Consider the following 91,454-nt stretch of genomic DNA (forward strand, 5'->3'; position numbering starts at 1 on the left):
TACTCGGAGGATCGCATGAACAATGGCGTGCGGGAGACAGCGATATATCTGCAAAAAGATAATGGGAGCGGCGGCACGGATAAAGTGAGAATCGGCATTGCGGACGGCAAGCTGAGTATCGCGGATCTCCCGGCTTCCGGCACATCGACTCCGGCAGCAGGCACAACCAACCCGTTGGCTTCGCCTGCTCCTTCGGCTTCTCCTGCGCCGTATGATCTCCGCACAACGATCGATTCGGAGCTTGGCCCGAATTCGGCGCTTTCGCTTGAATGCAGTGTAGGCGCCGTGCAGCCGTGCGAGAGCGGATTGCTGAATGTGAATTTGTCCCTTATTTTAACGCGGGGCGATAAGGAACGCAGGCTGGATATGGAGAGCAAATTTGGATTTTAGGAGCGGTAGACATGCGGTTTGAGAAAAATAAAGCAGGCTGGCTGAATCGGCTGCGCAGCGAACATGGCTCCGCTTTGGTGCTTGTCATGTTTGTCGTCCTGCTCCTGACCATACTGGGCCTGGCCGTGCTCAGCGCCACGATCGGCGGTGCGCAGCGCACGGAGACGCGGGAGAGCGATGTGCAGTCCCTGCATCTGGCCCAAAAAGGACTTAACGAAGCAGCGGCCTATATCCAATCCCAGTTTGAAGGCATTAAGGACATTAACCCGGATAAAGTCGAGGATATTCTCGCCTCTATCGGCAAGCAGAATCTAAATGTAACGACGGAACTTCGCGCGGTCAGCAGCAGTGCAACCGGTGAGATTCAGGATATCCGTTATTCCGGTAAGACGGTGACTTCTTCTTCGCGGAAATATTATATTGATGTGACGACCTGGGCAAATGTCAACGGCGTAAGACGGAAGCTGCAGCAGCGGATTACGCTGGACAGCTATCCCGATTTCCTGAAGTATGCTTTTGGCTCCGAGCAGACGCTGCGGCTGAACGGCTCGCCGGTGCTGCAAGGAAATATTTATGCAGGCGATCAATTGCTGGTCACGAATACCGCAGAATACACGTATAAGGGCCAGCAATACTCCAATCTGGGAAGCGGAAACTGGTTCCCCACCGTGCGTTCCAACGATGCCGGCACTGCGCCGGGAGAAGTGCATGTACAGTCCGCGGACAGCATTCGATACGCCGACACAAGGATGGATGCCCGTCTGGATGCGGACTTTAACGTATTGACACAGGCCGACTACAGCAAGGTGCTGCACATCACGCCGGATAAGCTCAAGATTAAGGAAAAGAAAAAGTTCGTCCAGATTAATATTGTGGAATCCTTCCTCGATAAGCTCGCCCAAGGGTTATACACACCACCTGCGGGGGGCGAGTCGCAAGCGGCAGCGGAAGCGGCCCAGTCGAATTTACGCAATATGGCCCGATCGCAATATAATGCCGGTACGCTGACGGGCTGGCTTCAGAATTATATAGGGGTAGAGCATATCAGCGGAATGCCCCAGGCTCCGGTCAAAAAGCAGAATCCGACGGAAGAAGAACAGAAGAAGTATGAAGAGGATTTAGTTGTCTATCAGGCGGAACTGGACAAGTTAAAACTGCTTAACAAATCGATGATTTTCAATGGAAATCTGCTGGTCGACGGATTAAGTTATCAAAAGCTGTATTATCCGGTAGCCAGCAGCGGTAATGATTCAAAAAGCGGCAGCAATCCGCGCTGGTTTATTGTTGCCGGAGACCTGGAAATCAATAATTTTACCGCCTCGTTCCTGCCGGTACGGGCCAATATTCTCGTCACCGGAAACGTAAAAATCAAAGGCAATGTACAGTTCGACTCGACCATGTTCGTTCTCGGCCAAACTACTGTCGAGGATGCCAATATCAAAGGCATCGTGGAGAATGGGGCTGCCCGCGAGCTGGTACTGATCTCCAAAGGCAGCGTATTGATAAACCGCCTGATGTCTTTTGCCCAGAACGTTCCAACCGATCTGGACACGATGGAGGCGTTCTTCTATACCGATTCGACAGGGGAGCTTTACGGCGTAGGCTCCATGTTCAGACTGAAGGGCGGCTTCTTTGCCAAGGGCAATCTGACCGTTAATGCAGTGACCGGCACCGTAACCGAACCGGCAACGCCCGGCGCGTTAAGTATAGTCCAGCAGTCGCAGCCTGAGCGCTTTGTAATCGATTATAATACCGATGTGTACGAGCATCAGCAATCCAGCTTGCCCAGAGTCGAGAACGTCAACGTTCAGGTCGGCCCGATGCAATTGGTAAACTAATCTCACGGAATGATAACAAAAAGCAGAGCAGTGTTTCCCTGGCTTACAGGGACACTGCTCTGCTTTTTGGGTTGGAGAGTTTTCCAAACGAAAGGGTTGCCCAGACGGCTAGCGAATAGTGCCGGGACAACCCTGATGTCGAATGTAAAACCGGTTATTTAGTAACGGTCTCCGTTTGGACGCGGGAGGACTTTCACCCGCAGCGTAGCCGTAACGGTATGCGTTTGGCCGGAACCATCCGTATAGCTTGTATAGGTCACGGTCACATCGGTGCTTCCGCTTTGGTTGCCGGTGATAATCCCCCGGTTACTCGCGGTGACCGGGTTGCTGAACGAGGCAATCCCAGGAGCTGCACTTACCCAATTCAGTTTATTGATGACGTCGGCGAGTTGGATGTCGCGCGGCGTAAACCATAACAGATCATTCAGGTTATACGTATCCCCTACATAAATTTCCAGCGGCTTGTCGAGGGAAAAGGTCAATCCGGTTAAATCGATTATCTGGATGTCTTTGGTCTTGGTTACCCCTCCGGCGCTAACCACTACGGTGACTGTGCCCGGAACATTGCCGGTTAACGTGTAGTGCGTGTTGGTAGTATCTCCCGGGCTCTTCGTTAAGCCTGCATAGCTTGTACCGTTGCCGCCGAGGCCCCAAGTGGCTGTATAAGCATCCGCATTAGCCGGCACCGGATTGGCCAGCGTAAGCTCAAGCGTTTTGCCTACAAACACACTGTTGCCGCCGAGGATATCAAAATTCGTCAACGGGTTGGTAACGGCAATGTTTTTGCTTCCCGACGTACCGGCTGTATTCGTGCTGCTGTTTACCGTGACGGTCACGGTATATCCACCTGAGGCCGGAGGTGTAAAGGTGACTGTGCTCGTTCCCGCACCGCTTGTAATTGCATTATTAACAATGTTGCCGTTGCTGTCTCTGACGGTCCAGGTGTAGGTGATATTGCTTTCCTGTTCACTGCTCGAATATTCGGCATGGAGTGTAATCGGCTGATTGGCCGTGCCGCTATCCGAGCCGGTAATCGTTACGCTTCTCACCGGTTCAGGACTGATCACCTGGAACTGGGCGATGTTGCTTGAGACATTGCTTCCGTCTTTGGCAACCGCTTTGATTTCGGCCGTTCCTGCCGCCAGTGCGGTTAATATCCCGTCGCTGGAGAGGGAGACATATTGGCCGCCGCTGACGATTACAAAATTCACATCTTGATTGTTCGCTTCCTCCGGAACCACATGTACCTGAGGAATCAGGTTCAAGGTGTCTCCGATCTTCAGCGTAGCGCCATTGAGCGTGATTCCGGTAACCTTGACTACGGCTTCCAAGTCAATTCTCGGAAAGTACATCGTCATGGTCTGTACCGGCAGAGCGGTGCTGACCGGAGTCGCAGTCGGCGTTGGCGTCGGCGTTGCAGTCGCCAACGACCCTGCCGGCAAAGTGCCTTCAAACGGATATTCAAAAGTAATGTCCTCGCCGTTGGAGTTGACTGGCTGTAGAGTCTTCGCAATCAGGCTCCCTCTGAAGGTGCCTGTCATTTGCAAGGTGGCCAGCGGTGCAAGCAGCGAGTTTTTAATTTCATAGTTCTCGGCAATAACGGATGTGGCTTGGTTAAAGTTAAACAATACGCGGGCGGGAGAAATGGCGCTTTGTCCCGCAGTTGCCGCTGCATACGTGATTGAACCATTGTTGAATTTAACCGCCGTGCCGGAAAAGTTAATTATAACCGTTGAAGTAGCCGGCGCTTTAATGGCAATGTCCCCAAGCACTTTAGTAGGATCCGTCAAGGTTACATTGAATACATTCAAAGTAGGGTCCGTACCTGTCAAAGTAAGATTGTTGCGGTCATTGGCCATATAAGAGCTTACGGCCGTGCCGGATAAAGCTCCCATATCGGCCGATATTTTTTTGACGTTGGCGCTAACCTTGGTGAACGGGAAGAAATTATTGATGTCCCCGTCGACTTTAGTGGTTTTACTCTTAATGTCATCATTCGGGTAGTTCTCCAGGGTGCCGCCATAATAAGCCCGCCCGTTAATCGAGCCGCCCCAGCCTCCCCAATACAGATTGGTTCCGGCAACAAGCACGGCACCCGTCTGATTGGCCGGCAAACCTGCAGCCAAGGTTAACCCTTGTGCCTTGACGCTTCCGCCTGCCGCCGTCCGTCCTCTGTTCTGGAAGGAGGTCGGCGAGTATTCGATATTCTCCAGAATATATACAGAGTAATCCGTCGGAAGACCTAATGACGATACCGGGGCGGTAGAGCCCGGGAAGACCAAGCCCGGTGTCGGCGTCGGCGCTGCCGTCGGAGCCGGCGCCGCTTCATGCAGTTCCTTGAAGGTGATTTTGGAGTTATCCAAAACATACGATTTCTTGATTTGCGGCTCTACCGTCAAAGTAAAGCGGTAACCGGCAGGCGTTACAGGTACGTAGGTTTTGGTGCCATTCGCTGCTGTGGTCAGGTTATAGGTTATGTCGTTAAACGTTCCGCTGATGGTATAACCGTCATCCAAGGTGCCTGTTTTGGTGAAGTTGCTCGGCAGCGCACCTCTGAATTCGAGGCCGGCAGGGAATTTCTCTTCATATTTAAGATCTGAGATCACAAGCGTGCTTTTACCTTGATATTCGGTGGCAACCGAGTCATACGGCAATGTCTTCGGAACGATGCTGTAATCAATGGTAGCCGAATGCAGCTTCTCTACGACGGTTGACGACTGGGTACGGCTGATCGACAGGGAAGAGTCCACCTTTTGTATGGTTACCGGTATGGATACGGTCGTGATGGCTCCCTGCTTATCCTGCGCGGAAATCACAATAGTTAAATTCCCGCCGTCAGGCAGCGGATTATTGATTACGCGAGTGATGATTTCCTCGGAACGGACATTCAGGTTTTGTACACCCAGACTTGTAATTTCCTGCGTGTCGTTATAGAACTTGATGCTGTTGACCTGCAGATTGCGGTCTTTAAAATCCAGGTCGGCCACGGAGAAGCTGAGCGTCAGCTTGTCCTGGTACGATGGAATTACGGCGCCGCTTGCCGGTGTATAAACTGTAATTTGCGGTTTGTGGTTTGCCCCCATAAACGCTCTGTACATCGTATTGACGAACAGCTTTTGCTCCCATACCGGGAACCCGGTGCTTGTATGGCCGGTGCCTGAATACGTCACATTTCCTTTGGAGTATGTGTAATAGTGGTTCCAGCTGTCATCCGGCGTACGCGGATAGGTCGCGCTTCCCAGTATGTTGTACCAAGAAACGACTTCCCGATCTTCCAGATCAAGGGTTAAATACTGGTTATGCGTCGTAGCGATCGTTGGCGTCACGTTGTTGACGTTGACTTGCGCGCCGTTGGCATCCTGTTTGCTCAGATAAAAAGGATATTGCATCAGCAATCCATCATTAACAGGCGTGACTTTGGTGGAAGTATTCGTTGCGTTGTGCCCCAGGTTGGTTACGGGATCCTTTTGGCCGGTAATATCTTTAAAGTTATGAATCCATTCATTGTCTCCATAGATATTAATGATCGTATCGTGAGTAAACATCACACTTTGTTTTGATACATTAATAAAGTCCTTAACGGCTGCGGCTGTCAGGTTATCCATAAGGGCCGATTTATAATATTCATCTTTGAAACCGAACAAAAGCATATCGTATACGCCGTTCAGGCCGTAGTTTGCGGTGGCTCCGTTATTGCTCGATTGTTTGATGTAGTCCTTAAACTCCGCCATTTTCTTAACGGTGATGTTCAATTGGTAGTCGGTTGAATTAAGGAAACTCTGGGTCATGTTACTTGAACTAAGCAGGCTGCTTTCGCTGTTGCTGGTGTCCGGCATAATCTGCAGGACGTTGACGATGGTTTTTTCCCCATGGTAACGAATGCTTCCGTTCTCGTAATCTTTCAGCTGGTTCGGATCGGTGGGATCTCCGATTTCAAGCTTCCAATAGAGCAGGCCGGAATACGTTCTGGGCAGGGTATACTCCAGCGAACCTGTGGAGTGATCCACACTGGCGGCTGCAACCACATCCTGTTCGGTCATAGCTATGGACTTGTCCAGGTTCAAATACAGCTTGGCTGTCAGCGGGCGCGTGGACAGATCGCCGGTATTGCTTACGCTGAACCGGAAGGTCAGCTTCTCGCCGGGCTGATAAATATGGCCGCCGTTTGTCGCCGCATCGTAGCTGGCGATCTCGCTGCTGTTGGTGATCTGGAGGAGCGGACGTTTTTTCAGTTTGGGCATGTTAACGGAATTGCTGCTCTTCAAGTCGGTAAAGAAATTAGCGAGGTCCGTATCATTAAAGAAAAGAACGTTTGGTTTTAGAGGCGAAACCGTAGCTGAACCTGCAGGTCGAAGCGGATTAAAGGTGTCGTAAAGAATGCCCCGCTGCGTCGCATTGGTCAATGCGGCTTTGGCTTCAAACGGCGCTTTATTAAAAATTACCGGAAGTCCCTTGTTAATGAACAAGTTCGTTATATCGTCGGCACGGAGTTTGGTGATGTCATTTTCGATGGCGGAGGTATTCATGGCCTTGGAGCGGGCGTCCACGGAGCTGTCCTTTTGGTCAGTCAGCTTGGTCGGGCTGTACACGCCTTTGCCGATATAGACGGCATCATATTCCCCGTCCAAGTCTTCCCGGAGCGCGACAAACCGCTTCATGCTCATGGTAACTACTGTAAAATCTGTAAGGCCAGTTTTGAGCGTCCCAAGCTCGCTTTGACCGCTTTCGGTCACTTCGAGGAGGCGTACCGGGTATGTCGTCTGATCGGCGTCAATGACGGAAAACAAACCCCAGGCAGTCACGGCGAGCAGCAATGCCAACGGGAGACCCAACATGAACATCAATTTTTTCTTTCGGACACGCTTCATCATAATCACTCCCCGACCGATATATAAATTACCATATCTTCCTGTAAAAAATGGTTTTATTCTGTCAATCGATGGCGGTCGCTGACAGGTGTTTTCATTGTAAAAACATCCATTCTATGCTATATATCATTCTAGGACAAATATAGTAGATAGGCAATTAAAACCTACGCATAATGGCTTGAAAAATGCGACTTATCGACTAATATTTTTGATAGATTCTGGTAAATAGATCCCGAAATCCGCTATAAGATTATAACGGCAAAACCGCGCAAGATTTTAGTCCTAAATTGAGACCCTGGAGTGAAAAGGCAAATGGCCATCATGAAAAAGAGACTGGGCGACCTGTTGGTCGAAAATGGAATCATATCCCAGGAACAGCTTGAGGAAGCACTGGTCGAACAACGCAAAAGCAAACGCAAGCTGGGCGATTTGCTCATTACGCAGGGTTACATCACCGAACAGCAGCTGATTGAGGTGCTCGAATTCCAGCTTGGGATTCCGCATGTCAGCCTCTTTAAATATCAGATCGATCCGGCCATTACGCAGATTATCCCCGAAAGCATGGCCAAGCGGTATCAAGTCCTTCCTTTTATGAAGGAAGGCAGCAAGCTGATGGTCGCCATGGCCGATCCGCTGGATTATTTCGCCATTGAGGATCTCCGCATGAGCACCGGCTTCCGCATTGAACCGGCGATCTCCAGCCGGGACGAGCTGTCCCGGGCGATTGCGCGCCACTACGGCATGCGCGACTCCATGAGCCAGATGATGGTGGAGCTGCCGACCCAGGAAGAGATCGAAGAGACCGAAATTACCGATGAAGATTCCCCAATCGTAAGATTGGTCAACCAGATGATTCAGCAGGCCGTTTCGCTGCGGGCCTCCGACATTCATGTCGATCCGGGCGAAGGCAATCTGTCCATCCGCTACCGGATCGATGGAACGCTGCGTACGGAGCGGATCATCCCTAAGCAGATGCAGGGCTTCATTACCGCTCGCCTCAAGATCATGGCCCGTTTGAATATTGCGGAGCGCAGGCTTCCGCAGGACGGCCGGATCAAGATGCAGTTTGACTATAAAATGGTCGATATCCGCGTGTCAACGCTGCCGACGATGCACGGAGAGAAGATCGTCCTGCGGCTTCTGGATCTAAGCTCCGGCGTGAAGAATGTCGACAGTCTTGGATTCAGCGAAGGAAATGTCGATTTGTTCCGGGAGATGATCAGCAAGCCCTACGGGATTCTGCTGATTACCGGGCCGACGGGAAGCGGGAAAACGACGACGCTGTACGCGGCGCTGAGTCAATTGAATACGGAAGATGCAAATATTATTACTATTGAAGACCCGGTAGAGTATCAGCTGGAAGGCGTGAACCAGGTGCATGTCAATCCGGCGATCGGTCTGACCTTTGCCGCGGGCTTGCGCTCTATCCTCCGGCAGGACCCTAATATCGTCATGGTCGGGGAAATCCGCGATACGGAAACGGCGGAAATTGCCGTACGGGCTTCGTTGACCGGCCACTTGGTGTTGTCTACGCTGCATACCAACGACGCGATCAGCACGATCTCGCGGTTGCGCGACATGGGCGTGGAGCCTTATCTGATTGCCTCCTCGCTTCTGGGCGTGGTCGCCCAGCGGCTGGTGCGCAAGATTTGCCCGGACTGCCGGGAAGAGCATAAGCCGACCGAGCAGGAATCGATTATGCTGCGGCGTTATGGCCTGCCGGATCACGTGATCTACCGCGGCCGGGGCTGCGGCAGCTGCAACAATACCGGCTACCGCGGCCGGATCGCGATCCACGAAGTGCTGACGATGAACGACCATCTGCGAAAGCTGGTGACCGAGTCAGCCTCCATCGAGGAGCTGCGTGCCGCAGGCAAGGCACAGGGCATGGTACAGCTGATGGAAGACGGCTTCCTTAAGGTTTCGCGGGGCATTACGACATTGCAGGAAGTTATGCGCGAGACCGTTTCGCATTAGGTATAGAGGGGAGACAGGATGCCACCTATGACACGCAACATCATTCAGTTACTGCATCAGGCTTATTCGTCCGGAGCATCGGACTTGCATATTTCCGTCGGCTCCCCGCCGGTGGTGCGCATCGACGGTAAGCTCCGCCCTCTCGAAGAGGGAGGTATCACGGCAGAAGAATCGGCTGCGATGGCTGAAGCTCTGCTGGGAGGCAAGCGGGTAGAGCAGCTTCGTGAAGGCGGGGAAGAGGATTTCTCCTTTCCGCTCGATAACGGCGTGAGATATCGCGTCAATGTATACCGTCAGAGGGGAGCTGTCAGTATTGCTGCGCGTTCCATTCCGCAACAAATTCCGACGATGGAGCAATTGGCCTTGCCGGCACAATTGTCCGGCCTAGCCCTAAAACCGCAGGGTCTTATTCTGGTCACCGGACCGACAGGCAGCGGCAAATCGTCGACGCTTGCGGCGATGATTAACTATATCAACCGTGCGGAAAGCAAACATATCGTGACTTTGGAGGACCCGATCGAATTTCTTCACCCGCATGGCACCTGCCTGATCGACCAACGCGAGGTCGGCAGCGACACCGGCAGCTTTGCCAGCGGCCTGCGCGCTGCGCTTCGCCAGGACCCGGATGTCATTCTAGTCGGGGAAATGCGCGACCTGGAGACGATTTCTGCCGCGGTAACGGCGGCAGAAACCGGCCACCTGGTGCTGGCCACCTTGCACACCACGGATGCAGCCCAGACCATTGACCGGATCATCGATGCGTTCCCGGGCCACCAACAGGCCCAAATCCGTTCGCAGCTTGCTTCGGTCCTGCTTGCGGTGCTCTCCCAGCGGCTCTTTCCGCGGGCCAGCGGGAAGGGGCGTTTAGCCGCAACCGAACTGCTGGTGAACACGCCGGCGGTGGCGAATCTGATTCGTACCGAAAAGACGTATCAGATCAAAAGCACCATGCAGACCGGCCGTTCCCTCGGCATGCATACGCTGGAGATGAATATCCGCGAGCTGCTGCAAATGGGCCTGATCCGGCCTGAAGCCGCGAAAGCTTACCTCACGGAGGTGGGCGGCTGATGCCACAATTCGAATATCAGGTCCGCACGAACGCTGGGAAATCGCTGAAAGGTAAGCTGACAGCCATGGATAAAGCTTCGGCGATGGATGAGCTTCGCAAGCGGGGACTCACCGTCTTCACGCTTACGGAACAGAGAAACTCGATTTTGTCGATGGAGATCTATATCGGGAATCCGGTAAAGTCGATCCATTTTATCGTATACTGCCGCCAGTTCGCTACGCTGCTGCGGGCAGGCGTAACTATTCTCGATGCAACTCGCATCCTGGCGGAGCAGACCGAAAGCAAGCCTCTTTCCAAAGCGCTGCAGGATGTTTACTCCAGCCTGCTGCGCGGGGTTGCTTTATCCCAGGCGATCCAGGACCACAAAAAGATTTTTCCGGCCTTGTTCGTAAGCATGATCAGGGCAGGCGAGGAAGCCGGCGATCTTGAGGGTACATTGGAGCGGCTCGCCCATTATTTTGAGAAACAGCATACCACCACGGAGAAAATTAAGTCGGCACTGACATATCCGATTACTGTGGCGATCATGGCTGTCGCCGCAGTTGTGTACCTGTTATGGGCTATCGTGCCTCAGTTTGTCAGCATGTTTGAATCCATGAATGCTAAGCTTCCGGCCATCACCCGGATGGTACTTGCGCTCAGTAAAAGCATACAAGGGCAATGGTATTTTTGGTTTTTGGCACTATTGTTGGTGATTGTAGCCTATCAAATCGTTAAACGGACTGAAAAAGGCGCCTACGCGCTGGATTATGCCAAACTTAAGATTCCGGTATTCGGTAAGCTGAACCAGAAGGGCTCCATTGCGCAGTTTACCCGGACATTCTCTTCGCTATATGCCAGCTCCGTGCCGATTCTGCAATCTCTCGCCATTGTCGAGGAGATCGCTGGAAATAAGGTGATTGGCGGTTATATCCGCAGCGCGGGGGATTCCCTGAGACAAGGCAAGCCGCTCTCGGAGCCGCTGAAGAAAGCTTGGGTGTTCCCTCCGCTGGTAACGCAGATGATCGCTATCGGGGAAGAAACCGGGGCGTTGGACCAAATGTTGTCCAAAGTGGCCGACTTCTACGAGATGGATGTGGAGAATACCGTCGACCGGCTTAAATCGCTGCTGGAGCCGCTGCTGATTGCCTTTTTGGCAGGGGTTGTCGGAATTATCGTGGCGGCGATCATGCTGCCGATGTTCAGCCTCTATACCCAAATTTAAGCACGCGTTTCTTGATAGATTGAGAGGGGTGACGCCTGCCGGCGCCGTTAAATGCAGTTATTGCGGTCCGGAGAATGGAACAAGTACATTTCTACAAGAGGATTAAAGACAGCAAGAATTGACGGGAGTTAGTATCGTATTGGTTCTGTTCATCTATAACATTTATTAGGAGGAAACGGCATGTTGGCACAAGCAATCCGCAGAAGATTGGGTAAGGCGGCAAAAGAAGAAAAGGGATTTACGCTGATCGAGTTATTGGCGGTTGTTGTTATTCTGGGGATTATTGCAGTTATTGCCATTCCGATGATCGGCGGGCTGATTAGCGGGACGAAGGATAAATCGGACCTTGCAACGGCTAGACAGATTTATGAGGCGGCCCGGTTGTATATTACGACGGAGAAAGATGGGGATTTTACTGGGACTCTTAATGTCATAGGTAATACTGCTGCGATACCGGCGAACGGAACTACTGGAGCTGTTGAAGCCAGAGTCGGGCTTCAAGCTGAAGGTTATCTAGATACTCCGCTTGTTTTGCCGAGTTCAAAAGCGAATATAACCGGTGGTACTATAACTTTTAATGCAAGTAAGCTGCCCTCTACGGGAACAGTTTTGACTATCACCGATGGAACTACAACAAGAGACTATACCGCAGAACAAATCCTTAAAACCAAACTATAATCTTACCACCAAAGGAATCGGATTCCCGATTCCTTTTTTAAAATTCACGAACAGGAACGGCTATAACCATGACGATCTTCATCGCGATTTACATCACGCTGCTTGGCCTGGTGCTCGGTTCTTTTTATAATGTCGTCGCTCTGCGCCTGCCGGCCGGGGAGTCGCTGATCTCGCCGCCGTCGCATTGCCCAAGCTGCGGGACAAGGCTGAAAGGCCGCGATCTCATACCGGTGCTGAGCTATCTGCTGTCCCGCGGCAAATGCCGCCACTGCGGCAGCCGGGTGTCTCCGCTGTATCTGCTCGGCGAGCTGGCGACGGGACTGCTTTTTCTGGGGATGTACCTGCGCTTTGGTCTGAGCGGACAAGGCATAACAGGGTTGGTGCTGGTAAGCCTTGCGGTGATCGTCAGCATGGCCGATTTCAAATATATGCTGATTCCCAACAAGGTGCTGCTGGCGTTTACCCCGCTGCTGCTGGCAGCCGTGCTGTTGTTCCCGCAAGGAATGCTGTGGGAGCATGCGCTTGGCGGAGCGCTCGGCGGCATCGTCGTGCTGCTGCTCGCCTTAACCGGCGGAATGGGTATGGGAGATGTCAAACTGTTTGCATTGCTCGGCTGGACGGTGGGTTTTCCAAACGTCATTCTGGCGTTTCTGCTTGCCTGTCTGCTTGGCACCATCGCCGGCGGAGGACTTATTCTGTCCGGCAAGGTGAAGCGAAAGCAGCCGATCCCCTTTGGACCGTGGCTGGCGGCAGGCTCGCTGATTGCTTTCTCTTACGGTTCACAACTTATCAGCGGTTATTTTTCGCTTATCCGTTAGGAGGAACTTTATCGCATGTTTGGAACAGGCCACAAGCTGGCGGGCGTATCCATCGAACAGAATAACGTCCGCTACATTCGTTTCAAAAACAACAATCCAAAACAAATTCATAAAAAACGTTCATTGTCCCTAAATCCGGGATTGATTGTGGAAAATCAGGTGGCTGACCGCGAAGCGCTGGTGGACCAACTGAGGCAGTGGGTGAAGACAAAGGGGCTGCGCGGAAGCGAAGTCAACCTGTCGATCCCGCCTTCCCAGATGATTATCCGCAAAATGACGATTCCGAGCATCGTCGACAAACAGATCGGGCAGTTGGTCAGGCTGGAAGTCGAAACCGGCCTCCACCTTCCGTTTGAGAATCCGGTGTTCGATTATGTCATCACGGGACAAGGGGAAAATGAGAGCGAGCTCGTCCTTTTTGCCGCGCCGCGCAAGATCGTGCAGGATTACGTAAGCGTCATGGAAGAGGCCGGGCTCAAAATTAAAAGCGTCGAGATCTCCGCGACCGCACTTGCGCGCAGCATTGTCGCAGGTTACGGCCACGCGTTTAACGAGACGATGCTGATCCATCTGGAGCAGTCGCTGCTGGACATTTATATGTTTAAAGGCGGCAACCCGATCTTCATGCGTACGATCGATTTAGCGGATCTGGGCCGCGGAAGACCGCAGGAGTCTGTTGAAGCCTTGCCTTTTTCGGCAGAGCTGGAGGTCGCGGCTACAACGCAGGAGCATATTTCGGCGGAGCAGATGGTGGAGATCACGGCGGAAATTTCGCGGATGCTCAGCTTCTACCAGTACAGCTTGCATGATGGTTCGACGCGCATTACCGAAGTTCTGATTACCGGATCGCCAACGATGCGGCAGGATCTGCAAACGGAACTCCAGCAGGCGCTGCCGGAGCTGGCCATCGCCCAGGTCGCCGCCGACCAGTTCGCGCAAGGCGCAAAGCCGGATTACAGCCTGAATGATTACCGCGTGGCTGCGGGAGCTGCGCTAAAAAGCCAAGCGGCCCGCAGCATCGATCTGCTGCCGCGCGAGGATCGCGAGGCGATCCTGTTCCCTTATTTGGCGCTTGCCCTTGTGATGGTGTGGATACTTGGTGCGGCTGCAACAGGGATGTGGTATGCTACGGCCCGCAGCGAACGAACCAGCCAGACCCATCTCATGGAGAGCCTGCAGCAAGGCAATCAAGCACTGCAGGCCAAAGTCGCCAGCCTTTCAACCGGAAGTACGACCGCCGGCGGGATGGACCGGGAAGCCATCATTAAGGCGATTTCCGCTGCCCGGGCGGATGCCGCCGGGGTACTGGATGAGCTGCAGAAAGGACTGCCGTACGGAGCAGTCATCCGCGAGATCAGCTATGCGCATAACGGCGATCTCATGCTGACCGTCAATTATACGGCAATGAATCACAGCGCGGATTATTTGACGGCGCTGCGCGGAATGTCATTTACGGTGTCCGCAGCCATCGAGAAGCTGACCGAAGGCGCGACGGCCTCCAGCGGCACGGTCTCCAATATGATTAAGTATACGGCTGTATACCGGGTAAGCATGGCCGCCCCGCAGGTAACTGCGGAAACGCAGCCGGCAGCAGGAGAGGAGGCGGACAGCGTTGGAACAAATCAATAAATACCGTTCAAGCATCGTCCTGGGCCTGCTGATTTTATTCCTCTTGTTGTTGGCCTTCTACATGCTCGGGATCCGTCCGGTAAACAACGATATGGAGGCCCGGGATGCCGAGGTATCGCTGCTGCAGCGGGAGCGGGACGCGCTAGAGAATAAAATCAACGAATTACAGACTGCCGCGGGTTCGCCGGATGCGGATGAAACGCCGCTGCTCGCGGCCATTCCCCGCGGTGACGATACCGAGAGCCTCATCCGGAGCCTTCAGACGATCAGCCAAAACTCTTACGCCCGCCTGAAGGACATCGGCTTCTCTTTGGCGGATAACAGTGCAGCAGGGAATTGGGCGGGGCTGGGTCAGGCGACTGCCGGCCTGAACGAGATTAAAATGTCCGCAGTGGTCGAAGGGCGTTACGGAGATATTCATGAATGGCTGAAGGAATTGAATGACATGCCGAGAATCATCAGCATCGACTCTTTTACCTTTCAGCAGCCCTATCAGTTCCCGACAGCGACCAATCCGGGCAGCGTCCTGACAGCGAATGTTGCGTTTACCGCCTATTATGAGGCACCAACAGCCGCGGCGGATACAGCGGCTCCGGACCAGACACAGCCATAATAAATTATTTTAAAAAGAACAAACAAAAACGATCTTGCGCTCCTTGTATGGGGGAATGCAAGATCGTTTTTAATCATTGAATGCGGCCGGTATCCTTGCTCCGCATGATTATTTCGCGCAGATAGGCTATAATCGAAAAAAACAAAATCGGGAGGCTTGTCGATGTGGAAGGAATTTAAGGCGTTTGCGTTTAAGGGCAATGTGCTTGATCTGGCGATCGGGGTCGTCATCGGGACGGCATTCGGCAAAATCGTCAGCTCGCTGGTTCAGGATATTATCATGCCGGTCATTGGCATCATCGGCGGCGGGGTTAATTTTAAGGGACTTGCTTACACGGTGGGTAAATCGCCAATTACATACGGGAACTTCATTCAGTCCGTGTTCGATTTCCTTCTGATCGCCTTTTCGATTTTTCTGTTCGTTCGCCTGCTCGCCAAGATGAAGCCGGTTGAGCCCAAAGAGGTTCCGGCACCGCCGGTGCCGAGCAAGGAAGAAGTGCTGCTGGCGGAAATCCGGGATTTGCTGAAGGCCCAGCAAGTGAAAGAATCGGATTAGAACCGCTTCCTGAAGCCATCGCATCACTTCCTAGAGACGAACCGGAGTCAGGCCCAGGTCGGAGGGATAGACGACACCGGCAAAACGGCCGTTCCGCGTCAGAATCAGGCAATCGCTTTGGGCGTCGTCCGGGCGGCTTAACGCCAGCTGGCGCAGTTCGCCCAGCGTAGTGGAAACGTCCGTAACGAGCGGATGGCGGTTCATCAGCAAGCGTATCGGTTCATTGTAAAACGGGTCCGGCGAGAATTGTTCCGTAGCCTGCAAAAGAAACGCTTCGCTCATGACGAGGCCAATCGGCTCCTCGGCTTCGCCGCAGACGATAATGCATTTGGATTCCGGATGCTGAAACATGACGCGCAGCGTCTCCCGGCAGGTATGATCCGGCGAAACGGTCGGAGCGCTGCGGATCACCAAGGAGTGTTCGCCGCTCCGTCCGGCAGCTTTGATCATAATCATGGGTAACCTCCTTTCAAAGATTGCTCGTCTCAGAATAACATGCGTATATCAAGGAAGATGCTCCATAACATCAGGGACATGTAAAAATAAGACTCCCTTCCCTCAAGATCCTCTAACGCCATCCTCCACCAGCGGCCGTTCCGGCGTCTCCGACGGCAAGTTCCGGCTCGTTCCTCCGCGATTAATGGCCACGACCTGCTTTTGCGCCGGATAGACATCCCGCGAGAGCCGGGTTCGCTCCACCGCTTTGCCGTCGACATATTTGGTGATGTAGGTCTCGACCACATAACCGGATCTGCCCTTCTTCAGCAGACGCGTCCCTCCGCGTGGCAGCGAGGGGTCGCTGACGTAGCGGCTGGGCGGCGACAGAACTTCGACCGTACGCGAGTTCAGGCCATAGGTTACGTTTCTCGGAAAGGTACCAAAGAACTTAACCGTCAGGACGCGTCCTTGAACCGCCGTTTTGATGACAAGATATTTCCCTGTATTGTTGCGGAAGCGGAAGTTGATATAACCTTCGGAAAAAGTGGCATCCTGCCCCTTCGGCAAATACCCTACCGGCAGCGAATGATTGCGCCGCTCCACAATCTCCAGCCCGGTCCGCACGGCTGCATTATAAAGCGTGCTCGACACCTGGCAGATGCCACCGCCCGTCCCGGGCTGCAACTGTCCGTTCACGATGACCGGTGCTTCGCGGAAGCCGTATTCCGTCTGCGCCTTGGCGATGGCTTTGCCGTAGTCGAACACGGCCCCCGGAGGCAGAATCGTGCCATTCACGGCTTTGGCTGCCGATTCGACATTGAAGCTCCGGCCCGGCCCGCTTGCGCCGAGGGAGGTGCTGAACTCGACGATTTTTCGTTCAACCCCTTGGGCCTGCAGCGCCTCCAGCGTTACCGCAGGGTGCTTGACGCTGAGCGGGAGCTCAAGCGCAATCGCCGTAGAACCGGCGGCCGTAAGCTGCGTCGGCACCGCTGCCTGCAGCGCGCTTTCGAGCGCCGGCCAATTCACCTCTAAGCTGGTCGTTCCGGGCGTGTACAGCACCCGGTCATCGTCGCTGATCCGCCGGGTGGCATCGACAGGCAGCCCGAAGGACGCCTGTTCCCATGCCGGGCTCAGAATCGCCTTCAGTTTGGCGAAATCATAATGAACACTCAGCGCGTAGCTGCCCGCAAAGGTTCTCCGGGCATTGACGCGCCCCAGCAGCGAGCCCTCCTCCATCCGGTTCATTCGTTCAGTAAAAGCTTTTGCATCGTAAGAGACGCCGGCCTGCGCCAGCGTAACCGCCACGGTCGTACCGTCTGGCGCCGTCAGCCTCAGCGGCAGTGAGGATAAGGCGTTCAGTTGCCCGGCGAGTTCGGCGGATACAGCATCGATGCCCATTTTTCCGACATCCCACCCGGCCAGTACGGTCCCTTTCGGAACGGTATGCTGGCGAGTATATAGATAAAGACCGCCTGTCGTCAGCGCTCCGGCCAGCACCAGCGTTGCGGCAGCAATCAGCAGGACTTGAAGCTTTTTCATAAAGTAGCCCCCTTCGGCCGATATAAAAAGAAATAGCTAGTCTATGTATATGCCAAGCCTTCGTAAAACTTTCGGGTACTCAAGCGGTTACGGATTTGTTACAATAGAGACGTCTGCGGTTAACCGGCAAATATGGAAACAAGTCACAATCGGGAAGTGAGTATATGATTGAAATGCAGGATGTGTGGAAGACCTATGCGAACGGTACCCACGCGCTCCAAGGCGTGTCCGTCAAAATCGACCGCAACGAATTCGTATATGTCGTCGGACCCTCGGGTGCCGGCAAATCTACGTTCATGAAGTTAATTTATAGAGAAGAAACGCCGACCAAAGGTCAGATTTCCGTGGGCGGCTTTAATATCGGCAAGCTTAAACCGCGCAAAATTCCGTATGTCCGGCGCAACATCGGGGTGATTTTTCAGGATTACCGGCTGCTGCCGAAGCTGACGGCTTATGAGAATGTAGCGTTTGCGATGGAAGTCATCGAGGCGCCGAAAAAAATCATCAAAAAACGGGTCAACGAGGTGCTCGATCTGGTGGGCCTGCGCTCCAAAGCAAACCGCGAACCTTCGCAGCTCTCCGGGGGCGAACAGCAGCGCGTCGCCATTGCCCGGGCGATCGTCAACAACCCGTCCGTGATTGTGGCGGACGAGCCCACCGGCAACCTGGATCCGGAAACGTCCTGGGGCATTATGCAGCTGCTGGACGAGATCAATTTCCGCGGCACTACGATCATCATGGCGACCCACAACCGGGATATCGTCAATAAAATGCGCAAACGCGTCATCGCCATCGAGCAAGGCCATATCGTCAGAGACCAGTTGAGAGGGGAATACGGCTATGAATTTTAAGACCTTCTTGCGGCATGTGCGGGAAGGGTTCAAAAACGTATTCCGCAACGGCTGGATGTCGGTGGCGTCCATCACATCCATCGTAGTCTCGCTGTTCGTCCTGGGCGTATTTATTCTGCTGGTGCTCAATGTCAACGCCATTGCCGACAAGGCGGACAGCCAGGTGCAGATCAACGTATTCCTGTCGTTGAATATCGATCAGAAGATGACCGAAACGCTGGAGAATGAAATCGGCAGCATGCCGGAGGTCAGCAAGGTCGTGTTTATTTCGAAGGAAGAGGGACTGAAGCAGTTCCGCGAGGATATGGGGCCGGATGCGGCCGAGCTGCTGGGCAGCTTTGACGAAGACGCCAATCCGCTGCCGGACAAGCTCCAGGTCGAGGTTATTGAACCAACCACCGTGCCTTTTGTCGCCGATAAAATTGAAAAGCTGAACGAGACCCATGCCGAAAAGCCGATTTTCAAGGTCAACTACGGCAAGGGATCCGTCGAGACGTTGTTCAAAGTGACGAAAGCCGTGCGTAATATCGGGTTTATTTTCGTCGCAGGACTGGCTGTCGTATCGATGTTCCTCATCTCCAATACGATCCGGGTAACCATTCTGGCCCGGCGCAAGGAGATCGGCATCATGAAGCTGGTCGGCGCAACAAATGCGTTTATCCGCTGGCCGTTTTTCATTGAAGGCGCGCTGATTGGCCTGATCGGCTCAATTGTGACCACAGCCGTTCTGTATATCGGCTACAGCAGTCTGGAATCGTCGGTTACCGGGGACATTACGCTCGGGCTGCAGCCCGTGGCATTCGCAGACATTGCACCGATGTTGTGCGGTCTCTTGATTGGACTTGGTGTATTGATCGGCGTATGGGGAAGTACCGTATCGATCCGCAAGTTTTTGAAGGTATAGCCGTGTCGTCCACAGAACTTATTATTACTTGCGTATAAAGGATGGGGAGTGCAATTTGAAAAAGCTTGTTGCCGGAATAGCTGTTGCGTTGCTGGCTGTCACCATGCTGGGTCCCTCTGACGGATATGCCAAAAAAACGAGCGTCGCCGAAATCGACAAGCAGCTGAAAAAGCTGCAGGAAGAGGTTCAGGCGGCCAAAGCGGCGCAGGAAAAAGCCGAAGTCCGCAATCAGGAAGCGCAGCATTACAAAAATAAAACAACGCAGAACCTTCAATACGTGCTCGACCAGATCGATCAGGTCAAGGGCAAGATGACAACCATTTCCGATCAGATCGCCAGTACGGAGAAGTCGCTGACCGAAACGGCTACGGAACTGGATGCGGCGGAAGCGCGCGTGGAGGCTAGAGAAAAGCTGCTCGAATCCCGCGTCCGCCTGATGTATACCGACGGGGCGGTGTCCTACCTGGATGTGCTTCTGTCGTCGAAGAGTTTCTCCGACTTTCTGGACCGCGCCGATTCGCTGAAGCTGATCGTGAACCAGGATCAGGACCTGCTGGAGCAGCATAAGCAGGACGAAGCGACCGTCGTGGCCAAGAAGCAGGAGCTGGAAGGGCAATACGCCCAGGCGAAGGTACTGTATACGGAACTCGAAGCCCAGCGCAGCGTGCTGAAGGAGAACGAAGCCGAGAAGCAGGAGCTTATCGCGTATTACGATAAAGAAATTCAAGAATCGGACGGCATTACCGAAGAGCAGGATGCCAAGCTGGTCGAACTCGCCAGCCAGCGGTCGGAGCTCGAACGGCAAAAGGACAAGATCAAAGCCCAAGAAGCGGCAGCCAAAGCCAAAGCGGCCAAAGAAGCCGCCGCCAAGCGAGCCAAGAGCAACCATTCCAGCTCCAGCTCGTCGTACGCCGGGGGGAACGGACCGTTCCTGCTGCCGGTCGGCAGCGTACGCATCACTTCCGGGTATGGCAAGCGTACGCATCCGGTTACCGGCGAAGTGGGTAAAATGCATACCGGCGTAGACTTCGGCGTGCCGCAAGGTACCGATATCCACGCGGCCGACGCCGGAACGGTGCTTGTCGCCGAATGGTGGAGCGGTTACGGATATTGCGTCATCATCGACCACGGCGGCGGCGTCTGGACGCTGTACGGCCATATCCGCGAAGGCGGCATCAAGGTCAGTGTCGGGGAGAAAGTGTCCCGCGGTCAAGTTATTGCTGAATCCGGTGCGACCGGCCGCGTGACCGGCCCGCATCTGCATTTCGAAGTCCGCGTCGACGGCAAGCCGGTCGATCCGATGCCGTATCTGTAATTTTCATAGAAATCGGCCCCGCGGTATATACTGGAAGAGATGCGTTCCTTCGGAACGGATAATTACGCGTGACAGATGGACAAGAAGGGACGGTGGGGAAAAGTATGCTAAAGAAAAGTACGGCGGCGTTTATGATTGTAGCCGCCTTATTATGCGGCAGTTTGTTAACCTTGGCGGTGACCGGCTACGCGCATGTGTTCGGTGAAGCGGCGTCGAGCGGTGTCGCGGCGATCGCCCAAACCAGTGGATTAAGCGATAAGGAGTCGCAAAAGCTGGGTACGACGATCGATCTGATCGAAGGGAACTATTATCAGGAAGTGGATCGGCAGAAGCTGATCGACGGCGCGGTTAACGGAATGATGGAAGCGCTCGGCGATCCGTACTCCAATTATATGGGCAAAGAAACCGCCGAGAAATTCGAAGAGAGCATTGAGGGCTCATTCTCCGGTATCGGGGCAGAGGTCTCCTCCGAGAACGGAAATGTCGTGGTCGTATCCCCAATCAAAGGCTCTCCTGCCGAAAAAGCGGGGATTAAAGCCAAAGACATCATTCTCTCCGTGAACGGCGAATCGCTGGCGGGAATGGATCTGAATGATGCGGTCAATAAAATCCGCGGCCCGAAAGGCAGCGAAGCCACGCTGATGATTCAGCGCGCCGGCACCACCGACCCGATCAAATATGTCATTACCCGCGACGACGTGAAGCTGGAGACCGTCTATGCCAAGATGGGCAGCGACAAGATCGGCGTCATTGAAGTTACGCAATTCTCGCTTAATACGGCTGACCGGTTCAAAGAAGAATTAGCCAATCTGGAGAAGCAGGGCATGAAGGGGCTCGTGATCGACGTCCGCAACGACCCGGGCGGCGTGCTGCCGATCGTCATTGAAATGGCCGAGCAATTCGTTCCGGCCGGCAAAACGATCGTTCAAGTGGAAGACAAGGACAAAGCCCGCGAAGTCAGCAAGTCGAAAGGCTCCAGCAAAAAGTATCCGGTGGCTGTCCTGATCAATAAAGGCAGCGCCAGTGCTTCGGAGATTCTGGCCGGCGCGCTGCAGCAATCTGCAGGAGCCAAGCTGATCGGCGAAAACTCCTTCGGTAAAGGCACGGTTCAAACGAGCTTCGACAAGCAGCTCGGCGACGGTAGCCTGCTGAAGATTACGATTGCCAAATGGCTTACGCCGAACGGTACCTGGATACACGGCAAGGGCATCAAGCCCGACATTGCCGTGGCCCAGCCGGATTATTTCTCAGTGGCGCCGATCAATAAATCCGTGAAGCTCCAATACAATATGAACAGCACCGATGTGAAGAACGCGCAGATTATGCTGGGCGGCCTGGGCTACAAGCCGGGACGCAAGGACGGCTACTTCGACGCCGCAACCAAAGAAGCGGTCAAGAAGTTCCAAAGCGCCAGCAAGCTGAGCGTAACCGGCATCATCGACGCCAAAACAGCGGAAGCGCTGGAAAGCGCGCTGGTGAAAGCCATCCAGAATCCGGTCAATGACAATCAGCTGAACAAGGCGATTGCGGAAGTCGGGCAGGAGATTAAAGCAGCGGCGGCGAACAAGTAAGAAGGCTGATTTCAGCCTTCTTTTTTTGAAGATATCGGAAGGTATAAGCTTCACCGCTAAAGAAGCACCTGACTTGGCTTCGAAGTCAAAGCTACACTTTATGGGGTTTAAGCAGCCTGAAGGAGGGACGTACGCGTTGGATGTAATGACCGATCTGCTTGCCGACTGGGGCTCAGCCTGGATCCATCTGCTGATTCAGCCCTATTACTATATTGCCGTACTCTTTGTCATTCTTTATTTCCGCCGGCAAATCGCCTTGGAGCGCAAGCTGGTTCATGTTAAACTGCACAGCCTGGGAAGCGAGCTTTGGCGGGCGGTATGGAGCGGCGCCGTTCTGGGGCTGGCCGTCTCCTTGCTGGCCATTCTGCTCGGCGTTACAGTTTCAGGCACAGCTGTGGCCTGCATTTGGGGGGTCAGCCTGCTCTTGATGCTGATCCGCGTCCGCTACCTGTGCTTTGCCTACGCAATTGGCGTACTTGGCGTTGTGCAGCTGATTCTTACCTGGCTGCCGGACTCCCTGCAAAGCGGACAAGGCGGCGAGATCGTCACCGCCATCCTGGATATGGACATTCCGGCCCTGCTCGCGCTGGCTGCGCTGCTGCATCTCGCGGAAGCGCTGCTCGCACGCTGGCAGGGTCCGGGATTGGCTTCGCCGCTGTTCCTGGACGGTAAACGCGGCAAGGTCGTCGGCGGCTACCGGCTGGAGGGCTTCTGGCCGTTGCCGCTGTTCCTGCTCATCCCCGCCGGGACGGGGGCGGAGCATCTGCCGTGGCAGCCGCTGCTGGGCGGCGGCCTGGGGCTCGTCTCGCTGCCGGTGCTGATCGGCTTCAGCGAGACGACGCACAGCCGCCTGCCCGCGCGCAAGGCAGCCGCCACTGCAGGACATCTGCTGATCTACAGCATCGTCCTGCTGGGGTTGGCGCTGCTCGCACACTGGTGGAGCCCGCTCACCGTGCTCGCAGCGCTTGCTGCCCTCGGGCTACACGAAGGCATCCGGCTCTACAGCGGGCTGGTGGAGCAGGGCAGCAGCCCGCTGTTTGTGCATCCGCCGAGCGGCCTGAAGGTCCTCGCCGTGCTGCCCGGCAGCCCGGCGGAGGAGCTGGGGATCGCGCCCGGCGAAGTGGTCCTCAAGGTCAACGGCGTGGCGTTGACCGCGGCGGCGCAGCTGCATGAGGCGCTGCGCCTCAATGCGGCGTACTGCAAGCTCGAAGTGCAGAATCTGGAGGGCGAGAGCAAATTTCTGCAGCGCCCGATTTATGAAGGCGAGCATCATCAGCTCGGCATGATCCTGGCGCCGGAGCCGGATACGGGGCTGACGGCCGCCGCGAAGCCGGCGAACATCCTCGAGATCATAACGGCAAAGACGGGCACGCACCGCCGGGCAGGCGGGACGTCCGGCGGCGAACTGAAACGGCCGAAGCCGGGCGGCAAGCGCGGCACGGCGGAGATGTAAATGCCAGTGCCGGCATGGCTGCCATTGGCACTGGAGAAAAGATATAGGGCGCGTTCCGCCCAGCCTGAAGCGGCTGGCGGAACGCGCCCTTTGTTGGTTTGCTGGTATACGATCCCTTTCTCTTGCACGCAATTTGCTTCCATTTGCCCGACAGATCGACCGGTTCGCCTCCCTGCGCATCTCCACTTGCATGGTTACGGACATCAGCGCCGTTATGTATGCAGAAACAGCCAAAATTCGCTTGAAACGAAGAAATAACGGCGCTGAGGTCCGATAGATCAGGAAAATCACCATATTTCCAAAAATAGCGGCGCTCATGTCCGTTAGGTGCGATGACTGAGGGAGGGTAGGATTCGGAGCGGCGAAACAGCAGCTAAAGATCGCCCACGCTTACGCCACCCGCCTACGCCTGCTTCTGCTTCAAATAAAAGATCGCAATCTGCGTACGGTCGCGCAGGTTCAGCTTGCTGAGGATATCGGTGATGTAATTTTTGATCGTGCCTTCGCTCAGGAAGAGCGTTCCGGCGATCTCTTTGTTGCTGAAGCCGTCGGCAATCAGCGAGACAACGGACAGCTCGGCTTTGGTTAGGCCGAAGCCCTCCAGGGGATGCTTTGCGAGTACAAGTTCCGGAGTCGGAGCGGCAGGCTGCAGAAAGCCGGTCAACTTGCGGGTAATATCGGGGTGGATAAGCATATTGCCGTCATGGACGGTTTTGATGCCCTGCACGATTTTGTCGGGCGGAATATTCTTGAGGAGATACCCGCTTGCTCCGCTGCGCAGCGCCTCTATTATGTACTCGTCGTCGTCGAAGGTGGTCAGCATCAGCACTTTGATCTGCGGATAAGCCGCTTTGATCCGGCGCGTCCCCTCCACGCCGTCGCAGCCGGGCATGCGGATGTCCATCAGCACGACATCGACCTGTGGCAGCGCGCCAATCCGCTCCAAAGCTTCGTTGCCGTCCCCCGCTAGTCCGGCCACGCCGATGCCGGCATCCAGCGCGACAAGCACCTTCAGACTTTCACGGATAAACGGATCATCGTCCACTATCAGTACCTGAATCACGAATAACCCTCCTAGTGTGTTTTTTATAAAACCGGCGGCCACGTTAATCCAGCTTCCGCACTCGTCCAGATTTCATCTGCCTGAGCTCCAAGGCAAAAAACTACATCGCTTCTCCCGGATGAAACACCGGCAGCCGGGTAATGACGGCGAATTGCGGCGCGGTCACCACCTCGATCCGCCCGCCGACCATTTGCGTTCGCTCCTGCATGCCTTTTAGCCCCAGGCCGCCGCCGCTGCGCATTCTGCTGCAGTCGGCTTCATCGGGCAGCCGGCCGTCATTGCCGACCTCCATCGTCACTTCGCCTTCCATATAGTGGAGGGAGATGCTGAGGGCGGAAGCCTTGCCGTGCCGCAGCGCATTGGTGATCGCCTCGCGGGCATTGTTATAGAGCACCACCTGCTGGCTGGGATACAGCGGGTAAGGCATACCGCTAACCGCGTACGAGGTCCGGATGCCGGTGTCGCGGCCCGTTTCCTCCAGCAGCCGGTCCAGTGCATAAGCGCCCTCGAGCCGCGGCGCGCCGTGAATGCGGCGCACTGCAGAACGCATATCGTCCATGCTGGCGGCAAGCTGATCGCGGATCTGCCCCATCAGGGCCATGCCCTGCTCCGGTGCTACCGGCAAGGTGTGGATGGCGGCCTCCATCATCATTTTGGCCCGGATCAGCCGGTGGCCGATGTCATCATGCAGTTGGCGGGAGATGCGCACCCGTTCCTCCGTCTGCGCCGCGTCCTCGACCTGGGCCGCAAACTGCAGCAGCCGGGCGCGGGCCTCTTCCAGCTCGTAGTGCTTTTTACGCAGCTCGTCGTACAAATATTCGGTATCCTCGCGCCCCCGACCCGCGCCCAGCAGCAGTCCGTTCAAGGTACTGGCCAGCACGAACACGAGATTCACCGTGATCCGGAGCAGTGGCTCCCATGTCCAGCAAGCTTCATTCAGAACGGAAAGATGCAGCAGCGCGAGTACCGAGACCCACGCCGCCGGCCTATGCCGGGAATAAGCCAGCAGCGCGGAGATTGCCGGGAACAGCAGCAAAAAGCCGAACGTCCGGAACAGCCATGCCGAGTATAACAGCTCCATTACGGCAAACAGCCGGGACAGCGCCGTATCATTGCGGGTCCGGTCGCCGATGACGGCTATCAGGAGCAGCAGCAGAAAGTCCAGGACAAACCGGTCGTTGTCCATGCCGCTATAATAGTAGACGGCGATCAGGGCAGGCACGGATATCAAACCGTACCGCAGCAGCTTAAGGTTTCTAGACACAAGGAGTCAGTCCTTTTGGGCAGAGAATGGCTTCTAAATTTTTTATCGAATTGCTCTTATTGGTTTTGCTTTTATCGCATTGCATTTACCGAAGTTCCTTTACCGAATGGCCTATATCGAATCGACTAAATAGTTCCTTCTATTTTAGCATACCGGTCCTTGTGCACAGGATATGACTTTAGTCATCTCTGGAAAATGACCTTTCGTACCTGCCGCGCCGCTCCCCGTGTTTTACAATAAAGCCAAGAAGAAACAGAAGGAGCGATGTTCCATGGCACTTGCGGTGCTCAGCAATGTGGTGAAGCGGTATGATCAGAAGCTGCCGGTCGATCACGTCAATCTTACAATCGAAGAAGGAGAAATATTCGGCCTGCTCGGACCGAACGGCGCGGGGAAAAGCACGACCATCAGCATGATCTGCGGCCTGCTCAAAATCGACGGCGGCGAGATTCAAATCGACGGGCTGTCGGTGGAGAAATATCCGCTGGAGATCAAAAAACGGATCGGCCTGGTGCCTCAGGATCTGGCCTTATATGAAACGATGAGCGCCGAGGATAACGTCAGCTTTTTCGGTAAGCTGTATGGACTGCGCGGCAAGCTGCTCAAAGACCGGGTCAAGGAAGCGCTGGAGTTCACCGGCCTATCCGACCGCGCGAAAGAGAAGCCTTCGACCTTCTCCGGCGGCATGAAACGCAGACTCAATATCGCCTGTGCGATTATGCACCGTCCGAAGCTGATCATCATGGATGAGCCGACCGTCGGCATCGATCCGCAGTCGCGCAATCATATTCTGGAGTCGGTCAAGGCGCTCAACAAGATGGGTTCCTCCATTATTTATACCAGCCATTACATGGAAGAGGTCGCCGCGCTGTGCGACCGGGTAGCCATTATGGATAAAGGCCATATTATTGCCTGCGGTACTGAAGGCGAACTGCGGGCACGGGTGGCCCAGGAAGAAAAAATTGTGGTCAAAGCCTCGAACGTGACCCCGGAGCTGCTGAACGAACTGCGGCGGCATCCGCGCGTAAACCGGGTGGAGACTGCGGAAGGCGTAGTCGAGCTATACCTGCCGTCCTCGCAGACGGAGCTTCAGGATATTTTGTTTATATTCAGCAAACACGAAGGCGTCATTGCTTCATTGCATATTGAAGAACCCGACCTGGAGACATTATTCCTCAGCCTGACCGGCCGGACCCTGCGGGATTAAGGAGGCTGCCATGAACATTTGGACGATTATGCTGTTTGAGCTGCGACGTGTCGCGCGGTCCCGGACGTTTTTGCTGAACATGATTCTGCTGCCGTTGGTGCTGATTTTTATTCTGGGTGCATCGTTGTCCAAGGTGGTCGGCGTGGCGGATGATGCGGCCGAGATCGAGCGGGTGAAGGTGGCTATCGTAAATGAACCGTCTTCGGCAATGATCACGGCATTCCTGCACAACCCTGAGGTCAAAGAGGCGGTAACGCCGCAGGCCGTGGATAACCGAAGCGAAGCGGTAAGCGGGCTGCGGGCAGGGAAATACGATTATGCCGTCATCGTGCCGAATGGTTTCGACGCTGAAGTGCAGGGCGGAAGCCAGGCCAAGCTTGAATTTATTTTAGGAAAAAGCGCGGAGCATAACCGTGTAGCCGGAACCGTATTCGACAATCTGCTGTCGACGCTGAATTACCGGCAGGCTGCGGCCATTGCGCTTGGACCGGAGGTGCTGGCGGCCAGCACCGCTTCCGTTGAAGAACAGCCGCCCGTGAAGAACGGGCAGCTCAGCGAAGATGGCGGGACCTATTCCGCGTCGCAATTTTACGCCGCCTCGATGCTGCTGATGTTCCTGCTGTACAGCGGGCTGACGGTCACCCAATCGCTGTTCAGCGAGAAGGAGAACCATACGCTTACCCGGATCAGCTCGATGCCGGTCAAAGGCTCGCATCTGTTTATCGGCAAAATGCTCGGCGTCGGGCTGATTACCGTGGCGCAATGCGCGGCCATCGTGCTCTTGTCCCGTGGGCTGTTCGGCGTCTATTGGGGCAATCGCCCTGGACTGCTGACCGTATTCTGCCTGCTGATGATCATTGCCTCCATGACCTTTTCCATTCTGGTCTGCATGCTTACGAAATCGTTGTCGAGCGCGAATACGATTATCAACACATTCACCGTAGCGATGACCTTCATCAGCGGAGGGATGGCTCCGCTTCCGGATTCCTGGGTCAATTCCGTCGGCGCCTTTACCGTGAACCACTGGGTGCTGCAGGCCATGATCCGCATGATGCTGCACTCCGGGCTGGGGCAGCTGCTCCCCAATCTGCTGATAATGAGTGCGATTTGCCTGGTGCTGTTCAGCGCAGCGATTTTTTCGTACCGGAAGGTGGGTTACCATGGATAAAATATGGACGATAGCCTGGAACATGGTGAAGCGGATGATCGGCTCCCGCAGAGGGGTGCTGGTATATCTGGTGCTCCCAACCGTCGTCACCGCCGTCATTATCTCGATGACCAGCGGAGTCACCAACTCCAAAGCCACGATTCTCTATGTTAATCAGGATGAAGGCGCAGGCGGCAAACATCTACTTACCGAGCTCAGCGCAACCGGCGATTATGAGCTGGAGACGGTCGCCGACGAAGCGGCGCTCAAGAAGAGCATTACCGACCAGAAGGGGGCGGCCGGACTCTATATTCCGGCGAATTACTCGAACGGTCTGCTTGCAGGTGCTCAGCCGCAAATCAGCGTCTATGAGCTGAAGGTATCCGAGGATTCAGTCCTGCTCAAAATGAAGGCAGCCACTCTCTCGCAGGAAATGCGGCAGGCGGCAGCTATGGCTGCGGCAGGCGGAGAGGCTGCGGATGCAGGTGCGCGGTTTCAAGCGCTGCTGACCCAGGCGGAAGCCCATAATATCGGAAGCACACGCACCGACTATGACCTGTACCCTCGCGAGGAGCTGGGCGTCGTAACCGGTATGACGTTGATGTTCCTGATGGGGCTGGTCACCACGACCGTATCGATGATTATGAAGGACCGCAAAGGCCGGACGATGATGCGGATGTTCAGCGCCCCGGTGCGTGCGTATGAAATCGCCCTCGGCAATTTCCTCGGCAGTTTCTTTGTCGGCATCATCCAGATTGCAGCCGTGCTCGGCCTCGGCAAAGGCCTGCTGCATTATGATTACGAAGTGCCGCTGTATTTGTACTTCCTTGTCCTCGTGGCCTTTATCCTGGTATCCATGGGCATCGCCAGCACGGTGGCCGGCCTGGTCCGTAATCCGAACAACGCGGGCATGCTGAACTCGCTGATTCTTACGCCGACCTGCATGCTCGGCGGCTGCTTCTGGCCGCTGTCGATTATGCCGGGTTATATGCAAAAGGTTGCCAACTTTGTGCCGCAAAAATGGGCCATTCAAGCGGTGGACATCGCTGCCAGCGGCGGAACCTGGGCGGAGCTCTGGCGGCCGTTCGCCATCCTGGGCCTGATGGCCGCTGTGCTGCTGGTGATCGGTTCGGCCATTCTCCGGCCGAGCGAAGCCGGAATTAACGCCTAACGATTTACATTTACAGAGGCGTCCGTCTAAGGGTATAATTTAAGGGAAGCATAAACGAATAAAAAAGACCATTTCGGAGGAGCCTGTCACCAAGGGCTCCTTTTTGTCTTTTTTCGGCATAAAGAGGTACCTGGTGCGGCCTTTCGGCAATGAACAGGAGTGAAGTGACATCATGGAATTTATTCTTTATCTCGTTCTGATCCTGCTGTTTACGAAGCTGGCCGGCGATCTGGCGGTACGGTTGGGACAGCCGGCAGTGCTCGGCAAGCTGATCGTCGGGGTCCTGCTGGGACCTGCCGTGCTCGGCTGGGTGCACAACAGCGATTTCATTCATGACATGTCGGAGATCGGCGTGCTGCTGCTCATGTTTATCGCCGGACTGGAGACAGATCTGGAGCAGCTGAAGAAAAACTGGAAAGCGGCTTTCGCGGTTGCCGTCGGCGGCATTGTGCTTCCTTTTGCAGGCGGTTACGCAGTAGGGGAGCTTTTCGGTTTTACGAATCTGGAGTCTTTGTTTCTGGGGGTCATCCTCAGCGCAACCTCTGTCAGCATTTCCGTACAGGTGCTTAAGGATATGAACCGGCTCAACACGCCGGAAGGCTCTACCATCCTGGGAGCGGCTGTAGTGGACGATATTATCGTCGTGCTGCTGCTCGCGGTGCTGATGAGCTTTTCCGGATCGGGGGAAGAAGTTTCGCTGGGGCTCCTGGTCGGCAAAAAGATGTTGTTCCTCGTGATTGCCATTCTTGCCGGCATCTTCGCCGTACCGCGAATTATGAAATGGCTTGCGCCGCTTCGGGTTACGGAAGCTGTGATAACGGCTGCGCTGGTGATCTGCTTTGCGTATGCCTACTTTGCTGAGGCCATGGGGATGGCCGGGATTATCGGCGCCTTCGCCGCGGGGCTGGCCATTGCGCAGACCTCATTCAAGACCACAGTTGAGGTGAAGCTGGAACCGATCGCGTATTCCCTGTTCGTGCCCATCTTTTTCGTCAGCATCGGCCTGAACGTAACCTTCGAGGGGTTGGGCGGCCAACTTGGTTTTGCCGTAATACTGACGCTTGTGGCGGTACTCGCCAAATGGGGCGGTGCCTGGATCGGAGCCAGACTGACGGGCTTCGGCAGCCGTTCCGCATCCGCCATCGGCATCGGCATGATATCGCGGGGCGAAGTCGCGCTGATTATCGCGGCTTCCGGGTTAGCCGAGAATTTGCTCGCCCCGGCGTATTTTACATCGGTCATCCTTGTGGTTATCGTTACGACCTTGCTGACCCCGCCGCTGCTTAAAGTGGTTTTCCGTTAAAATTGAGTTATTGCCTAAGCCTTTCCCGCCTCGGGAGAGGCTTTTTTCTGTATAACCGTCCTCACTCTGCCTGGAGGAGGATAAAAATCCCCGTCTTAAGTCGTAGATGTAAACCCGCCGCCGGGCGGTTTTAGGAGCTTCCAAAAAATCCTAAACTAAATCCGTATTCAAAGTGCGTACATATGGAGGCCAGACACCTAGAGAAAGGTATACCATACAATACGGATTGGAGAGGGGTTAAAAAATGGAGAGGTTTACGAAGTGGGCGTTCGGCAACAAAGGAGCGGTGGGACTGCTCGTTGTGCTGGCGCTGGTTGTCGGGTTGTTGAGTTATAGGTCGCTTCCCATGGAGTTTATGCCGGAGGCGGATAACCCGCAAGTCACGGTAACGGTGATCGGACCGGGGCAGGATGCCCATTCCATGGAGACGAATGTAGTGAAGCCGATTGAAGAAGCGACGGCGCTGGTGAAGGGAAGTACCGAGCAGATGTCGACTTCGGGCAACGGATACGGCTCGGTGGATATTTATTTTGACGGCAAGACGGACATGAAGGCGGCCACCCAGGAGATTGAAAAAGCCGTTGGCGCCCTGCAATTCCCCGAGGGGGTTATGAAGCCATTCGTGGTCCAGCTGAACACGTCGATGATTCCGGTCTCGCAGCTGACGCTGGGCTTTGACGGCGGGTTGACCAAAGATAACCTGGACGTGGCGGAGAAGACGATTCTTCCGGCGCTGCAAAAGATCGAAGGGGTCGCAAACGTAGCGCTCTACGGGCGGACCTCGCCGCAGGTCAACGTGAAGCTGGATACCGCCGCGATGGCGGCCAAGGGAGTGACCGCTGCCCAGGTGATGGGACTTCTGCAAGGCCGCAGCGTCTCGGCTTCCATCGGGGAGCAGACGATCGGCGGTCAAGCGGGCAACATCAGCGTGGTCTCCTCGATTGATAGTCTGGATACGCTGAAGTCCCTGCCGGTCGCTCCCGGCGTGAAGCTGGCAGACATCGCAGCCGTAGAAACGAAACAGGATCAGGAGAGCGTCAGCCGCTCGAACGGGCAGGATGTGCTGTTCGCGGTCGTGACCAAAGAGGCGAATGCCAATGCCGTCGATGTCGGCGATAAGGTGAAGGATGCCGCGGAGGAATTGACGAAGACGGTCAAAGGCGCCCATCTGGATGTTCTGATCAGCACCTCGGACATGGTCGTAGACTCCGTAAACAGCATGATGCGCGAAGTGCTGCTCGGCGCGCTATTCGCGACGGTCGTCATCCTGCTCTTCCTGCGCAATTTCCGGGCGACGCTGATAACGGCGATCTCGATTCCGCTGTCGCTGGCGGTGACGCTGTACCTGCTCAAGATTTCCGGCATTACACTGAATATCGTAACGCTCGGCGGCGTCGCCGTTGCCGTCGGCCGGCTGGTGGACGACAGCATCGTCGTCATCGAGAACATCTACCGCAGGCTGCAAAAGGAGCCATTCTCCCGCGATATGATTATCGGCGCGACCAAGGAAGTCGCGCAGGCCATTACGTCTTCGACGATTGCCACCGTGGCCGTTTTCCTGCCGATGGGCCTCCTGCGCGGCGGACTGCAGGCGTTCCTGCTCCCGTTTGCCTTGACGGTTACGTACTCGCTGCTGACCTCGCTGATCGTGGCGCTGACCGTCGTGCCGCTGCTGAGCTCCTGGCTGCTGCGCGGAACAAGCATGAAGGAGCACAAGCCGCTGCAGGGCTTCAGCCGTTTCCTGGAATGGAATCTGCGCCGCAAATGGATTCCGCTCTTGCTTAGCTTGCTGCTGCTCGTCGGTTCGGTAGGCGCTTATGTCATGATGCCGAAGGGCGCCCTGGATGCTTCGAACGCGACGATGGCGACCGTACAGCTCAAATACCCGAACAATGTGCCGGTCAGCGATGTGCTGGACAACGGCAAAAAGCTGGAGCAGGAGCTCATGAAGCAGCCGCAGGCCAAGACGGTCGTGATGCAGTCCGGCAACAGCGCCGATTCGGCGCAATGGGGCAGCGTCAGCTCGCTGACCCAGGTCGACTACACGATTCTGCTGCAAGAAGGCGCAGATGCGGAAGTGTTCCTGGACCATGTCCGCAGCCTGCAAAGCGAATATAGCGGGGCGACGCTGACGGCCAGAGAGGCCAGCATGATGCTCTCGTCCGGCGGCTCCCCGACGGAATACATCGACATCGTCGGCGACGATCTGACGGCTTTGAAGACCCTTGCGGCGCAAGCAGCAGATAAAGTCAAAGCGGTGGAAGGCGTGCAAAAGGTAAGCACCAATATGGAGGATACGAAGCCGGTATACTCCTTCAAGGTTAACCCGGCCGAAGCGAATGCCCAGGAAATCTCCATGCAGCTGAGCGCGCTCCTGAACCCGGTGCCGATTGGACAAATGCAGCTGGACGGTTCCCCGGCAGCGGTGGTGCTGGCGCCGGCGGCGCAGCCTGCAACGCAGGAGGATCTGAACAATCTGCCGATTATGACGGCGGCCGGACCAAAGCCGCTGTCGCAGCTGGCGACGCTGGAAGTGCGCGACGAACCGGCGATGCTGTACCATAAGGACGGCAAACCTTACGTTCGCATCACCGCCGAGATGGATCCGAAGAAGGTATCGGAGATCGGAACGGATATCCGCACCGCCATGGACGACATCAAGCTGCCGGACGGCGTAACGCTGTATACCGGCGGGGCCTCCGTGGATCAGGCCGGCGACTTTGGCGATCTGGGCATGACGGCGCTGATCTCCATCGCCCTCGTCTACCTGATTATGGTTCTGACATTCAAGACGCTGCGCGCACCGCTGGCGATCATGTTCTCCCTGCCGCTTGCAGCGATCGGCGCGGTTGTCGCGCTCCTGATCTCCGGCGTGACCCCGGACTTCACCGCCATGTTCGGCGCGCTGATGCTGATCGGCATCGTCGTTACGAACGCGGTCGTGCTGATCGACCGGATCAAGCAAAACGAAACCCATCTGCCGATCCGCGAAGCGATTATCGAGGCGGCCGGCACGCGGATGCGGCCGATCCTGATGACCGCGATCGCTACCATCTGCGCGATGATTCCGCTGCTCATCGGCCACTCCGAGACAGGCAGCATCGTCTCGCAGAGCCTGGCAATCGTCGTGGTCGGCGGACTCGCCGCCGCAACGGTGCTGACGCTGATCATCGTGCCGGCCATCTATGAGCTGCTGTATTTCCGCAAATCGGCGAAGCAGCGGCGCAAGGCGGCACCGGCAGCGACGGAAGCGGCTTAAGCCTCCGGCGCAGCAGGCTAATTCTTTTAAACAAAGCAGCGGCCCGACGTCCAATGGACGTTCGGGCCGCTGCTTTTTGTGATCATGATCGAATGAGTCAGTTCCCTGCACTCTCATATTTGCTTAATCCGTAGCGGAACAGGCCGTATGCGCAGAACGCGCTGGCTACGGCCACGACCGGGGCTAGCATCCACCAGCCGGACCAGCCGCTTTTTCCGAAAATATAGGTCGCCGGATAGAAGCTGATAAACGCATAGGGCAGAACCGTGGAGACCAGCACACGCACCGCCTGCGGAAACAGCGTCAACGGGTATTTGGCCAGATCGGCCAGATTATGTACCATCAGCGGAAAAGCATTGCCGGAGGCGCGGATCCAGAATGACGCGGAATTGCCAGCGAGATTAATCGACACGCGGATAATGACGGCCGTAATGAGCAGCAGGAGTGTGATCAGCACCTTGCCGATGGTCCACTGCACATGGCTGTGCAGCAGCGATTGCCATACCATGACGAAGCCGAGCAGCAGATTGCCCAGCCCGTTGATGCCGATGCCCGTACAGAACACCTGCAGAACGACCGGAACCGGACGCAGCAGATACCGGTCGAGCTCACCCATGTTAACCAGCCTGGCGAGCCGCCAGGTGCCCTCGAAGAACATCGAGCCGAATCCTTCGGTCAGAAAAATCATCGCATACATAAACGTGACTTCCCAGAACTGCCAGCCGTTGATGTCGGGAATGCGGTCATAGATCACCCACAAAAAGACAAATCCGAGCACCTGCGTCAGCGCCGCCGAGCACATCAGAATGTAGAAGTCTTTATTGTATTCAAGGATGGCCTTAAGCTGCTGAACGAACAGTCTGCGGTACAAATAGAACATACGCGATAACGTCACTGTTGCTTCCCCCTTTCTTACACTATAAAAATGAATTCGTTTTCGGGCTCCACGAATAGTGCCTGATTACACTGTAAAGCGACGCCCCACTTTGTAAGGGTGTTTAACCCCCATGGATGGTCACCTGCCGCACGGCCCAATTCCACATCGCTTTACCAGCCAGCCACAGTGCGGCGCCCCAGAAGCATTGAATCCCGATCAGCTTGAGGCTCTCCAGCGTTCCGGCCTGCTCCAGGAAGATCCGGGTCGGCGTATAAATGATGCTTTGAAAAGGAAGCAGCAGCGCGATTCGCTCCAGCCAGCCCGGAAAAAACACCAGCGGCACGAGCGCGCCGGACAGCAGGTTGGTCACCGCGATCCGCGCCCAGACGATGCCCAGCGAGCCGGTCGACCAGAAGCAGCACAGCGCCGCCAGATAGACGATGCCGAATTTGACCATAATCGCCGCCAGCAGGCTAAGGACAAAAAGAAAATAGGTTAAACCGGAGTGCGGAAATGCGATGCCGGAGACGAAGCAGGTGAATACGCCAACGAGGATGACGCCCATTCCGCCTTCCAGCAGGCTGGTGCCCAGCGTCTCCGAGAACCGCGCCGTCTGAAAATCGAGCGGCTTCAGGAGATCCATCGCCACGCTGCCGTCGAGGATTTTGGAGGAAATCGAAGTCTCGGAATACCAGGACAGCACGGAGTTGGCCAGAAAGGTCACGAACAGATACGTTTTCATCTGATCCCAGGTGTAGCCGCCCAGCGATTCCCGGCCGTGGTAAATCCCCGCCCACAGGAAATAGATCGCCAGCAGATTGATCACGCTCGCCATAAAATTGATGACATAGGAAAAACGGTACGCCAGTACGTTCTGCAGCGAACGGCTGGCGATGCTGCGGTATTTGCTAAGCTCAGTGAACGGCATGGACGCTCAGCACCTCCCGCTCCTCGCGGCTTTGCCCCAGGTCGAGGTTGCCTTCGTACACGGCCTTGATGACCTGCTCGATATTGGCATCCTCCATGCGGAAGTCGACGACTTCACCGAGCTTCATGACGCGGGACACGATGTCGCTGGCCGTGTATTCGTTCCGGTCGAAGGCGACGGAGAATTCTAGTTCACTTTGCCGGGCCAGACGGAGACCGGGAATGAGCAGCAGCTGGTCTTTCAGCATCTCCGGCATCGGTGCGCCAAGCTGGAAGAAAATCATCCGGTCGCGGGCAAACCGGGCTTTGACCTCGCTAAGGCTGCCGTCGTAAATGATGGAGCCATGATCGATGATGATGAGCCGCTGGCACAGATCCTCGATATCGCCGAGGTCGTGGGTGGTCAGCATGACGGTGGTCTGCCGCTCCTGGTTGATCTGTTTAATGAATTCGCGGATTTTTTGCTTTACGGATACGTCAAGGCCGATCGTCGGTTCGTCCAGATACAGAATCGGCGGGTTATGTAAGAGTGCTGCAGCCAGATCGGCACGCATCCGCTGGCCGAGCGAGAGCTTGCGGGCGGACAGATGCATAAATTCGTCCATGCCGAGCAGCTCGATAAAGCATTCCAGATTCCGTTTGTATACGGCATCGGGGATATGATAGATGTCCTTCAGCAGCGAAAACGATTCAGCAATCGCGATATCCCACCACAGCTGCGTGCGCTGCCCAAAGACGGCGCCGATCTGCGCCGCGTTCTCCATCCGTTTCTTGTACGGGTTGACACCGTTTACAAGAATGGAGCCTGCGGTTGGCATCAGAATGCCGGTCAGCATTTTGATCGTCGTCGACTTGCCGGCGCCGTTCGGCCCGACATAGGCGACCATTTCCCCGGCTTCGATCCGCAGGTCGAGCGGTTTGACGGCCACTTTTTCAATGTGCTTCGGAACAAAAAGATGTTTGACCGCGCCCTTCAGGCCCGGCTCCTTCACAGCCTGCATAAACGATTTCGTCAGGCCGCTGGCTTCAATAATACTCAAGGGGTACACCTCCAAAAAAAGACGTTGCTGCTAATATAGCATTTCGCAACTGTCGAAAACTGGCGGTTTATAGCGAGTGGGAAAAAAATTTGGCGAGTCCCGTTTGGTCTTACTTCTTGCTGATCGGGACAAGGATGTGCCGGCACAAATGAAGAAGCCGGGTGCAAAGGGAACGGGGAGGCAGCTCATATTTCCGCTTTCTAGAATTGGTCTATATATCCAAAGACTTCTATGCTGGCACGGCGCGAAGGCTCCGCTTCTATTTACAAAACACCCAAGAAAGTAATTCAATATCGAACCAATTAATGGTAATATATGAGGCATCCATGAGATGATTTTCTGCAGGATGATACGAGCAAAAGCCGGGTCTGTCGATCAGGAATTTAAAAAGCAGGAGAGGTCGCATGAAACCAAACAGAAGTTATTCCTATACCCTGGCCGTGGCGGTTCTCTTCATCCTGTTGGCCGCCTGCTCGAAAGACTCTTCCGCCTCCGGCAACAAGCCGGGCAGTTGGATCTCCGCGACGGTTCCGGCCAACAATGCCCAAGTAGAAGATACGCATTCGGCAATTTCGGTCATGTTTACGAAAGCGATGAATCCGGCGTCCCTGAATGCCGAAAACATTCTCGGTTTGGACGGCAAGCACGGCGATGCGAATATATCCAGTCTGTTCGATTACGCCTACACGCTGGATACCCGAACCCTGACGCTGGAGTTTAAAGACCCGGCTTCGGATTATGGAACGGACAACGGGATTCAGGTGGTCATTACGGGAAAGGTTGAAGGTGCCGACAAAAAGCCGATGAATGAGGAGTACTCCTTTGGTTTCAGTACCGGAGGTACGGGGGGGTGAGCTTGAGGCTTCCCTTCAGATTATAAAAAAGCTGCTGATCCGCGCGTTGTTCAAACGGCCTGGATCAGCAGCTTTTTGCTGTTCATGCATTCTATACTTTAGCCGCAGGAGCAGTTCAGCACCGGCTTGCGGGCGGCCAGCGTTTCGTCGAGGCGGCTGATCTCCGTCGTATGCGGCGCACCGGTTACGATCTCCGGCGTTTCTTCCGCTTCCTTGACGATCCGGATCATCGTCTCGATGAAGCCGTCGAGCGTTTCTTTGCTTTCGGTTTCCGTCGGCTCGATCATCAGGCACTCCTCCACGGTCAGCGGGAAGTAGACAGTCGGCGGATGGTAGCCGAAATCGAGCAGCCGTTTGGCGACATCCAGCGTGCGAACGCCGTACGACTTAAGGTTTTTGCCGGATAGGACGAATTCATGCTTGCAGATACCCGGATACGGAACTTCGAAATAAGGAGCCAGGCGTGCGAGCATGTAATTGGCGTTCAGCACGGCGTTCTCCGATACCTCACGCAATCCTTCCGGCCCGTAGGTACGGATGTAGGCATAGGCGCGGACGAGAATACCGAAGTTGCCGTAAAAGGCTTTGACCCGGCCGATCGACTGCGGGCCGCCGGCATCGAGCGCATAGCTGCCGTCTTCGTTCCGGACGACGCTCGGCTGCGGCAGGAACGGGATCAGCTTCGCCTTGACGCCGACCGGACCGGCGCCCGGGCCGCCGCCGCCGTGCGGCGTGCTCATCGTCTTGTGCAGATTGAGATGGACCACATCGAAGCCCATGTCGCCCGGGCGGGTAATGCCCATGATGGCGTTGGAGTTCGCGCCGTCATAATAGAGCAGCCCGCCCGCTTCGTGCACGATGGCGGCGATCTCGACGATCTGCGTCTCGAACAGGCCGAGCGTGCTCGGGTTGGTCAGCATCAGCGCAGCGGTGTCGCTGCCGACGGCGGCGCGCAGCGCGGCCAGGTCGACCATCCCTTTGGCATCCGACGGGATGGTGACGGTCTCGAGGCCGGCCGCGGAGGCGCTGGCCGGATTGGTGCCATGCGAGGAGTCCGGCACGATAACCTTCGTGCGGCGCTCGCCGCGGCTTTCATGATAGGCGCGGATCATCATGAGGCCGGTCCATTCGCCGTGGGCGCCTGCGGCCGGCTGCAGGGAGACGGCGTCCATGCCGGTCAGCGCGGCCAGGTCTTTTTGCAGCGTGTACATCAATTCGAGCGCGCCTTGAATGCTCTCTTCCGGCTGGTACGGGTGAATCTTTGCCAGGCCGGGGAAGCGGGCGACATCCTCGTTGATCTTCGGGTTGTATTTCATCGTGCAGGAGCCAAGCGGATAAAAGCCGTTGTCGACCCCGAAATTGCGGCGGGACAAGGCGGTATAGTGGCGGATGACATCGACCTCGGAGACCTCCGGCAATACGGCCGGCTCGCTGCGCAGCAGGCCCGCCGGAATCAGCGTATCCAGTGCTTCCTCCTGCGGCACATCGCAGACGGGAAGAGAGTATGCCGCACGGCCGGGGCGGCTCAGTTCGAATATCAGGGATTGTTCCGGTTTCATAAGCAGCCCTCCAATGCGCTGGCAAAATGGTCGATTTCGGTTTTGCTTCTTTTTTCGGTGACGGCGACGAGCATATGTCCGGCCAGTTCCGGATAGTCGCGGCCCAGATCGTAGCCGCCGAGATAACCGGCATCCAGCAGCTTCGCATTGATCGCCTGAACGCTGCTGCCTTCCGGCAGCTTCAGCACGAATTCATTGAAGTACGGGGCACTGAACGCCAGCTCTGCGCCGGCAACGGCAGCAAGCTTCTCCGCAGCGTAGCGGCTCTTGCGGATGTTCAGCTCGCCAACCTCGCGCATGCCTTCCTTGCCCATAACGGACAGGTAGACGGAAGCGCAAAGGGCGAGCAGCGCCTGGTTGGAGCAGATGTTCGACGTCGCCTTCTCGCGGCGGATATGCTGCTCGCGGGCTTGCAGCGTCAGCACGAAGCCGCGCTTGCCGCTGCGGTCGACCGTCTGGCCGACGATGCGGCCCGGCATCCGGCGCATCAGCGGCTCGGCGACGGCGAAGAAGCCGCAGGTCGGGCCGCCGAAAGAGGCGGGGATGCCGAGCGGCTGCGCATCGCCGACAACGATGTCGGCACCGAGCTTGCCCGGCGTCTCCAGCACGCCGAGCGCCAGCGGGTTGGCGCTGACGACGAGCAGGCCCTTCGCTTCGTGAATCATCGCCGCGATGGCGCCAAGGTCCTCAATGCCGCCGAAGAAGTTCGGCGACTGCACCAGCACGGCGGCGGTGTCGGCGTCGATGGCCGCAGCCAGCTTGGCATGGTCGGTGACGCCGTCTTTATAGTCGATCTCGACGACGTCCAGGCCCCAGGCATCCGCCGAGGTGCGCAGCACCTGGCGCGCTTCCGGATGGACGGCGCGGGAGACGACGAGCTTCTTGCGTTTGGTCGCGCCGGAGGCCAGCACGGCCGCTTCCGCAAAAGCGGTCGCGCCGTCGTACATGCTGGCATTGGCCACTTTCATGCCGGTCAGCTCGCAAATATAAGACTGGAATTCAAAAATCGCCTGCAGCTCGCCTTGGCTGATTTCCGGCTGGTAAGGCGTATAAGCGGTATAGAACTCCGAACGGGAAATGACATGGTTAATGACGACGGGGATATGATGGTCGTACAGCCCGGCGCCAAGAAAACTTGCGTGGGTGTCAAAGTTGGCGTTGCGGTCAGCAAGCTCTTTCATGTGGCGCAGCAGCGCGTATTCGTCCAGCGCTTCCGACATTGGCAGCGTTCCCTGATAGCGGACCTCCTTCGGAATATCGGCGAACAGTTCATCAATGGATTGGATGCCTACGGTCGCCATCATTTCCTTGCGGTCTTGTTCGGTCATCGGCAGATAGCGGTGTTTCACTGGGGCTTCACTCCTTGGCCTTTTTTGTAAAACGGGGCTTTCACGACAGATGCCTTGAGCAGCTTGCCGCGGATTTCCACATACACTTCGGTGCCGATTTCGGTATAAGGCGTGTCAATCAGCGCGAGTCCGAGGTTGCGCTTCAGCGTCGGGGATTGGGTTCCGGTCGTGACCTCGCCGATTTTGACGCCGTCCGCAAAGACCGGGTAATGCGAACGCGGGATGCCGCGGTCGATCATTTCCAGGCCGACGAGCCGGCGGGGAATGCCTTGCTCTTTTTGCTTCAGCAGGGCGGCTTTGCCGATGAAATCGGCTTTGTCCAGCTTGACGAAGAACTGCACGCCCGCTTCGAGCGGCGTAATCGTGGCCGACAGCTCCTGGCCGTACAGCGGCAGCTTCGCCTCGAACCGCAGCGTGTCGCGCGCTCCAAGACCGGCCGGTGTCAGCCCGTAAGGCTCGCCGGCTTCCAGCAGCCCGTTCCACAGCGCGGCGGCCGCTTCCCGGGGCGCATACAGCTCGAAGCCATCCTCGCCGGTATAGCCGGTGCGGGAGAGCAGCAGCTTCACGCCGCATACTTCCGCGTTCTCGATAAAGCGGAACGGCTTCAGTTCGCCGATCGGGGCATCCGTCACCTTGGACAAAACGGTTTCCGCCAGCGGCCCTTGGAGGGCAAGCAATAAGGTTTCGCCTGAAATATCGCGGAGGCTGACACCGCTGAATTCCGCCGCCCGGTGTTCCTCCAGCCAGTTGAAATCTTTATCAATGTTCGAGGCGTTGACCACCAGCATGTAGCGCTCTTCGCCGAGCCGGTAGACGAGCAGGTCGTCGACTACGCCCCCGTCCGGATACAGCAGCAGGGAATACTGCGCGCCGCCGTCTTCAAGCTTCGTCACGTCGTTGGTGGTCATGCGCTGCAGGAAAGCCTCGGCGCCGCTGCCGGCCACCATGAACTCGCCCATATGCGAAACGTCGAACAGGCCGGCCTGGTTGCGGACCGCATCATGCTCCTTGACGATCCCCGTAAACTGCACCGGCAGCTCCCAGCCGCCGAAGTCGATGCATCTGGCGTCCGCGTAGGCGGAATAAAGCTCGTAAAACGGCGTTCTTTTCAATGTCTCCACCTCGTTAAGTCACTCCTCTAGTTCGGATTCCATGCAAAAAAGGACAGACGAAACGCAAATATGCCTATGCATATCTAGCGTTTCGCTCTGTCCTTTGTACCTGAGAGTTACCCTGCGCGATCAACAGGCAGGTTTCCCCGTGGGTGATCTGACGCTGCGCGTGCGGCGCCGATGCTCTCCAGAGATGCGTCCGGCACAGGTCCTTTTGCCTGAGAGATTCACCCGCATGCGCAGGCTTACTCCTTCGGCGCCGTCCTCTTGGAACGGTCTCTCCCTGGGCCATCATTCGCAAACCGTATTGTAATGTCTACTCCATTAAAACGGGTAGGCGAGCACGCTGTCAACCGAAAAACGTCAAAAAGATGACAAAAATTAATTTCCTGTCAGTTATCTTGACATTTCGCAGAGACTTCCCGTAGTCTATAACTGATTTTGACTAATTCGGACGAAAACCAAAGGAGCGGCTGGGAATGAGTGAAGTGCTAGACAATCTGCTGTACAGCGAAGAGCATGAATGGGCGCAGCAAGGCGAAGGGCGCACCGTACGCGTCGGCATCACGGATCATGCGCAAAATCTGCTCGGCGATATCGTATTCGTGGAGTTTCCGGAAGTGGGAGCGGCTATTTCCGCCGGCGACAGCGTAGGCAGCATCGAATCCGTCAAGACGGTTTCTGAATTATATTCGCCCGTATCGGGCAAGGTGACGAAAGTGAACGACACGCTGGAATCCAGCCCGGAGAAGATCAACGATGCGCCTTACGGGGACGGTTGGATCTTCGAAGTGGAGATCGAAGGCGAGTTTGCGGATGCGGTTTCGGGGCTTCTGGATGCGGAAGGATACCGAAAGCATCTGGGAGAGTAACATTGGTTGTCATTCTAGTGTCATAAATGGCGAAAAAATAGACAAGGCAGGGTTTCTCGCACATGCGGTGTGAGGAGCTCTGCCTTTTTGCGTGTTCGGGATGGAAGAAAGGATTGCCGATCCCATGCTGAAGTTTTGTTATTCTTCCTGCAGCTGCCGCAAGACGATCAACTCGACGCGGCGGTTTTTTTGCCGTCCGGCGGCGGTGGCATTGTCGGCGGCGGGTTTGGTGTCGGCGTAGCCGGCATACTGGAACATATCGGGATCCAGCCGCTCGTTGTCGAGGAAAAAGCGCAGTACTGACAGCGCCCGGGCGCCCGACAGCTCCCAGTTGTCGCTGTAGCGCGAGCCGGCCGAGACCGGGGTGTTGTCGGTATGCCCCTCGATGCTGACCGTGGCACCGATACCGCGGAACAGCCCGGACAGCTGGCGGAGCGCGGGGAGCGCCGGGCTTTTAAGCTCCGCTTTGCCCACGTCAAACAGAAAGCGGTCGCTGAGCGTAATGGCGATCCCCTGGGGCTTATCGGCGACAAAAATCTGGTCGCCGAGGTTATTGTCCTCGACGTATTTGGTTATGACGCCCATCAGGGCGGAGAGTTTGGCTTCCTGCTCCCGGAAGGCGATCTCGCGGGCGGTGGGCGTTCCTGTATCCGTACCGGGCGATGCGCTCGGCGCGGCCGAAGGCGCCGCCGTCGCACCCTCCGGCTGACCGTTTTGGCTGCCGCCTTTTTGGCCGTCCAGTACGCCGTTGCCGCCTTCCAGCACCGGATTGCCGTTCGCAAAGGTCTGCGAGAGGGAGCCGGATACCTGCTTGTATTTCTCGGTATCCAGACTGCTCATGGCGTACAAAATGACGAAGAAAATGAGCAGCAGCGTGATCAAATCGGCATAGGTAATCATCCAGCGGTCGCGGTTTTCCCGTCCCTCCGTCCGCCGGCTCTGCCGTCCCCGCCGTTTCATGGTCTTCCTCCGGCGTTCGGCGGCCCTTCAACATCGGCGTAGCCTTCGCCGTTCCCCAGGAAGGCGCTCATTTTCTTGCGCACCAGGAGCGGATGATCGCCGTTTTGCAGCGACAGAATGCCGACCATCACCATCTCCATTTCGCCGATTTCGCTTTGGCAGCGGGCTTTGATTTTGGAGGCGATGGGCAGAAAAATCAGGTTGGCGCTGGCTACGCCGTACAGCGTCGCGGTAAACGCGACGGCAATGGAAGAGCCCAAATGGGACGGATCGGTCAAGGTGCCAAGCACGCGGATGAGGCCCATCACCGTGCCGATAATGCCCATGGTCGGGGCGTAGCCGCCGGCGGCTTCGAAGATTTTGGCGTACCCTTCGTATTTCGCCTCCTTGGCGTCCATTTCCAGCTCCAGGATTTCCCGGACCTGGCCGGGATCGTTGCCGTCGATGATCAGCAGCAGACCGTCGCGGGTAAAGGAGTCGGGATGCTGCTCCGCGCGCTGCTCCAGGCCAAGCACGCCGCCGCGCCGGGATATCGCCGACATGGCGATGATCTCTTCGGCTTTCTCTTCGCGGCGGCCGGTAAATCTGCCGAAGGCCATCCGCAGCGCCGCGGGAATGGTCCGTAAGCGGGCCGCCGGAAAGCTGATCAAGACGGCGGCTAAGGTACCGCCGAATACGATCAGGGCGGCGTTGGGCTGCAGCAGGCCCTGGGCGGTGCCGCCTTCGGCGAAAAATGCGCCGATCAGGGCAGCCAAGCCGGCAATGAGGCCGATTATTGATGTAACATCCATGGGGGCAAGCTCCTTGTCAACAAAGATGAAAAGCCGCGATAAGTTTCATAAAGGGGTTTGCATCGCCTAAGGCAACACTGTATAATAAACGGGAACACGCATTCTTATCTTCCAGCATTTGCTGGTCGTATGGATCAAGCACAAACAGTCTACAATTATTATATATTAGTATATTTTAGACGATAGAGGGGAGACGGGCAAATGAGCGACATCGTCGTCAGCACAAAGACCTTTGAACTGGTGTCCGAATATTCACCCCAGGGCGACCAGCCGCATGCCATTGAAGAGCTGGTGGACGGACTCCGTCAAGGCAAGAAACATCAGACGCTGCTGGGCGCAACCGGCACGGGCAAGACGTTTACCATCGCGCAGATGATTTCCAAGGTGAACCGGCCGACGCTTGTGATTGCGCATAACAAGACGCTTGCCGCGCAGCTGGCCAGCGAATTCAAAGAGTTTTTTCCGAATAATTCGGTGGATTACTTCGTCAGTTACTACGATTATTACCAACCGGAAGCTTATATCCCCTCCTCCGACACCTATATCGAAAAAGACTCCAGCATCAACGAAGAGATCGACAAGCTGCGCCACTCGGCGACCAGCTCGCTGTTTGAACGGCGCGACGTCATTATCGTCGCCAGCGTATCCTGCATTTATGGCCTCGGGTCGCCGCAGGAATACGGCAGTTTGCTGCTCTCGCTGCGGGTAGGCATGGAGAAGCCGCGCAACCAGATTTTGAGCAGGCTCGTCGATATCCAGTACCAGCGCAACGATATGAACTTCGTACGGGGGACGTTCCGGGTGCGGGGGGATGTCGTCGAGATTTTCCCGGCGTCACAGGGAGAACATGCCATACGCGTCGAGCTGTTCGGCGACGAGATCGAGCGGATTACGGAGATCGACGTGCTGACCGGCGAACTGATCGGGGAACGCGACCATGTGGCAATTTTTCCGGCATCCCACTTTGTCACCCAAGAGGAGACGATGCGGGTAGCGCTGGTCAATATTGAACGCGAGCTGGAAGAACGTCTGGCTGAACTGCGGGATGCCGGCAAGCTTCTGGAAGCGCAGCGGCTGGAGCAGCGCACGCGGTATGATATCGAGATGATGAAGGAGGTCGGCTTCTGTTCGGGCATTGAGAACTATTCCGGGCCGCTGACCTTCCGCGAGCGGGGCGCTACGCCGTATACGCTGATGGATTATTTTCCGGACGATATGCTGATCGTCATCGACGAATCGCATGTGACGATTCCGCAAATCCGGGCCATGTACAACGGTGACCGTGCGCGCAAGACCGTACTGGTGGAGCATGGCTTCCGCCTGCCGTCGGCGCTGGACAACCGGCCGCTGCAGTTCGAGGAATTCGAAGACAAGGTGAAGCAGATCGTCTACGTCTCCGCGACGCCGGGACCGTACGAGATGGAACACTGCGACACGATGGTGCAGCAGATCATCCGGCCGACCGGCCTGCTTGATCCAATCATCGAGGTCCGGCCGACCGAAGGGCAGATCGACGATCTTATCAGCGAGATCCGCGAGCGGGTGGAGCGCGATGAACGGGTGCTGGTTACGACCTTGACGAAGAAGATGTCCGAAGATTTGACCGATTACTTCAAGGAGATCGGCATCAAGGTGCGGTATATGCACTCCGACATCAAGACGCTGGAGCGGATGGCGATTCTGCGCGATCTGCGGCTCGGTACGTTCCATGTTCTCGTGGGTATTAACTTGTTAAGAGAAGGGCTTGACCTGCCCGAGGTATCCCTGGTGGCGATTCTCGACGCGGATAAGGAAGGTTTCCTCCGTTCCGAACGTTCGCTGATCCAGACGATCGGCCGTGCGGCGCGCAACTCCGAAGGCCGGGTGCTGATGTACGGCGACCATATCACCGAATCGATGGAGAAAGCGATGAGCGAAACCCAGCGCCGCCGTGCCATCCAGATCGAGTACAACGAGAAGCACGGCATAACGCCGACCACGATCCACAAGAAGGTCCGCGACATCATCGAGGCGACGAAGGTGGCGGAATCCAAAGCCGAATATCTGACCGGCGTAGAAGGCAAGATGAGCAAGAAGGAGAAGCAAAGCCTGATGCAGCGCCTGGAGGCCGAGATGAAGGATGCGGCCAAGAACCTGCAATTCGAACGTGCCGCCGAGCTGCGCGATGCTTTGCTGGAGCTGCGGGCGGATTAGCCGGCTGTGCCTAATAACCCCGTCCGTGCCTAATGAAGAATTGGCGCAAGGAATGGAACGGTGCTGCCTGATACAGCGAGTAAGCCAATGCCCCACTTTGTGGGGTTTCTTTTAAATAAAAGCTTGGATTTTATTATGCATGTCATTGGAGGTTTTACCGTTGGCGAATGAAAGTATCGTTATTAAAGGCGCGAGAGCCCATAATCTCAAAAATATCGACGTGACGATTCCGCGCGACCGTTTTGTCGTGCTGACGGGGCTGAGCGGTTCAGGCAAATCGTCGCTTGCGTTCGATACGATTTATGCCGAAGGGCAGCGCCGGTATGTGGAGTCGCTCTCCGCGTATGCGCGCCAGTTCCTCGGGCAAATGGAGAAGCCGGATGTCGATTCGATCGACGGCTTGTCCCCGGCGATTTCCATCGACCAGAAGACAACAAGCCGGAACCCGCGCTCTACGGTCGGAACGGTAACCGAAATCTATGACTACCTGCGCCTTTTGTTCGCGCGGATCGGCCATCCGCATTGCCCGGATCACGGCATCGAAATTACGTCGCAGACGGTAGAACAGATGGTGGACCGGATCATGCAGTTTCCGGAGAAAACCCGGCTGCAGATTCTCGCCCCGGTCATCTCCGGCCGTAAAGGCGAGCATAAAGGCCTGTTCAGCGATATAGCCAAGCAAGGTTTCGTACGGGTACGCGTAGACGGCGAGCTGCGGGAAGTCACCGAAGAGATCGAACTGGAGAAGAATAAAAAGCACACCATCGAGGTTGTCGTGGACCGGATCGTGGTGAAGGACGACATCGAAACCCGGCTCACCGACTCGCTGGAGACGGCGCTCAAGCTGTCCGGCGGCAAAATCCTCGTGGATGTCATCGGCCAGGAGGAGCTGTTGTTCAGCTCGAATTTCGCCTGCCCGATCTGCGGCTTCAGCATCGAAGAGCTGGCGCCGCGGATGTTCTCGTTCAACAGTCCGTTCGGTGCCTGCCCGGATTGCGACGGCCTCGGCATGAACATGGTCGTCGACCCGGATCTGCTGATTCCGGAGCCGGACAAGTCCATTGAAGACGGCGCCTTCCTGGCCTGGACCGGCGGCACTTCAACCTATTACCCGCAATTTCTGAAATCGGTGTGCGAACATTTCAAGATTCCGCAGAATGTTCCGGTCAGCAGCCTTTCGGCCGATCACATGAACAAGCTGCTGTACGGAACCGGCGACGAGAAAATCCGCTTCAAATATGAAAACGACTTCGGTCAGCGCCGGGACGCGCTTGTCTCCTTCGAGGGAATTATACCGAACCTGGAACGCCGTTACCGAGACACTGCATCCGAAGGCATCCGGGAATTCATCGAAGGTTTCATGAGCGCCAAGCCATGCAACAGCTGCAAAGGCAAACGGCTGAAGCGGGAAATCCTCGCTGTGACCGTTAACGAGCGGAATATCGCCGACGTGACCGATCTGTCCATTGGCGATGCCCAGCATTTCTTCGACCATATGGTCCTTAGCGAAAAAGAGCAGTCCATCGCCAATCTCGTGCTCAAGGAGATCAGCAGCCGGCTCGGGTTTCTGGTTAATGTCGGTCTGAATTACCTGACGCTCAGCCGGGCGGCCGGATCGCTGTCCGGCGGCGAAGCCCAGCGGATCCGGCTGGCAACGCAGATCGGCTCCAGCCTGATGGGCGTGCTGTACATTCTGGACGAGCCCAGCATCGGTCTGCACCAGCGCGACAACGACCGGCTCATTGCGACGCTCGCGCATATGCGCGATCTCGGCAATACGCTGATCGTCGTCGAGCATGACGAGGATACGATGATGGCTTCCGACTATATCATCGATATCGGTCCGGGCGCCGGCATTCACGGCGGCCAGGTAATCGCGCAGGGAACGCCGCAGGAAATCATGAGCGACCCGAACTCGCTGACCGGCGAGTATTTAAGCGGCCGCAAGTTTATTCCCGTGACCGGCAAACGCCGGCAGACAGATGAACGCTGGCTGGAAATCCGCGGCGCCAAAGAGAATAATCTGAAGAACGTGAACGTTAAAATTCCGCTCGGCGTATTTACCGCGGTGACAGGCGTATCGGGCTCTGGCAAGTCGTCGCTCGTCAACGAGATTCTCTATAAGAGCCTGGCCCGCCATCTGAACAAGGCGACCAAAGTCCGCCCCGGCCAGCACAAAGAAATCCGCGGCCTGGAGAATCTGGACAAGGTCATCGACATCGACCAGTCGCCGATCGGCCGGACGCCACGCTCCAATCCGGCGACGTATACCGGCGTGTTCGACGATATCCGCGACCTGTTCTCCAAGACCAATGAAGCGAAGGTGCGCGGCTTCCAGAAGGGCCGGTTCAGCTTTAACGTCAAAGGCGGGCGCTGCGAGGCCTGCCGCGGCGACGGCATTATCAAGATCGAGATGCACTTCCTGCCGGATGTCTACGTCCCGTGCGAGGTCTGCAAAGGCAAACGCTACAACCGCGAGACCCTGGAGGTTAAATACAAAGGCAAAAGCATCGCCGACGTGCTGGAGATGACCGTCGAGGACGCGACGGAATTCTTTAAGAACATTCCAAAGATCCACCGCAAGCTCCAGACGCTGCTGGATGTGGGCCTCGGCTACATCAACATCGGGCAGCCGGGCACAACATTGTCCGGCGGGGAAGCGCAGCGCGTGAAGCTGGCTTCCGAGCTGTACCGGAGAAGCACCGGCAAGACGCTGTATATTCTCGACGAGCCGACCACGGGTCTGCATGTCGACGATATCGGCCGCCTGCTTGAAGTGCTTCACCGCCTTGTCGACTCGGGCGAATCGGTGCTTGTCATCGAGCATAATCTCGATGTCATCAAGACGGCCGACTATATCGTCGACATGGGGCCGGAAGGCGGCAGCGGCGGCGGCACCGTGGTGGCCACCGGAACGCCGGAGAAGCTGATCACCGTGGACGAGTCTTACACCGGCAGATATTTGAAGCCGATCCTGCTCCGCGACACCGAGCGGACGGAGAAGCTGATGCTGCAACCGGCGGAGAAAGCTTAAAGGCATTCGAGATGATACTGAGCAGCAGCCGGATTTCCGGATGGCTGTAGGCCAGTGAATATGCTAAGACCCCGGGCTCCATATTTAGTGGAGCCCGGGGTCTTTTTCATGAATCTCGCCTATTTCATTTGTTAACCCGTTCTGCAAGGCATTCCGTCAATTTCGCCTGGAAGGGCTCAATGCCGGCGCGGTTTACGAAAGCATGAAAGTTCTCGGTCTCCTGCTTCTCGGCCTTATACATTTCAATAAGCTCCGCCAATACAGGGGCTACTTGCTCCGCTGGTACACGTCCTTTGAGTGCTTGGGTGAATTTCGCCGCTGGTCCGAGATCGCCGCCGCCCAAGGTTCCGCCAATCGCAATATCGAAGGCTTCGGCCATTCCGGCAGGCGTTTTGATCAGCGAGCCTTGCAGGCCGATATCCGCGATATGTTTTTGCCCGCAGGCATTAGGGCAGCCGATGAAATGAATCCGCAGTTTCTCGTCAAGCTGCAGATGTTCGTCTAAATAAGCGGCAGTGTCAACGGCCCGCAGCTTTGTCTCCACTAGCGCCAGGTTACAGAATTCATTGCCGGTGCAAGCCACCGTCCGGCTGATGAAATGGCTTGCGGACGGCGACAGCCGGCGCAGCAGCGGCTCCTGCAGCAGGGCATCTACCTGTTCATCCGGCACGCCGCTGATGATGATGTTCTGCGACATCGTGGTGCGCAGCTTTCCTTCGCCGTAGGTATCGGCCAGCTCCGCGAGCTGCCGCAGCTCCCCGCCGTTTAAGCGGCCTACGGGAACATTCAGACCGACGTAATTCAGCCCGGCCTGCCGCTGGGAATGAACGCCGTCGAAATAGGCGGCATGCCATCCCCGGGTTTGGTCTTCGCCGCGGGAGGGCATGTCTCCGATCAAGGCCAGCAGCGCCTCCTTGAATTTGTCGGCGCCCCAATCCGCGATCAGGTACTTGAGGCGGGCCTGGTGCCGTTTTTCCCTGTAGCCATGGTCGCGGAATAAGGAGACGACGCCGACGGCGACCTTCAGTGCTTCTTCCGGCCGCACGAAAAGGTCCAGCTTCTGGGCGAGATGCGGCTTGGCCGATAATCCGCCGCCTACCATCACGTGGAAGCCGGCGATCTCGAGGCCCTCCAATATTTTAACGGCAGGCGTAAAAGACAAGTCATTGATCTCCGCCTGGGCGTTGTTATAGGGATTGGCCGAAACCGACATTTTGAACTTGCGCGGCAGATTGGAGAAGTCGCGGTTCAGCATGAAGAAGTCATTGATCTCATCGACCAGCGCCGAAGTATCGAAGAATTCATCCGGATCGATGCCGGCCAGCGGGTTGCCGACGATGGTACGCGGGCAATCGCCGCAGGCTTCATAGGAGTAGAGACCGGCGTCCTCCAACCGTTTGAAAATATCCGGGAAATCCTCGACGGTCAGCCAGTGGAACTGTACCGCCTGCCGGGTCGTAATATCGACCAGCCCGCGCCCGTAAAGCTCGGCGATGTCGGCAATCGCCCGGGCTTGCCGGGTGCTCATAATGCCGGTATTGATGCGGACGCGCATCATGAAATGGCCGGCCCGCGGCTTCTGCTGATACACGCCGGCCCATTTGAACAGGTCGAGATCATCGGCCGGAATGGAGTCGTAACCCTCCACGGCGTATTTTTCAATAATGTTGCGGATGATGTCCAGTCCGTCTTTCTGCAATTTCACGAATTCGAATTTGTTTAATTGGTCCGGTGTTTCCTTCCAATGCGGGATATAAGCCACATTAACCATCCTTTCCCGGGAGCCTGAAGTTCCGTGCGAATATGGTTTCGATCGTAACATAGTTAAGGGCGGCGGACTGTGAGCGTTGTAGCAGGCAGGTATCACCGTTTTTTGGGAAGTAAATAAATTCTGCTGATAATCCGCCGTTATAATCAGAGCCTGTCCCGCATAGATTCAAATAGAAGAGTTGGCGTTGAATAATGAGTATGGACAAGCTTGCAGCAGAAATCGGGCTCCTTGATATGCGAATACGAAAGCGTCAAGGAGATATGTTTCATGAATCCCGCGAAATACATAATTTTTGAAGAAATGTTCTTGCACAGAAGGGATGAGAGCGATAACATAGAGGGAGATACGGAAACGTGTAAGCTCGTCAGACCCTACTTTCGAGGAGGTAAGGCCATGCTGCTTGCAGAAGCCGCTGCGAAAGAACCGTCAACGTTTCATGCCTTCGATGTATTTATGATTTTGTTTACCCTGCTGATCGCCATCGGCGTATTCCGGCTGCTTAGAGCCCCGCAGAAGAATAAATTCGCCATTGCCTTCGGCGGTGTAAGCCTGCTGGTGTTCGCTGTTTCCGATTACGCCATGATTGTGAATTGGTTCAGCTGAGCGTTGCCCATGCAGAACAATCGGATAGAGACCCCTGCGAAGACTCCTTGACCGCTTTCCGGCGCAGCAAGGCGTCTTTTTTTTATAAGCGGGGAAAAGATGCAGAAGGAAAAAGGGACGCAGGAAGATAAGGGACGCAGAAGAAAAGGGGGAGAGTCGAATGAGAAAAATAATCGCGGCAGCGCTCAGCCTACTGCTGGTCTGCGGATATGGCGCGGCCGCCCCGCTATGGGGTGGGACGCCTGCAGTGACCGCCGCTTCTTCGGCCAGAGCCGCAGCCGATCCGCTTCCGGCCATGATCAAAGCGGCAACGCCTTCGGTTGTCGGGATCATCGGCAAATATGAAGGGGACGGCAGCGGAACGGATAACCGCTACAATCTGTCGCACGGCTCCGGCATCATTGTGCGGGCGGATGGCTGGATTTTGACCAATGCACATGTCATCAAGGATTTGCAGAATGCGACGGTGGTCACATCCGATGAGCATAGTTATCCGGTCGTCAGCGCATATTTGGACGAGTTCAGCGATTTGGCGCTGCTGCGGATTCACGCCTCAGGGCTAAAGCCGGCGAAGCTTGCTGCGGTTTCAGCCAAGATCGAGGTCGGGGACAAGGTCGTCGCGATCGGCACGCCGTTATCTTTCGCTTTGCGTAACTCGGCAACCTCCGGGGTCATCAGCGGGCTGAACCGGAATGTGGATTCCGCGTACCGGCTGATCCAGAGCGACACGGCGATCAATCCCGGAAACAGCGGCGGACCGCTGCTGAATATGAAGGGAGAGGTCATCGGGATCAACAGTCTGAAATATGCAGCAGTGGGCGTGGAAAATATGGGCTTCTCCATCCCGATCGATACAGTCCGGTACGTAATGAATCAGCTCATGAAATACGGGGAAGTTAAGCGGCCGAGCCTCGGGCTTGAACTGGAGGAAAGCTGGTCCACCCTTGTCGGGCTTCCCTCGTCGGATCCGCTTACCGTAACCCGCGTTGCTTCTGCGCAAGCCCGCAAAGCCGGAATCCAGGAGGGGGACCTGCTGTACAGCATCAACGGGCAAAGGGTGTCCTCGCTGGCGGATATCAATGAGTTATTCAAAAAATACGCGCCGGGTGCTGCCGTAACTTTGCTGATGCAAAGCGGCGGCGACATCGTCAGCCGGAGGATGGTGCTTGGCAAAGGCGATCCGCTGGTCAGAGAGGAAGGAGACGAGGGGAATGGACAAGCGGGGGAATAAGCGCAAAAGCGATAAGGGCGGAAGTCTAGCCGGTAGAGGGGTCTGCATCTTGCTGACATGCGCGCTGCTGCTGCCGGGCCTGCCCGTTTCACGGGCAGCCGCCGCAAGCGCAGGCAGCCAGACTTTGCGGCTCGTCCTCAAGGTCGGGAGCACGGCTGCGACAGTAAACGGGAAGGCCGCCTCGATTCCCAGACCCTTTTTGGAGAAGGGGGCGGTCATGGTGCCGCTTGGCGTCTTCAAAAAAACATTCGGCAGCACCGTTACACTGGAAGCGGGCAATGTGGTCAAAGTAATGTACGGCCCGCATACCGGCGCGTTGACGATCGGCAGCACGGCCGCATGGCGGGATGGAGAGAAATATACGCTTGCCGCTCCGCCGCATATGGTGTCCGGCGTACTGATGGTACCGCTGCGTTTTGTGGCAGAGGTGCTTGGAGCGGACATTGCTAAGGATGCCGGCGGCGGGCTGACGGTCACGCTTCAAGCCGAAAGCGTGGAAGATGAAGATTCCGCAACGGCAAACGCCGGCATCGACAGCGAAGTTGGCAAAACCCGGATCGGCAACAGCTATTACGGATGGAGCATGAATTATCCGTCCGGACTGGTGGTCGGCGACAGCGGCGGCAATGAAGCGATTGCCACGTTTACCAACACGGAGGACAAGTATTACCTGGAGGTCCATGTCTCGCCGCTGACAGCGTCCGCGGAGCCGGAAGACCTGCTGGAGCAGCTGGTGCGCGAGTCCGACGAAGGCGGAGAAACCGTACTGGACCGGGAACTGGTACGGCAGGGGCCTTATCCGTATGCGCGGATTGTCAGTAAGGACTCGGGGGGCGCGATTTGGGAGTCCCGGAAATATGCTTACGGAAACCGGCTTTACGAGGTCTATTTAACCGACGACAATGCGGTCAACTATAAGGATTTGCGCGATTATTCCACGCTGCTGGATTCGTTCAGGCCCTCCTTTGATGCTGCCGGCGGTGCGTCCCGTGATCTTTCTTCCGTTACCGGCGGACTCAAAAGTGCATTTAACGAGGATTATGGCATCTCGCTCGGGGTGCCGGCGGAGTGGAGCATGGACAACCAGCGGATGGAATACAGCGGCGGGGATGGAGCGTACCTCCGGGTGAAAGTCACTTCGGTTCCTGCGGGAAAGACGCTTGCGGACTGGAGCAGCGAGCTTTCCAAACAAATCGGGAACAGCTACGTGGAGGGAGCTTATGAATTCAAGGCCGATCTTCCGGTGACCATTTCCGGTACGCAAGGGCTAATGAAAGAGACGCAGCTGAACCCGGGCAGCGGCTGGACCCCCTTTTATCAAATTCTGCTGCAGGAGGGCGGTTACCGCTATTATTTTGAATATCTCCCTTCCTCCGATGCAAGCAATCCGCCGGTATCCATAGAGGATATGGTTGGAGCGATGGATATCGATTTTACGCAGGTCAAAGCAAACTTCGGACAGCTGGAATCCGGGGATTTGAGCGTTTTGGCCTCCAAAACGATAACCAAGCGTTCTAAAACGTACGGGTACAGTTTAGCCGTTCCCCGTCTATGGATTCCCGATCAGGATCTGTTCGAGCTTGGCGCAGTTCAGTACCATTTTACAGGCGGCAGCTTCAAGCTGGAAGTTCGGACCGAGGAATCCGCAAAATACCGGGCAGAGCAGCTCAAGCGGTATTATACCGACAACGCCGGCAATACGGAGGATCCGGTGCTGGAGAACGTCGAGCAGATCAGCCTTGCCGGTGTTCCGGCGACGGTCCTGACGGTCCATCAGCAGAAAGATGGCATTCCTTTCCGAATAAAGCAGATAGTTTTCGAAAAAAACAGTTATGTCTACACCATCACCACCACGCTGAACGATGCCAATGCCACCTCGGCACAGCAGGCCATGCTGGAGCAGGCCGTGCAGTCGTTTACCTTTACGGATGCCAGAAAATAAAACAGCGCCAAAAACCCCGTTTCCGCTGCGCCTGGCGCAAGGGAAACGGGGTTTTGATTGGAGCGGCTAAATGCGCTTAGTAGACAAAATTATGCTGGACATCCTTCAGCAACGGCGCCTTTTCATCTTTGGCGGACAATACGGGCTGAATATGCAGCGGCCACTGAATGCCGATCTCGGGGTCGCTCCATAGAATGCCGCCGTCGCATTCCGGGGCGTACAGCTCGTCGCATTTGTACTGTACTTCCACATCTTCGGTCAGGGTCATAAAGCCGTGGGCGAAGCCCTTCGGAATCAGCAGTTGTTTTTTGTTCTCGGCTGTAAGCTCGATGCCGAACCATTTGCCGTAGGCCGGGCTGCCCCGGCGGATGTCGACCGCAACGTCGAAGATGGCGCCTTTGGTGCAGCGGACCAGCTTTGTTTGCGCTTTGGGATGAAGTTGGAAATGCAAACCGCGCAAGGTGCCTTTTGTCGCCGAAAACGATTGATTGTCCTGCACGAACTGCAGCGTTATTCCTTGTTCCCGAAACTTCGCTTCACTGTAGGTCTCCATAAACCATCCCCGGTGATCGCCGAACACGGCGGGTTCCACGATCAGCACGCCTTCCAATTCGGTTTGGGTAAATTTCATCTCATTCACTCTTTCGGTTTAATATTGGATTTTCCCCGTTGCTACTTTAATCAGGTATTGGCCGTACCCGGTTTTGCCCAGCTTCCGGCCGCATTCCAGCAAATGTTCTTTCGTGATCCATCCGTTAATATATGCAATCTCTTCCGGCGCGGAAATCTTGATGCCCTGGTGATCTTCAATGGTCCGTACAAAATTGGTCGCATCGACCAGGCTTTGATGGGTTCCGGTATCAAGCCACGTAAAGCCGCGTCCCAGCAAAGAAACATCCAGCTCGCCCATTTTCAAATAAGCTTCGTTGATCGAAGTGATCTCCAACTCGCCCCGGGCCGAAGGTTTGACTTCTTTAGCAATGGATACCACGCGATTGTCATAAAAATATAAGCCGGTGACGGCATAATTGGACTTGGGCTGTGCCGGCTTCTCCTCGATGCTCAGCACCTTTCCGTCCGCGTCAAATTCGACGACGCCAAAACGTTCGGGATCCTGCACATGGTAGCCGAATACGGTGGCGCCCCGTTCTTTTTCCGCGGCACGTCTCAGCAGTTTGGTCATCCCGTTGCCGTAGTAGATATTGTCGCCGAGCACCATTGCCACGGCATCTTCTCCGATAAAGTCCTCTCCCAATATGAAGGCTTGCGCCAAGCCGTCCGGGCTCGGCTGCACAACATACTGCAGGGAGATGCCGAACTGGGAACCGTCGCCGAACAGATTCTCGAACCGCGGCGTGTCTTCGGGCGTGGAAATAATCAATATGTCCTTGATGCCGGCGAGCATCAGGGTGGACAGCGGATAATAGATCATCGGTTTATCGTAGACCGGCAGCAGCTGCTTGCTGGTTACCATCGTAAGAGGATAGAGACGGGTGCCGCTTCCCCCCGCAAGAATGATACCTTTCATCGCGAATTCCAGCTCTCCTTACGTGTATAAATTCGTCACGCTACAACCTATGATACGCTTGCCGCTGAAGCTTTGTCTATCAGGTAGCCTATGGAGACACCCAGTATTGTATTCTTTTGGTATGGAAAATGCTTAAATTGCTGGCGCAGTACTGTGATATTTGATACAATTGATAAGTTAAAGGCATGGCAAAGATCCACCTTCCGGTGGTTTAGGAGGATATAGATGAACAAGCAAGATTTACGCAGGGAAGACGTGGAGCTGCTGGCTCCGGCCGGCGACTGGGATTGCATGCGTGCAGCGGTGGCGAACGGGGCGGACGCGGTCTTTTTCGGCGTGGAGAAGTTTAATGCCCGGGCGAGAGCGAATAACTTCCGGATGGACGAGCTGCCGGAGATTATGGCGTTCCTGCACAGCTATGGCGTCAAAGGTTTTTTGACCTTTAATATACTTGTTTTTGAAAATGAGCTGGCCGAAGCCAAGGAGCTGATCGATGCCTGCATCGATAGCGGCGTGGATGCGGTGATCGTGCAGGATCTGGGTTTGGTGAAGCTGATCCGCGAAATCTCGCCGGACTTCCCGATCCACGGCTCCACGCAGATGACGATTACTTCGCCGGAGGCGGTCGAATTTACGAAGCCGTTCGGGATGGAACGCGTCGTGCTGGGCCGGGAAAATAACCTCAAGCAGATCCGCACCATCGGGGAGCAAGCCCGCCTCCCGATGGAAGTGTTCGTGCACGGCGCGATTTGCGTATCCTACTCAGGCCAATGCCTGACCTCGGAAATGTGGGGCGGACGTTCGGCCAACCGCGGCGAATGCGCGCAGGCCTGCCGCCTGCCGTATGACCTGATGGTCGACGGCACCGTCCAGCCGATGGGCGATGTGACGTACCTGCTGTCGCCGAAGGACCTCGCTGCCATCGACCTGATGCCGCAGCTGATCGAAGCCGGCGTGACTTCGTTTAAAATCGAAGGCCGCTTGAAAAGTCCGGAATATGTAGCCAATGTGGTCAGCAAATACCGCAAGGCGATTGATAAAGTGTTCGAAGGCAACTGGAGCAAGACATCGAAGGAAGACCTGCGGGAGCTGCAGCAAAGCTTCTCCCGCGGCTTCACGCACGGATTCCTGGAAGGAACCAACAACAAAAAGCTCGTCGACGGAACGTTTCCGAAGAGCCGCGGCGTCTATCTCGGCACCGTAGAGCAAATCCTGCGCGACGGCGTTGTCTGCCGGATCGAAGCCCCGCTGAAGCGGGGAGACGGCATCGTATTCGACGCCGGCGATCCGACGAAGAAGGAAGAAGGCGGACGGATCTACGATCTGCGCCGCAAAGGCGTTAAGCTGGAAGGCGAAGCCGGAGAAGGCTGGATCGTCGACATCGTGCCCGGACGCAGCGACGTTGATTTGCGCCGCGTGCATGTCGGCGACCGCATCTGGAAGACGAGCGACCCTGCGCTCGACAAGGCGCTGCGGCAGACCTTTGAGACGGAGAAGCCGTACCGGGTATTCCCGGTGTATGTGAAGGCTTCCGGCCGTGCCGGCGAGAAGCTTGTTACCTGGTGGACGGATGTGCAGAAGAACGTCACCGTCCGCGTGGAATCGGAGCTTCAGCTCGAAGCCGCGCAGAAGCGTCCGATGGACGCCGCCCTGCTGGAAGAGCAGTTCGGCCGCCTTGGCGGCACCCTATTCCAGCTTGAGGCGCTGGAGTCGCAGCTGGAAGGCGACGTGATCGTGCCAATGCGCGAGCTTAACAGCATCCGCCGCCAGGCGGTGGAGCTGCTTGCCGGCGAGCGCCCGAAGCCGCCCGTCTACGTGAAACGGGCGGCGGAAGTTTACAGCGACGTCACCCGCAGGGACGCCGCCGGTCCGCGCGGTGAAGCGGAGCTTACCGCGCTGTGCCGCAGCCTGCCGCAGGTACAGGCTGCGCTGGCCGCCGGCGTGAAGAACATCTACGCCGACTTCGAGTTTATCAAGCAGTTCCCGGCAGCGGTAGAAGCCGTCCGGGCCGCCGGCGCCTTCATTGCGCTGGCCACGCCGCGCATCCATATGCCGGGCGAAAACGGCTACCATGCCAACATCCTGCGCCTCCAGCCGGATGCGGTGCTGGTGCGCAACACCGGTGCGCTGTATTACTACCTGCGCCACCGGATGGAGCATCCGGATGCCGTACATCCGCGGCTGATCGGCGACTTCTCGCTGAACATCGCCAATCACAAGACCGCGGACCTGTTCCTGGAAGCGGGCTGCGACGCGGTTACGCCGTCTTACGATCTGAACATCCAGCAGATGGTCGATTTGCTGGGACGCAGCGACACCTCCCGGATGGAGGTCGTCATCCATCAGCATTTGCCGATGTTCCATACGGAACACTGCGTGTACTGCACCTTCCTGAGCGAGGGCACGGACTACACCAACTGCGGCCGTCCATGCGAAGAGCATCGGGCCTCCCTGCAGGACCGGATCGGCATGTCCCACCCGGTGCGCGTGGATGAAGGCTGCCGCAATACGGTGTACAATGCGGTAGAGCAGTCCGGGGCGGAGTATTTGAATCATTTCCGTGATCTCGGCGTAACCTCGTTCCGCGTGGAGTTTCTGGAAGAAACGCCGGAGCAGGTGGCCGAAGTCATTGATTTGTATACCCGGGCGCTGCGGGGCGAGATCTCCGGCACCCAGGTGTGGAAGACGCTTAAAGCGACCAACCAGCTGGGCGTAACGCGGGGACAACTGGTAAACGCGAAATAATGTAGAGCCGGTAATCTCAGGGGGGACATTCTCCGTTTGAGCATTGCCGGCTCTTTTTACGTGGCGCACTGGGTGTATTTTGCACTTCAGTAAGATTAAGCGGGTTTTAAGGTGCTGCGAACTGCCAATGTGATAGTATGAATGCTATAATACTGAATAGTATCTTTCCATTTTCGTAAACCATCGATAGTATCCGATCAAAGGAGTCCGAGAGATGAAAATTCGTAAAGCGATTATACCCGCTGCCGGATTAGGAACCCGATTCCTTCCTGCAACCAAAGCGATGCCGAAAGAAATGCTGCCGATTGTCGATAAACCTACGATCCAATATATCGTGGAAGAAGCGGTCGCTTCGGGAATTGAAGATATTATCATCGTCACGGGGAAAGGCAAACGGGCGATCGAGGACCATTTCGACAATTCCTTTGAACTGGAATTCAATTTGGCCGAGAAGCAGAAGTGGGAGCTTCTGGAATCCGTACGCAAGTCGTCGGAGATGGCCGACATTCATTATATCCGCCAGAAAGAGCCGAAGGGCTTGGGACATGCCATCTGGTGCGCGCGCAAATTCATCGGCGACGAGCCGTTTGCCGTTCTGCTCGGGGACGATATTGTTGAAGCGGAGAAGCCTTGCCTTAAACAGATGATCGAAGTGTACGAGCAGTATAAATCCTCGATCGTCGGCGTTCAGCCGGTGCCGTGGGAGGAGGTCTCCCGTTATGGTCTCGTAGACGGCACGCCGCTCGCGGAGCGGGTCTATAAGGCTAACCGGCTGGTCGAGAAACCGAAACGCGAAGACGCCCCGTCCAATCTGGCCATCCTGGGCCGGTATATTTTAACCCCGCGGATTTTCGATATGCTCGGTGAACAGCAGGCCGGTGTGGGCGGCGAAATTCAGCTGACCGATGCCATTGCCCGTTTGAGCGAGGTCGAACGGATTATTGCGTTTGATTTCGAGGGCAAACGCCATGACGTCGGCGAGAAAATGGGTTTTATCCAGACGACGATCCACTATGCGCTGCAGCACGAGGAATTAAAAGAGGGCCTGCTGGAATACCTGAAGGAGATCATTGAGAGCGAAGCGGCGAAGACCGGACAATAAGCATGACCCTTCAAGAATAGATAGAAAAAGCGCCCCGCTGAACAAGTCAGCGGGGCGCTTTTGTTGAGCAGATGATTCTAGTACTGGATATCCACGATTTCCGCAATCTTGGCTTCTTCCGCAGGATCGGCGGCTATCAGCTTGTTGTGAACCTCGGGGTCCAGCGTGCTGCCCAGCTTCGTCAATGCAGCCAGATACCAGCGGGCAATTTCACGGTTAACGGCATCCTTATAGTTATCGCCAAGTCCGGATTTCAGGACATCCGCGGCCGTTTGCAGCGATCCGGCGAGCAAATTCAGCTTGCCGTCGCTGAGGATCAAGGAGGGAGGAATGGTCTGCTTCGACGCTTTCAAATCCGTGGAGACTTGGTTATAAGCTTGAAGCCCGATGTTTATATTTTTGGCTTTCTCGGAGACGGCTTGATCGATGACTGTCTGCTGGGCTGCCTTATCGTCTGCGGTCGTTTGTTTGACGATCAGATCCTGGGCCGCGGTCTGCTGATCAAGCGCTTGTTTGGCGAGCTCGTAAGAGCGGTCGACCAAAGCGGTGTACCAGTTCACGTCCCAAAGGGTAGGGCTGTTCTTTTGATCCGCGTAAGTATCTGGCAGTCCCGCCTTCACGGCCGCTGAAGCTTGTTCCTCCTGCCCGGACAAATGAAGCAGTCTTCCGGCATTCAGGCCGATGGTCGGCGTCACGGCGAACGGACGGCCCTGCAGCTGCTCTGGCGGCAAGGTCTTCAGGTGCTCGATGCCCGCTGTAATGCGATTGTACGCGTCGATACCGGCCGTGATGTACTGCTGCTTGGCGGCATCGTCCTTCTCGGCTATTGCTTTATCGGCCAGAACCAGCGCCCGGCTGATCAGCGCATCGTACCAGTCGATATCCCATTTATATTTAGCGGCATTGTCCTGATAGACAGCAAAGGCTTGCTCCCCTTGCTCTTTCAAATCATAATAGGCGGCTAATTGCTTCAATAAATCCTTGTTGTACGGCTCGTATTTAAGCGCTTTGGTGAGCACGTTGTAAGACTCGGTCAAATATTGCTCGTCCTTGGACTGGTTGTACACCTGCTGATCTATGGAGGACAGATAGAAGGCCGATTCCGGATGGAACGGGCGTTTGTTCAGCGCTTTGACCAGCGGTGCTTTGATTTGCTCATAGGATGTGCTGACGCCGATCAGGTTTTTGCCTTTGTACGCGGCATTCGTGGACGAAATATAGTTGCCCGAGACGAACAGCAATGCGATCACGCCGATGGCCAGGACACCCATATATGCCAAACGCAATCCGGGTTGACGCCATACCGCTTGCTTCGGTTTGCCTTCGATCGCCGCCGTCATTCCGCCCAGCCCGACAAAAATGAGAATTCCCATGAAGGCATAGCTCAGGTTAAAGTCCAGAAGGCTGTGGACCAAGATCGACAATGCAATGATGTAGAACAAAAATCCGTTCTCGAAATCGCTCTTTTCCCGTTTGAGATACGTGCGGATGTAACCGTAGAAGATGTATCCGATAAACCCGATAAACACGATAAATCCGACAATGCCCACTTCAATCAAATACTGCAGGAAGAAGTTGTGCACCTGGCGGCTCGTATACGGGTTGTTCTGGTATTGCTCGTACAAGGCTGCCCAACCGCCGCCGCCGGCTCCGAGAACCGGATGATCTTTAATGACTTTTACTGCATCTTTATAGAACGTAAAGCGTTCTTCTACACTGTGCTGCTTGAAGTTGATGTTCTCCAGCCGGGTTTCGATATTGTCGGGCATGATGCTGCGCAGTCCTGTGCCGACCAGCAAGTAAGCGATAAGGGCCACTAGGATCAGCGAACCCAGCGGAATCCAAAGTCCTGATCCTTTGCGGGATTCCCAGCCGTTCAGCTTGGATTGAAGGCGCGGTGCGGCGTAACGCTGGATCAGCCAGCCGATCGCGGCCACAACGGCCGAAGCGAGGATCAGATAAGCCCAGCCTTTAAGCGCAGAGGATACGGTGAACTTCGTATTCAGCTCCAGTCCGATATCCGTGACCGAATTGGTAATCGCAAGCGAAACGATGCCGGCGATGGCGAGATGGATAATCCAGAGCAGCTGCTTCGCGGGTTTTAACATAATCAGCAGCAGCAGGAAGGCGACAGGCAGCATCACCAGGCCGCCGCGGGACAACGTGAGCAGCAGCGACAGAATGATCGGGACGAGCATGAAGCCGTGAATCAGCATCCCGTACCATTTTTTAGAGCGGACTAGCGCAAACACGGCCACAAACAGGAAAGCCATCAGGAACGCGGCGTATGTATTGGCATACTGGAAAATGGAGGTCAGCCGCAAGCCGTTGGAATCGGTCATCACCGCATCGAGGTAAATGCTGCCCCGTACCGTATTGGAGAACCAGCCGACCATAGCGCCGGCGAATTTGCCCGCTCCAAGCCAGTTCAGCAGCCCGAAAGCGACAATGAGATAAGCGAGCGTCAATACCGCATTCTGGATGACAACATTTACTGGCTTATTTTTGAGGAGGGATATCGTTATAATGAATACGGCAGTATACATACTCTGAATCAGCAGCAGATTCATCGCCATATAATGAGAGGCTGCGACAAAGAGCGATAAAATATAGGTGAGCGGTAGCAAGAGAGAGGCGGCGGCTACCAGATCCCGGCGTTCTTCCAGCTTGAAGGATTTAAAGAGCACGGCCATGCCTGCCAGCAGCAAAAGGCCGCTCAGCAGCGCGGAGACATAGATCGGTTTCTCGAAGTCAATGGATTGTCCGTTGAATAACCCTACTTGAAACGGGGTCCAACACATAAACAAAATAAAAGCGGCACACAGTGCCCATATTCCGCCGGACATCTTTTCCGCATTTCTCGACGGAGCTGCATTTTTACCGTATACTGGTTTCGACACGTTTATATCTCCTTTTCCTGTAGGTACGACAATATTTTAGCATAATTCATTTGATGCAGACCACTTTCACTTGTGGCTCAACAACAATATGGACAGACGGGTGGACAATCGTGAGCGAATTAAGACAGAATCTAGCCAATTTTATGCGATATCAGGAATTACTCAAGCTGCTTGTCCTGAAGGATATAAAGATCAAATATAAGCGTTCGGTCCTGGGGATATTATGGAGCGTATTAAACCCGCTGTTCATCATGCTGATCATCACGCTCGTATTTAAGGAACTATTTCGATTCAATGTAGAAAATTTTGCGGCTTATGTAATTTCGGGTCAAGTTTTGTTTACGTTTTTTTCGGAATCCACTTCCCTGGCTATGACCTCCGTTTTTTCATCGGGGCAAATCATTAAGAAGGTTTATGTCCCCAAATATATTTTCCCTTTATCAAAGATTGCCTATTCGCTGGTTAATATGCTGTTCTCGTTTGTCGCTGTGCTGATCGTCTGCTTTTTTACAGGCGTGCATCTGGAATGGACGATTGTATTTAGCTTCGTTTCCATTCTTTATGTTTTCCTTTTCAGCGTCGGCGTCGGACTGATTCTGTGCAGCATGGTCATCTTCTTCAGGGATATCGAGCATCTGTACGGCGTTGTTCTTACCGCATGGATGTACGCTACGCCGATCATTTATCCGGCCATCTCCATGCCCGACAAGTTTTTGTTTATTTTAAACGCGAACCCGTTATATTACTTTGTAACCCACTTCCGGGAGGGGCTGCTGTATGGCAGGATTCCTTCCTTTGAGCTTAACCTGCAGTGTTTTAACTATGCGATTCTTACGCTTATTGCCGGGGTTTATATGTTCAGAAGCAGACAGGACAAATTCATTTTATACATTTAAGGGGTAGCACAATGCCGGATGTTATAGTAGCTGTCGACAGTGTCTCCATGCGTTTTAACATGACTACGGAGAAGATCAGCACGTTAAAAGAATATCTGATCAAACGCTTCAAAGGGCAGGTGGCCTATAACGAATTCTGGGCGCTTAAAAATGTCAGTTTTTCGATCGAAAAAGGCGAGGTTTTTGGCGTTCTGGGGTTAAATGGAGCGGGGAAAAGCACCTTGCTTAAAGTAATAGCCGGGGTACTGAAGCCTACGCTGGGCAAGGTCGAAGTAGCCGGAAGAATGGCTCCGCTGATTGAACTAGGGGCAGGGTTCGACGCCGAACTCACGGCCAGGGAGAATATTTTCCTGAATGGGGCCGTATTGGGCTACAGCAAAAAAGAAATGAAAGCAAAGTTCGATGAGATCGTGGCCTTTTCCGAGCTTGAAGCTTTTATTGATGTTCCGATTAAGAACTTTTCCTCGGGGATGTATGCGAGACTGGGCTTTTCGATTGCCACGGCGACGACTCCGGATGTGCTGATCGTAGACGAGATTCTTTCGGTGGGAGACTTTAAGTTTCAGGAAAAATGCGAACAGAAAATCAAACAGATGGTGGACGGCGGAACGACGGTTATTTTGGTGTCCCATTCCATGGACCAGATCCGGAGCATGTGCACCAAGGGAGTGATTTTGGAGCACGGGAATCTTATCAGCTCCGGCAACATCGATGAACTCTGCGAATTTTATTTTTCGAAATATAATTAGATGATGAAGATTCTAACCTCGCTTAAGCGGATCTACTATACCTGTCTGGCCATCGCCGTCCGCATCAAAATCAAATGGTTTATTCCCAAACAATGGCTTACCGGCCAAAGCGGTTATCCGCGATGGATTGCCAAATACGAAGAGCCTTACGCCCGGCGCAACGAGACCTTTGCTTACAACCCGTTAATTTCCATTGTTTTGCCGGTCTACAACGTAGAGGAGTCTTTGTTGGTGGAATGCATTCAGTCGGTGCTTGATCAGGACTATCCGAATTGGGAGCTTTGCATTGCCGATGATCATTCCACGGAGCCGCATATCCACACCGTGCTCGACGATTTTTCGCGGCGGGACGCAAGAATTCATGTGCTCTACCGGTCCGAAAACGGACATATCTCCGCGTGCAGCAATTCGGCGCTTGCCTTGGCTTCAGGGGAATTTGTGGCTTTGCTGGATAACGACGATACGCTGGCGCCGTTCGCCTTGCGGGAGATCGTCCGTGTAATCAATCAGAACCGGGGCGTCGATATGATGTTTTCGGATGAAGACAAGCTGGAAGGCGGCAAACGGGCTTTTCCTTTTCATAAAAGGTTTTACGGCAAACCGTTTCTGCTCCACTTAAACTATATCTGCCATCTGGCCGTCTACCGTACTTCCCTGATCCGGCAAGTCGGCGGCTTCAGAGAAGGATACGAGGGCGTGCAGGACTGGGATCTTGCGCTGAGAGTCGTCCAATCTACGGACAATATCGTGCATATTCCGCGAATCCTGTATCACTGGAGAATTTCCGGGAATTCGACCGCAGGCGGAGAGCATAAGAAAGATTACATTAGACAGGCGAAGAAGAAAATGTTAACAGACTTCCATTCCAAAGGATGATATTCAGTGGGTATAAATAATGTGATGCGGAAATCGCTCTCTGTAATCAAATACGAAGGATTAGGTGCTTTCACGGCCAAGTCCCTGAGCTATACCAAGAGAAAATTATTAAAAGGGAGATATGCCAAAAATCCCGGCTTTAAAGATATTCTTTTCATTAATGGCTGTACGCTCCCGCATCCGGAACGGTACCGGGTGGACCATCAAATGGAGCAGCTCCATTTCAACGGGTACTCCTGCGATAAAGTGTATTATGAGAATTTAACGCTGGAATCGGTCAAATATTACCGGGCCTTCGTGTTTTTCCGCTGCCCTTCTACGGATATGGTGGAATCCTTCATTCAGAAGGCCAAGTATTTCAACAAAACCGTGATCTTTGATATCGACGATCTGGTTATTGATTATAAGTATGTCAAAGAAATTAAACATCTGGAGAAGCTGGACAAAAACGAGTTTGCCATGTACATGGACGGGGTCAACCGGACCCAAAGAACGCTCTCTTTATGCGATTATGCGGTAACGACCACGGAGCGGCTGGCAAATGAACTTAAACCTTATGTGAAAGAGGTCTTTATCAACCGGAACGTGGCTTCCGAAAAAATGGTCAAGCTGTCTCAAGAGGCGCTTAAAGAAAACAAACATGACCCTAACCGCGTGGTTATGGGCTATTTTAGCGGAAGCATCACGCATAACGAGGATTTTGACCTGATTCTTCCGGTGATTAAAAAACTGTTCGAAGCCCATCCCCATGTGTACCTTAAGGTGGTTGGTTTCCTGGATATTCCCGAAAGCCTGGTTGCTTTCAAAGACCGGATCCTCACGGAGAAGTTTGCCGATTGGACCAAGCTGCCTGAAATTATCGCCAGCGTGGACATCAACTTGGCGCCGCTCGTAAATACGATCTTTAATGAAGCGAAGTCCGAGAACAAATGGACTGAAGCTGCGCTTGTTAAGGTGCCCACGATTGCCAGCAATGTCGGGGCGTTCAAGGAAGTCATGGTCCACGGTGAGACAGGTGTGTTATGCGGCGGCATGGAAGAGTGGGAGAACGAATTAAACCGGCTGATCTGGGATGCGCAGTACCGGGAGACGCTTGCGAATAAAGCGTACTCCGTTGTTCTAAGCAAACATGTGACTTCCAAAACCGGGTTCCCGCTGCATAAGTTTTTGTCCTCGGTTGCGCAGCCGAATATTGCCTTTGTGCTTCCGTCCACGCAAATCAGCGGCGGCGTAAACGTTGTGATTAAACATGCGAATATGTTAAGGGATGCCGGGAAAGACGTGCTCATTATCTCTATGGACGAAGATGAGAATAACATCGTCAACAAAGACGGCGAGCTTAACGTCATTTCTTTTCACAAACATGCTTTTCATGGCTTTATCGAAAAATGCGTGGCGACGTTATGGACCACCACCTCCTTTGCCAATCACTATCCGAAAGTAAAAGACAAATATTATTTGGTTCAGAATTATGAAACCGATTTTTACGAGCCTGGCAATTATTCAAGGGTGCTGGCCAATTTGACGTATATTCCCTTTAACGATCTGAAATATATCACGATCTCAAAGTGGTGCGAGGATTGGCTTAAGAATGATTTTAAATGCGAAGTGGACTATGCTCCCAACGGCATAGACTTGTCGGTGTTCCCTTATTCGGAACGCGACTTCGGCAAACAGAAGATTCGGGTTCTGGTGGAGGGCAATTCCAAGGACCATTATAAAAATGTGGACGAAAGCTTTAAAATCGTAAACGAACTGGATCCGGATCAATATGAAATCTGGTATCTCTCTTATAGCGGCAGTCCCAAAGAATGGTACCGGGTGGACAAGTTCCTGAATAAGGTTCCCTATCATGAAGTGGGCAATGTATATGCCAGCTGCGATATCTTAATCAAATCCAGCCTGCTGGAGAGCTTCTCCTATCCTCCGCTGGAGATGATGGCCACGGGAGGAATTGCCGTAGTCGCGCCTAACGCAGGGAATATTGAGTATTTGAAGCATAAGGAAAACTGCCTGTTATACGAGCAAGGCAATATCGCCAGCGCACTCGCCATGATCCATGAAGCGCGTACGGACGAAGAACTGCGCAACCGCATCATCCGGAACGGCCGGCTTACCGCCGAGAACAAGGAATGGTCAAGGCTGCAAGACCAAATTCTCTCGCTTTACGGATATGACGACGCGAAGAGCGAAGTAAATGGAGAACAATATGCAGAACAATCGCAGGTTTAAATGGGTTAAAGGATTAGGCGTTGCGGTGTTTATAGCCCTTTTGATTTTTGTTTACGTTGGAAATATCGGTCTGATGCGTGAAGGACTGAGCCAGGATAGCGGCAGTTCCACACTGGGGGAATTAGTTGAAGGAACCGAGCTGGAGCAGTCTTTTCAAATCGACCGGAATAATTTAAGCGGCGTGTCCATCAAGATGGCGACTTTTATGCGAAAGAACGAAGGGGATTTTATTATCGCTCTCCGGCATGAAGGCAGTAGCGCCAATATTTATGAAGCGAAAGTTCAATTTGATAGCATTACCGACAATGCGTATTTTGATTTCAGATTTCCTCCTATTAAATTCTCCAAGGGCAAACATTATGTTGTGGCGATCAAATCATTGTCAGGGGAGAAAGACGCCTCCATTTCCTCCTATGTCAGCGACGGCAACGTCTATGATGGAGGAGAATTGCGGCTGAACGGGACAACATTGAACGGGGATCTTGTCTTTAAGGTGTATTATAACCGGACATTGTTTGACTATCTCTACAGTAAAGTGGGGGGCTAACGCATTGAATGGGATCAGTATAGAAAAAAGGTTTATTACGCTCGGCTTGATTTTCGGCTTGTTATTTATATTTTTGATTCCTCCCCTGCAGGCCCCGGATGAAGACAGCCATTTCAAAAAGTCATTCCTTGTATCCAGCCTGCATCCCTTTCCCATCGTTAATGCTGAAGGTAAAATCGGCAATTACATTCCTGAAGCGTTAATGAACTTTGAAAATAAATTAAGACCGATGATGGGGAATATGGACGTGAAGTACAGCTACAAGGATCAATATTTTGATTCGCATCTCCGCGTTCAGCGGGGACAGAGTTTGTTTACGGAATATTCCACCTCCCAAAGCAATCCGATATTGTTTTTGCCGCAAGCAGCCGGGATGTTATTCGTCAAAGCAACGCTTGAGAATCCTATTTTCACGAATGACAACATTTCTCCGATTAACTACGTCTACGGCGGCAGAATATTTAATTTGGCTTTTTTTCTGACATGCTGTTATTATGCGATCAAGAATATTCCTTTCTTTAAAAACGGCCTCTTTCTCCTTTGCCTGATGCCGATGACCATGATCCTGGCCAGCTCTTTGAGTTATGACGCAATCATCATCGGGACGATTTTTTTGTATCTGTCGTTCGTGTTGAAGCTGATATACAGCGACGACGTAAAATCGATTTCCAAAAAAAATCTGTACGCGTTGATTGTATTTTCTGTGCTTCTGATTCAGTTTAAACAAGTCTATTTTCCTCTACTGTTATTGGTACTGTTAATTCCGTTATCCAAATTTAGAGATAAGAAACAAAAGTACACCTGGATTTCGATCATTGTTTCTTCTGGCGTTCTTGCCTATCTGCTGTGGACAGGCCTGATGAAATTAATCTTACGCGGTAGCGTAGTAGCAGATACCAATGCGGGGGAACAGATTCACTTCATTCTTACTTCCCCGTTTAGCTATGTGCATATCTTGCTGCACACGTTTAAGACCGGCCTATTGTTTTACCTGAATAGTTTCATCGGAAATTTAGGGTGGCTGGATACGAATTTCCCTGTTGTTTTCATCGTCGTTTACTTTGTTTTGCTGCTGGCCGCCTTTCTGTTTAATGACCATCCGGGAAAGGTGCGGATCAAGGGCCGGGACAAGGGGCTGTTCGCCATTCTGGGAATCCTGGTCGTCGTGCTGATCGAGTCGGCGCTGTATATTACCTGGACCTCCATACCGGAGATAGGCGGAGTAGGGAATCCGGTCGTCTCAGGCGTGCAAGGAAGATATTTCATCCCGGTATCTCTTGTATTTTTCTTGTTGCTGGCGATAAATTCTGTTAACTTGAATCAAAGATTTACTAAAATCAAAGACGGATTGAATATGGTTATACCTAAATTCGCGATATTTTCGTTGGCGTTTACGATAGTGATATTATTTTTACGCTATTGGGTGCCAAGCCCGTGAAGGAGAGTGCAGATTGAGAATATTGGGGATCATTCCGTGCTTCAATGAAGAGGAGAATATTGAGCCGTTGATTCGGGAATTGGCGAAATATTCGGATCTACTGGATTTTGTCATTATTAATGATCATTCTACGGACCGGACTTCTGCCATCTGCGAGAAAAACCATGTGAATGTAATTAATCTGCCGTGCAATTTGGGTATCGGGGGCGCCGTCCAGACCGGGTATATTTACGCGAAGCAAAACAACTATGACATCGCCATACAAATTGACGGAGACGGTCAGCATGATCCGGCTTATATCAAACATCTGGTCGAGCCTATCCTTAAACAACAGGCTGATTTCGTCATCGGCTCCAGATTCATCCACAAGGAAGGATTTCAGTCGTCGGTGACCCGAAGAGTGGGAATCGTTTATTTTTCGGTGCTGCTGAAACTGTTGGCCAAGCGGAAAGTAAGCGACCCTACCTCCGGATTCAGGGCATGCAATAAGAGGGTCATTGATTTTTTCGCGGCAAATTATCCTACGGATTATCCGGAACCGGAGTCTATTATGGCTCTGAGCAGAAACGGATATCAAATCGAGGAGATACCGGTCCAGATGAGGGAGCGCAGCGGAGGGACTTCATCCATAAAGTCGCTTAAATCGGTGTATTACATGATTAAAGTTACGCTGGCGATTGTTATTGATTTTACCCGAAAACATCAGGTTACTTAAGGATGGATGATATGTTTCCGTTGAAATTGCAGCTCTCTCTGATTCTCTTATGCGTGGTATTGCTTGTTCTTTTGATTAATATGATTAAAAAGTACGAGCTGCAGCTTAAATATGCGCTCTTATGGATCTTCGTCGTGGTGCTCATGCTGGCGATTTCCGTGCTTCCGCAGATCGCTTTTTATTTCACCAGGGTTTTCGGATTTCAAGCGCCTTCGAACTTTGTGTTTTTGGTCGGCATCGTTTCAGGACTGGCCATTATTTTTAGCCTGACCATATCCATTTCCAACTCATCGATCAAGATACGCCAGATGTCGCAAGAGATCGGCTTGTTAAAGCAACAGCTACATCGTCTCGAAATGAAAGTGAAGGACTCCAATAAGGAAATTTCCGCAGAAAGTGAACTGGTGCGAGGTGAAGAGTAAAAAGCCGGTTTTGTTCGGAGCGGGGGCGCTTGCCCTTTTCATTCTCCTGTTCTATTTAAAACATCGTTTTCATTCGTTGAACTATTCTTATCTGATCATCGGCATTGCTGCCTATTCGGCTGTCCTTTTGACGAGATCCTTCAAGATCAATCAGATCTTGAAAGTGTACACCGACATCCGTTACAAAGAAACATTGCCATTGACAGCTTCAAGCCAACTCATGGGGGCATTTATTCCGGGGCGTGCCGGAGAGGTCTTGGTATCGGCGTATTTAAAATTCAAATACCGGGTCGATGTCTCGAAAATTTTGCCTGTGCTGTTCCTGGATAAAATCATTGAGCTGCTGGTTGTGCTGATTTACTCGCTTATGGCTATTTTTATGGTCAGCCAAAGTCTGTTGTCCCTCCTGAGCGACAGCGTCCACGGCATCCGAGACAATTATTTATTGATAGCGATTATAATTGTGGCCGTCCTAATCTTGCTTCTGGCCGCCTATAAACTCCTGGGCTCCAGGCTGAAGATCGTGCTGGCAAACGTAAAAAACAGCCTGCTGATCCCGATCCGCAACCCCAAGCTGGGTGCCGTTATCATTGCGGCTTCTTTTTTGGCCTATATTACCGAGTATTTGTACTTGTACTGCATTTTTCATGCCTTCAATGTCGAGATCTCGCTGCCCAAAGTCATTTTGGTTCACTCTCTGGGGATGGTTATCGGCGTAGTGAGCATGATCCCGGGCGGGCAAGGCAGTACGGAGGTTACCATGCTGGCGGTATTGCATCTTTGGGGATATACGACGCTCAGCGTAATCACTCCGATTCTGGCCAGCAAGTTCATCACGTATTTTATTTTGGCGATGTACGGTTTGCCTTTACTGCCGTATAGCTTTTCTGTCCTGAAAGAGCGGAGAAGGCGTGCCGGAAAGAAGGTAAGCAATGAATAAGCTGGTTTCCATTATTATCGTAAACTATAACGGCGCGGAATATATCGAAGAATGCATCGAATCCATCATCCATCAAACCTACAGCAACTGGGAGGTTATTGTCCTCGATAATAACTCCAAGGATCGATCGGTGGATATCATCAGAAAGTATCCCTTTGTCCAATTAATCGAGTCGGCAGAAAATTTGGGCTTTGCCAGGGGGAACAATGATGCAATCAAACATTCAAACGGTGAATACATTGCTTTATTAAATAATGATGCCAGGGCCGACAGGGACTGGCTGCAGCGTTTAGTGGATCAGCTAGAACAGAATGAGGCTTTAGGAAGCTGCGGCTGTAAAATCATTTCGCATTACGAACCGGAGGTTATGGACTCGGCAGGTCTGCTGGTCAATGTCAGCGGCATGTCCAGAGGCCGTGGAAGAAATGAGAACATCCGTAAATACGAGAAGACGGAACTAATTTTGATTCCCAGCGGTTGCGCAGCAATGTACCGGAAATCGGCATTGGATGAAGTCGGCTTATTCGACGAAGACTTCTTCTGCTACTGCGAAGACACGGATCTGGGGTTCCGCCTGCAGCTTGCGGGCTGGAAATGCCTCTATGTTGCGGATGCGGTTGTTTATCACCGGTACTCGGCATCTTCCGGCAAGTACTCGCTGTTCAAGACCTATTTGGTGGAACGCAATCATTATTGGTTTGTGCTGAAGAACTATCCGCTGTCTTTGATATTGCTGAACCCGCTCTATACGCTGCGGCTTTATTTTTATCAAGCATTCAGTATGCTTAAAAAGCAGGGGGCAACCAGCGAATTGATAAGCAACACCTCGAAAAAGGATATGATTGTGACTTTACTCAAGGCGCACCGGGATGTTTGGGGTAAAATGGGTGTAATGTTGAAAAAAAGATCCAACATCAATGCAATTAAAAAAGTGGACAATAAGCAGATTAAAGAGTGGATGAAGCGCTATAACATTTCGCTGACCGATCTGTTTAACTCCTGATTGAACGTTGCGATCGAGAGAGGGTCAGCATAGAATATCATAGTTCTGAATTCTATAGGTTGAAGTTATTGTATTAATCATAAAAAAGTTAAGGTGGTTACCCATGAAACTCCTTATCACCGGCGGAGCCGGCTTTATCGGCAGTAATTTTGTCATGTATATGCTGCAGCAGCATCCGGATTACCAGATCGTAAATGTAGATGCGTTGACATACGCGGGAAATCTGGAGAACCTGAAATCGGTGGAAGGCCATCCGAACTATACGTTTGTCAAAGCCGACATTACCGATGCGGCGGCGATGGACGCATTAATCAGCCAAGGCGTGGAGGTCGTGGTCAATTTTGCGGCCGAATCCCATGTGGACCGGAGCATTTTGGAGCCGGACGTATTTGTGAAGACGAATGTGCTGGGAACGCAAGTGCTACTCGATGCCGCCAAAAAATACAGCGTGACGAAGTTCGTTCAGGTCTCCACGGACGAAGTCTACGGTACGCTCGGCGCTACCGGGCTATTTACGGAAGAAACGCCGCTTACACCAAACAGCCCGTATTCCGCGAGCAAAGCCGGCGGAGACCTGCTGGTTCGCGCTTATCATGAGACGTTCGGGCTGCCGGTGAACATCACCCGATGCTCCAATAACTACGGCCCCTATCAGTTCCCGGAGAAGCTGATTCCGCTGATGATTTCCCGGGCTCTGCATGATCAGGCGCTGCCGGTATACGGCGATGGACTGAACATCCGCGACTGGCTGTACGTGGAGGATCACTGCAGCGCGATTGATTTGGTCATTCATGAGGGCGTGAACGGCGAAGTGTACAATATCGGGGGCAATAATGAGCGCACCAATATGCACATCGTCAAGACGGTTCTGGAGGAGCTCGGCAAGCCGGAGTCGCTGATCACGTATGTACAGGACCGCCCGGGGCATGACCGCCGCTATGGCATCGATCCGGCCAAAATTACCCGGGAGCTGGGCTGGCAGCCAAAGCATACCTTTGAGACAGGCATCAAGGAGACGATCCGCTGGTATCTGGACAACAAGGAATGGTGGACCCGCATCCAATCCGGCGAATATCAGCAGTATGCTGCGCGGCAATACGGCGCCCGTCTGGGGGATTCACTGTAATGCCGAAAATGAGAGTGCTTGTTACCGGTTCAGCCGGACAGCTCGGCCAAGATCTTGTGCTGTTGCTTCAAAAGCAGGGCCATGAGGTATTCGGCTGTGACCGGCAGGAGATGGATATCACTGATCTGGGGCAGTGTAAAACAGTCATCGGCGGGTATGCGCCGGATGCCGTCATCCATTGCGCCGCGCATACCGCAGTAGATGCGGCAGAGACGGATATCGATGCGGCGTATACAATTAACGCGACCGGCAGCCGGAATGTAGCGCTTGCCGCGGAAGAGGCCGGAGCCAAGCTGGTGTACATCAGCACGGATTACGTGTTTGACGGCATGGGGGAGAAGCCATACCACGAATACGACAACACCGATCCTCGGACCATTTACGGCAAGTCAAAGCGGGCTGGAGAAATACTGGTGCAGTCATTGTCCTCGAAATTTTTCATTGTCCGCACCTCCTGGGTTTACGGTAAGTATGGCAGCAACTTTGTAAAGACGATGCTGAAGCTGGGACAGGAGAAGCCGGTTCTTCAAGTCGTGAATGATCAGACAGGTTCTCCCACCTATACCGTGGATTTGGCCAACTTCCTGCTGGAGCTGATCCGGACGGAGAAATACGGGGTATATCATGCCTCCAACAGCGGGATATGCACGTGGTATGAATTTACTCAGGCCATCTTTGCGGATGCGGAAGAGATACTGGGGCTGAAGTTTACGGCCGAGCTCGAGCCATGCACGACGGAGCAATTTCCGCGGCCGGCACCGCGTCCGCGGTATTCGGTGCTGGAGCATTTGGCGATCCGTACGAACGGGTTCGCCGATATCCGCCCGTGGCGAGAAGGACTGCGGGATTTTCTGCGTGAACTGCAATAACCATTTGTAAGGCTTCCGCCGCGGCAAGCGATGGAAGCCTTTTTGCCGGGCGGGCCGGCCTACTGGATGGATTTAGGGCGTAGCTTCATCCCGAAGTCATCGCTTATAATGGGTAAAAGAAGGCAAGCCCACTCCAATGCGTAATGAAGAGGAGTTTCATGAACCCGAAAAAAGTCAGCGTACATATCGTTACCTATAACAGCAGCGAAGATATTATAGAATGCCTGGAAGCCGTAGCGCGTCAGCAATATCCGGTCTTGCGGATCATCGTAGTGGACAACGCTTCCTCGGACGAAAGCACGGCACGTATAAAGGAATGGCATGCACAGAGGGAGACGGAAGGGCGTCTTTTGCCTGCGCTAGAGGTGGTGGAGAATTCCGCCAACACCGGTTTTGCTTCTGCCCATAATCAGGCGATCGCGGCGAGCGATGCGGATTACATGCTGGTCCTGAACCCCGACGTGACGCTCGCGCCGGATTATGTATCCAGACTGGTTGCCCGGATGGAAGCAGAAACGGCCATCGGAAGCGCGACGGGAAAACTGCTGCGTAAAGCCGATCCTGGTGTGGTGGACAGTACGGGTCTTTGGATGAACCGGGCACGGCGGGCTTTTGACCGCGGGGCGGATGAGCCGGCAGAGCGCTGGGCCGCCTCCGGAGAAGTCTTCGGGGTTTCCGGCGCGGCGGCGATGTATTCCCGCCGGATGATCGAGGATATCGCGATCTTCGGAGAGTTTTTTGACGAGGACTTTTTTGCCTACAAGGAGGATGTCGATGTCGCTTGGCGCGCCCGGCTGCTGGGCTGGCGGGCTTATTACGATGCGGATGCCCGGGGCTATCACGAACGAGGCTGGAAAACCTCTGGGCGCCGCGGCAAATTGCTGTTTATCCGCCGTCTTTCGTACATCAACCGTTACAAGATGCTTTTCAAAAACGAACCGGCCCGCAGCTTGATCCCCACGGTGCTATGCGCTCTGCCGTATGAAGCGGCGGCAACCGGCTACATGCTGGTCCGCGAGCCTGCGCTGCTCAAAGCGTGGGGAAGCTTTTTCAGGCAAAGGAAAAATCTGTGGCGCAAACGGAAAGCCCTTCAGGAGAAGATGCGCACTCGCTAAAGAGCCGCTCGCAATCCGGGAATAGACTTGTATGGACGATCATAGGCTTACCGCCGTTGCCGGACCTCCCATGTATAGGCATGCCTATCAGGGAGGTTTTTATGTTATAATTGTTGGCGGTAGATTACTATATTTGTCAGGAGCGCAGTGAAGTGAATATCGATGTGAGCGTGTTAATCCTTAATTACAACACCTGCCGCCTGACAACGGATTGCATCAGGTCGGTTTATCAGTCGGAGACCGAGTTCTCCTATGAAATTATTTTAATAGATAACCACTCCAGCGATGGTTCGGCGGAGTGCATCGGCCGGGAGTTCCCCGAGGTGCTGGTGATTGCCAACAAGGAGAATGTCGGCTTCGCCCGGGGCAACAACCAGGGGATGAAAGCAGCCTCCGGCCGCTACGTGCTGCTCCTGAACTCGGATACGGTGGTTTGTAAAGATACTCTGCAGACCATGTTGACGTTTATGGACAGCCGCCCGGATCTTGGCGCTGCCGGCTGCAAGGTTATTTTACCGGACGGTTCGCTGGATAAGGCGTGCAAACGCGGATTCCCGACGCCTTCAGCTTCGTTTTATTACGCCTTCGGCTTCAGCAAGCTGTTTCCGGACAACCCGCGGTTCAACGGCTATCAGCTGGGGTATTTGAACCCTGACGACGCGTATCCGGTCGACTGTCTGGTCGGGGCATTCATGCTTGTTCGGCAGGAGACGATCCGGCAGGTCGGCGGATTGGACGAGCGGTTTTTCATGTACGGAGAGGATCTCGACTGGTGTTACCGCATAAAGGCCGCAGGTTGGGGCGTTTATTACTACCCTGAAACCTATATCATACACCTCAAAGGCGGAAGCGCGCGTCGCAGGCCGTTCAAGATCGTATACGAGTTTCACCGGGCGATGATTCTGTTTCACCGCAAGCATTACAGCAAGCAGTATAATCCTTTGATTAATGGAGCGGTATATGCCGGCGTCGGCGTGAAATTTGCCCTTTCCCTGGTGACCAATGGCCTGAAGGTGCTGCGCCGAGATCGTGTGGCAGATACGAGCTTGAATGCTGATGTTATGAATTCTGGCGCAGGGGAAAAAGCAAAGGCGGAGGTGGGACCGTGATACGCCGCAACCAGCAATTTTTAACGCAGATCTATATGGTGGTTGACTTCGGAATCATCCAGCTTTCTTTTCTGGTTGCCTGGTGGCTCAAATTCCGCAGCGGCTGGATCCCCTCCTATCAGTCTCTCCCCGTGGAGTCTTATGCGTATTGGAGCCTGATTTATGGCGCGATCGCTGTGCTGCTCGGGATTTTGACGTCGCTATATATCCCGAAACGCAAAAAACGGTTTGTCGATGAATTTCTCAAGATCATTCAAATTCAGGCCATGTCGATTTTCATCCTGCTCGGGCTGATGTTTTTCCTGAAGCAGCTGGATGTATCCCGGCAATACTTAGCGATCTATGTAGGCTTAAATTTGCTGCTGATCATGTTTTACCGCTATGTGCTGAAGGTGATGTTGAAATCGCTGCGGGAAAAAGGCTACAACCGGCAGTTCGTGCTGATTCTCGGCGCGGGTACCCTCGGCAAGCGGTTTTACAGCAATCTTGCGCAGTATCCCGAACTTGGCTACGAAGTGATTGGGTTCCTGGATGATTTTCAGGAGTGGGACGGGATTGAAGCCGCCCGCTACAAGCCGATTCTCGGGAAAGTCGACGAGCTTGCCGGAATGCTGGAAATGATGCCGGTGGACGAGGTCATTCTGGCTTTGCCGCTCGATGCCCACTCCAAATACCCGGCGATTATCGCCACTTGTGAAAAAGCCGGCGTCCGTACGCTGATTATCCCCGATTTCTTCGACTATTTGCCGGCCCGTCCGTATTTCGATAACTTTGCCGGCATGCCGATGATCAACGTGCGGGACATTCCGCTGGATATGGCCGGGAATAAAATCGCCAAACGGCTGTTTGATATCCTGTTCTCGTTGTTTGCAATTATTCTGCTGTCGCCGGTGATGATTCTTGTCGCGGTTGGCGTACGCCTTACCTCGCCGGGCCCGGTGATCTTCAAGCAGGAACGGGTCGGGCTGAACCGCCGCAACTTTATGATGTATAAATTCCGTTCCATGCGGATGCAGTCCGAGGGGGAGACGGATACCGGCTGGAGCACGCCGAACGATCCGCGCCGTACCCGGTTTGGCAGCTTTATCCGCAGAATGAGCCTGGACGAGCTGCCGCAGTTTTTCAATGTGCTGCTGGGGCATATGAGCGTCGTCGGCCCCCGGCCGGAGCGTCCGTATTATGTGGAGCAGTTCCGCGGCGAAATCCCAAAATACATGGTCAAGCACCATGTCCGTCCGGGTATTACCGGCTGGGCGCAGAGCAACGGGCTGCGCGGCGATACCTCGATCGAGGATCGCATAAAACACGACATTTTTTATATCGAGAACTGGTCGCTGCTGTTTGATATCCGCATTATTTTCAAGACGATCCGCAACGGATTTAAGAACGCGTACTGAACATGATGACTTAATCCCATACAAACGGTTGCCAGCCAGCTTTGCCCAAGGCTACAGCCGTTTTTTCTTTGCAATGATCTCTCACATAAGGATGCTGCCAGTATGGATAAGAAAAAAATGATTGCCTACGCCATGATGATAGTGTCGGTTGCTCTGCTGCTGGTCATTACCCTCTCCGAGAACGAGAAAGAGCCTGCTTCCGGCTTTGAAGCCTACCGGATCGTTGCCCATGCCATGGGCGGGATTAACGGTCATACGTACACGAACACCCTCGATGCCTTTGTCGCTAATTACGAGCAAGGAACCCGTGTCTTCGAAGTGGATCTCCTGCAGACCGCGGATCAAAAGCTGGTTGCCCGCCATGAGTGGACCGCGCATATGAGCGAGCTTCTCGGACAGTTGCAGGTTCTGCCTGCCGCAAAGCAAGGCGAAGTGCTGAATTATGCGGAGTTTATGGACACTCCGATTTTGGAATTGTACACGCCGCTCGATATCGATAAAATTATGTCTTTGCTGGCTGCCTATCCGGATGCCTATCTGGTGACGGACACGAAGGAGCTTGAGCCGGAGATTGTAACACGGCAATTTCAGAGCATTGTAAATGCCGCGAACCGGAAAAATCCCGCATTGCTTCAGCGGATTGTTCCGCAAATCTATAACCGCGAGATGTATGGCGTGGTCCAGGCGGTGTACAAGTTTCCGCGTATCATTTATACGTTGTACCAATCGAAAGACAGCGACGAGCAGGTCATCGATTTTGTAAAAGCATCCGGCGTAGATATTACGATGCCGCTCAGCCGAACGGATAAAACGTTCATCCGCAAGCTGAAAAAGGCCGGCGCCAGAACCTATGTCCACACTGTAAATGATGGAGCTGAAATTACGAAGCAGTACCGGATGGGTGTGGACGGCTTTTATACCGATTTTGTCTCGGAAGATGATATCAGGCAGATGAAAGGGGTAGGCAATTAGGGGCAGCCGGCCCGAACGGAATGCGAAAAAATGTTCGCATTTTTCCTCTCTTTAAATTGACACCCCCTGTGCCCTGACATAGACTAGAGATACCGATCTGATGGATTAAGGATGGTCAAGCATGAGTGAAATGCGGCAATGGATCAAGCCGTGGCGGCATGTATTTAAGCTGGACCCGGACCGCATGCTTGCGGACGGAGAGCTGGAGGCAATCTGCCGTTCGGGAACGGATGCCATTCTCGTCGGAGGTTCGACGGGAGTAACCTATGACAATACGCTGGAGCTGCTGAACCGAATCAGGCGGCATGCCCTGCCCTGCGCGCTTGAAATCTCCAATCTCGAAGCGGCCGTGCCGGGTTTTGACCTCTATCTGATCCCCATGGTGCTCAACACGGCGGACACCGATTGGATTTTTGGCCAGCACCGCAAGGCGCTGGAGCGGTATGGCAGCCTGATTCCGTGGGAACAGCTGTTGACGGAGGGCTATATCGTTCTCAACGCCGATTCCGCAGTTGCGCAATTAACCGGAGCGGACTGCGCTTTGAACGGCAATGAGGCTTCAGCCTATGCTCAAATCGCCGACCGGCTCATGTCGCTGCCGATTGTTTATATCGAATACAGCGGCGCTTTTGGCGATATGCGGACCGTTCAATCCATACGGGAGACCGTCGAACAAGCCCAGCTTTTTTATGGCGGGGGCATTGCGACAGAAATGCAGGCAGCGGAAGCGGCCGCGCTGTGTGACACGGTGGTGGTCGGCAACGTAATCTACCGTGACCTGCAGCAGGCATTATCTACGGTGGATGCCGTGAAACGGACAGCCCGGATAGTTCTCGACTAGTGGGCTTGCGCCGAACTACTTATAACTTATTGAAAGCTTATTGATGGAAAGGAGCATGTTTTACATGCAGCTGATTAACATACAGGATGCTGTCGCCCGGCTGAATCCGCCGCAGCGTCAGGCCGTGGAGACGACAGAAGGACCGCTTTTGATTATGGCCGGCGCGGGCAGCGGCAAGACGCGGGTGCTCACCCACCGGATCGCTTGGCTGATCGCCAATCGCAAAGCGCCGCCATGGGCCATTCTGGCGATTACGTTTACGAACAAGGCAGCCCGGGAGATGCAGGAACGCGTTTCGCGGCTCGTGGGTCCAGAAGGCAGAGATATTTGGGTCTCCACCTTCCACTCCATGTGCGTGCGCATCCTGCGCAAGGATATTGAGCGCATCGGCTTCACCTCGAATTTCTCGATTCTGGATTCCTCGGACCAGTTGTCGGTTATCCGTAACTGTATGAAGGATCTGAGCATCGACACCAAGAAATTCGAACCCAAAGCGGTGCAGGCCGCCATCAGTACGGCCAAAAACGAACTGGTCACGCCGGCGCAATACGAGCAAAAGATCGGGGATTACTTTGAGGGAATCGTCGCCAAGGTGTACGCCATGTACCAGAAACGGCTGAAGAGCAACAACTCTTTGGATTTTGACGACCTGATCATGAAGACGATCGAGCTGTTCAAGAATGTGCCCGACGTGCTCGATTTCTATCAGAAGAAATTCAAATACATCCATGTCGATGAATATCAGGATACGAACCGGGCGCAATATATGCTGTGCCGGATGCTGGCGGACGCCCATCACCGCATTTGCGTGGTCGGGGACAGCGACCAGTCGATTTACCGCTGGCGCGGCGCCGATATCAGCAACATTCTCAATTTCGAAGAAGACTACCCGGAAGCCAAAACGATCATGCTGGAGCAGAACTACCGCTCGACCTCTACCATTCTGAATGCGGCCAACGGCGTCATTGCACTTAATACGGGACGCAAGCCGAAGAAGCTGTGGACCGATTCGGAAGAGGGACCAAAGATCAAGGTGTTCCGCGGCGACTCCGAACATGACGAAGGTTATTTCGTTACCGGTGAGATCAGCCGGGGCGTTAAGCAGGGCCAGCGTTATCAGGATCATGCCATCCTGTACCGCACGAATGCCCAATCCCGGGTTATAGAAGAAATTCTGATCAAATCGGATATACCGTACCAGATCGTCGGCGGCATCAAGTTCTACGACCGCAAAGAAATCAAGGATTTGCTGGCGTACCTTCGCCTCTTGTCCAACCCGGATGACGATATCAGCCTGGTGCGGATCATTAACGTTCCCAAAAGAGGGCTGGGCGACACCACGGTAGCCAAACTGGCCGTTGCCGCAGCGGAGCGGGGCGTTTCGATCTTCCGCGTGCTGCAGACGGTGGACGATCTCGGTTTTGCCGGGCGGACGCGCAATGCGCTGGTTGAATTTTACGATATGATCGAGGCGCTGCACCGGATGGTGGAGTTCTTGTCGGTGACAGAACTGACGGAAAAAGTGCTTGAGCTGTCACAATACAAGCTGGAGCTGCAAAACGAGAACACGCTGGAATCCCGCGCCCGGCTGGAGAATATCGACGAGTTCCTGTCGGTAACGATGGAGTTTGAGAAAAATAACGAGGATAAGTCGCTGGTCTCCTTCCTCACCGACCTGGCCCTGATTGCGGATATCGACAGCATGAACGATACCGAAGAGGAGACCCAGAACGATGCCGTCGTGCTGATGACGATGCACAGCGCGAAGGGCCTGGAGTTCCCGAATGTATTTATCATCGGGATGGAAGAAGGCGTCTTCCCGCACAGCCGCGCGTTCATGGACAACGAAGAGCTGGAAGAAGAGCGCCGGCTGGCTTATGTCGGCATTACGCGGGCGGAGAAGCAGCTGTTCCTCAGCTGCGCGCGGATGCGCACGCTGTTCGGGCGGACGACGCAGAATCAGCCGTCGCGCTTCCTGGAAGAGATTCCGGAGGAGCTGAAGGAAGACACTGTCAAAGCTTCGGACCGCTTCCGGCGCGGCGGCGCGGACACGGGCGGGGCCTACGGCGGCCGCGGCTTCGGCGCCGGCGGCCGGGGCAATTTCGGCAGCGGCGCGCCCGCTGCCGAGCGGATGCCGACAGGCGGCGGGGCCGCCGCGTTCGGCAGCGGAAGCACGGCGTCCGCGGTGCCCGGCGCGGGCCGCGTGACGGTGACCTCCGGAGGCGCGTCGCGCGCTCCGGGGGCAGCCGCCGGCGAGTTCAAAGCCGGCGACAAGGTCTCCCACGGCAAATGGGGCATCGGCACCATTGTTGCCGTAAAAGGCAGCGGGAACGACACGGAGCTGCAGATCGCGTTCCCGGCGCCGGTGGGCGTCAAGCGGCTGCTGGCAGGCTTTGCCCCGATTACCAAAGTCGAATAAGCGGGATCATAATTCTTGGGAGGATGTGCCCGAATGGACACGAAACGCAAGATGGAAGAGCTGGTCGCGGAGCTGAACCGGCATAACTATCAGTATTATACGCTGGATGCGCCACAGATCAGCGATAAGGAATACGATGCGCTGTACGACCAGCTGTTGGCGCTTGAAGCGGAGAGCGGAATCGTTCTGCCGGATTCTCCGACCCAGCGCGTCGGCGGAGAGCTGCTGAAGGGCTTTACGCCGCACCGGCATCTCGCACCGCTCTGGAGCTTGGATAAAGCCCAGAATATCGAGCAGCTGCGCAGCTGGCATGCCCGGGTCGTTAAGCTGGTGAACGATTACAACACGAAGAATCCCGGAACGCCTTTGCCGGAGCCTTGTTATGCGGTGGAGCTGAAATTCGACGGCTTGACGCTGAACCTGACCTATTCCGGGGGAGCGCTGGTGCAGGCGGCAACGCGCGGCAACGGCGTGACCGGCGAAGGCATTCTCGCCCAGGTCAAGACGATCAAATCCGTGCCTTTAACGATTCCGTTCAAGGACGGCGTCATAGAAGTTCAAGGCGAAGGCATCATGAACCTGTCGGTTCTGGCCGACTACAACTCCCGTGCGGCCGAGCCGCTCAAGAACGCCCGCAATGGTGCGGCCGGCGCGCTGCGCAACTTGAACCCGAAGACAACGGCCGAACGCCGGTTGAATGCTTATTTCTATAATGTCGGGTATGCCGACGGCGTACAGTTCTCCGGGCATCAGGAGATGATGGATTTCCTGCGGAACAATCATTTTAAAGTGAATCCGTATTTGACATACTTCGAGAATTTCGATGACGTAACCGAACAGCTTGCCGACATTGAAGCGACCCGCGCCTCGCTGGATTATCTGATCGACGGGGCCGTCATCAAAGTGACCGATTTCCGCACCCGTGAGGTGCTCGGCTACACCGACAAATTCCCGCGCTGGGCCGTCGCCTACAAATTCGAAGCGGAAGAAACGACCACGGTCCTGGAGTCGGTTAGCTGGAATGTCGGACGTACCGGAAAAGTAACGCCGCTAGCCCGGGTAGAAGCTGTGGAACTGGCGGGCGTGACGGTCCAGAACTGCACGCTCAACAACGTCGGGGACATCGAGCGTAAAAATTTGAAGTTCGCCCTGGGCACCCGGGTCTTCATTCGCCGTTCCAACGATGTCATTCCGGAAATTCTCGGCAAGGTAACCGAAGAGAACGACGGCGGCGAGATTATCTATCCGGAACAATGTCCGGCTTGCGGCTTCCCGCTGGAGATGCGCGGGGCGCATTTGTTCTGCAACAACAAACTGGACTGCAAACCGCAGATTATCGCGCGGATTACTCATTTCGCCTCCCGCGATGCGATGGATATCGAGACGTTTAGCGACAAGACAGCCGGGCAGCTTCATGACGAGCTCAATGTCCGCGAGCCGGCCGATTTGTATGAGCTGACGATCGAGCAGCTGCTCAAGCTGGACCGCTTCGGAGAGAAGAAAGCGGAGAATCTGCTTAATGCGCTTGAGGCCAGCAAAGGCCGGGATCTGGCTTCCTTCCTCTATGCGCTGGGCATTCCCAACACCGGCAAGGCAACGACCCGGATGCTGGCCGACCATTACCGCAGCCTGGATGCCGTGATGAACGCAAGCGTGGAGGAACTGACGGAGCTGCCGGATATCGGCGGCATTGTTGCCGAAAGCATCGTGGGCTTTTTCGCCGATCCGTTTATCCGCACGGGCATTCAGCGGCTTCTCGACCTCGGCGTCGAGGCGAAAGCCCCCGAGGCACCGCGCCAGGTCAGCACCGATTCCTTCTTCAGCGGTAAGACCGTGGTTCTGACTGGCTCTCTGCAAAAGTTGACCCGCGAGGAAGCGGCAGAGCGGCTGGAGGCGCTCGGGGCCAAGGTATCCGGCAGCGTCTCCAAGAAGACGGACATCGTCATCGCCGGCGAAAAAGCCGGCAGCAAGCTGGCCAAAGCGCAGCAGCTTGGCATTCAGGTCATCGACGATGAAGATGAACTGCTGCGGCTGCTGGAAGAATGATCTGGTGGTTTATGGAATTGAATAGCCCCCAATAAAACCAAGTCGTTATTCCATTGCTCTGCTGAGAGAGAATGGGGTAGCGGCTTTTGTTGTTTTACATGAACTTTATGGCTTGCTCCAAACACAATTATGGTCGATATTGGCAGATCTCGCTATTTTGTGTAAAATTTCTTACAGGCGTATTCACAATACATATCTACTTAGAGATTATGGAGGTTTAAGAATGGAAACTTATTTTCGGAGGCGCTTCTTTTCTGTAATGATCGCGTTCTCGTTGATGGCAGGGATGCTCTATCTTCCAAAGCCAACGTTTGCAGCTGCATCCTTAACTCTTCAAGGACAGGCAATGATTGCGGAGTGGGCGAAACAGGATTATCAGGGGAGACAGGCGGGAACGGCAGGTTACGCCAAAGCGGTTACCGACCTGCAGTCCCGGATGGTATCCGCAGGAATGCTCCCTGCTTTCGGGGAATCCCAATATCGGCAGAGCTATAAGACGGGCACCGCCTCTCTGGTTAAGGAGTCCGTCTCCGTCAATGGCAAGATGCTGGAACTAATGAAGGATTACATGCCTTTTTCAAGATCTGCAAGCGGGGGGTTCTCGTTCAAAAAACTGTATTATGCAGGGGCGGGGATGAGCGGTGATTATCCGACTAAGGTTGACGGGCTGGTGATTTTCCATTGGTACGATAAGCAGGGCAATTTTCCGGAAGGAGCGATGGATCGGATTCAACGGGCAGTTGCCAACGGCGCCAAAGGGGTTATGATCATCACCAACGGCGAACTTAAGGTCGGCAATTACGAGCATCCGCTGAATGCGGAGAAACTTAGTGTGCCTGTTCTCTATATCTCTCAGGACATAGCAGCCGTGCTCGGCGTTCCGGGCGATTATTCTGCTGCATCACTGAAAGCCAGCGATGTCCGCATCAACCTGACAATTGACCGCTCCTCCCAGCCGGCTGACAATCTGGTTGGCGTAATCCCGGGAAAAAGCGAGCAGAAATCGATTCTGTGGGTCACTAATATCGACGGATTCGGGAGTCTGCCGGAGGGCAAATGGTATGAAAGTGCAAAGTCGGGTGCTGCCGCAGCAGCAATGATGTTGGACATGGCCCGATATTATAAGGAACATACGCCGGACTATACCATGATCTTTGCCTTTGTGGGAAGCAAGTGGAAGCAGCAAGAGGGGGTACAAGCGCTCGCAAGTAAGCTGAATTTTAGCCATATTACGTATACTGTGGATTTATATGCTATGGGCGGCAGCGGTAATTTGGATAATATGTATATCGGTTATACGGATTCTTCGTTCGCTTCGCAGGCAAATCTGATATCCAAAAACGTTCAGTTGAACTCCGATCTGGGCAACGCGCTTTCTTCTGTATTGAAAAGCAAGACCAAACAGTTGCTAATGATAAGGGATAGCAATACTTGGATTGATGACTCCTCTAGCGATAAAGCGGCTTCTATAACTCCAGTGCAATATGAAGCAGGAGTGCATTCATTGCTGGACCTCTCTGACCGTATAATGACTGCTTCGCCCAAAGAGAGCGCGGCCGATTACAACTATTCGGAAACCGCGACAAAAGTCGACCTGCAGGCTCCAAAATTGACGTTGAACCAAATGGATTCCATATATTTTACCATCTACGCTGATGACAGAAATGTCGGGCGCATAACCACCGCAGTACTAAAAGAAATGGACTCGATATATCAAAGAGTGGCCAAATACAATTACTATCCGGCTTCCGGCGAGAAACCCATTGCCCTGTTTTTGGAGAATGGAGAAGCAGCAGCCCAAATTTCCGGAAGAAAAGACCTAGTAAAAGACTCATCGGCAGCCGGAGGAGGTTTTGCAAATGTCTATAACGGACATATGTACGTCTATATGAGAAATGGCCCGTCTTATGAGACCATTGCCCATGAATTGAATCATGCGCTTGCCTCCTCCAATCTATACACAGGCGACAACTTCGAATTACAGGAATGGCAGGGCCAGAGCCAATTTGTCAGATATTCGGCGGTCAATGGACAAAGCGTTCATCCAGAGGATATGGGTGTCATAATCCGTAACAGCTTTCTGTCCAATCATGAAGTGCCTAAGCTCAAAGAGCTGGTAACCAATTATAATCAAAATTTGGATTGGACGTGGTTCACCAAAAAGACTCCAAATCCAAACGGCCACCTCTATACCTACTATATCATGGGTTCCATGTATGCTTTTTTGGAAGATCAATACGGGGAGCAAGCTTCGCGGCGCGCAATGTACCGCAATTATGCGGATGTGTCCAAAATCCAAAATAACTTGATCATGGATACGGGGCTAACCCTGGATTCTTTTCTTAAAGCATGGAGCAACTGGTTCGTTAATGGTGGAAGTGCATCTCCTGATAAGCCATTTCTAACCCCACAGGGGAATAATGGTTTTGACTACATGATCCTTTATACGCTTCCGGATAAAAAAAATAATGAAGCGGCGACCGTCCCGTCAAACTCTGGCGGTACCGTTAAAACGAATGGCACTGTCAAATACCAGTTATCGTTACGCAGCAAGGATCTGACCATTCAATCGCTGAATATATATAAGGTTAAAGATGGAGCTACCGTAGAGATTAATTACGAAAGCAAGCAGTCTCGGTTTGTGTGCCTGTTTGATCCGCCCAATGGAGACAAAATCAAAATACTGTTGAAAAACGCAATTGTTTCAGGTAAAGGGAAAGCTACGATGAAGCTCAGCAATAAGGAAGTGAAGACGCTTCTCGAATTGTCCGGTGTTACACTTCGATTTGGTGAAGGGGAGGATTTCGCCTATATCGAGGCCGGAGAGTTGAAAAGAATCCTGGAGTAAACGGGGATCGGGTTCCATAACTCCTAAATAAAAGAACCTTGAAGGCCGTTTAAGCGGTCGTCAAGGTTCTTTATGGTTTCGGCAATGATTGCCGGTGGTCCTCACGCTCTTTTTGCCCCCGGCAGCCAAGCATCCTTGTCATACCCGCGTTGTTCCCAATACCCGACATGATCTTCCGCAATCAGTTCGATCCGGTTCAGCCATTTCACGGATTTGTAGGCGTACATTTTTGGAACGACCAAACGCACGGGCCCGCCGAGTTGATTGGAGATCGGCTGGCCGTCATGCAGCACGGCGACCATAACGTCGTCCATCCTCGCCTGATCCAATGTCAGGGAATCGGTATACACGCCATCGCCGGAGTAGAGCTTAACCATCGTCGCGCCGGACTGAACGCCGGCCATATCGAGCAGCTTGGCCAGCGGAATCCCTTCCCAGGTGTTGCTGTAGACAGACCAGCCTGTGACACAGTGGAAATCGCTGATTTGTACCTCGCGCTGCAGCTTGACGAACTCCGACCAGTTCCAGTTGAAAGTCCGGTTCACCAGGCCGTCGATGGTAAACGACCAGTTCGAATTATCGAACGCGGGAATATCGGTTACTGTGTAGACGCGGAAATATCCTTCCGCACCGCCCCCGGCAGGCGGGGAAGAACGGGGGAGCGGCACCGGATCGGGTACAAGGCGGTTGGCGTTCTCAGCGGTGGAGCCGCCAAGGCCCGGCAATGCGGTCGTACGGCCCAGCCAGCGGACAAAGTTAGGTCCGAGCGTAATCGCGAGTCCGCCAAAAGCCGCCGCTTTGATAAAGCTGCGGCGGGTATAGAGCGCCTGCGGCTGCCCGGAAGGAGTTCTATGCGGCACGGAACCGCCGGCCGGATGACCGGCAACCTGTTCCCCTGCAGACTCCTCCGGTTGGACGGTGCGCTTCGCCGGTTCGCGCAGCCATTTGACCCGGGTAATCGAATGGTAGATGATTACCGGCAGACCGATCCATGTCAGCAGATCATGGATCCACAGCGCCGTATTGGCCGCCCGCGGACCGGCCAACCGAAATTGCCAGAGCACGATCCCGGAGAGGAACCAGCCGATGAGCATAGCAAGCACAAAAACGACGTTGGCTTTCTGCGAGGTTTTTCCCTTTAATCGTTTCCAATGTTTTGCCGACAGCAGTAAATAATAAATGACGGGCAAAAGCAGCAGTAACCCGATGTAGATATGCGCCTGCTTCAGCCAGACCCGGCCTTCGCCAAGCACCTCGCGCCAGTATCCGCCCAGCAGCAGCAATCCGCTTAACGCTAAAAAAGCAACCAGCCACGCATTCCAGGCGTGAATCCGAACCAGCTTTTTCCCGTAACCTTTGCGAACCTTGGCCAGCGCATTTTTCAGCAAGGGTATCCCTCCTCAGGGCATCGGCAGATGAAAAGATATTTTATAGTTATAATTTAAACTAAATTATACGATTCCGCCGCCCACTCTTCCAGTTTTTTATCCCCGGGAAGCAGAAGCGCCAGTAGGCCGAGCAGCGGGAGAAAACCGCAAGCCACAAAAACCGGACCGATGCCGATGCTGTCGATTAAATCGCCGATGATGACGGAACCGATGCCGCCAAGGCCGAACGCGAGTCCGGTAATTAGCCCGGATACGGTACCGATATTCCCGGGATACAGCATTTGCGCGTAAATGACGGTTACCGAAAAGCTGGACAACAGAATGAATCCGGATAGCAGAAGTAGTGCAACCGCCCAGATCTGGTTGACAAAAGGCAAGGCGACGGCGAACGGCACCGTACCGATCATGGACAACAGGATCAGATTCCGGCGGCCAAAACGGTCAGCAAGCGGTCCCCCGAAGAAAGTACCGACTGCGCCGGCAGCGAGGTAAAGGAAAATGTAGATTTGCGCACGGTCCAGCGACATACCGTATTTGTCCATTAAATAGAACGCGTAATATCCGCCGATGGAGGCGCCGTACCAAGAACGGACAAACACGATGAAGACGAGAATGACCGTGGCGGAGAGAATATGCCTGCGGCGGGTTTTATCCATTTTCCGCCCGGCACCTTTTTTTCCAAAGGAATATCCTGCATTCAGCATTTCCCGATACCAGCGTGCAACATAGGTTTGTACAGCAATGCCGGCAGCGGCAACCACAGTGAAGCTCAATGCCCCGATTTGCCCAAAGGGGATAAACACCCACTTCATCAACAGAGGCCCGATGGATTGCCCGGCGTTTCCCCCGACTTGAAAAATGGACTGGGACAATCCCTTGCGCGCACCCGCAGCCATATGTGCAACCCGCATGCCTTCCGGATGAAAAGCAGCGGAGCCCAGACCAACCAGGACTACCGAAAAAATGACCAGCATATAGTTACCTGCAAAAGCGAGCATGAATACGCCGGCGAATGTGCAGCACATCCCCAGCGGCAGCAGCAACGGACGGGGTTTGCGGTCGGCGGCATAGCCGATGACCGGCTGTATAACGGAAGAAGTGAGATTCAGCGCAAACGAAATCCAGCCGACCTGGGCATAGGACAGCAGCATATTGGCCTTTAGAATCGGAAACATGGCCGGAATGAGCGCCTGAATGGAATCGTTAAACAGATGGACAAAGCTTACAGCGAGGAGAATGCGATAGATCGTTTGTGGATGCTGAACCCCAAGTTCTTTTGCCGGGACAAGCGGTTCCGTCGCCGTCTTCGTACGGTTGCTCATGGGATCTCCTTTCGTTGCTCGTTTTATGGAAACAATTTGTGCGAAGCCCCTTTGATTTATGCGTGTATTTTAACCAACCTTAGACAGAGTAGGAAGCGGAATTCTTATGCATTAAAAAAAGGGTTGCATGGACCGGCGATGCGTGATATATTATCTCTTGTGCTTATGAGGCAGCGACGATCGTTAAAAAATCGATGCAGAAATAAGTTGACAGATCAGTTCAAAACATGATATGATTTAATTCCTGTGTGAAACACGATAAAGTGATTCACTGGGCAAGTTCTTTGAAAACTGAACAAATGGAACACGTTAATTTGAGATTCATTTTATGAATCGTCAGTTTCAAAATGAGCAAGTCAAACACCTTTATGGAGAGTTTGATCCTGGCTCAGGACGAACGCTGGCGGCGTGCCTAATACATGCAAGTCGAGCGGAGTTTATCCTTCGGGATAAGCTTAGCGGCGGACGGGTGAGTAACACGTAGGCAACCTGCCCCATGAACTGGGATAACTACCGGAAACGGTAGCTAATACCGGATAATTCCTCTTTTCGCCTGAAGGGAGGATGAAAGACGGAGCAATCTGTCATCACGGGATGGGCCTGCGGCGCATTAGCTAGTTGGTGGGGTAACGGCTCACCAAGGCGACGATGCGTAGCCGACCTGAGAGGG

The 91,454-nt window shown here is 54.4% G+C and carries 68 protein-coding genes, 1 rRNA gene and 1 riboswitch (1 of these 70 cut by a window edge); of the genes, 50 read left to right on the forward strand and 19 right to left on the reverse strand.

All coding sequences use genetic code 11. The annotated features are described in order from the left end of the window. Together BMW84_RS16915 and BMW84_RS16920 are read left to right on the forward strand one after the other, a co-directional pair. Positions 1–390, forward strand: the 3' portion of a protein-coding gene (locus BMW84_RS16915; RefSeq protein ID WP_091070425.1) for a PulJ/GspJ family protein. The gene continues 228 nt to the left of window position 1, outside the view; only the last 390 of its 618 coding nucleotides appear in the window; the start codon falls outside the window, past its left edge; the stop codon is at positions 388–390. Positions 391–401: 11 nt separating this feature from the next. Next, positions 402–2,228, forward strand: coding sequence for a hypothetical protein (locus BMW84_RS16920; protein WP_091070427.1), 1,827 nt, complete (start codon positions 402–404; stop codon positions 2,226–2,228). 158 nt (positions 2,229–2,386) lie between these two features. On the opposite strand, the gene BMW84_RS16925 is transcribed toward BMW84_RS16920, so the two are convergent. Continuing rightward, on the reverse strand, positions 2,387–7,096 hold the full coding sequence (locus tag BMW84_RS16925; protein ID WP_217646138.1) for a choice-of-anchor A family protein: 4,710 nt from the start codon (positions 7,094–7,096) through the stop codon (positions 2,387–2,389). A gap of 312 nt (positions 7,097–7,408) precedes the next feature. Between BMW84_RS16925 and BMW84_RS16930 the strand changes: the two genes are divergently transcribed. The 8 genes from BMW84_RS16930 to mscL all read left to right on the forward strand — a co-directional run bounded on the left by BMW84_RS16930 (position 7,409) and on the right by mscL (position 15,639). Continuing rightward, positions 7,409–9,073: a GspE/PulE family protein gene (locus tag BMW84_RS16930; RefSeq protein WP_091070430.1), complete on the forward strand. Its 1,665-nt coding sequence runs from the start codon at positions 7,409–7,411 to the stop codon at positions 9,071–9,073. A 27-nt stretch (positions 9,074–9,100) separates the two neighbouring features. Beyond that, positions 9,101–10,141, forward strand: coding sequence for a type IV pilus twitching motility protein PilT (locus tag BMW84_RS16935; RefSeq protein ID WP_091070432.1), 1,041 nt, complete (start codon positions 9,101–9,103; stop codon positions 10,139–10,141). Further along, positions 10,141–11,346, forward strand: coding sequence for a type II secretion system F family protein (locus BMW84_RS16940; protein WP_091070433.1), 1,206 nt, complete (start codon positions 10,141–10,143; stop codon positions 11,344–11,346). The genes BMW84_RS16935 and BMW84_RS16940 overlap by 1 nt, the downstream gene beginning before the upstream one ends. Positions 11,347–11,526: 180 nt before the next feature. After that, positions 11,527–12,024 carry a prepilin-type N-terminal cleavage/methylation domain-containing protein gene (locus tag BMW84_RS16945; RefSeq protein ID WP_091070435.1) on the forward strand — a complete coding sequence of 166 codons (498 nt, stop codon included), beginning with the start codon at positions 11,527–11,529 and terminating at the stop codon, positions 12,022–12,024. Between the two features lie 68 nt (positions 12,025–12,092). Beyond that, entirely contained in the window at positions 12,093–12,842 is a 750-nt protein-coding gene (locus BMW84_RS16950; protein ID WP_091070438.1) for a prepilin peptidase, read from the forward strand. Positions 12,843–12,857: 15 nt separating this feature from the next. Further along, entirely contained in the window at positions 12,858–14,471 is a 1,614-nt protein-coding gene (pilM, locus tag BMW84_RS16955; protein WP_091070439.1) for a pilus assembly protein PilM, read from the forward strand. Then, entirely contained in the window at positions 14,455–15,084 is a 630-nt protein-coding gene (gene pilO / locus BMW84_RS16960) for a type 4a pilus biogenesis protein PilO (RefSeq protein ID WP_091070441.1), read from the forward strand. The genes pilM and pilO overlap by 17 nt, the downstream gene beginning before the upstream one ends. Positions 15,085–15,246: 162 nt before the next feature. Beyond that, the gene (gene mscL / locus BMW84_RS16965) at positions 15,247–15,639 is read left to right on the forward strand and encodes a large conductance mechanosensitive channel protein MscL (RefSeq protein ID WP_091070443.1); all 393 of its coding nucleotides are present in this window, start codon (positions 15,247–15,249) and stop codon (positions 15,637–15,639) included. Between the two features lie 30 nt (positions 15,640–15,669). Here mscL and BMW84_RS16970 read toward each other — a convergent pair whose 3' ends face one another. Both BMW84_RS16970 and BMW84_RS16975 read right to left on the reverse strand, forming a co-directional pair. Further along, on the reverse strand, positions 15,670–16,095 hold the full coding sequence (locus tag BMW84_RS16970) for a CBS domain-containing protein (protein WP_091070445.1): 426 nt from the start codon (positions 16,093–16,095) through the stop codon (positions 15,670–15,672). Between the two features lie 102 nt (positions 16,096–16,197). Further along, a complete protein-coding gene (locus BMW84_RS16975) occupies positions 16,198–17,616 on the reverse strand; it encodes a VanW family protein (protein ID WP_091070446.1) in 1,419 nt (472 codons plus the stop codon). A gap of 164 nt (positions 17,617–17,780) precedes the next feature. Between BMW84_RS16975 and ftsE the strand changes: the two genes are divergently transcribed. The 5 genes from ftsE (at position 17,781) to BMW84_RS17000 (ending at position 23,710) form a co-directional block, all read left to right on the forward strand. After that, positions 17,781–18,467: a cell division ATP-binding protein FtsE gene (gene ftsE / locus BMW84_RS16980; RefSeq protein WP_091070447.1), complete on the forward strand. Its 687-nt coding sequence runs from the start codon at positions 17,781–17,783 to the stop codon at positions 18,465–18,467. Continuing rightward, positions 18,457–19,371, forward strand: coding sequence for a permease-like cell division protein FtsX (gene ftsX, locus BMW84_RS16985; RefSeq protein WP_091070449.1), 915 nt, complete (start codon positions 18,457–18,459; stop codon positions 19,369–19,371). The genes ftsE and ftsX overlap by 11 nt, the downstream gene beginning before the upstream one ends. A gap of 55 nt (positions 19,372–19,426) precedes the next feature. Beyond that, positions 19,427–20,686, forward strand: coding sequence for a murein hydrolase activator EnvC family protein (locus tag BMW84_RS16990; RefSeq protein WP_091070451.1), 1,260 nt, complete (start codon positions 19,427–19,429; stop codon positions 20,684–20,686). A gap of 104 nt (positions 20,687–20,790) precedes the next feature. Then, a complete protein-coding gene (locus BMW84_RS16995) occupies positions 20,791–22,257 on the forward strand; it encodes a S41 family peptidase (protein ID WP_091070452.1) in 1,467 nt (488 codons plus the stop codon). Between the two features lie 145 nt (positions 22,258–22,402). Continuing rightward, positions 22,403–23,710 (forward strand): PDZ domain-containing protein, encoded by a 1,308-nt coding sequence (locus tag BMW84_RS17000; protein WP_091070571.1) that lies wholly within the window; start codon positions 22,403–22,405, stop codon positions 23,708–23,710. 403 nt (positions 23,711–24,113) lie between these two features. On the opposite strand, the gene BMW84_RS17005 is transcribed toward BMW84_RS17000, so the two are convergent. Continuing rightward, positions 24,114–24,773 (reverse strand): response regulator transcription factor, encoded by a 660-nt coding sequence (locus BMW84_RS17005; protein ID WP_091070454.1) that lies wholly within the window; start codon positions 24,771–24,773, stop codon positions 24,114–24,116. A gap of 100 nt (positions 24,774–24,873) precedes the next feature. Further along, positions 24,874–26,037 (reverse strand): sensor histidine kinase, encoded by a 1,164-nt coding sequence (locus BMW84_RS17010; protein WP_091070456.1) that lies wholly within the window; start codon positions 26,035–26,037, stop codon positions 24,874–24,876. A gap of 271 nt (positions 26,038–26,308) precedes the next feature. On the opposite strand from BMW84_RS17010, the gene BMW84_RS17015 reads away from it, so the two are divergent. From BMW84_RS17015 to BMW84_RS17035, 5 genes are all read left to right on the forward strand, one after another. Beyond that, positions 26,309–27,244 carry an ABC transporter ATP-binding protein gene (locus BMW84_RS17015; protein WP_091070457.1) on the forward strand — a complete coding sequence of 312 codons (936 nt, stop codon included), beginning with the start codon at positions 26,309–26,311 and terminating at the stop codon, positions 27,242–27,244. A gap of 10 nt (positions 27,245–27,254) precedes the next feature. Beyond that, positions 27,255–28,412 (forward strand): ABC transporter permease, encoded by a 1,158-nt coding sequence (locus tag BMW84_RS17020; RefSeq protein WP_091070459.1) that lies wholly within the window; start codon positions 27,255–27,257, stop codon positions 28,410–28,412. Then, positions 28,405–29,562 carry an ABC transporter permease gene (locus BMW84_RS17025; RefSeq protein WP_091070460.1) on the forward strand — a complete coding sequence of 386 codons (1,158 nt, stop codon included), beginning with the start codon at positions 28,405–28,407 and terminating at the stop codon, positions 29,560–29,562. The genes BMW84_RS17020 and BMW84_RS17025 overlap by 8 nt, the downstream gene beginning before the upstream one ends. A gap of 172 nt (positions 29,563–29,734) precedes the next feature. Next, entirely contained in the window at positions 29,735–30,865 is a 1,131-nt protein-coding gene (locus BMW84_RS17030; RefSeq protein ID WP_091070462.1) for a cation:proton antiporter, read from the forward strand. A 244-nt stretch (positions 30,866–31,109) separates the two neighbouring features. Beyond that, on the forward strand, positions 31,110–34,124 hold the full coding sequence (locus BMW84_RS17035; RefSeq protein ID WP_091070464.1) for an efflux RND transporter permease subunit: 3,015 nt from the start codon (positions 31,110–31,112) through the stop codon (positions 34,122–34,124). Between the two features lie 97 nt (positions 34,125–34,221). On the opposite strand, the gene BMW84_RS17040 is transcribed toward BMW84_RS17035, so the two are convergent. From BMW84_RS17040 to BMW84_RS17050, 3 genes are all read right to left on the reverse strand, one after another. Further along, positions 34,222–35,019 carry an ABC transporter permease gene (locus BMW84_RS17040; RefSeq protein ID WP_091070466.1) on the reverse strand — a complete coding sequence of 266 codons (798 nt, stop codon included), beginning with the start codon at positions 35,017–35,019 and terminating at the stop codon, positions 34,222–34,224. A 103-nt stretch (positions 35,020–35,122) separates the two neighbouring features. Continuing rightward, positions 35,123–35,929 (reverse strand): ABC transporter permease, encoded by an 807-nt coding sequence (locus BMW84_RS17045; RefSeq protein ID WP_091070468.1) that lies wholly within the window; start codon positions 35,927–35,929, stop codon positions 35,123–35,125. Further along, positions 35,916–36,968, reverse strand: a complete 1,053-nt coding sequence (locus BMW84_RS17050) for an ABC transporter ATP-binding protein (protein ID WP_091070469.1) — start codon at positions 36,966–36,968, stop codon at positions 35,916–35,918. Before BMW84_RS17050 ends, BMW84_RS17045 begins: the two co-directional genes overlap by 14 nt. 404 nt (positions 36,969–37,372) lie before the next feature. Here BMW84_RS17050 and BMW84_RS17055 point away from each other — a divergent pair, with 404 nt between their 5' ends. Continuing rightward, the gene (locus BMW84_RS17055; protein WP_091070471.1) at positions 37,373–37,822 is read left to right on the forward strand and encodes an Ig-like domain-containing domain; all 450 of its coding nucleotides are present in this window, start codon (positions 37,373–37,375) and stop codon (positions 37,820–37,822) included. Positions 37,823–37,920: 98 nt separating this feature from the next. Here BMW84_RS17055 and gcvPB read toward each other — a convergent pair whose 3' ends face one another. The 3 genes from gcvPB to gcvT are packed head-to-tail and all read right to left on the reverse strand — an operon-like array spanning position 37,921 to position 41,851. Further along, complete coding sequence (gene gcvPB / locus BMW84_RS17060; RefSeq protein WP_091070472.1) at positions 37,921–39,381, reverse strand: aminomethyl-transferring glycine dehydrogenase subunit GcvPB; 1,461 nt, start codon at positions 39,379–39,381, stop codon at positions 37,921–37,923. Next, complete coding sequence (gcvPA, locus tag BMW84_RS17065; RefSeq protein ID WP_091070474.1) at positions 39,378–40,730, reverse strand: aminomethyl-transferring glycine dehydrogenase subunit GcvPA; 1,353 nt, start codon at positions 40,728–40,730, stop codon at positions 39,378–39,380. Before gcvPA ends, gcvPB begins: the two co-directional genes overlap by 4 nt. Then, on the reverse strand, positions 40,727–41,851 hold the full coding sequence (gcvT, locus tag BMW84_RS17070) for a glycine cleavage system aminomethyltransferase GcvT (RefSeq protein ID WP_091070475.1): 1,125 nt from the start codon (positions 41,849–41,851) through the stop codon (positions 40,727–40,729). The genes gcvPA and gcvT overlap by 4 nt, the downstream gene beginning before the upstream one ends. A gap of 187 nt (positions 41,852–42,038) precedes the next feature. Next, positions 42,039–42,137, reverse strand: a riboswitch (glycine riboswitch). A 184-nt stretch (positions 42,138–42,321) separates the two neighbouring features. On the opposite strand from gcvT, the gene gcvH reads away from it, so the two are divergent. Continuing rightward, complete coding sequence (gene gcvH, locus BMW84_RS17075) at positions 42,322–42,714, forward strand: glycine cleavage system protein GcvH (protein WP_091070477.1); 393 nt, start codon at positions 42,322–42,324, stop codon at positions 42,712–42,714. Positions 42,715–42,852: 138 nt separating this feature from the next. Here the strand turns inward: gcvH and BMW84_RS17080 are convergent, their stop codons facing one another. Together BMW84_RS17080 and BMW84_RS17085 are read right to left on the reverse strand one after the other, a co-directional pair. Beyond that, positions 42,853–43,674: a flagellar motor protein MotB gene (locus BMW84_RS17080; RefSeq protein ID WP_091070478.1), complete on the reverse strand. Its 822-nt coding sequence runs from the start codon at positions 43,672–43,674 to the stop codon at positions 42,853–42,855. Further along, positions 43,671–44,465 carry a flagellar motor protein gene (locus tag BMW84_RS17085; protein WP_091070480.1) on the reverse strand — a complete coding sequence of 265 codons (795 nt, stop codon included), beginning with the start codon at positions 44,463–44,465 and terminating at the stop codon, positions 43,671–43,673. The genes BMW84_RS17080 and BMW84_RS17085 overlap by 4 nt, the downstream gene beginning before the upstream one ends. Positions 44,466–44,666: 201 nt before the next feature. On the opposite strand from BMW84_RS17085, the gene uvrB reads away from it, so the two are divergent. Further along, positions 44,667–46,658, forward strand: a complete 1,992-nt coding sequence (gene uvrB / locus BMW84_RS17090; RefSeq protein ID WP_091070481.1) for an excinuclease ABC subunit UvrB — start codon at positions 44,667–44,669, stop codon at positions 46,656–46,658. Positions 46,659–46,818: 160 nt separating this feature from the next. Beyond that, positions 46,819–49,692, forward strand: coding sequence for an excinuclease ABC subunit UvrA (gene uvrA / locus BMW84_RS17095; RefSeq protein ID WP_091070482.1), 2,874 nt, complete (start codon positions 46,819–46,821; stop codon positions 49,690–49,692). A 124-nt stretch (positions 49,693–49,816) separates the two neighbouring features. On the opposite strand, the gene BMW84_RS17100 is transcribed toward uvrA, so the two are convergent. Then, positions 49,817–51,454 (reverse strand): nitrite/sulfite reductase, encoded by a 1,638-nt coding sequence (locus BMW84_RS17100; protein ID WP_091070484.1) that lies wholly within the window; start codon positions 51,452–51,454, stop codon positions 49,817–49,819. A gap of 402 nt (positions 51,455–51,856) precedes the next feature. On the opposite strand from BMW84_RS17100, the gene BMW84_RS17105 reads away from it, so the two are divergent. The 3 genes from BMW84_RS17105 (at position 51,857) to BMW84_RS17115 (ending at position 55,239) form a co-directional block, all read left to right on the forward strand. Then, entirely contained in the window at positions 51,857–52,066 is a 210-nt protein-coding gene (locus BMW84_RS17105) for a DUF2759 family protein (RefSeq protein ID WP_091070485.1), read from the forward strand. Between the two features lie 160 nt (positions 52,067–52,226). Continuing rightward, entirely contained in the window at positions 52,227–53,297 is a 1,071-nt protein-coding gene (locus BMW84_RS17110; RefSeq protein WP_091070487.1) for a S1C family serine protease, read from the forward strand. Then, complete coding sequence (locus BMW84_RS17115; protein ID WP_091070488.1) at positions 53,278–55,239, forward strand: copper amine oxidase N-terminal domain-containing protein; 1,962 nt, start codon at positions 53,278–53,280, stop codon at positions 55,237–55,239. The genes BMW84_RS17110 and BMW84_RS17115 overlap by 20 nt, the downstream gene beginning before the upstream one ends. A gap of 76 nt (positions 55,240–55,315) precedes the next feature. On the opposite strand, the gene rfbC is transcribed toward BMW84_RS17115, so the two are convergent. Beyond that, complete coding sequence (gene rfbC / locus BMW84_RS17120) at positions 55,316–55,870, reverse strand: dTDP-4-dehydrorhamnose 3,5-epimerase (RefSeq protein WP_091070490.1); 555 nt, start codon at positions 55,868–55,870, stop codon at positions 55,316–55,318. 18 nt (positions 55,871–55,888) lie between these two features. Continuing rightward, positions 55,889–56,767 (reverse strand): glucose-1-phosphate thymidylyltransferase RfbA, encoded by an 879-nt coding sequence (rfbA, locus tag BMW84_RS17125; RefSeq protein ID WP_091070491.1) that lies wholly within the window; start codon positions 56,765–56,767, stop codon positions 55,889–55,891. Between the two features lie 225 nt (positions 56,768–56,992). On the opposite strand from rfbA, the gene BMW84_RS17130 reads away from it, so the two are divergent. Continuing rightward, the gene (locus tag BMW84_RS17130; RefSeq protein ID WP_091070493.1) at positions 56,993–59,512 is read left to right on the forward strand and encodes a U32 family peptidase; all 2,520 of its coding nucleotides are present in this window, start codon (positions 56,993–56,995) and stop codon (positions 59,510–59,512) included. A gap of 214 nt (positions 59,513–59,726) precedes the next feature. Continuing rightward, a complete protein-coding gene (gene galU, locus BMW84_RS17135) occupies positions 59,727–60,614 on the forward strand; it encodes a UTP--glucose-1-phosphate uridylyltransferase GalU (protein ID WP_091070494.1) in 888 nt (295 codons plus the stop codon). A 77-nt stretch (positions 60,615–60,691) separates the two neighbouring features. Here the strand turns inward: galU and BMW84_RS17140 are convergent, their stop codons facing one another. Further along, positions 60,692–63,514, reverse strand: a complete 2,823-nt coding sequence (locus tag BMW84_RS17140) for an O-antigen ligase family protein (protein ID WP_091070496.1) — start codon at positions 63,512–63,514, stop codon at positions 60,692–60,694. A gap of 110 nt (positions 63,515–63,624) precedes the next feature. On the opposite strand from BMW84_RS17140, the gene BMW84_RS17145 reads away from it, so the two are divergent. The 20 genes from BMW84_RS17145 (at position 63,625) to BMW84_RS17240 (ending at position 88,074) form a co-directional block, all read left to right on the forward strand. Then, on the forward strand, positions 63,625–64,410 hold the full coding sequence (locus BMW84_RS17145) for an ABC transporter permease (RefSeq protein ID WP_091070497.1): 786 nt from the start codon (positions 63,625–63,627) through the stop codon (positions 64,408–64,410). A gap of 11 nt (positions 64,411–64,421) precedes the next feature. Further along, entirely contained in the window at positions 64,422–65,159 is a 738-nt protein-coding gene (locus BMW84_RS17150) for an ABC transporter ATP-binding protein (RefSeq protein WP_091070499.1), read from the forward strand. Then, positions 65,160–66,035 carry a glycosyltransferase family 2 protein gene (locus tag BMW84_RS17155; protein WP_091070501.1) on the forward strand — a complete coding sequence of 292 codons (876 nt, stop codon included), beginning with the start codon at positions 65,160–65,162 and terminating at the stop codon, positions 66,033–66,035. A gap of 207 nt (positions 66,036–66,242) precedes the next feature. Then, complete coding sequence (locus BMW84_RS17160; protein WP_254773025.1) at positions 66,243–68,267, forward strand: glycosyltransferase; 2,025 nt, start codon at positions 66,243–66,245, stop codon at positions 68,265–68,267. Continuing rightward, positions 68,233–68,814, forward strand: a complete 582-nt coding sequence (locus BMW84_RS17165; RefSeq protein WP_091070504.1) for a hypothetical protein — start codon at positions 68,233–68,235, stop codon at positions 68,812–68,814. Before BMW84_RS17160 ends, BMW84_RS17165 begins: the two co-directional genes overlap by 35 nt. Before the next feature lie 4 nt (positions 68,815–68,818). Next, positions 68,819–70,252 (forward strand): DUF2142 domain-containing protein, encoded by a 1,434-nt coding sequence (locus BMW84_RS17170; RefSeq protein WP_175498851.1) that lies wholly within the window; start codon positions 68,819–68,821, stop codon positions 70,250–70,252. A gap of 13 nt (positions 70,253–70,265) precedes the next feature. After that, positions 70,266–70,967 carry a glycosyltransferase family 2 protein gene (locus BMW84_RS17175; protein ID WP_091070508.1) on the forward strand — a complete coding sequence of 234 codons (702 nt, stop codon included), beginning with the start codon at positions 70,266–70,268 and terminating at the stop codon, positions 70,965–70,967. Positions 70,968–70,969: 2 nt separating this feature from the next. Next, positions 70,970–71,389 carry a DUF2304 domain-containing protein gene (locus BMW84_RS17180; RefSeq protein ID WP_091070510.1) on the forward strand — a complete coding sequence of 140 codons (420 nt, stop codon included), beginning with the start codon at positions 70,970–70,972 and terminating at the stop codon, positions 71,387–71,389. After that, the gene (locus BMW84_RS17185) at positions 71,379–72,329 is read left to right on the forward strand and encodes a lysylphosphatidylglycerol synthase transmembrane domain-containing protein (protein WP_175498853.1); all 951 of its coding nucleotides are present in this window, start codon (positions 71,379–71,381) and stop codon (positions 72,327–72,329) included. Before BMW84_RS17180 ends, BMW84_RS17185 begins: the two co-directional genes overlap by 11 nt. After that, complete coding sequence (locus tag BMW84_RS17190; RefSeq protein WP_091070513.1) at positions 72,322–73,332, forward strand: glycosyltransferase family 2 protein; 1,011 nt, start codon at positions 72,322–72,324, stop codon at positions 73,330–73,332. Before BMW84_RS17185 ends, BMW84_RS17190 begins: the two co-directional genes overlap by 8 nt. A gap of 103 nt (positions 73,333–73,435) precedes the next feature. Then, on the forward strand, positions 73,436–74,458 hold the full coding sequence (gene rfbB / locus BMW84_RS17195; protein ID WP_091070515.1) for a dTDP-glucose 4,6-dehydratase: 1,023 nt from the start codon (positions 73,436–73,438) through the stop codon (positions 74,456–74,458). 8 nt (positions 74,459–74,466) lie between these two features. After that, positions 74,467–75,327: a dTDP-4-dehydrorhamnose reductase gene (gene rfbD, locus BMW84_RS17200; protein WP_091070573.1), complete on the forward strand. Its 861-nt coding sequence runs from the start codon at positions 74,467–74,469 to the stop codon at positions 75,325–75,327. A gap of 158 nt (positions 75,328–75,485) precedes the next feature. Further along, positions 75,486–76,442 (forward strand): glycosyltransferase family 2 protein, encoded by a 957-nt coding sequence (locus BMW84_RS17205; RefSeq protein WP_091070516.1) that lies wholly within the window; start codon positions 75,486–75,488, stop codon positions 76,440–76,442. A 158-nt stretch (positions 76,443–76,600) separates the two neighbouring features. Continuing rightward, positions 76,601–77,551 carry a glycosyltransferase family 2 protein gene (locus tag BMW84_RS17210; RefSeq protein ID WP_091070574.1) on the forward strand — a complete coding sequence of 317 codons (951 nt, stop codon included), beginning with the start codon at positions 76,601–76,603 and terminating at the stop codon, positions 77,549–77,551. Further along, positions 77,548–78,948, forward strand: coding sequence for an undecaprenyl-phosphate glucose phosphotransferase (locus BMW84_RS17215; RefSeq protein WP_091070518.1), 1,401 nt, complete (start codon positions 77,548–77,550; stop codon positions 78,946–78,948). The genes BMW84_RS17210 and BMW84_RS17215 overlap by 4 nt, the downstream gene beginning before the upstream one ends. Positions 78,949–79,050: 102 nt before the next feature. Beyond that, complete coding sequence (locus BMW84_RS17220) at positions 79,051–79,920, forward strand: phosphatidylinositol-specific phospholipase C/glycerophosphodiester phosphodiesterase family protein (RefSeq protein WP_254773026.1); 870 nt, start codon at positions 79,051–79,053, stop codon at positions 79,918–79,920. 130 nt (positions 79,921–80,050) lie between these two features. Beyond that, positions 80,051–80,761, forward strand: a complete 711-nt coding sequence (locus tag BMW84_RS17225) for a heptaprenylglyceryl phosphate synthase (protein ID WP_091070577.1) — start codon at positions 80,051–80,053, stop codon at positions 80,759–80,761. A 64-nt stretch (positions 80,762–80,825) separates the two neighbouring features. Beyond that, the gene (pcrA, locus tag BMW84_RS17230) at positions 80,826–83,180 is read left to right on the forward strand and encodes a DNA helicase PcrA (protein WP_091070520.1); all 2,355 of its coding nucleotides are present in this window, start codon (positions 80,826–80,828) and stop codon (positions 83,178–83,180) included. Positions 83,181–83,213: 33 nt separating this feature from the next. After that, positions 83,214–85,226 carry an NAD-dependent DNA ligase LigA gene (gene ligA / locus BMW84_RS17235; protein WP_091070522.1) on the forward strand — a complete coding sequence of 671 codons (2,013 nt, stop codon included), beginning with the start codon at positions 83,214–83,216 and terminating at the stop codon, positions 85,224–85,226. A 223-nt stretch (positions 85,227–85,449) separates the two neighbouring features. Then, complete coding sequence (locus BMW84_RS17240) at positions 85,450–88,074, forward strand: hypothetical protein (protein ID WP_091070523.1); 2,625 nt, start codon at positions 85,450–85,452, stop codon at positions 88,072–88,074. A 101-nt stretch (positions 88,075–88,175) separates the two neighbouring features. Here the strand turns inward: BMW84_RS17240 and BMW84_RS17245 are convergent, their stop codons facing one another. Together BMW84_RS17245 and BMW84_RS17250 are read right to left on the reverse strand one after the other, a co-directional pair. Continuing rightward, positions 88,176–89,462, reverse strand: a complete 1,287-nt coding sequence (locus BMW84_RS17245) for a molybdopterin-dependent oxidoreductase (RefSeq protein ID WP_368086723.1) — start codon at positions 89,460–89,462, stop codon at positions 88,176–88,178. 53 nt (positions 89,463–89,515) lie between these two features. Further along, complete coding sequence (locus BMW84_RS17250) at positions 89,516–90,784, reverse strand: MFS transporter (protein ID WP_091070525.1); 1,269 nt, start codon at positions 90,782–90,784, stop codon at positions 89,516–89,518. Positions 90,785–91,149: 365 nt separating this feature from the next. Between BMW84_RS17250 and BMW84_RS17255 the strand changes: the two genes are divergently transcribed. Continuing rightward, positions 91,150–91,454: ribosomal RNA gene (locus BMW84_RS17255) — 16S ribosomal RNA — on the forward strand; the annotation flags it as partial.

Source organism: Paenibacillus sp. NFR01 (genome assembly GCF_900111565.1).
Classification (GTDB): Bacteria; Bacillota; Bacilli; order Paenibacillales; family Paenibacillaceae; genus Paenibacillus_AQ.

Bases quoted from the DNA above. Each gene is read 5' to 3' on its own strand.
- BMW84_RS16920 (WP_091070427.1), top strand. From the start codon at position 402: ATGCGGTTTGAGAAAAATAAAGCAGGCTGGCTGAATCGGCTGCGCAGC.
- BMW84_RS16925 (WP_217646138.1), bottom strand. From the start codon at position 7,096: ATGAAGCGTGTCCGAAAGAAAAAATTGATGTTCATGTTGGGTCTCCCG.
- BMW84_RS16930 (WP_091070430.1), top strand. From the start codon at position 7,409: ATGGCCATCATGAAAAAGAGACTGGGCGACCTGTTGGTCGAAAATGGA.
- BMW84_RS16935 (WP_091070432.1), top strand. From the start codon at position 9,101: ATGACACGCAACATCATTCAGTTACTGCATCAGGCTTATTCGTCCGGA.
- BMW84_RS16940 (WP_091070433.1), top strand. From the start codon at position 10,141: ATGCCACAATTCGAATATCAGGTCCGCACGAACGCTGGGAAATCGCTG.
- BMW84_RS16945 (WP_091070435.1), top strand. From the start codon at position 11,527: ATGTTGGCACAAGCAATCCGCAGAAGATTGGGTAAGGCGGCAAAAGAA.
- BMW84_RS16950 (WP_091070438.1), top strand. From the start codon at position 12,093: ATGACGATCTTCATCGCGATTTACATCACGCTGCTTGGCCTGGTGCTC.
- pilM (WP_091070439.1), top strand. From the start codon at position 12,858: ATGTTTGGAACAGGCCACAAGCTGGCGGGCGTATCCATCGAACAGAAT.
- mscL (WP_091070443.1), top strand. From the start codon at position 15,247: ATGTGGAAGGAATTTAAGGCGTTTGCGTTTAAGGGCAATGTGCTTGAT.
- BMW84_RS16970 (WP_091070445.1), bottom strand. From the start codon at position 16,095: ATGATTATGATCAAAGCTGCCGGACGGAGCGGCGAACACTCCTTGGTG.
- BMW84_RS16975 (WP_091070446.1), bottom strand. From the start codon at position 17,616: ATGAAAAAGCTTCAAGTCCTGCTGATTGCTGCCGCAACGCTGGTGCTG.
- ftsE (WP_091070447.1), top strand. From the start codon at position 17,781: ATGATTGAAATGCAGGATGTGTGGAAGACCTATGCGAACGGTACCCAC.
- ftsX (WP_091070449.1), top strand. From the start codon at position 18,457: ATGAATTTTAAGACCTTCTTGCGGCATGTGCGGGAAGGGTTCAAAAAC.
- BMW84_RS16995 (WP_091070452.1), top strand. From the start codon at position 20,791: ATGCTAAAGAAAAGTACGGCGGCGTTTATGATTGTAGCCGCCTTATTA.
- BMW84_RS17000 (WP_091070571.1), top strand. From the start codon at position 22,403: ATGACCGATCTGCTTGCCGACTGGGGCTCAGCCTGGATCCATCTGCTG.
- BMW84_RS17015 (WP_091070457.1), top strand. From the start codon at position 26,309: ATGGCACTTGCGGTGCTCAGCAATGTGGTGAAGCGGTATGATCAGAAG.
- BMW84_RS17020 (WP_091070459.1), top strand. From the start codon at position 27,255: ATGAACATTTGGACGATTATGCTGTTTGAGCTGCGACGTGTCGCGCGG.
- BMW84_RS17025 (WP_091070460.1), top strand. From the start codon at position 28,405: ATGGATAAAATATGGACGATAGCCTGGAACATGGTGAAGCGGATGATC.
- BMW84_RS17030 (WP_091070462.1), top strand. From the start codon at position 29,735: ATGGAATTTATTCTTTATCTCGTTCTGATCCTGCTGTTTACGAAGCTG.
- BMW84_RS17035 (WP_091070464.1), top strand. From the start codon at position 31,110: ATGGAGAGGTTTACGAAGTGGGCGTTCGGCAACAAAGGAGCGGTGGGA.
- BMW84_RS17045 (WP_091070468.1), bottom strand. From the start codon at position 35,929: ATGCCGTTCACTGAGCTTAGCAAATACCGCAGCATCGCCAGCCGTTCG.
- BMW84_RS17055 (WP_091070471.1), top strand. From the start codon at position 37,373: ATGAAACCAAACAGAAGTTATTCCTATACCCTGGCCGTGGCGGTTCTC.
- gcvPB (WP_091070472.1), bottom strand. From the start codon at position 39,381: ATGAAACCGGAACAATCCCTGATATTCGAACTGAGCCGCCCCGGCCGT.
- gcvH (WP_091070477.1), top strand. From the start codon at position 42,322: ATGAGTGAAGTGCTAGACAATCTGCTGTACAGCGAAGAGCATGAATGG.
- BMW84_RS17080 (WP_091070478.1), bottom strand. From the start codon at position 43,674: ATGAAACGGCGGGGACGGCAGAGCCGGCGGACGGAGGGACGGGAAAAC.
- BMW84_RS17085 (WP_091070480.1), bottom strand. From the start codon at position 44,465: ATGGATGTTACATCAATAATCGGCCTCATTGCCGGCTTGGCTGCCCTG.
- uvrB (WP_091070481.1), top strand. From the start codon at position 44,667: ATGAGCGACATCGTCGTCAGCACAAAGACCTTTGAACTGGTGTCCGAA.
- BMW84_RS17105 (WP_091070485.1), top strand. From the start codon at position 51,857: ATGCTGCTTGCAGAAGCCGCTGCGAAAGAACCGTCAACGTTTCATGCC.
- BMW84_RS17110 (WP_091070487.1), top strand. From the start codon at position 52,227: ATGAGAAAAATAATCGCGGCAGCGCTCAGCCTACTGCTGGTCTGCGGA.
- BMW84_RS17115 (WP_091070488.1), top strand. From the start codon at position 53,278: ATGGACAAGCGGGGGAATAAGCGCAAAAGCGATAAGGGCGGAAGTCTA.
- rfbC (WP_091070490.1), bottom strand. From the start codon at position 55,870: ATGAAATTTACCCAAACCGAATTGGAAGGCGTGCTGATCGTGGAACCC.
- rfbA (WP_091070491.1), bottom strand. From the start codon at position 56,767: ATGAAAGGTATCATTCTTGCGGGGGGAAGCGGCACCCGTCTCTATCCT.
- BMW84_RS17130 (WP_091070493.1), top strand. From the start codon at position 56,993: ATGAACAAGCAAGATTTACGCAGGGAAGACGTGGAGCTGCTGGCTCCG.
- galU (WP_091070494.1), top strand. From the start codon at position 59,727: ATGAAAATTCGTAAAGCGATTATACCCGCTGCCGGATTAGGAACCCGA.
- BMW84_RS17150 (WP_091070499.1), top strand. From the start codon at position 64,422: ATGCCGGATGTTATAGTAGCTGTCGACAGTGTCTCCATGCGTTTTAAC.
- BMW84_RS17155 (WP_091070501.1), top strand. From the start codon at position 65,160: ATGATGAAGATTCTAACCTCGCTTAAGCGGATCTACTATACCTGTCTG.
- BMW84_RS17160 (WP_254773025.1), top strand. From the start codon at position 66,243: ATGGAGCAGCTCCATTTCAACGGGTACTCCTGCGATAAAGTGTATTAT.
- BMW84_RS17165 (WP_091070504.1), top strand. From the start codon at position 68,233: ATGGAGAACAATATGCAGAACAATCGCAGGTTTAAATGGGTTAAAGGA.
- BMW84_RS17180 (WP_091070510.1), top strand. From the start codon at position 70,970: ATGGATGATATGTTTCCGTTGAAATTGCAGCTCTCTCTGATTCTCTTA.
- BMW84_RS17190 (WP_091070513.1), top strand. From the start codon at position 72,322: ATGAATAAGCTGGTTTCCATTATTATCGTAAACTATAACGGCGCGGAA.
- rfbB (WP_091070515.1), top strand. From the start codon at position 73,436: ATGAAACTCCTTATCACCGGCGGAGCCGGCTTTATCGGCAGTAATTTT.
- rfbD (WP_091070573.1), top strand. From the start codon at position 74,467: ATGAGAGTGCTTGTTACCGGTTCAGCCGGACAGCTCGGCCAAGATCTT.
- BMW84_RS17205 (WP_091070516.1), top strand. From the start codon at position 75,486: ATGAACCCGAAAAAAGTCAGCGTACATATCGTTACCTATAACAGCAGC.
- BMW84_RS17220 (WP_254773026.1), top strand. From the start codon at position 79,051: ATGGATAAGAAAAAAATGATTGCCTACGCCATGATGATAGTGTCGGTT.
- BMW84_RS17225 (WP_091070577.1), top strand. From the start codon at position 80,051: ATGCGGCAATGGATCAAGCCGTGGCGGCATGTATTTAAGCTGGACCCG.
- pcrA (WP_091070520.1), top strand. From the start codon at position 80,826: ATGCAGCTGATTAACATACAGGATGCTGTCGCCCGGCTGAATCCGCCG.
- ligA (WP_091070522.1), top strand. From the start codon at position 83,214: ATGGACACGAAACGCAAGATGGAAGAGCTGGTCGCGGAGCTGAACCGG.
- BMW84_RS17240 (WP_091070523.1), top strand. From the start codon at position 85,450: ATGGAAACTTATTTTCGGAGGCGCTTCTTTTCTGTAATGATCGCGTTC.
- BMW84_RS17250 (WP_091070525.1), bottom strand. From the start codon at position 90,784: ATGAGCAACCGTACGAAGACGGCGACGGAACCGCTTGTCCCGGCAAAA.